This is a genomic window from Burkholderia sp. IMCC1007 (genome assembly GCF_027257875.1).
In the GTDB taxonomy this organism is placed as follows: Bacteria; Pseudomonadota; Gammaproteobacteria; order Burkholderiales; family Burkholderiaceae; genus Burkholderia.
The window spans coordinates 1-115,343 of the sequence record NZ_JAPVQY010000006.1; the positions used below are offsets into that span (position 1 = coordinate 1).

Below are 115,343 nucleotides of genomic sequence, written 5' to 3' on the forward strand. Positions count from 1 at the left end.
TCCTGAACGCGTCGCGGATCAAGGGCAGCCACGCGGCGATCAAGACCGGCATGCTGGCCGCCGACGCCGCATTCGACGCGGTGCAGGCCGGCCGTCAGTCGGACGAATTGAACGCGTACCCGGATGCGTTCAAGCAATCGTGGCTGTACACGGAGCTGTACCGCGCCCGCAACTTCAAGCAGTGGATGGCCAAGGGCCTGTACCTCGGCACGCTGATGGTGGGGCTCGAGCAGAAGCTGATGGGCGGCAACGTGCCGTGGACGCTGCACCACAAGCACGCGGATCACGAGATGCTGAAGCCCGCGTCGCAATGCACGCCGATCGAGTATCCGAAGCCGGACGGCAAGCTGACGTTCGACCGGTTGTCGTCGGTGTTCATCTCGAACACGAACCACGAGGAGAACCAGCCGGCGCACCTGACGCTCAAGGATCCGTTCGTGCCGGTCGGCATCAACCTGACCACCTACGCAGGACCCGAAGCGCGCTTCTGCCCGGCGGGCGTCTACGAGTTCGTGAAAAACGAGCAGGACGAAGACCGGCTGCAGATCAACGCGCAGAACTGCGTGCACTGCAAGACCTGCGACATCAAGGATCCGACGCAGAACATCGTGTGGGTGACGCCCGAAGGCGGTGGCGGGCCGAACTATCCGAACATGTGAGCGCTATCGACATGATGGATCGGGCGGCTGGCCAATTCCGGACGTCGACTGCTTTTGGCCCGACGCCCGCCTTCATGAGTAAAACGGGCCGCCACATTGCTCGAAGCGCCCCGTTTCAGCGTGCCTGCGGACTCATCGGAAACGCAGCACGTGCCCCGGCCGGAATTGGCGATTTCAGGCAATACCCTGTCGGCGAATCGTATTGGCTGCACATCCGATTCGGCGGCAATACGCCACCCGCCGGCGTCCTCGCTCAGATATCGCTCAGGTCACACAGCGGCACCGACGACAAGGGCACTGCGCCCCCGGTCGTAATCAGCACCTGCTCCTCAAGGCCGAACTGCTCGACAAGCATGGCCACGTAATCGGGCTTCACGACATCAACGTCGACATGCGTGCCGGTGCGATCACGGTGGTGATGGGCCTGTCGGGCTCGGGCAAATCCACGCTGATCCGCCATCTCAACGGCCTGATCGTGCCGACCGCCGGCGAGATCCTCGTGGACGGGCGCGACATCACCCGCCTGTCGGGGCGCGCGTTGCTCGAGTTCCGCCGCTCGAACGTGTCGATGGTGTTCCAGAACTTCGCGCTGATGCCGCACCTGACCGTGCTCGACAACGTCGGCCTGGCGAAAAAGGTGCGCGGTCAGGCCAGGCCGGCCGTGCAGCAGGAGGCACGGCGCTGGATCGCTCGTCTCGGCCTGTCGGGCTTCGAGGGCCGCTACCCGCACCAGCTGTCGGGCGGCATGCAGCAGCGGGTCGGGATCGCGCGGGCGCTGACCTCGGACGCCGACGTGCTGCTGATGCACGAGGCGTTCTCGGCGCTCGATCCGCTGACCCGTGCCGACATGCAGGACCTGCTGATCGAGTTGCAGCGGGAACTGACCAAGACCATCGTGTTCATCACGCACGATCTCGAGGAGGCGCTCAAGATCGCCGATCACATCGTGATCCTCAAGGACGGCAAGGTCGTGCAGCAAGGCAGCCCGGAAAACTATCCGTCAACGACGCCGACACCAGCCGGCCCCCGGAGAAACCCTTGGAACGTTCGGTAATCGCGCGCACGTGCGCGATGATCGAACGCGCATGTGCGTATCGCCATTGTGTCACGTCGTCGCATCGAACTACTCTCGATGCAACAGGCGACACCGGTCAGTCGCCCGATCACATAATCCGGAGACATCCATGAAGACAGACACGGACCACAAGCCTCAAGCCAGGCGTCAGTCGAAGAAAGCCGCGGCGAGCGGCTGGATCGGCTCGGCGCTCGAGTACTACGACTTCTTCATCTACGCGACTGCGTCTGCGTTGATCTTTCCGCAGATCTTCTTTCCAAAGGGCAATGCGACGACCGCGATCGTCGCTTCGCTCGCGACCTACGGTGTCGGTTATGTCGCGCGGCCGATCGGCGCGTTCGTACTCGGGCACCTCGGCGATACGCACGGGCGCAAGAACGTGCTGCTCTGGTGCATGTTCCTCATGGGGCTTTCGACGATCGGTGTCGGCCTGCTGCCGACTTACGAACAGGTCGGCCTGCTCGCGCCCGTGCTGCTGGTGATCCTGCGTCTGATTCAGGGCTTCGCCGTGGCGGGCGAGATCTCCGGCGCGAGCTCGATGATCCTGGAGCACGCGCCCTTCGGCCGGCGTGGCTTCTACTCCAGCTTCACGCTGCAAGGCGTGCAGGCGGGGCAGATCCTCGCGGCAGCCGTATTTCTGCCGCTTGCGCACTACATGCCCGCCGAGCAGTTCAACGTCTGGGGCTGGCGCATTCCGTTCCTGCTGAGCAGCGCGGTCATCGTTGCGGCCTGGATCATTCGGCGCGAGGTCGAGGAGACGCCCGCCTTCACCGAAGAAGGGCAACGGCAGGCACTTCCTCGCTCGCCCGTGCTGGACGCCTTCAAGTACAGCTGGGCGAACATGCTGCGCGTGGCATGCATGTCGCTGATGAACGTGATTCCGGTGGTGGCGACCATCTTCGGCGCGGCATACGCAGTGCAGCCGGCCTACGGCATCGGGTTCGCGAAGGACGTCTATCTGTGGATTCCGGTGGTGGGCAACATCGTCGCGGTGCTGGTGATTCCGTATGTCGGCAATCTGTCCGACAAGATCGGCCGCAGGCCGCCGATCATCGTCGGCGCGCTGCTGTCGGGCCTGCTTGCCTTCGGCTATCTGTACGCAATCAGCATCCATAATGTGCCGGTCGCCTTCGTGATGTCGCTGCTGATGTGGGGCGTGGTCTATCAGGGCTACAACGCGGTGTTCCCGAGCTTCTACCCCGAACTGTTCCCGACGCGCACGCGTGTCTCCGGAATGGCGATCTCGCAGAACGTCGGCACGGCCATCACGGCGATGCTGCCGGCGCTCTTCACGGCCATCGCGCCGCCGGGAGCGGCCAACATCTGGCTCACGGTCGGCGCGCTCGCATTCGGCGTCACGGTGATCGCCGCGCTGGCCGCGCTCAGCACGCGGGAGACGTATCGGGTTCCCATGAACGAGCTGGGCCAGTCCGATGCACATGCGGTGGACAAGGCCGAGTACGAGCGCCAGCGGGCACTGGCCTTTACCGCGCGCGCCTGACTGTCGTCCGAGAGGAGCACATACCCGCCATGATTTCTGGAAAGACCACCCTCATTGCGCACATCGGCTATCCGACCGAGAGCTTCAAGTCGCCGATGATCTACAACCCCTGGTTCGAGCAGAAGGGCATCGACGCGGTGGTCGTGCCGATGGGCGTCAAAGCGGAGGACTACGAGCAGAGCTTCAAGTCGATCTTCCGCTTCACGAACCTGCGCGGCGCGCTCATCACGATGCCGCACAAGGTGACGACGGTCGGGCTCGTCGATGAAGTCACACCCGCCGTGCGCATCGCCGGCGCGTGCAACGCGGTGCTCAGGCGTCCCGATGGCACGTTGCTGGGCGACCAGTTCGACGGCGCGGGGTTCGTGCGCGGTGTGTTGCGCAAGGGCCGGCGGCTGGAGGGCGCGCGGGTGCTGATGTCGGGCGCGGGCGGTGTCGGTTCGGCGATTGCCGCGTCGCTCGCGGCGGCGGGCGTCGGCGAACTGGCGCTGTACGATACGCGGCCCGAATCGGCCGACGGACTCGCGCAGCGGCTGCGCACGCACTATCCGGCTCTGAACGTCAGCACCGGCTCGAAGGATCCGGATGGCTTCGACGTCGTGGTGAACGCGACGCCGCTAGGCATGAACGCGGACGATCCGTTGCCGTTCGATGTTGAGCGCATCGCGCCTGGCTGCTTCGTGGGCGAGGTGGTGATGAAATCGGAGTACACGCCGTTCCTGCGTGCAGCACGTGAGAAGGGCTGCGAAGTGCAGGTGGGCACCGACATGCTGTTCGAAATGATCCCGGCCTATCTGGAGTTCTTCGGTTTCGGCAGTGCGACTGCCGAAGAACTCCGACGCACGTCGACCATTGCGTACTGAGTTGCTTTGACACTCGTTGTTGAGAATGCTTCGCGTGCCGACCGCAGTTTTTAGGACATCGCCACGATGGTCGGCCGCGTGAAGGATCTGCTTCAGGACATACCTGCATGAGCCGCCGCGGCCCGCTGAGTTTTGCACTACTCCTTCCGTTTCTGCTCGCCGCGCAGCCCGTCGCGACCGACAGCTATCTGCCGGCGCTGCCCGCGATCGCGACGGCACTCGGTTCAGCGAGCACCAGCCTCACGGTGTTCGCGCTCGTGTTCGGCATGGGGCAGTTGCCGATGGGTAGCCTGGCCGACCGCTATGGGCGTCGGCCGGTGCTGCTGGCGGGTCTCGGGGGCTACACCATCGCGGCGCTGGCCGGTGCACTCGCGCCGACTGCGTCGATGCTGACGGTGGCGCGCGCGTTCCAGGGGCTGGCGATGGCGGCCATTCTCGTGTGTGCGCGCGCGGCCGTGCGCGACCTCTATCCCGCCAGCGAAGGGCCCCATGTGATGGCTCGCGGCCTCACGGGGCTGGGCGCGACGGCACTGACTGCGCCGATTATCGGCGCCTATATTGCGCAGCATCTCGGCTGGCGCTGGGTGCTCGCGGTCATGAGCCTGTACGCGCTCGTGCTGTGCGTGGCGTGCTGGCGCAGCTTCGAGGAAACCGTTCAGCGCACGGAGGGGGCGCGGACGCCGGCCGGCGGCATCCGCGAAATCTTCGAGAGTGCCGAATTCCGCGCGTGGGCGCTGCTGGCTGCCGTCACCTACTGCGGCATGTTCTGCTTTCTGTTGCTTTCGCCGATGGTCTACATCGGCTACCTTGGCCTGTCGCCCGAGCGATATGGCTGGATCCCCGCTGGCGGCTCGCTCGTCTACATGCTGAGCACGATGGGTTGCAGGCGCCTGCTGTGTCGCCAGGGCGTGTTGCGAACCGTGCGCCAAGGCGCCGTGCTGAGCCTTTCGGGGGCGGTCATTCAGGGGCTCGGCTGCTGGCTGTTGCCCGGCAGCGCATGGCCGCTGCTGCTGGGCCACGGAGTGTATTGCCTGGGACACGGCATCCACCAGCCTTGCGGACAGGCCGGTGCGGTGGGTGGCCTGCCGCACCAGGCGGGACGTGCGGTGTCGTGGTCCGGCTTCATCATGATGTGCGCCGCGTTCTGCGTGGGGCAGACCGCATCGGCCTTCGTTGATCCGCATCATCGGTTTGGTGCGTGGCCTATGGTCGTCCCGATGCTCGTCGCCGGATCGGCGCTGATGGCGATCGCGTTCGCCTGGTTGCCCAGGCTCGGGGATTCTGGCCGGTTGAGTCCGCGGCCCGCTGCTGTTCCAGTCAGGTCCGAGTAGGCGCAGGCCGACATGTACCTTTGGCTTCGTGCTGCTCGCTGCGTCCGCACCAAAGATCGGTCGCGAGCAACGAAAAGTCAGGATGGCGCCTGCAAACCATCGCTCGTGCGCACATGCTGACGAGTTCGCCGGTGATGCGACGATGAAGTCGAACGTCCCCGATCATCAATTGCTGAACGCCACATTTGCTGCTGGTTTCCAGCACCACCTCCTTTTCCTGCGTCGGCCGAGTTTCTGTCGCGGACCGCGGGGCAACTGTCGGCCCATCTCTCTGCCGCCGATGTGGAACGTCCGCTTTCTGCTGATGGAATGCGTGCTTTCGCACCTCAACAGCCGTTTGAGCTAGCGCGACCGCGACGGCAGCTTGCAACGTGTAAGCGCTTCGCATGTTCACAGTTATGTGCAGGCGCTACCGTCGAGCAGCGACATCGGATTCGACGACAGCGTCACGAACACGCGCAAGGGAAAGAAAAGCATACGGAAAGGTCATTGCCGACGAGTTGTAATGATCGAGGAAACCGTAGCCGAGCACGGATGCACACATTTGGGTCGACAGCCGAAAAACGTGCCCGGCCATGGTGCATCGATTGCATCCGCTGATCAATGAGGAATGCAAAGATATTTCCGGAAAATCATTTCCGGGGTCAAACCAGACGCAAGCGTTTCATTGCTGCTTCGATGCCGCCGATGCAGCTTCCGACAACACGATGCATGACACACAGGTGGACGTATCCAGCGTTTGCTGCACGCGTAATGCTTTGGCTGGCATGACAGTTGCCTATCCAATCGGACCGGCCTATCGGCATCGACGTTTGTTGGCTTAGTGAAAGAGGAACCTAAATGAAACTGATAAGTGCAGTCATCAAGCCGTTCAAGCTCGATGAGACGCGCGAGGCGCTGTCGAGCCTCGGTGTCTCCGGCATCACCGTGACGGAGGTGAAAGGCTTCGGGCGGCAGAAGGGGCACACCGAACTGTACCGGGGCGCCGAGTACGTGGTCGATTTCCTGCCGAAGATGAAGATCGAGGCGGCCGTGTCCGACGATCTCGTCGACCAGGCGGTGGAAGCGATCGAGCGGGCCGCGCGCACCGGCAAGATCGGCGACGGGAAGATCTTCGTCACGCCGATCGAGGAGGTGATCCGGATCCGGACCGGGGAGACAGGCGCGGACGCGCTGTAACGAGAACAGACAAGACACGCGACTAGAGGAAACCCAAGATGCGCAAACTTCTGATGTCCCTGCTGATGGCCGGCTCGCTGATCGCGACCGGCGTCGGCTCCGCGCTCGCGGACGACGCGGCGTCCGCCGCGGTTGCATCCGCGCCTGCCGCTTCGGCACCGGCCGACGCTTCGGCTGCTGCCGCGCCAGCCGCCACCGACGCATCTGCCACCGCCGCCGCCTCCGCCCCGGCTGCGCCGACCGCGCCGTTCTCGGTCGATTCGTCGAAGATCAGCGCGGGCGACACCGCGTGGATGCTGACGTCCACCGCGCTCGTGCTGTTCATGACGGTCCCCGGCCTCGCGCTGTTCTACGCGGGCATGGTCCGCAAGAAGAACGTGCTGGCGACCGTGATGCAGAGCTTCGCGATCACCGCGGTGATCACGGTGCTGTGGACGGTGGTCGGCTACAGCCTCGCGTTCACGCCGGGCAACGGCTTCATCGGCGGCTTCTCGCGCGTGTTCCTGCACGGCATGAACTACATCAAGGGCGACAAGGCGACGACGCTGACCGTCAGCCACCTCGCGACGACGATTCCGGAATCGGTCTACTTCGTCTACCAGATGACGTTCGCGATCATCACGCCGGCGCTGATCTGCGGCGCGTTCGCCGACCGGATGAAGTTCTCGGCGATGCTCGTGTTCATGGCGCTCTGGTCGCTGGTCGTCTATGCGCCGATCGCGCACATGGTGTGGGAGCCGACTGGCTGGCTGTCAGCCGACGGCGTGCTGGACTTCGCGGGCGGCACGGTCGTGCACATCAACGCCGGTATCGCGGGCCTCGTGTCGTGCCTCGTGCTCGGCAAGCGCGTCGGCTACGGCCGCGACTCGATGGCGCCGCACAACCTGGTGCTGACGATGATCGGCGGCTCGATGCTGTGGGTCGGCTGGTTCGGCTTCAACGCGGGTTCCGCGGTCGCGGCCGACGGCCGTGCCGGTTTCGCGATGCTGACGACGCAAGTGGCCACGGCCTGCGCGGCGCTCGGCTGGATGTTTGCCGAATGGATCGCGAAGGGCAAGCCGTCGGTGCTCGGCATCGTGTCGGGTGCGGTCGCAGGCCTCGTGGCGATCACGCCGGCCGCCGGTTTCGTCGGTGTGACGGGCGCGCTCGTGATCGGCATCGCCGCCGGCGTCGTGTGTTTCTGGTCGGCGACGTGGCTCAAGTCGAAGCTCGGCTACGACGATTCGCTCGACGCGTTCGGCGTGCACGGCATCGGCGGGATTCTCGGCGCGTTGCTGACGGGCGTGTTCGCGGTCAAGGACATCGGCGGTGCCGACGGCAATGTCATGCTTCAGCTGAAGGGCGTCGCGATCACGCTGGTCTACAGCGGCGTGCTGAGCTTCATCCTGCTGAAAGTGATCGACATGGTGATCGGCCTGCGCGTGTCGGAGGAGGAAGAGCGCGAAGGCCTCGACGTGATCCTCCACGGCGAGGCAATCGAGTAATCACTCGGGGCCACTGAGTTATCAGCGAGCGCCGACGCCTGCCCGTGCACCTTTGGAAACGGAACGACTCGTACCGGCCCGCACTCGCGGGCCGATTTGCGGGCCGGCGTAGGCCGCGTCACGGCACGGGGCTTCGCGATTCCGAATTTCACGAGGGCGGCGCTCGTGATCAAGGCGTCCTGACCTGCTTCGGTTGCGGGCGATAGCTCGCTGATTGTCCGGAGGTTCGCGTTCCCGAGCCAGCGTGCGCACCACCACTGACGCCCGAGACGGGCGTGCCGTGATTCGCGCAATTGAAGCACCCAGTCATGATTGGCCGTGCACCATCGAGCATTCGCGGCAAGTTCGCATTGCGCGTTGCTTCCAGTCGTCTCTTTGCCGCAAGCGTGCCGGCATACGCATTCCGTTTTGAATGCAGGTCCGACATTGGCTTCAGGTGAAAAGCCGAAATCGGTTGCCGTCTGCCAGGCGAAACATGAAACGCGGGGTACCTTGCATTGCGGCTATGGAATGCCGTGCGGCACACGCTGGGCGCGACAGGGTATTTTTTCGCAGCGCTATTCGTTGTGCAGAGCATTACGAGAGCGGGTTCATGAAAGACAACAATCAGCGTCACCCCGCCGTATTGGTTGTGCTCGCATCCCAGATAGCGTGTCTAACGATGTTCGCGTTTGCGGAAGAGTTCGTCGAAAGAAGCAAGTGGATGGGCGCGTGGTTCGGATTCAGTTTCCTGTTCGGCTTGATCCTGACGCGTGGCTATATCGGTATGTGGCGAAACCAAAGTGACAAAGCGGGCGTAATTGGTTTTTTTCTCGAGAAGCCGACTTATCTTGCGGTCGCAATCGCAACCCTCGGTCAGCTGGTGGCAATACTGGCCTCCCACCATTATTGACGGCGCCTACTCGGCGACAAGTCACGTTGCAGACGGCACATGTTCGAACCCGTCGACGTTGCAATGAGCCGGCCTCGTCTTCGGCTCGAAGAATTCGGATTCGTTGTTTGACTCAATCGTGGAGCTCGCAGGCATGAAGAAATCGATGTTGGCACTCGCGGTTACTGGAGCGTTTGCAGTATCGGTACACGCGCAAAGCAGCGTCACCCTGTACGGTGTGATCGATACGGGCATCGTCTACACGAACAATCAGACGGGTCACAGCAACTGGCAAATGGGCACGAGCTCGACCCAGAACACAGTCTTTGGTCTCAAGGGCTCGGAAGACCTCGGCGGCGGATTGCACGCCATCTTCAAGCTGGAGCAGGGCTTCAACCTGAACAACGGTACCCAGGCGTTCGCCGGTGACGGCTTCGGATCTCAGGCGTGGGTCGGGCTGCAAAGCGATCCATACGGTACCGTCACGTTCGGGCGGCAGTTCGACGTGCTCAACGACCTGCAGCAACGCGTGGGGCGGCAATATGGCCGCCCATCCGTTCGAGAACGACAACCTCGCGGCAGACTCGGTGGTCGTCAACAACACGGTCAAGTACGTGAGCCCAACCTGGAACGGAATTACGTTCGAAGGCATGTACTCCTTCAGCAACAAGGCCGGGGGCTTCGCGAACAATCGCGCGTATGGCTTCAGCGTGTCGTATGCGCAGGGTCCGGTCAACCTTGCCGGCGGCTACCTCCAGTTCAGCAATCCCGGGGGCGGCGTCATCGGCACCAACCAGAATGGCGCCATTGCGCAAGGCGACGGCAGTGCCAACTTTATCGCGCAACGTCAGCGTATCTGGGGCGCAGGCGGTAACTACACGTTCGGCCCGGCGACCGTCGGACTGGTGTGGAGCCATACGCAGATCGACAACATGGCGAGCGTCATCTCCCTCGGCCTCGGCAGCTATCTGCCGATCGGCGGCAACCTGCGCGTCGACAATTACGAGTTGAATGCGCGCTACGCGATCACGCCGGCGTGGAGCGTATCCGGGGCATACACGTTCACGGATGGCGCATACAGCAGTGGCGTGACGACCGCGTCTCCCGCATGGCATACGGCCATGCTTCAGACCGACTATTCGCTGAGCAAGCGCACCGACCTTTACCTCGAGGGCGTTTATCAACATGTGCATGGCGCACCGGCGGGCTCCACGCTCGGAGAGGCGATGATCAACACCCTCTCGCCATCGTCGACGGGAACGCAAGTGGCAGTGACGGTGGGCATGCGTCATCAGTTCTGATTCGGCGACGTTCATGGCCGATCCGCATTGACCGAACCCGCGTCGTTGCGGTGTGACGTTGTCACCGTCGGGCGGCTACCGCGTCCAGCACGCCGGCCTGTCGTTACCGCACCTGCTGCGGGATGCACACGCCGTGGGAAGTCATCACGGCGACGCGCTCGGCGCGAGGAATCAGTGCGTGAGTGTATGGAACGGGCGGCTGAGCCGCCCGCGATCAATGCTGGTGACCTGCGCGCGCTCGTGGAACGAGAGCTCGGCGCATGCGACACGCAGACGGTCATCGAACTACTTTCTCGGGCCGACGGCGACTGGAACGAACTCCGTTCAATCTTCAATGCGATTTCCGAAGATCGCGTCGCCCCCGGCATTGGACGACTTCCTGTTCGCGAACCGGATCGCTATGGCTGTCGACGCCATGCGCGACTGCTATCGGTGGTAACGACGGTTCATCGCAGATTTATGGAGTACGCGGGGCATGCCGTCCGCGTTCGGCCACAATATGACACTCAAAGACATATTGAACATCGTTGACAACCGCTCCTCGTTTTGAGACCTTTTTTTTCAAAGTCTCGGGGTACCGCTACCTTTTTCCGCTTGCTCTAACGTTCGGTATAAACGTGGAGCTGGCGAGGTATGCGTATGCCCCCCATTCAGGCCTCCTGGCTCATTCTTGCTGCAAGTGTCGCCGCTGAGTCACTCGGCACGACAGCCCTCGATCTCTCCGCTGGTTTCACCCTTCCGTCAGTAGTGACCGTCATGTGCTACGTGGCTGCTGTATTTCTGATGGCGGTCGCGACTAAAACGATCGAAATGAGTATGGCTTACGCCGCGTGGGCGGGAAGCAGCGCCGCGCTGACGGCGGTGATCGGTATCGTATGGTTTGGCGAATCGTTTAACGCAGTTAAGGCGATCGGATCAGTTACCGCGATATCCGGGATTGTCTTGCTGAACTTCAGTAGCAACGGGCCGTAACCGAGTATTGGCTGCTTTTTAAAACACCGAATGACCGCTCGTATCCGTGTTGTGGGGTTGAAGGCCTGTGCGATTTCCGGCCGGCTCGCGTGTCATGTCGCGGGCGCCAATAACGGCCGCAGTCGCCGCTGCAATCGTCGCCAACAGCGCGAGCGCTTGCCAGCTAGCACTGATTTCGACCATGCCCGCCACGGCCGCACCAATCGCGCCCGCGCCGTACTAGAAAGTGAGGTAAGCCGAGTTCAATGCGTGCGCGCGTTGGTTGGATAGCAACGACGCTGGCCTGATTGGCGACTTGTGCGGCGAAACAACCGGCATCGAATACGGTCAGCGCGGCCGCAGTCGGGTCCGCTTGACACTTGCACCCCGTGCGAACACGGAAATGACCGTTGTGTCGTCGGCAAGATCGCCGCGGTGGCGCGAACCATCTCTCTCCGATAATGGATCAAATGCTCTACAATCGAGTATCATCTGATACCAGGCTGGGAGCCGACATGTCACTTGTTACCCCCGAAGCGGTAGCCGCGGTCATGGGACTGCAGCCGGTCCCGCACACGCTGGCGGAGTTGGAAGCGCTCGTGCGCGATGGTCTGCCGAAGTCTGCGCTGCGGGCTGGCGTCGAACATGCGACGCAGGGTGCCGATGCCCGGCGCGCGCTGCTCGCTCGCATCATCCCTGAGGCGACCTACAAACGACGTCGCGATCGGCTGACGCTGGACGAATCGGAGAAGACCGAGCGCCTCGCCCGCATCGTGGCCACGACCACCTACGTCTGGAACGATGAAGAGGATGCGCGGCAATTTCTGTCGACGCCTCACCCTGAACTCGAGGGGCGGGCGCCACTCGATGTCGCACTGACCGAACTCGGTGCGCGCCGCGTCGAAGAGCTGCTCTGGAAGTTGTTCTACGGGCTGCCGGCATGAAGTTGTTTCGCATCGCTGACATGCGACACACGATCTGGAGCGGCACGGGCGCGATGCTCGTTGGTGGCCGTTTCAATCACCCGGGCCGGCCGGTGATCTATGCGGCGTCCACCTTTGCAGGCGCGATGCTCGAGGTGCTCGTGCACGCGCGCATCGGCAAGGTGCCGAAAACGCACGGATGGGTCGAAGCAACCGTTCCCGACGGTGTCAGCGTCGAACGCCACACGGCAGAAACGTTGCCGAGAGAATGGGATGCGGCGGCACTGCAGGTAGCACGGCAGTTCGGCGACGCATGGCTGACCGAATTGAGGACAGCGCTCCTGATCGTCCCTTCCGTCGTCGTCCGGACAGAGTTCAACGTGCTGGTGAATCCGGCACATCCTGACGCGGCGCGAATCGTCGTGACAGATCCTCAACCCGTGGTGTGGGACGAACGCCTCTTTGTCATGCCACCGGCCGGGCAGTCATAGAGCCTCGATGGTGGCCTGCTTGCCGATCATCTCGACAGCCGACTCACGGACTTCGTGATGTTCCTGATCACCCACCGACACTCGATACCGCGTCGTCGTGACCCGATCCAGACAAAAAAGGATCGTCGCGGATTTGCCGGAAACTCCGGGGACGAACGTCCGCGTTCGGCGGCGGATTCAACCGTTCGCATCTCGCGGCAACGGCTATCGCGCGTCGCAGCCATGCAATGGGACACATGGCGGAAGGTCTCCGCAGCGAGATAACCATCACTACAGTACGAAGCAGGCGACCGGCCCGGAGTATCCGCCGGCGCGGCGTGCCGCCGCGCTGGCGGGCGTGCCGCCGTCAATGCGCGTCGGCGACCCGCGGATCGATATACGCGTCGACGTCCTGCGACTGCTTGTACACCGCGTTACGCACATTGAATGCATTCGCATTGCGCGTCGAGCCGTAGATCGAATCGAGCCCGTCGCCCTTGCGGAACGCACGCTTCGCGGCCGCCTCGTCGAGCAGGTGCGTGCCCTTCAGCAGCGGCAGGTATTGCGCCGGCGCGAGCCCGACACGCGCCGACATGATCTTGACCGCATCGGCCTGCGTGTTCGGATCGTTGATGTACGCGACGCAGCGATACCAGACCTTGACGACCTTCGCCCAGTCGGCGCGGCGTGCGGCGAGGCTCGCCGGCGCAACCGTGATCGCATCGTAGATCAGGCCCGGCGCATCCGCCGACGTGAAGATCGCCCGTGCGCCCGGCGCACGCTTCAATGCCTCGCCCGCATTCGGTTGCCATGCGGCCACCGCCGCGATGTCGGCCGACGAACCGAGCACCTGCGGCAACTCGTTGGTTTTCGCATTCACGAGCGTGACGTCGCTGTCCTTGAGCCCGTGCTTCTGCAGCGCGGTTTCGAGCAGCAGGTGGTCGACCAGCCCGAGCTCGACGCCGACCTTCTTGCCCTTCAGCGCCTCGACGGTGCGCAGCGACGGCTTCGCGACGATCATGTCGTTGCCGGCCGAGTAGTCGGTCAGCAGGATCATCACGTTCTTCGCGCCGGATGCGCCCGTCACGAGCGCATCGCCGTTGGTCGCCGCGACTGCGTCCAGCTTGCCCGCGGAAAACGCGTCGAGCGACGCCGAATAATCGAACCATTCGAAATCGACGTCGACGCCGGCTTCCTTGAACCAGCCCTTGTCGAGCGCGACGTGGAAGGCAACCCAGCCCGGCCAGTCGCTGTAGCCGATCTTGAGCGGCGCGGCCGCCTGCGCGGCAGGCGCGGCCCATAGCGCAGCAGCCGCGGCGGCGGCGCCCAATGCATGACGGATGAAACGGAAGGACGACAGGCGGCGGAACGCCGGGGCGGGACGGGTCATCGTTGTTCTCCAGGAGACCGGGATCGGGATCGTCGATACGGGCCGTGCGCGAGCACACGGTCCGGCTGCGTGACCGGTTCCTGCGGATGCGGAACGAAAGAGGCGGCCACGGAGAGGCGCGACGGTCGTTGCCATCGCCAATCTCCCGGGCTTTTGTCCCGCCGTGTAGCACGCGTGCATCCGGTCTCGCGATCGGACGCACCCGCGCCGGGCTGCTCTCGGACCAGACGTTCGATGAACCGGAACCCTAGCATCCCTAAGATGCGACACCGCCGCACCCCTCGGCGTCATGCCGAGCGAGAAGCGTGCCAACGGCGCGCGGCACTGCGATTCAACGGCGGCGCACGGTGCGCTGAAGTTCGATGAAGCGGGCGGCGAACAGCGCGCTCAGTGCGCGCCGGAGCAGGTCGAGCTTGTTCATGAAGGAGAGGGTATGAGGTGACGGTGCATGGGTTCAGCAATGCGCATGCCATCGCGGATCGCACGGTGGACGAGCGCGCGACACGCACTGCACCGGTGCGCGGTTGCGTGCGCATGGTGCGCCGCGCGCCCGCTGCGAGGGCAAGCTCACGCGTCGGCCATTCGCTTGCCTCGCGGCATCGCGCCGCCGAGCCTCGTCGTACGGTCATCGCGCGGCGGCTGGCACGCAACTCGCTTATTCGACGCCCGAGAGGTGCGAAGCAATTTGCATCATCTTCAGGATCGCTAGGGTTCCGGTCGTGCGGCGTGCGCCGCGCGATGCCTGGTCCGAGAGCAATCCGGTCTTGCCTTCGCCTCGACGAGAGGAAACGGCGAGGCTCCACGGAGGGATAAAAGCCCGGGAGGTCGCGATGTCGTTCGGTCGCCCTCTCACGCCTTTTGTCCAACCGATCCCGGAGCCGCCATGTCGCCGAGCCCCCAAGCCGTCCTTGCCCCGCCGCCACACGTCGCGTGGGAAACGCTGATTCCCGCCGGAACCCACTGGTCCGGCATCCTGCGCCGCGGTCTCGCGCTGCGCGTCGTCGATATCGACGGCGGCGCGAACCTGTCCGCCGTCTTCCATCGTCAGGAAGACCTGCTCGAACGCTACAACATGGCCGATACGCTGAAGGCGCAGCACACCGCGCATCTGACGCGCGGCCATGTGCTGTACACCGACATGGGGCGCGTGATCGCGTCGATCACGGCCGACACGCTCGGCTGGCACGACCCGCTCGGCGGCGTCGGCGATGCGCGGCTGTTCGCGCACAAGTACGGCACGTCGTCGTACCAGGCCGATCGCAACGCGATGATCCGCAACGGCCGCGACAGCCTCGTGCTCGAGCTCGCGAAATACGGGCTGTCGGCGCGCGACCTCGCCGCGAACGTCAACTTCTTCAGCAAGCTGGATACGCGCGACGACGGCGCGCTCGATTTCGTCGCCGGACATTCGCCGGCCGGCAGCGCGTTCGACCTGCGCTTCGAGATGAATACGCTCGCGGCGTTCTCGACCGCGCCGCATCCGCTCGATCCGCGCCCGGACTATGCGCCGAAAGCCGTGAAGCTGATCGCGTACCGCGCGTATCCGGCCGATGGCGCCGCACCCGACGACGACCCGTGCCGGCGCGCATGCGCGGAGAACACGCGCGGCTTCGCCAACACCGACCGTCTGTTCGCATGAGGAGCCAGACCATGCCGATCATCGAAAGCCGACTCGACCCGCGCGACGCGATCCACGACATCACGCTGAAGGCAGGCGACCCGTGGCTGCACGACCTGAAGCGCGGGCAGACCTTCCGCATTCTCGACCTCGAAGGCAACCAAGCCGTCGACACGCTGTTCTACCGCACCGACGATCCCGAAGAGCGCTACAGCGCGCAGGATACGATCCGCGCGCAGCGCAACCTGTACCTGAGCGCGGGCAGCGTGCTCGTGTCGAGCCGCGGCAACCCGATGGCGACGATCGTCGCCGACACGTGCGGCCGCCACGACACGCTCGGCGGCGCGTGCGCGGCCGAGAGCAACACGGTGCGCTATGCGCTCGACAAGCGTTACATGCACAACTGCCGCGACAGCTTCCTGAACGCGATCGCGCACTGCACGTGCGGCGCCGGCGCGCGGCTCACCAAGCGCGATCTGGTCGGCAACGTCAACTTCTTCATGAACGTGCCCGTCACGCCGCTCGGCGGGCTCACGTTCGAGGACGGCATCTCCGCGCCCGGCAAGTACGTCGAGATGCGCGCGGAGATGGACGTCACGGTGCTGATCTCGAACTGTCCGCAACTCAACAATCCGTGCAACGGCTACAACCCGACGCCCGTGCGCCTCACCGTGTGGGAGGCGGAATGAACTACCCCCACGCTCACTATCGTTCGCTGCCCCCCGAGGGGGCGGTTGCCTTCCTTGGGGCGGCCCGGCGGGAGGCGGAATGAACTACCCCCACGCTCACTATCGTTCGCTGCCCCCCGCGGGGGCGGTTGCCTTCCTTGGGGCGGCCCGGCGGGAGGCGGAATGAACTACCCCCACGCTCACTATCGTTCGCTGCCCCCCGAGGGGGCGGTTGCCTTCCTTGGGGCGGCCCGGCGGGAGGCAACATGAGATTCGCCAAAGTCCTCGTCGCGAACCGCGGCGAAATTGCGTGTCGCGTGATCCGCACGCTGAAGCGCCTCGGCATCGCATCGGTCGCGATCTATTCGGATGCCGATCGCGACGCGCGCCACGTGGCGCTCGCCGATGAAGCCGTGCGTGTCGGTCCCGCACCGGCGGCCGACAGCTATCTGAACGTCGCGGCGATCCGCGCCGCCGCGCGCGAGACCGGCGCGCAGGCCGTGCACCCCGGCTACGGCTTCCTGTCCGAGCACGCGGGCTTCGCCGACGCATGCGAAGCGGCGGGCCTGCGCTTCATCGGGCCGCGCGGCGATCACATGCGCGCGTTCGGCCTCAAGCACACCGCGCGCGAACTCGCGGCCGCGCACGGCGTCGCGCTGCTGCCCGGCACCGGGCTGCTCGACGATGTCGCGACGGCGCTCGCCGAAGCCGATGCGATCGGCTATCCGGTGATGCTGAAGAGCACCGCGGGCGGCGGCGGCATCGGCATGTCGCTGTGCCGCGATGCCGCGCAGCTCGGCGCGGCGTTCGAATCCGTCGTGCGGCTCGGCGCCGCGAACTTCGCGCATGCGGGCGTGTATGTCGAGAAGTTCGTCGAACACGCGCGGCACATCGAAGTGCAGATCTTCGGCGACGGCCGCGGCGGCGCGATCGCGCTCGGCGAACGCGATTGCTCGGTGCAGCGGCGCAACCAGAAGGTGATCGAGGAAACGCCCGCGCCCGACCTGACCGACGCCGAGCGCGACGCGCTGCACACGAGCGCGGTGCGGCTCGCGCGCGCGGTGGGCTACGCGTCGGCCGGCACGGTCGAATTCGTGTTCGACGCGAGCACGCGGCAGTTCTATTTCCTCGAGGTGAACACGCGGCTGCAGGTCGAACATTGCGTGACCGAGGCAGTGACGGGCGTCGATCTCGTGGAATGGATGATCCTGCAGGCCGAAGGCGACCTGCCGCCGCTCGACACGCTCGCCGTCGCTTCGCGCGGCGCGAGCATCCAGGTGCGGCTCTATGCGGAGGATCCGAACAAGCAGTTTCAGCCGAGTGCAGGGCTGCTCACGCACGTCGCGTTTCCCGACAACGTGCGGGTCGACGGCTGGATCGAGGCAGGCACGGAGATCAGCGCGCATTACGATCCGCTGCTCGCGAAGCTGATCGTGCGCGGCGACACGCGGCGCGACGCGCTGGCCGCGCTGCGTGCCGCGCTCGACCAGACCGAGCTGTACGGGATCGAGACCAACCTCGACTACCTGCGTGCGGTCGTCGGCTCCGACACGTTCGCGCGCGGCGCGCCGACGACCGCCTTCCTGTCGCGCTTTGCGTTCGCGCCGCACACGATCGACGTGCTCGACGGCGGCGTGCAGACCACCGTGCAGCAGGCGCCCGGGCGCATCGGCTACTGGAGCGTCGGCGTGCCGCCGTCGGGGCCGATGGACGATCGCGCGTTCGACCTCGCGAACGCGCTGCTCGGCAATGCGCGCGACGCGGCTGGGCTGGAATTCACGATGGTCGGCGCGACGCTGCGCTTCAATACCGCGACGCTGTTCGTGCTCGGCGGTGCGCCGCTCGCGGCCACGCTCGACGGCGAAGCGGTGCCGTTCTGGCAGGTCGTGCGTGCACCAGCCGGCGCGGTACTGAAACTGGGCGGCGTGACGGGCGCGGGCGTGCGCGCGTGTCTGGCCGTCAAGGGCGGGCTGCAGGTGCCCGACTATCTCGGCAGCAAGGCGACCTTTACGCTGGGCCAGTTCGGTGGCCATGCGGGCCGCGCGCTGCGCAAGGGCGACGTGCTGCATCTGCACGCGGACGCCGGGCGCGGCGACGCGGGCGCGACGCTGGCCGCGGCCGATATTCCCGCGCTGACGCATGCATGGACGCTCGGCGTGCTCGACGGTCCGCATGGCGCGCCGGATTTCTTCACGCCGGACGACATCGCGATGCTGTACGGCACGCAGTGGACCGTCCATTACAACTCCAGCCGCACCGGCGTGCGGCTGATCGGCCCGAAACCGCAATGGGCGCGTGCGGACGGCGGCGAGGCGGGGCTGCATCCGTCGAATATCCATGACAACGCGTATGCGATCGGCGCCGTCGATTTCACCGGCGACATGCCGGTGATTCTCGGCCCGGACGGGCCGAGCCTCGGCGGCTTCGTGTGTCCGGTGACGGTCGTGCGCGACGAGCTGTGGAAGCTCGGGCAGTTGCGGCCGGGCGATACCGTGCAGTTCGTGCGCGCGGGCGTGTCGGCCGGAAAACCGGCCGCTGCGGAGGTGGATGCGACGCGTGACGTTGCCACTGCTGCATCCGGCGCAGCGCGGTCATCCGGCTCATCCGACGATTGCGTGCTGCATCGCGACCCGTCGGCCGGCGGCGGCATCGGCGTCGTCTACCGGCGCTCGGGCGATCGCAACGTGCTGGTCGAATACGGGCCGCTCGTGCTCGACCTGAATCTGCGCTTTCGCGTGCACGCACTGATGTGCTGGCTCGACGCGCACCCGCTGCCCGGCATGCTCGACCTGACGCCGGGCATCCGCTCGCTGCAGGTGCAGTTCGATGCGCGGACGCTGCCGCTGGACGCGCTGCTCGCGCATCTGCAGGCCGCCGAGCGCGAACTCGCCGACGTGGCCGACCTGCGCGTGCCGAACCGCATCGTGCATCTGCCGCTGTCGTGGGATGACCCGTCGACGCGTGTCGCGATCGAGCGCTACATGCAGTCGGTGCGGCCCGACGCGCCGTGGTGCCCGAGCAATATCGAGTTCATCCGGCGCATCAACGGCCTGTCGAGCATCGACGACGTGAAGCGCATCGTGTTCGACGCGCGCTATCTGGTGATGGGCCTCGGCGACGTCTACCTCGGTGCGCCCGTCGCGACGCCGCTCGATCCTCGGCACCGGCTCGTGACGACGAAGTACAACCCCGCGCGCACCTGGACGCCGGAGAACGCGGTCGGCATCGGCGGCGCGTATCTGTGCGTGTACGGGATGGAAGGGCCGGGCGGCTATCAGTTCGTCGGCCGCACCGTACAGATGTGGAATCGCCACCGCACCACGCGCGAATTCGAAGCCGGCAAGCCGTGGCTGCTGCGCTTCTTCGACGAGATTCGCTTCTACGAAGTCAGCGAGGCCGAGCTGAGCGCGCTGCGCGCGGATTTCATCGCGGGCCGCGCGACGCTGAAGATCGAGGAATCGGTGTTCGACCTGCGCGCCTACAACCGCTTCCTGCACGACGAGGCGGAGTCGATCGCCGCGTTCAAGGCGACGCAGCAGGCCGCGTTCGACGCGGAGCGCGAACGCTGGCGCGTGGCCGGCCACGCGGAATACGTCGGCGACGGCGAGCCGGGCGACGCGCAAGCGGACCGCGTAGCGGGCGCGCTCGACGATACGCAGCGGGCGATCGCCGCGGACGTGTCGGGCAGCGTTTGGAAGGTGTTGGTGGAAGCCGGCGAGCGCGTGACCGAAGGGCAGGTCGTCGCGATCGTCGAGTCGATGAAGATGGAGGTGGCGGTGACGGCAACGGAAGACGGCACGATCGAGACGATCGATTGCGCGCCGGGTGCGGCGGTGGTGGCCGGCCAGCGGCTGATGGTGATGAAGGCGGGCGCCGCCGAGGAGGTCGCATGAGCACGACGGAACGCTCGGTTCTGCCCGGGCTGCACTCGATTGCCGCGCTGCGCGCGCGCTACGCGGCGGGAGGCCTGACGCCGCAGGCGCTCGTCGACGCGATCGCCGCGCACTTCGACGCAGGCGACCCGCACCATGCGTGGATCCGGCCGCTGACGCGCGACGAGATGATGCCGTACGCCGACGCGCTGGCCGGACGCGACATCGCGTCGTTGCCGCTGTACGGCGTGCCGTTCGCGATCAAGGACAACATCGACCTCGCCGGCATACCGACGACGGCCGGCTGCCCCGCGTATGCGTACACGCCGGCACGCAGCGCGCCCGTGGTCCAGCGATTGATCGCGGCCGGCGCGATTCCCGTCGGCAAGACCAATCTCGACCAGTTCGCGACCGGACTCTCGGGACAGCGCTCGCCTTACGGCGCGTGCCGCAACGCGCTCGACCCGCGCTATGCGTCGGGCGGCTCGAGTTCCGGGTCGGCCGTAGCGGTCGCGCTCGGCGTCGCGACGTTCTCGCTCGGCACCGACACGGCGGGCTCCGGCCGCGTGCCAGCCGCCTTCCACGGGCTCGTCGGGCTCAAGCCGACACGGGGCGTGCTGAGCACGCTCGGCGTGGTGCCGGCTTGCCGGTCGCTCGATTGCGTGTCGGTGTTCGCGCGTTCGGCGGACGACGCGCGCACCGTGTTCGCCGCCGCGCACGGCGTGACGGAAGGCGATCCGTACGGGCGCGCCTGGCAGCCGCTGTTGGGTGCGGACGGGTTGCGCGCGCAGCCGGCACGCCCGCTCGGGCAATTGCACTTCGGCACGCCGCGTGCCGATCAGCTCGAATTCTTCGGCGACGAATCGTATCGCGCGGCGTGGAGTGCGGCGCTCGAACGGCTGCGCGCGACCGGCGCGCAGGTCGTCGAAATCGACTTCGGCCCGTTCCTCGCCGCCGCGCGGCTGCTGTACGACGGCCCGTGGGTCGCCGAGCGGCTCGCCGCGATCGGCGCATTCGCCGCGCGCGAGCCCGATGCGCTGCATCCGGTGATCCGCGAAATCATCGGCGGCGCGTCGCGCTTCAGCGCCGCCGATGCGTTCGCCGCATTCGACCGGCTTGCGGCACTGCGCGTCGATGCGGCCCGCGCGTGGGACGGCCTCGACGCGATCGTGATGCCGACCTCGGCGACGACCGCGACCGTCGATGCGCTCGAGGCCGATCCGATCGCGATCAATTCGCGCTTCGGCTACTACACGAACTTCGTGAACCTGCTCGACCTGTCGGCGATCGCGGTGCCGGCGGGCACGTGTGAAAGCGGACCGCATGCGGGCTTGCCGTTCGGGATCACGTTCGTCGGCCGCGCGCACGACGATGCGCGGCTGCTCGATCTCGCGCACGCGTGGGGCGATGGCGCTGCCGCCGTCGGCGACGTTCGGCCGCCCGCGGCCGCGACGCCGGCGCGTGCCGCAGCCGCGGGTGTCGTGCGCGTGGCCGTCGTCGGTGCGCATCTGCGCGGCGAACCGTTGAACGGGCAACTCACGCAGCGTGGCGCGCGCTTCGTCACCGCGACCACGACCGCGCCGGCCTATCGCCTCTATGCGCTGTCCGCCGACGCAAGCGGCGGCGTCGCGAAACCGGGGCTCGTGCGCGTGCCGGACGGCGGCGCGCCGATCGCGGTCGAGGTCTGGGAGATGCCGGTCGACGCGTACGGCAGTTTCGTCGCCGGGATCGCGGCACCGCTCGGCATCGGCACGCTGACACTCGCCGACGGTTCGCGGGTGCAAGGCTTCCTGTGCGAGAGCGTGGCACTCGACGACGCACAGGACATCACGCGCTTCGGCGGCTGGCGCGCTTACCGTGCGCAGGCGGCCAGCGGCCTACTGCAATGAACGCACGGTCGCGTGGATGCCGCGGCATCCGCGCGACCGGCACCCGAAACGACACGGAGATTCACATGACAACGACCCACAACACGACCGGATGGCTCGCCGTGCGCCGGGAACTGACGACACGCGGCAGATGGACGCTCGGGCTGGCGTCCTTCCTGCTGCCGTTCGCCGTCTGGTGCCTGATCAGCTATGTCCCGTTCGTCTGGCATCCGCAGATGCGCATCACGAATCCGGGCAGCGTCGACTATTTCCAGACCGGCATGCAGATCGACCGCGACGTGTTCGACGACGAGCTCGCGCATGCACGGGCCGCGCACACGGCGGTGCCCGAGGGCGTGCGCGCGAATCCGGTCTATCTGCCGGCGCCGCACCAGGTATTGCGCGCGTTCTACACGGCGTTCACGACGCCGCCCGCGTCGCGCGACGGCGTATGGCTACACGAAAGCCTGTGGCACAGCATCCGCATCATCTTCTGGGGCTTCGTGATTTCGTCCGCGATCGGCGTGCCGCTCGGCATCGTCTGCGGCACCTTCAGTGCGCTCGCGCGGCTGCAGGAGCCGTTCCTGGAATTCTTCCGCTACCTGCCGGCACCCGCGTTCGGCGCGCTGATGGTCGCGATTCTCGGCATCTACGATGCGCCGAAGATCGCGATCATCGTGATCGGCACGCTGTTCCAGCAGGTGCTGATCATTGCGAACACCACGCGCAAGCTCGAATACGGGCTGTTCGAGGCCGCGATGACGCTCGGCACGAAGAAGCTGAAGCTGCTCACGCACGTCGTGATTCCGGGCGTGCTTCCCGACCTGTATCGCGATCAGCGGATCCTGCTCGGCTGGGCGTGGACGTACCTGATCGTCGCCGAGCTGGTCGGCACGAGTTCCGGCATCACGTGGTACATCAGCCAGCAGGCGCGCTACCAGCATTTCGACAACGTGTATGCGGCGATCCTGATGATCGGGATCATCGGCCTCGGCACCGACATCGTGCTCGCGCTGCTCGGCCGCCGGCTCTTTCCGTGGGACCGCACGCTGAAAGCGTGAGCGCCGCCCGCACGTTCCCATCGACCGATTTCCGCAGAGGGCATCATGCAGAACCCGCAAGCCGTTCCCGATTACCTGATTCAATCCGACGCGGTGCGCGAGCGCTTCGCGCGACTGAAGGCCCGCGACGTGATACTCGACGTGCGACACGTCGGCAAGCGTTTCACGACGCCGCAGGGCGAGTGCATCGCGCTCGACGACATCAGTTTCCGCACGCACCGGCGCGAGTTCGTGTGCGTGATCGGCCCGTCCGGCTGCGGCAAGTCGACGTTGATCCGGATCCTGGCCGGGCTCGACGCGCAGACGAGCGGCGAAGTGCTGCTGGACGGCAAGCCGGTGGACGGGCCGGGCGCTGATCGCGGGATGGTGTTCCAGGGCTATACGCTGTTTCCGTGGCTCACGGTCAAGAAGAACGTGATGTTCGGTCTGCGAATGAACGGCAGCGGCAGCAGCGAGGCCGAGCGCGAGGCGTTGCAGTGGCTCGATCTCGTCGGGCTGACGCGTTTCGCCGACGTGTATCCGCATCAGTTGTCGGGCGGCATGAAGCAGCGCGTGGCGATTGCCCGCGCGCTCGCGAACCGTCCGCGCATCCTGCTGATGGACGAACCGTTCGGCGCGCTGGACGCGCAGACGCGTGCGAGGATGCAGACGCATCTGCTCGACATCTGGCGCAACATCGACGTGACGATCCTGTTCATCACGCACGACCTCGACGAGGCGATTTTTCTGGCCGACCGGATTCTGGTGCTGAAGGCGAATCCGGGCGGCGTGCAGGAGCTGATCGAGGTGCCGGTGCCGCGGCCGCGCGATTATTCGCAGGTCAATACGCCCGAGTTCGTCGCGACGAAGGCGCGGCTCGAAGCGCTGATTCATCCGAAGGAGGCCGCGACGGCGGAAGACGACGGCATCAAGCCGCATATGATCCGGATGACGGATGTTGCGGATAACGTCGAGTAGGGGGGAAGGGGGCCGCGATCGCAGCCCCGATCCAACCTGCTCAACACTGCTTCTATGTGAAGCGCTCCCGCTTTGTGCTTCCGCGCTGGAGCAACGGTGCGTACTCGTGCAATTCTCGTGGCGCGATGTCGAACGCGCGACGAAATGCGCGCGTAAAGCTCGACGCATCATTGAAACCCAACCCCGACGCAATGTCCTGGACCTCCATATGCGGAAAGCGCACCAGCTCATCGGCCGCCATTCTCAGCCTGCGGTTGCGGATATAGGCCGCCAGGCCGCCTTCATGCTCGAATATGCGATACACGCTGGCGCGTGAGAGATGTAGCGATGCCAACACGCTGTCAGGCGACAAATTCGGATCATGCAGATTTGTTTCCACATACCGCCGCACTTGTCCGTAAACAGCTGCCCGTACCGCCGCGCGAGCGTTACCGGCAAGACCAGCTTGATGGCTGAAAGCTGCAACGATCAGCTCTACAGCGGTGAGAAAGGATTGATGCGCTTCCTTCTTGCTCAGGCCGACGATTCCTCTCCTGAGCGCCACCACGTGTTCGATCAGTACGCGCGTCAGAGGGTTGGTAGGGTGAATCCAGCGGCCATGCAGGGAGGCTGCATCCGGGAAGGACCTTTCCACCAAAGCGCGCGGCACAAAAAGGAGAAGTATACGACTCTGAAAACTCCGAACCGTGCACGGCTGATCCATGTCCAGCGCGAGGATACTTGGCGCGTGCGGCACCTCGGACCGTGGTTTGCCGCCCAGGAACCGGGCCGGCGGCCCTTCAACAAATACGCTGAACGTGATGTCGCGAACGCTCTCGGTCGACACCCGACCCAACGATCGCACGGCCAGGTTCGGCCCCGTATGAAAGTCGAAGAGGCTCAGATTGTCGATCGTGTAACGGGACAGCGATGCATCGAACGTATCCTCAGCTTGCTTTGACGGAGGCCGAATGTCGTAGACAGGACTCATTCGCTCCTGCCAGGCCAGGAAGCTTCGACGCGCGTCGCCTTGAACGCTGAAATTGCTGTGCACGATGCCCGGCGCGAGCGTGGGCGGCCCCGGCGGCAACAGCAAGCGGCCTGGCGGTATCGCAGTGTGTAGCGGGGCGTCGTTCAATGCAGCGCTCATTGCTGATTTTCATCCGGTTTGATCCGTCCCGCGCGGCTGAACCTTTTAATTGAGCCAATCGCCCGCTGGGAACGCGCTAGGGTGGCATGTCAAGCATACGGTACCAAGTTTCCGTAGCGCACAGATGACGGATTTCGGCAAACTCGATCGTTAAAGCATCGATTCGCGGCGGCGCGCGGACGGCAAGCACATCGTCTTTGTCGCCGGCGGAACAGCCGCTCATCAGGCCGGTCGGGATAAGCGGCTGATCGATTGGCTGCGCCGAAAGCATCCGTCTTGCGAAGGCGTTTATCCGATCAGTGACGGAAAGCATCTTCTGGATGCGGCAGGTCTGCCGAGCGACGAGCCAGACGCCGTTCGCATGGCATTGCAAATTGTCGGAGACGACTTGGGCGAAGTGCCGGCGGGGGAGGTTTCTGCGACGCTGGCGGCACCGGCGCCTACACCGTTCGGTCCGCCCGTTGCGGCGAGCATGGCGCCACGCGCGAGCGAGCAGATCACGGCATCCGCGCGTTGGTTGGAGGCGAACGTCGACCGGCCTGTGTCGATCGACGACGCGGCACGAGTTGCGGCCATGAGCGAGCGCAATTTCCTGAGAAGGTTCAAGAGCGAGATCGGCATGACACCATCCGACTATCTGCTGCGCGCGCGCCTGAACATGAGTTGCAAGATGCTGGTGGAATCGAATTTGCCTGTCGACGAGGTCGCGCGACGCTGTGGCATCAACAGTGGCGCGCAGCTGGCGAGGCTATTCCGGAAATACCTGGCGACCACGCCGACCGAATACCGCGCGCGTAACGAATCAAAATAATTTCGTCAACTCCGTAGTGGACCAAGCGTACCGGCGGTAACGGTCTCCATGCCCTTGTCGTTGAACCTGTTTTGCTATCGGTCTATTAGCGTCGCCCCTGCGCGGGGCGGCGGTCACTTTTCTTTGTCTTCCAAAGAAAAGTAACCAAAAGAAAGGCGCGTCCTTGGGCGGACGGCAAAGGGGGTTCTGCTCAGGTTCGTGGGTTCTTTGCCGCCCCAGTTCGTGGTATGTCGGGACTGGGTAGTCACAGATACTGCGTCGCCGTGTACCTAGTCGGTCGTATGCAACTGCTTCACCAATTCGCCAACGAAGTCGACCAATACGGTCGACAACACTCGGCCCGACAAGGTCTGGATCTGGATCGCACGCAACGACATGCCCGGATGATCAATCGGTATCGCTACCAGGCCGTCCGCCGCCAGACGCGCCTGCACCGTCAGGCGGCTGGTCAGGGACACTACCCCCGACATTTGAGTGAATGCGTACAGGGTGCTGGAGTTGTTGCAGGTCAGGACGGGCTCAAAGAGAAGATTCTCGAGGCTCGCCGTCGTATCGAAAAGCTGACGGATCGTCGTGCCGCGGTCAAGCAGCGCAATCGGGAAATTCCGCAACTCGGCCATCGACACCGTCGCATGCCCGGCCAGCGCGTGAGAGCGGGGCATGACGGCGCAAATGGGCGCGCTCTGCGTGTACTCGACGTCGATCTCCGGCTCGCGTACGACACCGAAAGTCAGGCCGATATCCGCTTCGCCGCTGCGGACCTGTGCCGTCACCTCTGCCGGCGCAGTCACCGCCACCTCGAAACGGGTACCGGGCGACTTTTCCAGAAATTGCGTGATGGCGCGAGGGAGAACATCCCGGGCAAATGCCTCCGACGTCGAGACGCGGATCGTGCTTCGATCGAACGAGTTCAGCGCCTTGATTTCCTCGATCACCTGCTGACCTTCGAGCAGGGTTCTACGGACATGCGCAGCCAACAGCTCCCCGGCCTTGTTGGGGACCATGCCACGCGCCTGGCGCTCGAACAGCGGGCAGCCAACCTCCTCCTCGAGCTTCGTAATCTGACGGCTGAGCGCCGAGATCGAAACGTGCAGCTTCTCGGACGCCTCGCTCAGCGAACCGGTGTTGGCAACGGCAAGGAAGTATCGGAGTGCAGCGTTGTGCATGACGGCCGCCAAGTTTGCGTTATTGGAAAGCAGGGCACGCAAAAAAGTCAATTGTAGTGCACGTTTTGGCTCCGTACGCTTGATCCATCAGGGTTGAACAACCCGCTCTCCACGATACACGCGAGGATCACCATGACGCGCCACCAAGCGATCGACTCTGCCACAAAATATTTCGATTCGGGCGGCTTCCTGAAAGATCTCGCGCGACGCGTCCACATGATGACGGAAAGTCAGGATTCCGGAAGGGCCGGCGAGCTTCGAGCATACCTCGTCGACGAGATCGCGCCATCGATCGACCGTATGGGCTTTGAGTCTCGTATCGTCGAGAATGCGGTTGCGGGGAGCGCGCCGTTTTTGATTGCGACGCGTATCGAGGATCTCTCGCTTCCGACGATCCTGATGTACGGGCACGGTGATGTCGTCCGTGGCTATGACGGACAGTGGAAGGACCAGATGTCGCCATGGAACATCACGGTTGAAGGAGACCGATGGTTCGGGCGGGGCACGGCGGACAACAAAGGGCAACACACGATCAACCTGGCCGCGCTGGAGCAAGTCATCGAGGCCAGGAATCGACGCCTGGGTTTCAATGCGACGCTGCTGCTCGAGATGGGGGAAGAGACAGGATCGCCCGGGCTGCGTGCGGTCTGCGAGCAGAACAAGGAGCTTCTCGCCGCCGACATTCTGATCGCTTCGGATGGCCCCCGGGCCAGATCGAATGTCCCCTGTGTTTTTCTCGGGTCGCGCGGCTTCGTCAACTTCACGCTTTCCGTCCGGCTCCGGTCGGGCGCACATCATTCCGGAAACTGGGGCGGAGCGCTCAGCAATGCCGGCACCGTACTCGCGAACGCGATTTCGTCGCTCGTTGACGGGCGTGGGCGGATCCTCGTCGACGCGCTGTTGCCGACGCATATTCCGGCCGCGGTACGAACTGCGCTGAAGAATATTACCGTCGGTGGCGGGCCCAACGATCCTCACGTCGATGGCAATTGGGGCGAACCTGGCCTGACAGCCCAGGAGCGTGTCTATGCATGGAACGCGCTGGAAGTACTGGCCTTTACGAGCGGTAACCCGACCAGCCCGATCGGCGCGATTCCTCCCGTTGCACACGCGCATTGCCAGCTCAGATACGTCGTCGGTACGGATTGCGAGCGTATCGAAGAAGTTCTACGGCATCACCTCGATCAGTGCGGGTTCGATACGGTCGAGGTTGCAATCGGCGAGCGGATGGGCGCCACGCGCCTGCCGCCGGAAGATCCGTGGGTCGCATGGGCGCTCGATTCAATCGAGCGCACGACCGGAAAGCATCCGGATTTGCTTCCCAATCTTGGCGGGTCGCTGCCCAACGACGTCTTTTCCGAGGTGCTGGGCCTTCCGACGGTCTGGATTCCGCACTCATACGGAGCCTGCTCCCAGCATGCGCCGAACGAACACCTGCTTGGAAGCGTCGCGCGCGAGGCGCTGCAGATCATGGCCGGCATATTTTGGGATCTCGGAGAGTCGGGATCCGCCGTCCGGGATCGGCGCAAGGAAGGAGCGCTTGTCGTCCAGGCATAAGACCGCCAGTTTTTAATGCACTTGTTATCGTAAGTTAACGGAGAATGAGATGCGTACTATGGAAATGGTGGATGCCGCGCCGACAAGAGAACATGCTCCAAACGTGTTGCGATTGGTGTCCGCCGCAACCGTCGGCAATGCTTTGGAGTGGTTCGACATACTGATTTACGGATTCTTCGCAATCTCGATTTCAAAGGCTTTCTTTCCGGCGTCGAGCAGCGGGGTATCCCTTCTTCTGACGTTCGGGACGTTCGCGATCTCGTATTTGGCCAGGCCGATCGGAGCGCTGGTGCTGGGTTCGTATGCGGATCGTCGCGGTCGCAAGGCATCGATGATGGTGTCGATCGTGACGATGATGGTCGGCACGACGACGATCGCACTGACGCCGAGTTACGCGTCGATCGGCGTGATCGCACCGATTCTGGTCATCTGCGCTCGACTACTTCAGGGCTTTTCCGCCGGCGGTGAGTTCGGTAGTACAACTGCATTTCTGGTGGAACAGTGTCCAGAACGCAAGGGATTGTTCGCCAGCTTCCAGTTCGCGAGTCAGGGATTGAGCTATATGCTCGCGGCCGGTTTTGGCGTTCTCCTTACCTTGACCCTCGATGGAGACGCCATCGACACATGGGGTTGGCGCATACCGTTTCTCTTTGGTGTGTTGATCGGCCCCGTTGGCCTGTACTTGCGAAAGCACGTGCATGAGGCCGACGGCGCAACGCGTGAAAGGCGCGAATCGTTCCCGGTCAGGGAAGTGTTCGTCAATCAGAAAGCCAGAATGTTGTTGGCGATCGGCACGCTCGTCCTTTCCACCGGCGCCAGTTACGTCATTCTTTACATTCCGACCTACGCGGTACGTGAGCTTCATCTGCCCGCCAGTTTCGGTTTCATTGCAACGATGTTGACCGGCGCCATCCTGACGTTCGTTACGCCGTTCGTTGGCTATCTGTCGGACAGGATCGGCCGCGTCAGGCTGATGATCTGGGCCGGAATGGCATTCATTCTGACCATTTATCCGGTTTTCAAATTGCTTGGCGCGCATCCCGATCTGGGACGGCTCATTGCGATGATGGCCTGGATCGGGACGCTGAAGGCGGTCTATTTTGGCGCGCTGCCAGCGCTGATGTCGGAAGTATTTCCGACAGAAACCCGAGCGACCGGCATGGCGATCAGCTACAACATCGGCGTCACGCTTTTTGGCGGTTTCGCGCCGCTGATCGTCGCATCGTTGATCCATCAGACAGGCAATTTGGCCTCGCCGGCGTTTTACCTGATGCTGCTCGGTGTGCTCAGTTTGATTGCATTGCGGGGATGTCGATCAATGTTGAATCTCCGATAAGGCAGTGCATCGAGAGAATCCCGCACAGCGGCGCGATTGCTTCGCCAGGTGCGGTCCGAGACTGTTTCGACGACATGCGAGGTGAGATCGGGATGAGTGCAAGGAAACTGGACACGGTATCGTCGGAGGCTTCGACGTGGAATTGGCTGTTACCGCCTTCGGAAAGGGCCCGCGTGTGTGTCGTCATTGGTCCGAGCCCCGGCGCGGCCGCGGTTTCAGTGACCGTAGCCTGCTTCACGGCGATGCCGGAAGTCGCGCTTCTCCAGATTGACGATCCCATCGATGCCCATCGTACATGGAGCGAGTCGCTCATGCCAGATTACGTTCCCAAAGCGTCGAAGACGAGCGCGGATTACCGATTGAGTCGATTGCCGCGAGGCGTGCCGTTGCTATTGTGGTCGACACGCCTGCAAGACCTCGACTGGCTCGGCAGCATTGAAGGAAACAGGGTGAGTGCCCTCGTTACGTTTGAGGGCGACGTCGAAATGCAAGTGTCTCGTCTTCTCACGCTCGTTCTGAAGGAGTTGAAGCAGGTGGTCGCCGAGAACATATTGACCTATTAAGTGGTCTTGCCTACGCGCTGAAGAAAGAAGGAAAAGCGGAACAGGCCGGCCAGTTGCTCGAACCGCAGGTCATACCGACTGCGCGGCTTTGCCGGCAGTGCGGCAGCGGAAGTGTCAACGCGCCCGGACACGCGTGTCCGGAAATTACCTGAAACGGAGCAGCGGAGATGACGAAAACCGTTCGAATCGACGCCACCGGTGCGCCGATCGACTGCCGCAGCGTCTCGATGAGTAAGGAGCTGGCGATACGGGCGAAGTACGCCACTTATGGTTTCACACGATTCGCTCCTTTTTGCGTTGCTGCGTCTGGTGCTCAGTTGCGGAGATCCAGGAGGTGACGGAGATTCCTTCAAGCATCGCGACGGATCCACGTCGCTAGAGCTACTGAATTTGACATAAGGCGGATTAGCGATTTTTTTGTTTGTAGTGGCTAGATAGAAATGTCCGCTTTTGGCTAGATAGAAATGTCCGCTTTCGGGCCGCGTAAGCTGACCGGCTGCCGGTTGTCCGGCGCCGGAGGCTGGGATGGCTGCAACGGAGCGGATCACGATGACGATGCGCGAGCTGGACAGGTTCAAGGTCATTCAGGACGTGGCGGACGGCAGGCTCAAGCCGTGGCGTGCGGCGGAACGGCTGGAGTTGACGACACGGCAGATACGGCGGCTGGTCGCCCGGCTGCGTGAGCACGGCCCGGCGGGATTGGTGTCGGGACACCGGGCGAAGCCCGGCAACCGCCGCCTAGACCCCGGAGCCGCCGACCGCGCGCTGTCGATCATTCGCGAGCGCTACGCCGATTTCGGGCCGACGCTGGCCTGCGAGAAGCTGTGGGAATGCCACGGCATTCAGTTGGCCAAGGAGACGGTCAGGACGCTGATGACGGACGCCGGGCTCTGGATCCCGCGCCGACAGCGACCACCGAAGATTCATCAGCCACGAGCACGCCGGGCCTGCCTGGGTGAACTGATCCAGATCGACGGCAGCGACCATCGATGGTTCGAGGAACGGGCGCCGGCCTGCACGCTGCTGGTGTATGTGGACGACGCGACCAGCCGGCTGATGATGCTGCACTTCACGGCCACCGAGTCGACCTTCAGCTATTTCGAGGCGCTGTCGAAGTATCTGGATTCGCACGGCAAGCCGGTGGCGTTCTACGGCGACAAGGCCAGCGTTTTTTACGTGAAGAAGCGCTCGGAGACCGCGGGCAAAGGCGTCACGCAGTTCGGGCGCGCCCTGTACGAGCTCAACATCGAGACGTTCTATGCGAACTCGAGCCAGGCGAAGGGGCGCGTCGAGCGCGCCAACGGTACGCTGCAGGACCGGCTCGTGAAGGAGCTTCGGCTGCGTGGCATCAGCACGCGGGAAGCCGCCAACGCGTATGCGCCCTCCTTCATCGCGGACTTCAACCGGCGTTTCGCGAAGCCGCCGGCGAGCGATTACAACACGCACCGGCCACTGCGCGATGACGAGGACCTGCGGCAGATCCTGGCCTATCGCGTGCCGCGCAAGGTGACGAATTCACTCACGGTGCAGTACAACCGTGTGATGTACCTGCTGGAAGACCTGCCGCGCCACTTCCAGCGCGCTCGCGAGCCGCTTGTTGTCGATTTCCGCGCCCTGGTCGCTCAATGTGAACAGCTCATGTTTTGCGGCCCGCCCATCTCTGCTCCTGCGCATCGTACCCGCGTGCTCGAACCCGTTGCCGAATCGCTCAGTAACGGCCGCCGCGCTCGCCTGCGCCCGATTGCTGTGACAAATATGCGCGGATGGCAGTGCGCCGCCTGCGAGAATTTCCCGAAACTTCCCACGCGCGGCGCACGGTCGCAATACATACGCTGACGTACTCGTGCCCCGCCGCACAGGCTCGTGACATGTCCCGCTCCCGCGCATGGCCCTCGATATTGCAAGCCAAGACCACATTGACAGTATGCATATGCATAGATATCGTATCCCCTCGGACGTCCACCATACTGACGTCGCAAGTGCTCGTGCCAACCCGCAGGACGACAGCGCGGTAAAAGACCGGAACGGCGAATCGTTCGGGATGTCCGCTCGCGTCCGACTGTTCGCGCGCCCGCAATCCTGACCCAGGAACGCATCATGAGTAAACGCGAAGTCGTTATCTGCCACCCTGTCAGAACACCGATCGGGACATTCAACGGGTCCCTGAAGGACACGCCCGCCACTGAACTGGGTGCGATCGCCGTACGCGAGACATTGCGGCGTAGCGGCCTCGAAGGCGCTGCAGTCGATACGATTGTGATGGGCAATGTGATCCAGGCCGGCAACAAGATGAATCCGGCCCGGCAGGCTGCAATCGGCGCTGGACTGCCGGTCAAGGTGCCAGCACTGACGGTCAATCGCGTCTGCGGCTCGGGTGCCCAGGCAATTGTGAATGCCGCGCAGGAGATTCTGCTGGGCTATGCGAATGCGGCGGTCGCCGGCGGTATGGAAAGCATGGAACGCGCACCGTACCTGCTTGACGGCGCACGGTGGGGCTATCGGATGGGCGAGGCACCTATTCGCGACAGCATGCTGGTCGATGGCCTTGTCGACGCGTTTTCTGATCAACATTCCGGCTGGCACACCGAAGACCTGGCCAGCCAGCTCAGTATTTCCCGCGACCGCCAGGACCGCTGGGCATTGCGTTCTCAGCAGCGCTTTTCCGCCGCCCTCGCGGACGGAAAGTTCGACCCCGAGCTCGTAGCGGTCGAAGTCCTGCAGCGCAAGACGCATGTCTCGTATGCACGTGACGAGACCCCTCGACCAGACACGACGCTCGAAGCGCTCGCGAAACTGAAACCTGCGTTTCGCGCGGATGGCACGATTACCGCTGGTAATGCCCCCGGACTGAACAGCGGCGCATCGGCGATGCTGGTCGCTGATCGAGCGTTCGCTGAAGCGCACGGTATCGCACCGAGCGCGCGGCTCATTGCTTTCGGCGTCGCGGCCGTTGAGCCGGGCATGTTCGGGCTCGGCCCTGTCCCGGCGGTGGCGATGGCGCTCGATCGCGCCGGGTGGGCGCTCGCGGATGTCGAGCGATTCGAGATTAACGAAGCCTTCGCGGTCGTACCGATCGCGGTCGCGGGGCAACTCGGCATTGCTGAGGAGATCGTGAACGTAGAAGGCGGTGCAATCGCTCACGGTCACGCGATCGGCGCGACGGGTGCGATTCTGACGACCCGACTGATCCACTCTATGCGGCGGGACGGCATCAAGCGTGGCATCGTTACGCTGTGCATTGGTGGCGGACAGGGCATCGCGCTGGCGATCGAGACACTCTAAACCGAAGCTAAGACCAGATCCTAGTACCGAAAAGGCGGCGCCCCCGCGGTACGTAGCTGGGCGCCGCCTTGAAGGTAATGCGCGGCCACCGCCGCTCACCCCTACCTGACGAGCTCAGAAATTTCCTTCGCTAGACGAAACAGTTCACTACGTAAATTGGTGGCCTGTTCCTCACCGAAGTCTCGTTCGAAGTCCATTTTCGCAGAGCTCCTCGGCAACGAGCAGGTGATATCAAGCACCCAGGAAGCGAACGCACGCCGCCTCCCAACGAGCGTTGACGCCCAGAGTGGCAGTGCGATCGCCGAGCCTGGAGACAACGCAGAACCCATCACATAGGTCGACCTTGGCCAAAGGGTCACGCATTGTTCTCATCGTGAGAACACTGTTGGGCTGACCGCGGAATTTATCGGCCCGGCCGTAAAGATCACAATCGTCGCATTGTTCCCGAGAACGCTACGCGTTGGAATGGTATGTCTACCGTTTCCCGTTCGGATCTGCCCGTTAAGGACGTTCGCATCAATGGCCATAGCCGGCCTATTGTCGTGCGTAGCTTTCGACCGTCGGCGCAAAATCGCCACCCTGTCGATCATTCTCTCGAAGGGCACCGGCCTCAGACGAACACCGTTCGCGGTCGACGGAATTCGCGCTCGCCGCCATGACACCTGGCTGTCTCGTGGTGGCGCGTCGCCCGGATGCCCTCTTCACAATTCCGGCTGCGCGGCTGCGGGATCAAGCGCGGATTCTCCAGCTACTCGGACGACTGCAAAGCCCGCCACTCACAAGCTTAAGCGAAGAAGCTCAATCACGGAGGTAAGCCATGTCCAGCCGTCCCCTTGTACGTATCGCCATCCTCGACGACTACCAGAATGTCGCACTCGACGTGGCGGACTGGTCGTCGTTGAAGAACCGTGCGGAAGTGACAATCTTCAACGACCACGTAACGCAAACGGAAGAGATTATTGAACGCTTGAAGCCGTTCGACGTGGTCTGCGTGATGCGCGAACGCACGCCGCTCACACGCACGATCATCGAGCGGTTGCCCAATCTCAAGCTAATTGCGTCGACAGGCACAGGCAACGCGTCGATCGACACCGACGCGGCAACCGCGCACAACGTGAAAGTCCTTCACACGGGATATTCATCCACTGCGACGATCGAATTCACTTGGGCGATGATACTGGCAATGGCTCGCAATATTCCATTCGAGAGTCAATCCGTACGTGAGGGCGGTTGGCAGCGCACACTCGGCACGCAACTCGCCGGCAAGACACTAGGCCTGCTCGGGCTAGGTCACATCGGTTCGGCAGTCGGAGTGATAGGCCGCGCGTTCAGGATGAACGTGATTGCGTGGAGCCAGAATCTGACGACCGCGCGCGCGGAATCAAAGGGCGTGCAGTTGGTCGACAAGGAGACGCTCTTCTCTACGTCCGACTTCCTGTCGATCCACGTCCGCCTGAGCGAGCGGACACACGGCCTGGTCGGCGCATCGGAGCTTGCCCGGATGAAGCCCACGAGCCGGATCGTCAATACGTCGCGCGGTCCGATTGTCGATGCTTCAGCGCTGCTCGCCGCGCTGAAGAGCGGGCAGATCGCGGGGGCTGCGGTCGATGTGTATGACACGGAGCCACTGGAACTGACGCATCCGTTACGCTCGCTGGACAACGTGCTCGCCACGCCACATATCGGCTATGTGACACGTGAGATGTACGAGACGTTCTACGGCGATACCGTGCGCAACATCACCGAATGGCTCGACCAGACGCAACAGGCTGCCCGCGCCTGACGGGCGGCAAGACCATCGTGAAGCGGACCGGGGGTGCGCATTGAAACTCGATCCTGTTTCGCTCAAGCTGTTCGTGCGCGTGGTTGAAGAAGGCACGATCGCGGGTGCGGCTGAGCTGGAGCATATCGCCGCGCCCGCTGTCAGCAAGCGCCTCCGCGAGCTCGAGGATCTCTTCGGCACGCCGCTGCTGACACGGACGAACAAGGGCATCGCGCCAACTGCGGCCGGCGTCAATCTGTCGATACTCGCGCGTGATGTGCTGGATGACATGCGCAATATCGTCCTGCAGATGAAGGCGTATTCGGACGGGCTGCGAGGATCCGTGCGCGTGCTCGTCAATATTTCGGCGATCTCGACCTTCATGCCGCCGATCGTCAAGTCGTTCGGCGAGCGCTATCCGGACGTCAACATCTCGCTGATTGAGCGCGACAGCCTTGCGATTACCGAGAGTGTCGCGGAGAACGTCGCCGAGATTGGGATCTTCACACGCCTCCCGCACAGCGCCGACATCGAGGTTCATCCGTTTCGCACCGACGAGCTGAAGGTGCTCGTCACGTCCACGCACCCGTTAGCGGATCGCCGGAAAGTCAGGTTCGCGGAAACGCTCGACCATGAACATGTGGTGCTCCGTGCAGGCACGCATCTGCGTTTCCAGATGCAGACGCAGGCAAGCCAGGCCGGAAAGACGCTGCGTGCGAAGGTCGAAGTATCGTCATATGACGCGTTGTGTAGCATGGTGCAGGCCGGAATGGGCGTCGGCATCTTGCCCGCAGGCAATGCGCAGTTGTACCGCTTGCCGGGTACGCGCACGCTGACGCTCGACGAAGCGTGGGCGATGCGTGAACTTGTCGTGTGCGTGCGCCGCGCAGATGCGCTCTCCCCCGTTGCACGCCTGTTTTTCGATCACCTTCGTTCAAGCAACTGACGCTTCCGGCATTTTCATCCTGCCATCACGGTTCGCGATGGCGGGATAGTCAATCACTGGTGTACAGCTCACGACCGCCTACTTAGGATGAACTCACTCGACGCCGGCAGTATGCGATACGCGTGCGCGCCCGGGTACCCGAATCTACACGGTCAACGCGGCCGTAAAGGAACGAAAAGTGAACAGTACTGGAGCAGTGGAGACAGCGCGCTCGGCCGAAGCCGCATCGTTCGATCAAATGCCGCGCCTGCAGCGCCACATGACGCTCGGCGGCTCGTGGGGCGCGTGGCTGTTCGACGCACTCGACGCAACCGTGTTCGGGTTCGTCATTCTCGCGATCTCGCATACGTTTTCGGCATCGCTTGCCGATGTCGTTTCGACTGTCGCCTGGTTCCTCCTCGCGACCGGAATCGGCGGCTTCTTCCTTGGCAACATCTCCGACAAGATCGGACGCAAGCGCACGCTGCTGATCTCGGTTCTCACTTACGGAACGGGCACGCTGCTGTGCGGATTTGCACACAGCATCGCGGAACTCAATGTCTACCGGTTCGCCGTCGGCATTGGCGTGGGTGGACTGTGGTCGGCAGCCGTTGCCCTCGTCAGCGAAATCTGGCCGCCGTCGGGCCGCGCGAAGGCCATCGCCGTGATGCAGACGGGCTGGTCCGGCGGCGGCTTGCTGGCCGCAATCTTTGCGTGGACGCTGCTCGATGCGTCGAACCCCGATTCGTGGCGCAGGCTCTTCATCATGTCTGCCGTACCGGCATACTGCATCGCCGTCTTCATTCTCGTGTTCGTGAAGGAATCGCCCGTTTGGCTCGCGAACCGCGAGTTCCTGAAGAACAACGCGAGCAAAGGCAACCTGCTGCAGATTTTCCGGCCCGAATACCGTCGCACGACGCTGCTCGCGCTGACGATCTCGGTGCTCGGCATGTATGGGTATTGGATCATCACCACGTTCACGCCGACCTATCTGCAAAGCATTCTGCATGTGCGCATCGATCAGGCGCCAGTCTTTCTGGTATGGACGGGCATCGGCGCGACATTTGGCTATCTCGCGTACGGTTCGCTGGCAGAGCGCTTCGGCCGGCGTGCGGCGTTCGCTGGGTTCTTTATCGGCATCGCGTTTGCCGTACCCGCGTTTGCATATGGCGCGACGATGATTCCGCTGACCAACGGCAAGTTCGATTTCAATGCGCAGAACGTCGTCATGATCGGTGCGCTGTCGGCACTGCTCGGGTTCTTCACCGGTTATTTCAGCGGCTTCGGCGCGTGGTATGCGGAGCTCTTCCCGACCAGCATCCGTTCGACGGCAGCGGGCTTCTGCTTCAACTTCGGACGCGTCGGCGCGATTGCCGGCATCAAGCTCGTGCCGGCGCTGATTCCTCTGATCGGATTCACGACGACGTACTGCATCGCCTCCATTGCGTATGTCACCGCCGCGATTCTCGTCTTCACGCTTCGAGAAACGCAGGGCGTTCAACTTACAAGCGGAAACTGATTTTCAACTCTTGCCTTTCAGATTATGAAAACCTACCGAATCGGCCAAATCGTTCCCAGTTCCAATACGACGATGGAAACGGAAATTCCGGCCATGCTGACGTCGCGCTACGAGCTACTCCCCGACGAGCGCTTCACGTTCCATTCTGCCCGGATGCGCATGATGCACGTCACGCCGGAAGAACTGAAGAAAATGGACGTGGATAGCGACCGCTGCGCGCTCGAGCTCAGCGATGCGCGTTGCGACGTACTCGCCTATGCATGCCTCGTCGCAATCATGTGTCAGGGCCCCGGCTATCACCGCGTGTCGGAGTCGCGCCTGAAGCAAACCGTAGAGGGCAACGGCGTATCGACGCCAATCGTCAGCTCGGCGGGCGCGCTGGTCGAAGGAGTGAAGACGATGGGGTTCAAGCGCGTCGCGATCATCACGCCGTACATGAAGCCGCTGACGCAACAGGTCATCGACTACATTCAAAGCGAAGACATCGAGGTGACCGATTCGATCAGTCTGGAAGTCTCGGACAATCTCGCTGTCGGCCGTCTCGACCCGATGAATCTCATCGGCCACGCAGATCGGCTCGATATTAGCAAGGCTGACGCCATCGTACTTTCCGCATGCGTCCAGATGCCTTCGTTGCCGGCAATCCAGGCCGTTGAAGACCGCCTTGGCAAACCCGTTCTGTCTGCCGCGACATCGACGGTCTATCGCATTCTCAAGACGCTGGGACTGAAGGCACAGGTGCCGAACGCGGGGCATTTGCTGTCCGGCCGTTACTGAGTCGAAAATCTTCGCGCCGCGGTGTGATCAAGTGGCGCGACTTCGTCACTCACTGCGCTCGATACACCCGTCGTTACGAATATGCCATCCAGTCTAAGCCGCACGCGACGGGACAGATGATCATTCTCTTGAGCACGCCCGACGTCGAGCTTTCCGACGACGCGCACACGAGACACCCGCACGCCGCGTCCAGGCGAACGATACCGCGCACTTGCAAAGTGTGCCGGTTGCGGTGCAATTTCGAAGTCGGTCTGGCCGCTGCCACTCATAGTGGCACCCGATGCGCGCTCGACCCAATTCTTCGGCAGCCTTCTGACCGCGTGGATCGGCATGAACCAGGCGGCGGGATGGCCGGGAACGAGCACGAACGGACCCGTCGGCGCACTCTATGAGAGCAACGCGCTGGTCTATCATTCGCCGAGCTTTTATGGCGCTACGGTGGAGCTGGAGTATGCACCCGGTGGCGTTCCTGGACACTTCCAGGGTGGAACACGCGAGTCCGTCGTGCTGCGTTACTCGAATTACGGGCTGAACCTGGCAGCCGTCTACTACAACGGCCACGACACGAATCCCTTTCCCGCGACCTTTCCGAATGCGCCGGCCAATCCGGCAACGGGCCTGAACAACAATCGGTTCTATTGTCCCGTTCCGCTGATTCGCGAACAAAGTCTGTGCAGCTTTTCGAGGATGGAATCGGCTGAAGCGGTCCAGGCGAACGGCTTGCAGTTTTCGTTGTAGTGGGAAACGAATTGATCGATACGCTTGATCAGTTGTTTGACCGAGCTGAACGAGCCTCTGCGAATTGCCTTGTCGGTAATCAACGCAAAGAAGCGTTCGACCTGATTCAGGCGTGGCCAGCCTCGCGCTCGCGCGTGATGCTCGAACTGGTGTTCCGCCTGCTTGACCAGCGTCTGTAATCCGCGGGGGTCATGCCGATAAGCTGTCCGAACGCACGCCGAAACGAAGTCTCGTCTCCATAGCCGCATTGCACCGCTACCTGCTTGATGCTGGCCCCCGGTGTTTCCAGCAGCACGCAAGCCATTTCAATTCTGACGCGCGTAATGAACCCCTTTGGCGATTCGCTGGTCAAGCCCTTCAGTCGACGATGCAGGGTTCGTTCACTAAGACCCAGTGCGCCGGCCAACGCTTCCGCAGTCAATCCGGGGCTTGCATGCCGGACGATCTGCTCGGCCTGAAGAAGAAGTGGATCGGTAGCATTGATGTATCCCCGAGGGGCGTATACCAGTTGGGGCAGCGGCATCGCGTCGGCCACAGAAATATCGGCGGCGAGGCGAGCGATGTCCGCCCCCGCTTCCCGTCTGATGACGTGCAACGCCAGATCGACCCAGGACAACGGCCCGCCTGTCGTGACGATGCGATCCTGTTCTTCCACGGCCGTGCCCCACGCCGGGCGCGCTTTTGGGAACCGCTGTCTGAACGCATGGTGCAACCACCAGGTTGTGGTGCACCGCCTGCCGTTCAACAGGCCAGCCTCGCCCAAGACGAAGGTTCCCGCACAGGCCGCGCCCACCAGCGCGCCATCGCGATGACGTGCTCGCAACCACGCGGCCGCCTGCGCGGTCGAGGCGGACACAGGTGGCAGCCCGTCGAGACCGAGAGCCATGCCGGTGACGAGCGCGACATCGCATTGCGTGAGTTCATCGAACGTAGTATCGACCGGAATCAGACGGCCTTGTGGGTCCCGCAACGCCCGCCCATCGGCGCTCGCGATGATGATCTCGAAGCCTGACACGGCCGGTTGCCGGTGGGCGCGATCGCCGGGCGGTGCCCGTAATGCTTGGGCGGTCATCCAGAAGAGATCAGCAAGGCCTGTGATCGGGGACAGCAGGCTCCCTTCGACTGCAACGATTCCTATACGCACGGGATACTCCATCAATTCGGCCTGGGTGGCGAATTTTGCATGAACAGCACCCTATCTGCCAATCGAGACATGCCGACCGAAGCCTCTTCGTACGCGACGGCCGGCGTCCGGTCCTCGACGAGTCCATTCATTGCGCCACTTTGCGTCATCAAACAGGCCGGAGCGAAATTGTCAGAACAGATTCGGCCCCGGAAGATATTTGCTGGCGTCTGAAGGCGGTGGGCGGCTCGATGGATTGAAGCGCAGCCGATTCGGCACGGACCGAATGGATGCTCGCTCCGGCACAGCGCGCGCGCCGCATCGCATTACCGAGTACAAGGAAAATGACTGATCGAGACACTAAGTCAGTGGACTACATCGTTGTCGGCGGGGGATCGACCGGTTGCGTGGTCGCCGCGCGCCTCAGCGAAGACGAAGGCGCAAGCGTCGCGTTGCTCGAGGAAGGGCCATGGGACCGCAGCCCATATATCCATATCCCCGGCGCCTACTACAAGACTGCACAAGGTCCGCTCCTCAAGCGCATCCCGTGGCATCCGACCGAGGGCCAAGCGCGTACCGAAATGCCGACGATGGTGCAGGCCAGCGTCCTTGGCGGCGGAAGCTCCGTGAACGCGATGATCTACATACGTGGCGTTCCATCGGACTACGACCAATGGCGAGATTCCGGTGCGACCGGGTGGGGCTTCGATGACGTCCTGCCCTACTTCAAGCGCTCGGAAGACAACGAGCGGTTCTGCAACGACGTCCACGGCATCGGCGGCCCGTTGCGCGTGTCCGACATCCCGCATATTCATCCATTGACCAAGGCATGGCTCAAGGCCTGTCAGCAATCCGGCCTGCCGTACAACGAAGATTTCAATAGCGGGCAGCCGGCCGGCTGCGGTCTTTATCAAATTACCGCCCGCGATGGCCGTCGCAGCAGCGCTGCCGTTGCATACATTCATCCGGCATTGAATCGACCCAACCTGACCGTCTGTACCGGCGTGCGTGTCACGAGAATACTCATCAAAAACGGCCGTGCCGTTGGTGTCGAATTCCTGCGGAACGGACAAATCGAGCAGATGCGAGCAAATCGCGAAGTCATCGTTTCGGCGGGCGCGCTCAGTACCCCGAAGCTGCTGATGCTGTCCGGAATCGGGCCATCCGCCGGGTTGCAAAGGCACGGAATTGCCGTCGAGCAGGACCTCCCGGGCGTGGGCAGGAATCTGCAGGACCACATCGAAATTTCGCTCGTCTACCAGTTGAACGGACCGTACAGCTATGACAAATACAAGAAGCCGCACTGGAAAGCGCTTGCCGGCCTGAACTATCTGTTGTTCAGAAGCGGGCCGGCCGTGTCCAACTTGATCGAGGGCGGCGCGTTCTGGTGGGGCGACAAGGAAGCATCAACGCCTGACATTCAATATTTTCTCGTGGTCGGCGCCGGGATCGAGGAAGGCGTCGACAGCGTGCCGGGCGGCAACGGCTGCACCATCAATCTCGGACAGATTCGTCCTCGCTCACGCGGCTTCGTCGAGCTGTCAAGCCCCGATCCGATGGATGTTCCTCGAGTCTTCCCCGAGTACTTCAGCGATCCGTACGACCTCGAAGCGGTGGTCGACGGTTGCGAAAAGGCGATCGACATCATGGGACAGTCCGCTATCAGAAAGTACATCGCACAACGAATCGTACCGGGTAGACAGGCAGCAAGTCGCGACGAATTGAGGAAATTTGTCCAGCAGGACGCGCATGCAGCGCTTCACCCGTGCGGGACTTGCCGTATGGGCACCGATAGCGATTCAGTCGTTGACCCTTCGCTACGCGTACACGGTATCGATGGACTGAGAGTGGCCGATGCTTCCATCATGCCGAACATCATTTCGGGCAATCTCAACTCCGTCTGCATCATGATCGGCGAAAAAGCAGCTGACCTCATTTTGGGCAAAGCGCCGCTGACGCGCATCAAGCATGCATCCGTACCGATCGATTCCGAGCCGTCTCAAGTAGCGTCGTGATCCTGCGCTTGAGCAGCACAATCGTTCCGTTCCTGACTGGATAATTGAAAATGGCCGCACAAAGCAAAGCGAATGCGTTGATCTTTCATACCACTGTCTCGAGGTTTTCCAACCTGATCACCGACCTCGACACAATCGCCGCAATCGGGTTCGACGGCATCGAGCTGGGTGCGGACAAGCTGGAAGCGTACCTCGCGTCGGGCTACGGCCCCGAGGACCTGAAAGCGCTGCTTGAAGGCATCTATGTGCCCGGAATGGGATTTCTGATCGATATCGAGCGGCAAGGCCAGCAGGCATCGGCGATGTACGCGCGTGCCGATGAGTTGTTCGAATTGGCAACGCTGTCCGGCGCGCAAGGTGTGCAGGTACTGACCGGGCCGGTCGACGTTCAATCGGTCGTCGAATGGACGCAAAACGGGAGGACAGACCGTTATGCCGGCGTACTCGGCCTGCCGCATGCGCGGCAAATCGCGGCCACCGCGAAAAATCTCGCTCGTCTGGCCGACATGGCCGCCGAGCGCGGCCTGGTGCTGTACCTGGAAGCGCTGTCGTGGGCGCCTATCAACGGCATCGACAAATCGATCCAGCTGATTGATGCGGCCGGTCGCGACAACGTGAAAATCGTCATCGACTACTGGCACTGCCACACGTCCGGCGTGACGCCCGACGGCATCGCGAAGCTGGATTCGCGCATCATTTATGGCGTTCATGTGTGTGATTCGCTCCCTTTCCCCGGCGGAATTCCGGACGAACGGGTGCTCCGCGATGTACCGACCGGAGAAGGTGTAATCGACCTGCGGCAATGGACCGATGCAGTCAAGGCAACCGGCTATCGGGGATGGTGGAGTTGCGAGTTGTTCTGCAGAAAGCAGCAGCAACAGAACGCGGCCACCGTTGCCGCGCAGCTCAAGCGCCTGATGGCGCGCCTCGTTGCGTAACCGACCCAGCGTGGCGCCCGTCGCGCCGCTATTCAGCGGGGCGTCGCGGTCCAATCGCGGGCCGCACATCGTCCGGTTTGGTCGGTCACGCCCGTCAGTGCACCGTTCGGCTGTGACGTTCACCGCACGCGCCAGCGCGCTCATCGAGGGTGCCCCGGGTGGCGAATTTTGCATGAACAATGTCCGGTCTGCCCTCTGCAATTGTCGACAAGAGCCGTATAAATTCGGCCCATGTCTGCAATCGTCGGAGCGACGCCGTTATGCCATTCCCGTCCCGTCTGGGCCATCCGCATTACTTTCCGACGCGAAAGGGCCGCTGCCCGGTCAGCTGGTTCGGCCGCGCGCTCGCGGCCGTCGCGTTCACGGTGACGTTCGCAAGCGGTCACACGATCGCGGCCGCAGCGCCGGCGGTACGCAACATCGTGCTCGTCCATGGCGCGTTCGCCGACGGGTCGAGCTGGCAGCCGGTTATCACCAGGCTGCAGCACATGGGTTACCACGTGACGGCCGTGCAGAATCCGCTCACTTCCCTCGACGATGACGTTGCCGCGACCGAGAACGTGCTGCGCCGACAAACCGGAGACGTGCTGCTGGTAGGCCATTCGTGGGCCGGTGCAGTAATTACGCAAGCCGGCGATGCCGCCAACGTGAAGGGCCTTGTGTACCTGTCGGCACTGGTTCCGGACGACGGTGAGTCGGTCGACGACCTGCTGCACGGCCTCGACGCGCCGATGACGGGCCTGTCACCAGACGCCCGAGGACTGGTATGGCTGGACGATGCCCGCCAGTTCCAGCGCGTCATGGCGGGAGATCTTCCTTTTGAACAGGTCGAGGCGCTGACCTCGACTCAACAGCCGATCGCGACCGCCTGTTTCACCGGCAAGGTGCGGCATGCGGCCTGGCATGACAAGCCCCGTTGGTATCTGCGAACGACCGGCGACAACGCGCTCAAGGAAACCGTGCAGCAGGCCATCGCCCAGCGAATCGGGGCAACCGTAACGACCATTCGCTCCAGTCACATGTCGATGCTGTCTCACCCCGACGACGTCGCGAGACTGATCGATCGGGCCGCACGAACGGTTCTGCAATAACGCCCTTCGAATTTCGAAGAAGTTTATCTCTTCACCACTGCGAGACTGAAATGAAAATCCTGCATCTCGATTCCAGCATTCTCGACGACAACTCCATCACGCGAGCGCTGTCCGCTGCCGTCGTAGCCGATTTGCGTGCACGACACCCATCGGCCGAAGTGACCTACCGCGATCTCGTCCGCGACGAAATTGCCCACTTGACCGGACCGATCGCTGCCGGGTTCCGTGACATCGCGACAGACGAATTCGACGACGATGCAATCCGCGAGCATCGGGTTTCAGAAACGCTGGTGACGGAGTTTCTGGCCAGCGACGTCATTGTCGTCGGTGCGCCGATGTACAACTTCTCGGTGCCGAGTCAACTGAAAGCATGGCTGGATCGCGTCGCGCAGGCCGGACGAACCTTCAGATACACCGAGCATGGCCCGGTGGGCCTGGTCACCGACAAATGCGTCGTCGTCGTCTCCGCCCGCGGCGGGTTTTATGCGGAAGGACCGCTGGTTCGCATGGATTTCCAGGAAAACTATCTCGAGCGTTTCTTCGGTTTCCTGGGTGTAGCCGATGTCAGGTTCGTCCGTGCCGAGGGGGCATCGAAAGGCCAGCCGGTGCGGGACGAAGGTATCGCGCGCGCCCGAGCCGCCATCGCCGACGTACTCGCCAGCGTACAGGCGTCCGATGCACAGCCCGTCAAGTAACAGGAGTCCTTCATGCTGTTTGCCATCAAGGTGGATTACATCCGTCCGACGGAAGAGGTTCACGCGCACCTGGAGTCCCACAAGGCGTGGCTCGTCAAGCACGTTCAGGCGGGAAGCATCCTGTTCGCGGGGCCGCTGCAGGAAGAGGCAGCCGGTTTTTTTCTCGCCTACCCGGACCACCGGAGCGATATCGAGAAGATGATCGCCGAAGACCCGTTCGATATTCTCGGCTTGGCGACCTTCGACATCCAATGCTGCGCCCCCGCGCTGTGTGCAAGCGCCTTTCCCGCGCAATGGGCAGGCGGCGCCCGGCCGGTGTGACTTCCGCCGCGCCCGTCGAGCGGCCCTCGCGCAAGCATCCGGAACCGTCGCGAGACAAGGTCGACCGTTCACGCGACTGGCCGAGCACTCGCCGCTCGCGGATGCGTGACGAAGCCGGCGCAACACGGAATCAGGCAAATCAGGCCGGCCAACAGCCAGAACGCGGTCGACAATCCCGCTTTATCAGCGATGAAGCCGATGCCGGCCGGCCCAACGAGATTGCCCGCATAGCCGGTCATCGTGATCGCCACGACGGCGAGCGACGGCGACATCGCGCGTTGGGCCCCGGCCCGGCGAAACATGATCGGCACGACGTTCGACGCACCCAGCCCGATCGACAGAAAGCCTGCCAGTGCAATCGGCGCGTTCGGCGCAACGAGCAGAACGACCATGCCCACCGTGGCGATCGATCCGCCCCAGAACGTCATTGCCCGGTCGCCGACGCGCATGGTGAGCGTGTCGCCACTCAACCGACCGACCATCATCGCGATCGAGAAAAGCATGTAGCCCAGCGCGCCTTGCGTGGCGGGAACCAGCCCTTTGCCGGAAATGAACAACGCGCCCCAACTGAGCAGCACGCCGTCGAGAAGGAATGAAATGGCCACCAGACTCGCCAGCAACAGCACGATGCCGCGCGGCACCGCAAAGAGAGGGCCGCCCCGTCCCCGCGGCGTTTCGATCAGGTTGACCCGTGCAATCAGGATCCCGGCGAACATCGGCGTCGAGCACAACAACATGCTCGCGAGCACGCCGGTATGCGCGGTCAGCAGAAAGGTCGCCAACGCCGAGCCGCCGAATCCGCCCATGCTGTACTGGGCATGAAATCCCGACATCAGCGGCCGCCCTTCCATGCGCTCGACCTCGACCGCGTTGATATTCATCGCGACATCCAGCGAACCGAGCGCCGCACCGAATCCGAACAGCGCGATACCCAACGTGACGGCGTCGTTAGCAATCGCCAGGAGCGGCAGGATCACGGCCAGCCCGACGCCACCGGCGACGACGATCGGCTTGCTGCCGAACCGGGTAGCGAGTGTGCCCGTCAACATCATCGCGATCACGGAACCTGCGCCGATACACAGCAGCAACATGCCGAGTGTCGCGTCGTCGAGGGCCGCCCGCTGTTTGACGAACGGAACGAGCGATGCCCAGCACGCTGCGCCGAATCCGGCCACGAAGAATGCGACGCGCGTCGCGACCCGCGCCGCCGGTCGATGTGAAGTCATGCCGTGACACGCGTGAACAGATGAATCGCGGGCGCCGTCCCGACGTCGACGCCCACGTTCCGGTATCGGCGTGACGACGAGGTGCGATCCAAGCGCACGACCATCCCCGCGTTCATGCAGGCCGTCTCCCGGCGGTGGCGCTTACGCTGTCGAAGGCCGCCTGCAGACGGCTCGCGTCCAGTCGCCCGTCCGCTACCGCGCGTGCGATTGCTTCGGCAACCTCACCGATGCGCGGCACCGCTTTCGGCGACAGCAGCAGCAAGTCCGCGCCGGCCGCCAGCGCGGCGACAGCCACGTCGCCGAGTGCGCGATCGCGCTGAGTCGCCCGGTGATCGAGGTCGCAGGTCATCACCAGTCCGGCAAAACCCAGCTCGGTGCGCAGCGTCGATATCAGTTCGCGCGACAGCGAAGCCGCCACCGCCGGCTGGACTGCCTCGAAGCGGGCCGGCCCCATCATCACCGCGTCGACACCCTCCTCGATCCCCGCCTCGAACGGCGCCCAGAGCGATCTCAATTCGGCGAGCGAGAGCGGCACGGTGGCATCGCTCGTGGCCGGGTGGCCCACCAGTTGCGGATGCCCTGGAAAATGCTTGAGGGTGGTCTGCAGGCCGGCGCGACGCACACCGCGTACGTACGCACGGACCATCCCCGCCGCGAGAACCGGATCGTCGGCCAGCGTCCGGCCGCTCAGCCACAGGTTGTGCCCCGTCACGACATCGGCGGTCGGTGACAGCACCAGATTGATTCCGGTTTGCGCGACACCCGTAGCCATTTCAAAGCAGATATCCTCCAGCTCGCGCGGCGGCATCCGTTGAGCGTCGTTCCGGCTCGGCAACGACGGCGTCAGCCATTGCAGCCGGTGTACGGCGGCGATGTCCGCGTCGGCCGCGAGCAGCATGTGCCCCGCACGCGCCGTCGCCTGTTCGACCGTGGTGTGCCATGCGTCGAGCGTTTCGCGACGCCGGCGCTCCGCACTCATCTGGCCGTACGCATATTCGTCGCCCGTCTCGCCGAACAGCAGACTCTTTCCGCCGTTGTCGAGGAATCGGGCGATGTGGTCGTCGAGTTCGAGTGTCACGAGCACCGGAAACAACACTGCATGCGCCTGGCGCGAAAGTTCGCTCATCGTTTCGCCTCACTCGCCGTCGTGGCGGCCGGTGGCCGGTGCGCGATCCAGTTCCCGTGCGAGCGCACGCACGCGGTTGGCCGCCTGCGCCAGCCGCGACGCGTCGAGGGTGCCACCCGTGACGGCTTCGACGATGGTGCCTGCAATGCGGTCGAGCCCGGCTTCGCTCGACACGAGCAGCAGATCGGCACCGGCATCGAGCGCGGCGACAGCCGTGGCCTCGATGCTTCTGCCGCGCAAGATGCCGGGCGCATCCAGATCGTCGGAAATAATGAGGCCGTGGAACGCGAATTCGTGACGCAACATCGAAAGCGTAGCGCGCGACGTGCTCGACGGATGCTCGACGTCGATCGCAGGCACCAGCGCGGGCCCGGCCATGACCGCCTTGACGCCGCTCGCGATCAAGGCCCGAAAAACGTCGAGTGTCGGCGCGAGATCGGCGAGCCCGCCGCCCACGATTGCCGCTGCGAGCGCCGGATCGAGTTCCGTGACCGGATGTCCGGGAAAATGCTTGGCGGTTGCCGCAACGCCCGCCGATTGCACGCCCTGCACGAACGCGCGGGCAATGCGCAGCACATCGGCGGCAGCGCCGAGATGTCGCCCGTCGAGCCAGGGATTCGCGCCCGCCACGACATCGGCGATCGGCGACAGAAACAGATTGACGCCCAGTTCGCGCGCCGCGGCCGCGGCCGCGGCGGATCGCTCCTCGATCGTGTCGGCGCCGGCGCGCAGTGCTTCTTCGAGCGACGGAAGTGCGGGCACGAGATCATGCAACCGTTGTATCCCGCCGAGTTCCTGATCGACGGCCACCAGCACCGCTGCGCCTGCCCGCCTCCGGGTCGCTTCGACGATGTCCGTGAAGTGCGCGGCGGTCTCTTCCGTTCGGCGCTGCACGCTCATCGCGCGGCCGACGTACTCGTCGCGCGTCTCGCCCAGCAGTACCGACACGCCGCCCCGGTCGAGATATCGGCACACGTCGTCGCTGAGCGTCAGGCCCGCGAATGCCGGCAACAAAACCGCGTAAGCGTCTCGATCGTAATCGTTCACAGCAGGGCTCCCTTGTATGAGGTGCAAATTTCGCGACGACGGCCGCCGAGCCCGCACGAATCCGCGCGATACGGTCGTCAGGGTCGATACGGTCGATGCAGCCGGCGGGTTTCACTTGCAAGACGCTCGGCGGACTGCATGCCGGCATGCTCTCCATAGAAAATTGTCCGGGCAAGTTCGCTGTTCGCCATTTTGCGACGCACAGCGAAGCAGATCGCGCGGCGGTCTGCGCATCGCGTGCGGCGAGATATCCCGACATACCCGTTGCGCCTCCCGGTAGCGTCATCGTGCGTCTCGAAACGGACAATCGCGAAATTGCGCACGTCAATTTGCCTTCCGATACTCGCCGGGCGCTCATGCATAGCCACGCACGAGCGGGAACCGGCGAAGGTCGATGTCATCTGAGGAGAATGGATTGTGAAGGCAAAAACAAGATTGCGGCGTATTTCGGCACGGGCGGTCGCATCGACCGTCGCGAGCTTGTCCATGGTCGGCATGGCCGGCGCACAAACGCAAACGGTCGAGGTCGTCCATCAATGGACCTCCAGCAGCGAAGCCTATGCGCTCCAGGCGCTCAAGGACGCGTTGCAGAAGAAGGGGATCGGATGGAAAGACAGCGCGATCGCCGGCAACGACGGCGCCAATCAACAACAGGCGCTGCAGGCGCGGCTGGCCGCCGGAAGCGCGCCGGCAGCGGCGCAGGCCCAGCCGCAGCTGCTTTTTTCGTATGCCGAACAAAACGAGCTCACGAATCTCGACAGTCTCGCGAAGGCCGGCAACTGGGACAAGCTGATCGCCCCCGAGCTGATTCCTTACGTGAGGTACAAGAACGACTGGTATGGCGTTCCGGTCAACGAGCACCGCGAGAACATGTTCTGGATCAACGCCAAGATCCTGCAGAAGTACGGCGGCAAGGTCCCGACCACCTGGGAAGAATTCAACGCGCTGGCCGAGCGCATGAAGAAGGACGGCATCATCCCGGTCGCGCTCGGCGGCGAGGACTGGCAGGAAGCGGAGATCTTCAGCGATCTCGCCATCGGCATCGGCGGCCCCGCCTTTTACAAGAAGGCGATCATCGATCACGATCCTGCGACGATCCAGGGCCCCACCATGCTCAAGGTATTCGATCAATTGCGCAAGATCATCGGCTTCACGGATCCGAACCGGGCCGGTCGCGACTGGAACGTGGCAACGCAAATGGTCATCGACGGCAAGGCAGCGATGCAGATCCATGCGGACTGGGCAAAGGGCGAGTTCCTTCGCGCGGGCAAGAAGCCGGGCATCGACTTCGTCTGTGCGGCGACGCCGGGAAGCGGTCACGCATTCGTGTGGGTCGTCGACACAATGACGTTCTTCAAACAGAAGAATCCCGCCGCAGCGGCCAACCAGGCGACGCTCGCCAATCTGGCCATGAGCTCCGACGTGCAGGAGAACTTCAATCTGCGCAAAGGTTCGATCCCCGCGCGGCTCGATGTGCCGCAATCGAAATTCGACGACTGCGCCAAGCTGAATTTCGCCGACCGTGCCGCAGCCGCGAAATCCGGCGCAGTCGTCCCGTCGTTCATCGAGAATGCCGCATTGGAACGTGACATTCGCGCGTCATTCGTCGACGTGATCACGCAATTCGTGAACACCCCGTCGATGACTTCCGCCACTGCTGTCAAGAAGCTGGCAACCGCAGCAAAGAACAACTGACGTCGCCGGTGTTGTCCCGCTCCTCCGGAGCGGGACTCGTCTATCCGCTGGATTTCCCTTCAATCGAATGGCCGATGCAGGTGCGCAGCAAACCGCAAGCCGCCGTCATCCGCCTGATCCCCAACCAGCGAATGCGACGGGCCGTCCGACGCCATGCTGCCCCCTGCGTGCGCAGGCGTCCGACCATATCGATGTCTCGGTCGGAATCAACACGCCGTGGAACGGCCCGGTTCATGTGTCCAGAGCAGGTGACAGGCAGCTCAGAACTTGTGGCGCAGGCCGACGATCGCGACGATCTGGGAATTCGCGCCCGAATTGACGTCGTAAGAGCCGATCACCGCTTGAGCGCTGCCCTGGCCGTTGTCGCCGCTCGCGTGCTGATAGCCGGCCGTCGCATAGATGTCGGTCCGTTTGCTCAGCAGATAATCGACGCCGAGATTGACCTGGTGATAGGTCGCCGACGAGTGGCCGCCCGAACGCGTGTAGTTGTAGCCCCCGATCACCTGGAATGTCGGTGTCGTCATCCAGCTCGCGAATACGGAACCGTTCTGGAAGTGCTGCGAACCCGCGAACGTCGACGCGCCGTCCGACGTATATCGCGTGTACGAGTACGCCGCACCGGCCGTGAGCGGCCCGACGACGTACTGTGCACCGATCCGCCCGATATCGATGCCGCGGGCAGTCGCGTACGCGGAATTGACGGCGCTGTTGAAGAAACTGTCTGCGCTCGACGTTCCGCGTGCCGACGTCCTGGCATTGCCGTTGTCCACATGGAGGAACCCGCCCGCCACGCTGAGCGCGCCGCCGCTGTAGGCCGCCGCGGCCGACCAGCTTTGCCCCGAGCCTGTCGATCCCGCCACACCGCCGAACGCATACATGGTCTCGACCGTGACACCGCCCCACGACGGGCTCGTCCACTTGACCGCACTATTGAAGCGCGCACTGTCGTCGTAATTGTCGATATCGCCCGGCGTCGCGAACAGGCCGCTGTATGAATCGGCGGTGATCGGCTGAACCAGATCCGTCACCGGATCGTATTGCCGACCCAACGTAACCGTGCCCAAACGCGTGCTGCCGAGTCCGACGAAGGCTTGCCGCCCGAACATGCGGCCGTCGTTCTGCAACTGGCCCGAGCCGAGATCGAAGCCGTTCTCGAGCTGGAAGCTCGCGGACAAGCCTCCGCCGAGATCCTCGGTGCCCTTGAGCCCCCATTCGTTTCCGGACAGATTTCCGGCCGACATCTTCCATTGCGACGATTGTCCGCCGCTGTTGTGAATGTACGCGATGCCGGTATCGACGATGCCGTAAAGCGTGACCGAGCTTTGCGCGTGCGCGCCGGCCGCATAGGCGGTAATCGACAGAGAGATTGCCGAGATGACTTTTCTTTTCATTTCACGTGTCCGTCCACGAAGTACACATCGATCAAAGCGGTGTTGATGCGTCTTCCGCATACCGCTCCGTTTCTATCCCATCGTCAGGACAACTATCCTGAACGACCGGAGTACGGTGAAGAGGCCATCGGGCGCCAGCTGATCGTCACCCCCTCCTGCCGTTTTGACGACTGCCGCGCTTTCCGGTCGGGATACCGCTCCAGACGTATTGCGTCGGACGAAAACCCGATCACTGCCTCCTCACCCGCGACGCAGTATTGAAGTCCAATAAATGCCGCTCAATTTCGCAAAGACACAATTTGTGTCGCACTACGACGCACTCGCATTCGCTCCGTAAAAATGGCGTTCGCGCGTCCCGGAACCGGGCGAGCTCGCTCGATTCGATCCAAAAAAAACGGCACTCTTTCGAGTGCCGAATCGCTGCCCGACGTTGCCGCCCGATGTCAGTCCGCTCGCTTTCCGAAGCGACGGACGCGGATATCGGCTTGTTCCTTGTGCCCCGCAAAGCCCTCCATTGCACACAGTCGCGAGCAGTATTCACCGAGCATGGCCGAAGCTTCGTCGGTCAGCACCCGCTGATATGTGCAGGTCTTGATGAATTTGCCGACCCACAGCCCGCCGGTATAGCGTGCGGCCTTCGTCGTCGGCAACGTATGGTTCGTGCCGATCACCTTGTCGCCATACGACACATTGGTACGGTCGCCGAGGAACAGCGCACCGTAGTTCGTCATGTGCTCGAGGAAATAAAGCGGATCGCGCGTCATCACCTGAACGTGCTCGGACGCGATCCGATCGGCTTCTTCGACCATTTCGTCGACGGTGTCGCACAGGATGATCTCGCCATAGTCGCGCCACGCGACCGACGCGACGGCCGCGGTCGGCAACACTGCGAGCTGGCGCTCGATTTCCGCCGGCAGGCCATCCGCGAGCTTGCCGGAATTCGTCAGGAACACGACCGGCGAATTCACGCCGTGCTCGGCCTGGCCAAGCAGGTCGGCCGCAACGATCTCGACGTCCGACGAATCGTCGGCGATGACGAGCGTCTCCGTCGGGCCTGCGATCAGGTCGATCCCGATCTTGCCGAACAGCTGGCGCTTCGCTTCGGCCACGTATGCATTGCCCGGGCCGACGATCATGTCGACCGGCTCGAACTGATCCGTACCGAGTGCCAATGCGGCAATCGCCTGAACGCCGCCGACGCAATAGATCTCGTCCGCGCCCGCGAGATGCATCGCCGTGACGATCGCCGGGTGCGGCTTTCCGTCGAACGGCGGTGCCACGGCCACCACACGCTTGACACCGGCAACCTTGGCCGTGAGCACGCTCATATGAGCGGAAGCCAGCAGCGGATACTTCCCGCCCGGGATATAGCAGCCGACGGAATTCACCGGAATGTTCCGGTGACCGAGCACGACACCCGGCAGCGTCTCGACTTCGATGTCACGCAGCGCGTCCTTCTGCGCCAGGGCAAACCGGCGAACTTGCTGCTGCGCAAACTTGATGTCGTCCAGTTCGCGTTCCGACAGGGTCGCGACACACGCGCTGATCTCCGCGTCCGACAGACGAAAGGAGGCCGGATTCCATTTGTCGAACCGCATCGAGTATTCGCGCACGGCAGCGTCTCCATTGGCGGCGACGTCCGCGATGATCTGTTCGACCGTATCGCGCACCTGCTTCGCGATCTCGAGTTGCGCCTCCATCGGCTTGCTTTTCTTAAGATGCTGGATCACAAAAATCTCCAAGAGTGTTTCCCGACCATGCAGCGCGATGCCCGCGTTGCGACGGTGCACGATCCGAACGAATTCGATCACACGGGCAAATTTTCGCGGGCCGAATTTGCCGACACAATTTCGCATCCACGTCGAAGCCGACGCGACATGACGCACCGCGCTGACGCAGATGCCGATGCGCGTCGCTCCGTTCGTTCCGCCGCGCTCCGCTCCGCTACCCGCGCGCCCGGATACCGCCTTCCGCCCCCGCTCTGGCCGAGGGTTTTCTAGTGCTTGACATCGCCATTTTGGGCGCGCAGCATTTCGCCAACTTATACGTATAAGTTCCATTGAACAAGGAGTAAAGTCATGACTCGAGTTCTCCATCTGTACGGCGGCTGGCCGGGGCACTACCCGTATGAAGTCGCCGCATGGGCGCGCGGACTGTTCGACGAACTGGGCTGGGAGGTCGAAGGTTCGACCGACATCTTCACGCTCGATCGCGATCTGTCCGCCTTCGATTTGATCGTGATCGGCTGGAACAACGCCGTCACGACCGAGACGCTGACCGCGTCCCAGGAAAAGCATCTGCTGGACGCGGTCGAGAACGGCACGGGTCTCGCCGCATGGCATGGCGCCGCCGCGGCGTTTCGCGCAAGCCTTCGCTATCACATGGTGCTCGGCGGGTCGTTCATCGAGCATCCTGCCGGCGAGGGCTATCCGCATCCGTACATGGTCAACGTGATCGATCACGACCATCCGGTCACGCACGGCGTCGAAGACTTCGAGGTCCGTTCGGAGCAGTACTACATGCAGGTCGATCCGAACAACCACGTGCTGGCCGAAACGACTTTCGATGGCAAGCCGTTCCCGTGGCTGGCCGGCAATCGCAGCCCGGTCGCATGGGTCAAGCAGTGGGGGCGCGGTCGCGTGTTCTACCACTCGATCGGCCACGACGTCGGCAACCTGTCCGACATCAACGTTCGCCGCCTCACGATGCAAGGCCTGCAATGGGCCGCGCGAGCGGCTGCGTAACGCAGTCAGTGAAGTCCCGCGCGGGCCATCGTTGTCGCGCGCGGATGTCCTCAAATCCTAGTCAGGATAGAAAAATGGCAAAGCTTACCGGAAGTCAAATCGTCGCCCAGACGTTGAAGAACTACGGTGTCGAATACGTCGCCGGCATTCCCGGTCACGGCATCTGGACGCTGACGGATGCGTTCCTCGAGAAGGACTCGGAGATTCGCTTCATCCAGGTGTTTCACGAGCAAAGCGCGGTGCATCTGGCCGACGGCTACTACCGCGTGTCGGGCAAGCCGATGGCGGCAGTCACGTCGATCGGCGCAGGCGCGAGCAACACGGTCATCGGGATGGCAACGGCCTTCACCGATTCGACGAGCGTCATGCTCATCACCGGCGGGCCGCCCACGCACATGCGCGGTCACGGGCTGCTTCAGGAACTCGAACGCTACGTCGACAACGATTTTCCGAAGATCGCCGAGGCCGTGTCCAAGCGCCATTGGGTGGCACAGCGCGTCGAGGAGCTGCCGTTCATCATGCATCGCGCATTCAGCTCGATGCTGACCGGCCGCCCCGGACCGGTTCACGTCGAGATTCCGATGGACACGCAGGCCGAGGCCGCGGAAGTCACGCTGCACCAGCTCGAGGAACGCGTGCCGCTCGGCAAGGTGTATCCGGATCCTGTCGCCGTCGCCAAGGCGGCCGACGTGCTTCGGCAGGCCAGGCGCCCGGTGATGGTCATCGGCGGCGGCGTCATCACCGGCGAAGCGGCCGCGGAAGTGCTTGCGCTCGCCGAGAAGTGGCAGATTCCGGTCGTCACCACCTGGAACGGCAAGAGCGGTTTCCCCGAAGATCACACGCTGTTCGCGGGCAGTGTCGGCCAAACCGGCACGATGTGCGGCAACAAGGTCGCGTCGAGCGCGGACGTGATCCTCGCGGTCGGCTGCCGTTTCACCGACTGGTCGTCGTCGAGCTACGCGAAAGGCGTCACGTTCTCGATTCCGCCCGGCAAGCTGATCCATATCGATATCGATCCGCACGAGATCGGCAAGAACTATCCGGTCGCCGTCGGCATCGTCGCCGACGCCAAATACGCGCTCGCGCACATCGTCGAGGCGCTCGAAGGCGATTCGGCCGACCGTGGCGAATATCTGGCCGAGGTCGCCGCGCACAAGGCGGAATGGGAAGCCAAGCTGGCCACGCGCCGCGATTCCGACCGCTTCCCGTTCACGTCGCAACGGCCGCTCGGCGCGCTGCGCAAGATCTTCCCGCGCGACACCATCGTGGTGGTTGGCTCGGGCAATACCCAGGGCGCGGTCAAACAGACCTTCCCGGTCTACACCCCGCGTACCCACCTGACCTCCGGCGGCTTTTCGTCGATGGGCTGGGCGGTGCCCGCGGCCATCGGGGCGAAGCTCGCGAAGCCGGACAGCCCGGTGGTCTGCATTCTCGGTGACGGCGACTTCCTGATGACGTCGCAGGAAATCGCGATTTGCGTCACCAACAACCTGCCGGTGATCTTCATCGTCCAGAACAACGCCGGGTATATGTCGATTCGCGGCGGCCAGCGCAAGCAGACGAGCCGCCATATCGGTACCGAGTTCAACTATCCGGACGGACGCCCGTACTCGCCCGACTTCGAGGCAGTCGGCAAGGCGTTCGGTCTCAAGTCGTGGCGCGTGAACAGCAATGACGAACTCGAGCCGATTCTCCAGCAGGCGCTTGAAAGCAACGAGCCGTGCCTGATCGAGATTCCGACGGATCGCGACGCGGCCGGCCCGTGGGTGCCGGGCTGGTGGGATTTCCCGATTCCGGCCTATATCGACGACGAGCGACAGGAAGAATACGCACAATTCCGCAACTCAGAGCAACATCTGTAAGGTAGTCAGCGCATGAGCGATGCAACGCTTGTTCATCGTCCGGCGTCCGATCTGTCCAGCTTCGCGCCGGTTCTCCGGCGCGAAGTCCCGACGGTCGTGCCCGGCAGCGATGGAATCATTACCTGCGACGTGGTCATCGTGGGATCCGGCATGGGCGGCTCGAGTTTCGCGCAGGGCATCTCGGGTCACGGCCTCGACGTGCTCATCGTCGAGCGTGGCGATTTCCTGCCTCGTGAAATCCAGAATTGGCAGGCCGAGGCCGTATTTCGCGAAGGACGCTACCGCAACGCGGAGTCGTGGATCGACGACGCCGGGAAGCCGTTTTCACCCGGGGTCTTCTACTACGTCGGCGGCAACACGAAGGTCTTCGGTGCCATGCTTCCACGGTTCAGGGAAGCCGATTTCGGCACGATTCAGCACGCCGAAGGAATCTCGCCCGCGTGGCCGATCACTTACGCCGACATGGAGCCGTACTACGCCGCCGCGGAGCGGCTTTACAACGTCCATGGCGCGAGCGGCAAGGATCCGACCGATCCGTGGCGCTCCGGCGACTATCCGTTTCCCGCGCTGGAACATGACCCTGCGTTGCGGCCGCTCGCTGCGGCGATGCGTGCGCAAGGGCTTCGTCCGTTCGTGATGCCGGCGGCCGTCAACTACGGCCGCGAACGGCCGTGCGTGCTCTGCTCGACCTGCGACGGCTATCCATGCCTGGTCGACGCGAAGGGCGATGCGGAAGTGTCCGTACTGCGGCCGCTCGTCGGCGGCGGCGGCGCGCGGCTGATGGTGCGCACCCGTATCGATCGTCTCGTGATGTCGGCCGACGGCACGCGCATCGAGGAGGCGCTCGGCGTTCGCGACGGGCAGCCGGTTCGCATCCGCGCGAAGCGGTTCGTCCTCGCGTGCGGCGCGGTGAACTCGGCAGCCCTTCTGCTGCGATCGGCCGATCGTGCGCATCCGGCCGGTGTCGGCAACCGTTCGGGGATGCTCGGCCGGAACTATATGGTTCACAACAGCACGTTCATGCTCGCCGTCGATCCGCGCCGTGCCAACGACGTGCTCTTCCAGAAAACGCTCGCGATCAACGACTGGTATCTGCGTTCCCCGCAGAACGCATTCCCGCTCGGTAACGTACAGATGCTCGGCAAGATCCGCGAGCCGATGGTGACGGGCATGTATCCGTGGCTGCCGAAGGCCGTTTCGCGCTACATGACCGACCACAGCGTCGATCTGTACCTGACCAGCGAGGACCTTCCCGATCCGGAGAACCGCGTCACCGTCGACCCGCAGTCGGGTCGCATCCGCATCAGGTGGCGCGCCAACAACCTGCGTGCGCACCGGGCGCTCGTGAAGAAGGCGGTCGCGATGATGCGGCGGGCCGGGTATCCGCTCGTGTTGACGAAGCGCATGGGAATCGCGACCAACTCGCATCAATGCGGCACGGCCGTGATGGGCAACGACCCGAGCACGAGCGTGCTCGACACGAACTGCAGGCTTCACGACGTGGAGAACGCGTGGATCGTCGACAGTTCGTGGTTCCCGTCCTCCGCGGCGGTCAACCCGGCGCTCACGATCGCCGCGAATGCGCTTCGTGTGGCCAGCCAGTTCGTCGGTCACTGAAGCGAAGCCTGTCCATACGCCGCGATACACCGCGATACGCCGGCCGCGCCTATCTTGCCGCGGCCGGCGCCTGCGTCGTCGACCGCACCACCAGCTCCGTCGGCAGGAGCACCCTGGGCACGCGCGACTTGCGGGAAGCGGGGCCACTGAGGAGTTCGCTGAGAAGTTGCGCGGCCTGACGGCCTTTCTCGATCAGCGGCTGATGGATGGTCGTGAGCCCTGCGCCGGCTGCTTCCGGTATATCGTCGAAGCCGATCACGGAGAGGCACTCGGGCACCGCCACGCCGCGTTCACGCGCGGCCTGCACGAGCGCGAGCGCCATCACGTCCGACGTCGCCGCCACTGCCGTCAAGCCCGTATGCTGCAGGATCTGTTCGGCCGCCCAGATGCCCGATGCACGATCGAAGCCGCCGGCCTCGACCATCAACAGGTCGTCAAAGCCGAGCCCCGCCGCTTCGGCCGCGCGCAGATAGCCGTCGATGCGGGCTCGCACGACGTTTTCCGTGGCTTCCTGGAAGCGCTGCCTCGTGACGACGCCCTTGAAGCCATCCGGACGCAGCCGGTCGGCCACGATGCCGATCCGCCGGTGGCCGAGCTCGATCAGGTGCCGCATCTGGACGACGGCGGACTGCAGATCGTCGATCCCGACGAACGGCACCTTGTCGATGATCGGTGCGTCGACGATCACGACCGGGATACCCTGCCGGCGCGCGACCTCGATGACCGGGTAGCGATCCGGCAGCGAGTACGCGATCAGTCCGTCGACGAACCCGCGTACCGCGAGGCTGCCGTTCTCGGCATCGCCGGCATGATTCGCCAGATCCTTCTGCAGCGGGAAAAGCGCGAGCGCGACGTTCGCGAGTTCGCTGATTTCAGCGATGCCGCGCAGCAGGCAGGTGGTTGCCGGATCGGCGAATGCGTAAGGCAACTCGTCCATGATCATCAGGCCGACGGCACCGACCCGCCCGGAGCGCAGACTGCGCCCACGTACGTTGGGCCCGGGATAGCCGAGTTTTTTCGCGACGGCGAAAATATGCTCGCGCTGCGCCTCGGAGATTTCCGACGGCTTGTTGTACGCATAGGAGACCGCGGGCTGAGAGACGCCGGCGGCCAATGCGACGTCCTTCATTGATACGGCACGCTTCATCGATGGGAAGGCATCCGCCTGTGGACTGGCAATGCCGCATTTTACAGGGATACACGCCAGATCCTTCACGCATTCGATCCGGCCAGCAATGCAATCACGCTCGCATGAAGCGCGCCGCTCGACGCCGCGACGACATCGCCCGCCGAACGCTCGCTCAAACGTTGTCCGCGCCAGTCCGTCATCCGGCCGCCGGCCGCTTCGACGATCGGGACGATCGGCAGGAAATCGTGGGGGGCGAGCCCCGATTCGACGACGAGGTCGCACCGCCCGGTGGCCAGTGCCGCGTAATTGAAGCAATCGCCGCCATATCGATGGACGGCGACACGCGCGACGAGCCGCGCGTACGCCGGCTGCTCGCCGGGCGTTAACTTGTCCGGCGTCGTCGTGCACATGCGCGCCGCCGACAGTGGCACAGCCGTGCCGGCAGCCGGCTCGACATGCGTCGCGGCATCGGTGCTGCTTGCGATCAGCCGCCGTCCGAGGGCCGGCATGTCGATCGCGCCGAGCCATGGCACACCGTCGCATAGTACGCCGACGAGCGTTCCCCATAATGGACTGCCCGTCACGAAGGCGCGCGTCCCGTCAAGCGGATCGATGACCCATCTCCGGTGCGTTGCCCCGCCCGCTCGTCCCTCGATCACGCCGAATTCCTCGCCGACGATGGAATCCAGCGGGTGCCGCGCCTGAATATGGGCGCGTAGTGCCAGCTCGATACGCCTGTCGAGTTCGGTGACGGGCGACGCATCGCGCTTTCGCGTAATGGCGAGCGTGTCGTGCGCCACGGCAGCGCACAGCGTGCGAGCCAGGTCGCAGAGATCGATCACCGTGTCCCGATAGTATTGTTCGTCGATACTCGACATCGGTCCCGCCATCGAATGTTCGTCATTCCGCTCAATGTTCATCGTCCCGAGACGGGCCGGCCGCGCACACCGCGATACCGACCGGCATGTCCCTTCATACGACGCGTTGTTCGGTCGCCGGGTCGAAAATAAGTGCCTTGTCGGCGTTGACGACGAGCTGCATCACGTCCCCGACGCGCCCGACGCCTGGCGCGAAGCGGGCCATGATCGATTCTCCCGCAACCGACAACAGCACGAAGTTGTCGGCGCCCGTCGGCTCCACGACGTCGACCGTCGCCTGGAAGCTTGCGGACCCGACGCCTGGCGCGAGCCATTCCGGGCGAACGCCCAGTACGACTTCCCGATCGAGGTAGCATCGTTGCGCGTCGCTGAGCGAGCCCAGCGCGATCTCGAGCGTGTGCCCGCTGCCGTCGCCGCCGATGAAAACGGCGTGCGTGTCGCCGCCGCGCAGCACGCCGTCCAGGCAGTTCATCGCAGGCGATCCGATGAAGCGCGCGACGAACAGGTTCGCCGGGCGATCATAAACGTCTTCCGGCGTGCCGATCTGTTGCACCTCGCCGCCCCGCATGACCACGATCTTCGTCGCCAGCGTCATCGCTTCGATCTGGTCGTGCGTCACGTAGACCGTCGTCGTGCCGACACGCTGGTGCAGCTTCTTGATTTCCGCGCGCATTTCCGTGCGCAGTTTCGCGTCGAGATTCGACAGCGGCTCGTCGAACAGGAATATCTTGGGTTCCCGCACCATCGCGCGCCCCATTGCAACGCGCTGGCGCTGGCCACCCGACAGCTGACTGGGCTTGCGATCGAGCAACTGATCGAGCTGCAGGATCGCCGCGACCCGCTTGACCGCCTCCTCCTGCTCGGATCGCGATGCCCCACGCACGCGCATCCCGAATGTCAGGTTCTTGCGCACCGTCATCGTCGGGTAAAGCGCATACGACTGAAACACCATCGCGATATCGCGCTTCGCGGATTCGACGTCGTTGACGACCGAGCCGTCGATGACGATCTCGCCGTCGTTGACCGGTTCGAGTCCCGCGATCGCGTTCAGCAATGTCGACTTCCCGCAGCCGGACGGACCGAGCAGCACGAGGAACTCGCCGTCGTCGGCATCGATATTGATTTCCTTGAGGCAAGCAACGCTGCCGTAGTTCTTGCGGACATCGCGAATATGGAGAGAAGCCATGATTACCCCTTGACCGCGCCGGCCATCAAGCCGCGCACGAAATACTTGCCCGCCAGGAAATAAATGACGAGCGTTGGAAGAGCAGCCAGCAATGCACCGGCCATATGGACGTTGTACGGACGTTCGCCCGCGCTCGCGCTCACCATGTTGTTCAGCGCAACCATGATGGGCGTGTTCTGACCGCTCGTGAACGACACGCCGAACAGGAAGTCATTCCAGATCGACGTGAACTGCCAGATCACGGTGACGACGATCATCGGTACCGACAGCGGCAGGATGATGTATGCAAAAGTCGTCCAGAAACCCGCTCCGTCGACCCGCGCCGCCTTCACGAGGTCCTGTGGCACCGTCATGAAGTAATTGCGAAAGAACATCGTCGTGAATGGCAGGCCGTAGACCGTATGAACGAGCACGAGACCTGCAAGACTGCCTGACAAGCCGAGTACGCCCAGCGTCTTCGCAAGCGGTATCAACACGGATTGATATGGCGTGAAGGTGCCGAACAGGATCACCGCGTAGACGAACTTCGACCCTCTGAAATTGAACTTCGTCAACGCGTAGCCGTTCAATGCGCCAAGAAGCGTGGACAACAAGACGGCAGGTACGACGATCAGCACGGTTCGCACGTAGAACCCGTGCAGCCCCACGCAGTCGATGCCGACGCACGCGTTTTGCCATGCATCGATCCACGGCTGGACCGTGGGCGCGAGCGGAAAGGACAGAATCGACGTCGACCGGATCTCCGCCATGTCCTTGAACGAAGCGAAGACCATCACGAGCAGCGGCATCACGAAGAAGGCCGCGCTGCCGGCGAGGACCGCATAGAGCACCGTACGCGCGGCATAGCGCATCGCCGTGCTCGATGGGCGGGACACGCGACGCGCATGCCGGACTGCGTCAGAGACTGTCGTTGTGTTCACGCTTGAACTCCGAGTAGAGATACGGGACGGTAAGGACGATCACGACGAGCAGAATCATGACGGAGCTGGCGGCGCCCTGTGCGAGCTGGCCGCGACTGAACGTCAGGTTGTACATGAACGTCGTCGGCAGGTCGCTCGAGAAACCCGGCCCGCCGTTCGTCAGCGCAACGACAAGGTCGAAAGACCGCACCGCCTGGTAGATCAGAATCACTACGACGCTGAACACGGACGCGCGCAGCATCGGGATGATGATGGTCAGATAGATGCGCAGGGTTCCGGCGCCTTCCATGCGTGCCGCCTTGATGATTTCGCCGTCGATCCCGCGCAGGCCCGCCAGGAAGATCGCCATCACGAAGCCCGCGGTTTGCCAGACGGCGGCGACGACAAGCGTATAGACCGCCATCTGCGGGTCGATTAGCCAGTTCACATGGACGCCGGTAATGCCAAGATCCTGCAGCAGCTTTTCCAGTCCGAGGCCAGGATTCAGGATCCACTTCCAAGCCGTGCCGGTGACGATCAACGACACCGCCATCGGATACAGATAGATCATCCGGAACGCCCCCTCGCCCCGTACTTTCTGGTCGAGGAAAATCGCGAGCAGCAACCCCATCACGAGCGAGATCAGCATGAATGCAATCGAGAACAAACCGAGGTTCGTTACCGCGACATTCCATCGATCCGAATCCCATAGCCGCGCATACTGCGCAAGACCGACGAAGTCGTAATTCGGCGCGAACTTCGAATTGGTAAACGAGATGACGATCGACCAGCCGATGAACACATAGACGGCCATCAAAAGTACGACGATACTCGGCGCCAGCGTAAGTGCCGCGGGGCTCGCGCGCAGCCAGCGTCGTCGCTGCCCGACCGCTCCGGCATGGATGCCGCCTCCTGGGGAAAAAGACATCTCGAATCTCCGTGTGGTTTCTGCTTTCATGCGCTCCCCCTCTCCTGATACGGTCACGCGATGCTTGCGGCATCACCGCGACGCGTCATGTCCCGATGGTGCCGCTCGTTCCGTGCATGACCGTGTGAGGATCATGCGATCGGTGGCTGGAGTATTTGCCGCTAAAAACACGTGCTCAATTTCGCGGAGCACGCAAATGAGACGCACAGTGACGCACAAAACGCAGTACACTCGATCATGCGTGAATGCAGCGCGACGGCCCACGCTTCGGATACCGCACCGATGCGCTTGAAGCCGTCATTCCTTCGGTTTCCATACGGAAAATCCCGAACGGGAATCGGCGAATCGACGCACGGCCGGCCGCGTTGCGCGCCGGTTCGCCGTTCGCCGCCGGTCCCTTCGATCACTTCTTCAGAAACAACATGGATCGTCAGCACGACCTTTCAAACCTGGCCAGCAATCTGTCGCTGCTCGTGGCGTCCTTCGACTCCATCGCGGATTTCTGCCGGAAGCTGAACATCAATCGTCAGCAGTTCAACAAATATCTGGCGGGCCATCACGTTCCGTCGCAGAAGGTTCTTCTGAAGATCGCCAAGTTTTTTCTGATGGAGCCGGCCGACCTGTTCCGGGCGCCGCCGGAATTCCGCAGCTTTTACGAAGGACTCGAATACGAACTGCCGTTCGATTTGAAGTCCGCACCGAGCTTCCTGCGATTTCTGCCGCTCATCAAGTCGTCGAGCACCGCGCTGCAGGATTTTCTCGGGGTGTACTACCGGTACCACAACTCGTCGATCTACAAGGGGCGCATCCTGCGCTCGGTGACGTGCCTCTACGAGCGCGATTCGGTGGTGCAGTACGTGACCGTGGAGCGTTTCCCGTTACTGGATCAGGACGGCAAGGTCGGCTACTCGTTCAAATACCACGGCTTCTGTTTCCTGATGGGAGATCGGATCTTCATGATCGATTTCGAAGGGCGGCAGAAGAACGAAATGACGTTCTCGGTCCTGACGCCTCAACACCGTCGCCCGATTCGCTTCCTGTACGGCGTGGTCACCGGTGTGGCGTCGTCGTCGTTTCGCCAGCCCTTTTCGACGCGAATCGCGTTGAATTTTGCCGACCGCGGACACATGCAAAGGAAGCACCTGCGCAACGCGACGGTACTGTTACCGTCGGACACGTCCCTCCCTGCGGAGATCCGCGACTACATGACCGGCGATCAATCGACCGTTCTGTGGGGCGGCGAGGGATAAGCAAGTGCGCGGCGGTCCGCCGAGTCACCACCGCTTGAACACCGGCGATCGTGCGGGCGCGGCAGGCCGCTCTCCTAGCCGGCGTCGCGCTGTTGCCGCGAGACGTGTAAAAAGAACAGCGGGACGATGTTGGCCAAGCCGAAACCGACCGCCGCAAACAGCCCGATCAGGATCATCCAGTGTCGCGCGAAAACGAGCGCGACACGGGCAGCCGCAGTTCCGACCGAACCGGCGACGAGAATCGATCGCACGTCCGCGGAAAGAACGAAGCCAAACGAATAAAAGCCGGCTCTCGTCGAGAGGCGTTCCCAGGCGCCATCGCGAGACCGGCCACCGACTGCGAAAGTGCTCATGAAATAGACATGTCCTGTCACGCACCGACAACGAAGAATGACCCGACGAGCCCCTTGTCACGAAGGGCTGGCGTCGAGTCATTGCACGTCAGGCCGGCAATCGATGACTTCACCTGATAGCCGGAATCATCGATGCCGAACTCAAATCTTCAGTGCGGCACTGCGGCCAAATACATTACGCATGACAAAGTAATAGACGAGCCCGAGCACCAGCCAAATGATGCCCATCTTCAACGTGGCGGCCCTCATCGCGACCATGAGGGCAACGATGACGAGAAATCCGATCGCCGGCAGAACCACGTGATTCCACGTATCCGTCGACCTCTTCTTGATCTTGAAGTAGCCGATGACGGAAAGGTTGACCAGGATAAATGCAGAGAATGCGCCGAAGTTCTGGAACAAGGCCAGGTCGTCGAGACGATCCTGAAAGACCAATGCAATGATCAGCGAGATGGATGCAACGAAAATGTTCGCCACATACGGTTGCTTCGATCTGCGGGACAGCCGGGAAAAGACTTTGGGAAGCTGCCGGTCGCGTCCCATTGCGAAAATGATGCGGGCGATTGCCATTTGGCAGACGATCGTGCACGGTACGCCGAATGCCAGCGCGGTGCTGATGGACGTCATCGCGAACAGCCAGTGGCCGCCAGCGTAGCCCGATATGTCGTAAAAGGCGCTGTCCGGTGACAGTACCTTCGCGCCAGGCGCGAGGTCTGCGGCAATCCATGTCTGCAGCACGAACAGGATCGCGATGATGATCAACGATGCCATGCCGGCAAAGCTGGCCAAATGACGTTTCTCGCTCTTCACTTCCTCTCCGAGCGTCGTGATCGCGTCGAAGCCCAGGAAGTTCGTCGACCCGATGAGGATGCCGGTCCCGAGCCCCGCCCATGTGAAGGTATGGACATTGAAGAGCGAACCGAACGTGAGCCGGCCATGCCCCATGCCGCTGTAAAGCGCAAAGAGACCGACGCCGACGAACGCAGCGAGAATAACCAGCATGATCACGAGGAATGCCTGATTCACCTTCGCGGTTACCGATATACCGACGAGATTCAGAATCGTTCCGAGGCCGACGAATCCGATCACCCAGATGGAACGGGGTATCTCCGGCACCAGGCTGTTCATCGCCACCGCGCTGACAACCGCGAGCAATCCCGGCGCGATGATGTAGTCGAGAAACACCAGCCACCCGGCCAGAAAGCCGGCAAGATCGCCGATGCCGTTTTGAGCATAGGTATATGCCGATCCGGCTGCCGGAAATTCCTTGCTCAGTATCTGGTAACTGCGGGCCGTAAACATCATGGCCACGACACTCACGATGTATACCAGCGGCACCATACCGCCGCTCACATCGGAAATGATTCCGTAAAGTGCGAATGGCGCAATCGGAAGCATGTACACCATGCCGTACACGATCAAATCGAGCACACTCAATTCGCGGCTCAATTTCAAAGATGACTCGTTTTTCCCGGCATTGTTTTCAGGCGGATTCGCACCGGCAAACTCTGCTGACGAAATAGCGGCCTGACTTCCAGATCGGCGCGAAATATGACTTTCCATTCCAGACATCCTTCCACTTCGTTGCTCAAAGCGTGATGGGAGCTCGGCCTCCGTCAGTCGCCCTGAGGCGGCCACGAGACTGAGCACTGGCTTATACGTATAAGTCGAATGCTCGGCGCTTCAAATTGTGCTGTCAATGGGCTGAAGGAGAGCGTTTACCCGCAGTGGGTAATCATTCTCGATTCGAGCGGCGAAGCCCGGATGGTCTGCGACACCGTATGCGCCGCGACGCGCGAAGGTGGGCGTCGAGTTACCGACGATCCCCCACCGGAAGGGGCCGCGGCCGCACACGATCGATGCATCGTGCCAATCAAGTCCGGAAACGTGGACGCATGGCTGGCGTCCGATCCGTCCCGCCGTGCGCGGCTGCGCGAAATGGGGTCCCTTGATTTTCGTGCACTTTACCGGTGTAGGGCGGCCTAGCTGCGACAAGGTTCAGGTCGGGCCGCGTTGCGTCGACCTTGCTGCCGGCTTCGTTGACCATCTTGCGCTGCCAGCGAGCGAGCATCCACAGCAGCTGATCGGTGGCGACGCAGATCGCGTAACGCATGAAGCAGGCAGCCTCCAATCGGCGGATCGGGTGCCGGATGCGCTTGCTCACGGACGGCGGCCGGTTGGCGCAGCGTCGTGCGTTGTGCCTCACTACCGCTTCGTTGCATGCGGCCGGCCAGTCGCGATGCACGCCGAGCTTGGTCAGGCGCTCGATCTTGCGAAACAGTTCGCCCATCTGGTTCGTCGAGTTCCGCAACGGCACGAACGGGAGCCACTGCTGCAGGCTGGGGCCGCCGCATTCAGGTCGCGGCAACAGCAGGCCCCATTGATCGAGCGCCGCGGCGCCGAACACCGCCTCGAGCCGATGGGTCAGCGCGGCTTCCACATCCTGCACCGCCTGCACGATCAGTTGCTGCAATGCGCGGTCGTGAACGATCAAGACCCGGTGCTCGTAAAGCCACTGCTTGAGATCGAACAGCGCCGTGCTGCGATCCTGCCGGCCCGACAGCCGTTCCTTGAGCCAGCGGACGACGTAACGGCGCTGGTGCTCGGCCATGGGTTGGAATCCGAGCGCTTCGTAGGCAAGCTTCTGGTGAGACCAATATCTGGTTGCCTGCACAATTTTCGAAGGCTTACAGCTCCGTCAGAATACCCGGATCATTGCTTGGTCATTTCGTATCGCTGAATACTTACGGCCCCATCGTCCGGCATCGAACGGTTGCATATCCATCGACAAGCGATATACCCATATTCAGCGAGAACCCGCGGCCGGGCGCGTATTGTGGGCACGTTTCAACGCTGAAACGTCAGTACAATTCTGATGCAATCGGCGGCGTCGGCAGACTATAATGCCGGCTATGAAATTGCTCCGGACCGTTTTCCTGATGCTGCTCTGCGCGATGCTGCCCCTTAGCGGGCTGGCAGCAAGCGGCCTGACCGGCGAATGTCCGATGCTGCAATCCATGTCCATGGATTCTGACGCGGTCATGTCGGCAGACATGCCCGGCTGTGAGTCGATGAAGCCATCGTCCCTCGACAAGTCCAAGGCGAAGGGCGTGTTCTGCAAGCTCACCGCCCAGTGTCAGTTCGGTAGTCTTTACCATCCAGCTGCCAAAGCAGAAGTCATCCGCCCGGCTGCGTTCGCGAGCCCGATCGAATTCCATTACACCGCGTCTCTTCCGGCCCGCGATCCGAATGGATTGTGGCGACCTCCGCGTCTCGTTTAATCCCACGCTGACAGGTTCACCGCGAATGCGGTGAGGATCGTCCTATGCCAGGACGTGGAATCCCTATGGGATTTCGCCGTTGGGGTAAAAACATGCCATTCAATTTCGGCACGCCGCAGGGTCGGCGTGTTCCTCGGCGCGCGCATACGCTTTTTGCCGCGCTACTGGTCGCGGGCGTCGTTCACGCTCAGCAAGTCCCTTTCACGCTCGACGCCGCACTGCAGTCTGCCAACGACCGTTCGGCGTCGATGCAGGCCGCGCAGGCCTCCGTACGCGCCAGCTCGGAGGCGGCCGTCAGGGCCGGACAATTGCCGGACCCAATGCTCAAAGCAGGTATCGACAACCTGCCGGTGAACGGGTCGCAGCGCTTCACCGTCGGCCAGGACTTCATGACGATGCGCCGCATCGGCTTCGAGCAGGAATGGGTGTCCGGTGACAAGCGGCGATTGCGCTCAGCACTCGCCAACGAGATGGTTGGCCGCGAACGTGCCGGCTATCTCCTGCAGCTTGCCAATGTTCGCCAGCAAACGGCAACAGCGTGGCTGAATGCCATTTACGCCAAGGAGACACTGACACTGCAGCAGGCCCTGCTCGATCACATGAACCACGAGCTCGCGGCGACGAAGGCCTCCTATCGCGGTGCGAAAGGAAGCGCTTCCGACGTCGTGCAAGCCCAAGCCATGCTGGCGCAAACGCAGGACCAGGTTCTCAAGGCGCAGCAGACCTATCAGACCGCGCTCATCGGATTGTCGCGCTGGACGGCCGTGCCCGTTTCCGACGTGGCGGGCGAGCCACCGGCGCCGGAATCATTCGTGTCCTCATTGCCGCCGGACGAACTGCGCCTTTCGCAGCCGGCCCTCGTGGCCGCCTCCGAGGATATCGCGGTCGCCGAAGCGGGTGCAGCGGTCGCCAACAGCGAGCGCAGCCCGAACTGGACGTGGGAGGTCGCGTACCAGCAACGCGGCGGAGCGTACTCCAACATGGTGTCGGTAGGCGTCTCCATCCCGTTGCCGCTCAATCGTAAAAACCTCCAGAACCGCGACGTCGCAGAAAAGACTGAACTGGCCACCAAGGCGCGTCTGATGTACGAGGACACGCTCCGACAGGTCCAGGCCGACATTCGCACACAGTCAGCCGTGCTGGCCAGCGGCCGCGAGCGCATTGCGAGCCTGAGCCAGTCGTTGCTGCCTGCTGCCGACCAGCGGGTACAACTCGCCAATGCAGCCTACCGGGCCGGCACCGGCTCGCTCGCCGATACCTTCGCCGCGCGGCGCGCACAACTGGAAGCGCAGTTGCAGGTGCTCGACCTCAAGCGCGAGACATCGCAAACCTGGGCCCAGCTCGAATATCAGGTCGTGCCGTCAACGATGGTCGCCGCCCGGTGAAGGAGAACAACATGACGAAGAAACCGCTGCGGCGCGCCATCTTGGCGGTGTTTGCCGGCGCAGCCTTGCTCGGCGCCGGCTATTTCGCTGGCACCCGCCATGCGTCGATCAATGCGGCGGCCGCTCAGGCTCCGGCCGCCGACGCCGCTTCGGGCGAAAAGATCGATCCGAAGACAGGACGCAAGGTGCTGTACTGGCACGATCCGATGGTGCCGAATCAGCACTTCGACAAGCCCGGTAAGTCGCCATTCATGAACATGCAGCTCGAACCGGTCTATGCGGACGAAGGCGGCGGTTCGTCCGGCATCAAGATCGATCCGGGCCTGCAGCAGAATCTCGGCATTCGCTACGCGACGGTACGCCGGCAAGACACCGCCGGCGGATTCGATGCCGTGGGCACCACGCAGTTTGACGAATCCCGCTCGGACGTCGTTCAGTCGCGAGTCACCGGGTACATCGACCGCCTCTACGCCAGTGCGCCGATGCAGCGCATTGCCAAGGGCGCGCCGATCGCATCGCTCTTCGTGCCGGACTGGTTGGCACCGCAGGAAGAATACCTTGCGCTGAAGCACGGCGGCATGGACGGCAGCCTGCTCGACGCGTCTCGAGCGCGGATGCGTGCGCTGTCGATCCCGGATGGCGTGATTGCAAACCTCGATCGGACCGGTAAAGCGCAAACCCACGTCGTTCTGTCGTCACCGGAGACCGGCGTCGTCAGCGAGCTCAACGTTCGGGATGGTGCGATGGTCGCGCCCGGACAGACGCTGGCGAAGATCGCCGGCTTGTCAAAGCTCTGGCTGATTGTCGAAATCCCGGAGGCGCTTGCGCTGACCGTGAAGCCGGGAATGGCGGTTGACGCGACGTTCGCGGGCGCCCCCACCCAGCACTTCACCGGACACATCCGAGAAATCCTGCCGGGGATCAGCACAAGCAGTCGGACGCTCCAGGCGCGCCTGGAAATCGACAATACGTCACTGAAGTTGACGCCCGGCATGTTGATGCGTGTGCGTGTCGCCGGCCAGAAGAACGTCGCGCGTTTGCTCGTGCCCTCCGAAGCGGTCATCACCACCGGCAAGCGTTCGGTCGTCATCGTGAAGAACAACGACGGTCGGCTGCAGCCGGCCTCGGTCACCATCGGCAATGACGTCGGCGACGCGACCGAGGTGCTCAGCGGATTGAGCGAAGGCGACACCGTCGTTGCGTCGGGGCAGTTCCTCATCGATTCCGAGGCAAGCCTCAAGTCCGTGCTGCCACGACTTGAAGGAAACGCTGCCACGAGTGCCGCGACGCCGGCGTCGGGCTCGGCCGCAGCCGTGCAAGCGTACGAGACCACCGGCAAAGTCGAAAAGGTGACGGCTGCGGACATCACATTTTCGCACCAGCCCGTACCGGCGCTTGGCTGGGGCGCGATGACAATGGCGTTCAACAAGCCGGCCCCGACCGCGTTCCCCGACGTGAAGGTCGGGCAGACGGTGCACTTCGTCTTCAAGCAGTCGGCCGATGGATACCAGTTGACGAACGTTGAACCGCTCGGGGGCGCCAAATGATTGCGCGCCTCATTCGATGGTCCATTCAAAACCGCTTCCTGGTGCTGCTCGCGACCGTGCTGGTTACCGCGTGGGGCGTGTATTCGCTCAAGGAAACGCCGCTCGATGCACTGCCCGACCTGTCGGATACGCAGGTCATCATCAAGGCTTCGTATCCCGGCAAGGCGCCCCAGGTCATCGAGGACCAGGTCACGTACCCGCTGACGACGACGCTGCTCGGCGTGCCCGGCGCGAAGACCATTCGAGCGTACTCGTCCTTCGGCGACGCGTTCGTCTACGTGCTGTTCGATGACAACACCGACCAGTATTGGGCACGCTCGCGTGTGCTGGAGTACCTGAATCAGGTACAAAGCCGGCTGCCGCAGGGCTCGACCGTTTCGCTTGGTCCCGACGCGACGGGGGTCGGCTGGGTGTACGAGTACGCACTCGTCGATAGGAGCGGGAAACACGACCTCGGGCAGTTGCGCGCGCTCAACGACTGGTTCCTTAAGTTCGAGCTGAAGGCGGTGCCGGATGTTTCCGAAGTCGCCAGCATCGGTGGGATGGTCCGCCAGTATCAGGTAGTACTCGACCCGGACAAGCTGCGAGCGTACGGCATCACGCAATCGGCGGTGGCCGATGCGCTGGGCAAGGCCAACCAGGAATCGGGCGGCTCCGTCGTCGAGCTCGCCGAGTCGGAGTACATGGTGCGATCGTCCGGCTACCTGCACTCACTCGATGACTTTCGCCATATCGTGCTTCGTACGAACGAAGCAGGCACGCCGGTGTTGCTGGGCGACGTGGCGCGTATCCAGATCGGTCCGGAGATGCGGCGCGGCATCGCCGAACTGAATGGCGAAGGAGAAGTGGCGGGTGGCGTCATCGTGATGCGTTCGGGCAAGAACGCGCTGACCACCATCGACGCGGTAAAGGCGAAGCTCGAGGACCTGAAGCACTCACTGCCAGCCGGTGTCGAGGTCGTCACGACCTACGACCGATCGCAGCTCATCGAACGCGCGGTCGACAACCTGAAAGACAAGCTCATCGAAGAGTTCATCATCGTCGGGCTCGTCTGCGCAGTATTTCTGTTTCATTTGCGCAGCGCGTTCGTTGCCATCCTGTCACTGCCGCTCGGCGTGCTGGCTGCCTTCATCGTCATGCGCTACCAGGGCGTGAATGCAAACCTGATGTCGCTGGGCGGCATCGCGATCGCGATCGGCGCGATGATCGACGCGGCCATCGTGATGATCGAGAACGCGCACAAGCATCTGGAGGCGTACGAGCACCAACATCCGGGGGAAACGATGTCGGCTGCCCATCGTTGGGAACTTATCGCCTCCTCCGCAGCGGAAGTCGGGCCTGCGCTGTTCTTTTCGCTGCTCATCATCACGCTCTCGTTCATTCCGGTCTTTTCGCTCGAAGGCCAGGAGGGCAAGCTGTTCTCACCGCTCGCGTTCACGAAGACCTACACGATCGCCGCCGCGGCCGGCCTGTCGGTAACGCTCGTGCCCGTGCTAATGGGCTATCTCATCCGTGGCCGCATTCCGCACGAGCACGCGAACCCCATCAATCGCATGCTGATTCGCCTGTACAGGCCCCTGCTCGAGGGGACGCTGCGGCGTCCATGGTTCGCCATCGGCCTGGCAGGTGTGGCATTGGCGCTGACCATCATTCCGATCTCCCGTCTCGGAGGCGAGTTCATGCCACCGCTCGATGAAGGGGACCTGCTGTACATGCCGACCGCGCTGCCGGGTATCTCGGCCGAAAAGGCGTCGGAACTGCTGCAGCAGACGGACCGACTCATCAAGACGGTGCCCGAGGTGGCGACCGTATTCGGCAAATCCGGGCGCGCCGATACGGCCACCGACCCTGCACCGCTCGAGATGTTCGAGACAACGATCCAGTTCAAGCCGCGCAGTCAGTGGCGGCCGGGCATGACGCTGGAAAACCTCGTCGACGAACTGGATCGGACCGTCAAGGTGCCGGGCCTGTCGAATGTATGGGTGCCGCCGATTCGGAATCGTCTCGACATGCTGTCCACAGGCATCAAGACGCCAGTCGGGGTCAAGATTTCCGGGCCCGACCTGACGCAAATCGACAGCATCGCTACGCAAGTCGAGGCCGCAGTGAAGACCGTGCCGGGCGTGACGTCCGCGCTGGCCGAACGGCTGAACGGCGGCCGGTACATTGACGTCGACATCGATCGGCTCGCGGCCGCGCGGTATGGCCTGTCGGTCTCGGACGTACAGGGGGTTGTGTCGTCGGCGGTTGGCGGCGAAAACATCGGTGAGGTGATTGCTGGCCGTGAGCGCTTTCCAATCAACATCCGCTACCCACGCGAAGTCCGTGATTCGCTCGAAAAGCTGCGACAACTTCCAGTGGTCACCGACCGCGGCGCTCAAATCCAGCTCGGGGATGTCGCACACATCACGATTGCCGACGGCCCGCCGATGATTCGCAGCGAGAACGCGCGGCTGTCCGGCTACGTGTACGTGGACATTCGCAATACGGATCTTCAGTCTGCGGTACAGGCAATGCAGAAGGTCGTGGAGCAACAAGTCAAGCTTCCCCCGGGCTATTCGATCGCCTGGTCCGGGCAGTTCGAGTATCTGGAGCGCGCGGCAGCGAAGCTGCGCACGGTCATCCCGGTAACGCTCGTCGTCATCTTCGTGCTGTTGTTCCTGACGTTCAATTCCGCGGCGGATGCACTGCTGCTGATGTCGACCGTACCGTTTGCGCTCGTCGGCGGGTTCTGGCTCATCTGGGTGCTCGGACACGCGGTCTCCGTTGCGACGTCCGTCGGCTTCATCGCGCTCGCCGGCGTGGCAGCCGAATTCGGTGTGGTGATGCTGCTTTACCTGAAGGGCGCGCTGAATCGGCGACTGGAGGCAGGTGAGCCGCTCACGGAAGCATTGCTGTTCGATGCAATTCGAGAAGGCGCCGTGCTGCGCGTGCGGCCGAAGGCGATGACAGTCGCCGTGGTTCTGGCCGGCCTGATTCCGATCATGGTCGGACGCGACACCGGCTCCGAAGTCATGCAGCGTATCGCTGCCCCGATGGTAGGCGGCATGGTCACCGCGCCGCTGCTTTCCATGTTCGTTATCCCCGCCGCCTGGTTCCTGCTGCAGCGCCGTCGTGCGCGAAAGCCGAATCACACGCGGACGTTCCATGCAGTTCCATCCGGCATGAAAGTGCCTTCCAACCAATCTGGAGAAACTCAATGAAGAAGCTGTTCGTTGCCACTATCGCTGTCTGCGCAATCGGCGCATTTGCGGCTCCGGCATTCGCCGGCGATGACATGGCCGGCATGAACATGTCGATGAAGGCTTCCGCGTCGACTTCGCCGAACGCCGCGCTCACCGACGCGGAAGTGAAGAAGGTCGATGCCGCCAGCGGCATGGTTACGCTGAAGCACGGCGCACTCGAGAACGTCGGCATGCCGCCGATGACGATGGCGTTCAAGGCCAAGGATGCCGCGATGGTCAAGCAGATCCATGAGGGCGACAAGGTCAAAGTCCGTGTCGAGAACGTCAACGGGACGCTCACCATCGTGAAACTGACGAAGCAATCCTGACGCTGTGCTGACACGCGTGCGGGTAGGCGCGCTGCATATTCATGGCATTACGGTGACTGACGTACGAGGATTCGGTCTTCACCCCAATTACTTTGCGAGCGACTGGACCACCGAGCACATCAAGATTGAGATCTTCACGACGGCCGAGAATGTCGCCGGCGTCAGGAAAGCAATCATCGATGTCGCAAAGGCCCGATCGGGGGAAGACGGAATCGTTGCCGTCGTATCCGTCGAGCATTTTTGGCGAGTCCGCACAGCGTCGGAGTCTGCGCCGTAACGCACGCTCCAAGGAACTGCGGTAAAGCAATCCCACGCCATCGACGAGCAATCATTGCCGGTGCCAAACGGAATCACCAACTTCTAGCTCCGCAACCGTGTTCGATACGATCGGCACCACGTTGCGGAGCCGGCTTCGGCTAGAGTCGCTTGAGCATGACGATTGCCGATGCCGGACAGACGCCGGTGAACTGGGCGGACGACAGTAGCGGACCAGGCACGTCGTCGACCGCGACTCGCGAGAAGCCGTGTCGGGCAAAGTAGCTGTCCGTTGTCATTGTTCGTAACGCGACGGCCTGAACTGCTCGACGGGTACATTCTGCAAGCAGTAGAGAAACGATTGCGTTACCGATCCCGCTCCCGCGCATATGCGAGGCGACCGCGATCGAACGAATCAGGGCAAAATCCCCGTGGTATTCAATGCCGCCGCAGCCGATAACATTTTCCACATCGTCGGCCACAATGAAATTGGCCAAATGCTCCGCTACTCCAGCGGTAGGAAGGCTTCCTTCACGAAGCAACTCTTCGATTGACACCAGGCCGGACACCGTTGCTGAACGTAGTTGCATGACGTCAATCCTCGACTAACGACGGTTGTGGCTTGCAATGGTGACCATGCCCGTAACACTCCGCAATTGAGGTGCACACGACCGGCAAGGGCGCCGCGAGTTCAAGAACGACAACGCCTTGGCACGTCAGATACTTGATTGGTTCACCCGCCTCGAGAGCTCTTCCGCGCTCTCCTTGCGCTCGCTAACATACGGTGCCTTCGCGATTTCGATCGCCGACCACATGCCCCGGGCAGTCTCGATCAGCGGATAGATCGGTACCCGTCGCTTCGCGCGTTTTACGACTTCGACGATGTCGGTCAATCCCTCCGCCTTCGGCACGACGATTCCGGCAATGCCGTCGAGTGCGCCGATCCTGGCGTCCTGCTCGAACCAGGGCGTTCCACGCCCGTTGATACGAACGAGAACCGGGTGACGCGCGACACCACGCAGCGATGTTCTCGCGCGCTGCATCCTTCGCGGGGGGGCGAGCGCGTCCTCCAGATCGATGATGACTGCGTCGGCACCGCACGACAGCGCGTTCGAAAACCGTTCGGGCCGACTCCCCGGGACAAACAAATAGGATTGCGGCGCACATGCTGCTGACGAAGGCATTTCGAGTTCCTGTATCCGGTTTTTACTTCAAAGACGAGCCGCGAAAGGCGGTTTCAGCGTTGCTGCGCGCCAGGTAAAGTGCTGCGACAGCGCTTACGAGCGACATAAAAGCCAGGTATCCGGCGACCGCATAGACGGTATGGAACGTCTCGAAGAGCCAGAGCGAGATCATGGGCGCAGGACCACCTGCAATGATCGATGCCCCCTGGTAGCCCAACGACGCCCCGCTATAGCGAATATGTGCGGGGAAAGATTCCGCAATGAACGACGCCTGCGAGCCATACATCGACGCGTGGATCACCATGATGACGATCGTCCCGATGACCACCGCCGCGGGAAGCCGCGTATTGAGCATCGCAAAGTACGGAAACGCAAAGAGCATCATGCAGATCGCACCTGCGGTGTAGGTCTTTGCCCGACCGATTCGATCGGCGACATACCCGAAGAACGGCAACGCGAAACAGGCGACGATTGCAGCAATCAGCACCGCATTCAGAATGAACGCCTTGCCGAGCGCGAGGTTCTTCGAACCGTACAAAACCGCGAACGTCGTCAGCATGTAGAAGGCAGTTTGCTCGCTCGGCCGGATCAGTGCGGACAGCAGGATGGCACGCCACTCCGTGCGGATCGCCTCCCCGATCGGTCCTTTCGATCGATCCGCTACCTTGCTCGCCGCGATGAAATCGGGGGTTTCCGGCACACCAAAACGGATCAGCAGACCGACGATCAACAGCACGCCGCTGGCAAGAAACGGCACTCGCCATCCGTAATCCAGCAGCGCGTCGCCTGACCAATGACTGCAACCGCTCCACACGATCACCGAGACGACGAGACCAAGCGGCACGCCGATATTGGGCAGCGATGCCATGAAACCGCGCCGCTTGCCGGTATGCGACTCCATCGACAAAAGGACCGCACCGCCCCACTCGCCGCCAACACCGATGCCCTGGAGGAAGCGAAGTGCAACGAGCAGCCAAGCCGCAGCCGGGCCGAGCGTCTCGGACGTCGGCAACAACCCTACCAGAAGCGTCGCAACGCCCATCAGGCTCAATGTCGCGACGAGCGTGGACTTTCGCCCGACTCGATCGCCCATGTGCCCGAATAGCGCGCCGCCGAGCGGACGCGAAACGAATCCGACAAAGATCGTCGCGAACGATGCCATCAATCCATCCGCATTACCGTGCGCGAAAAACAGCTTCGGAAACACGAGCGCCGCAGCGGTGCCATAGATGAAGAAGTCGTACCACTCGATCGTCGTTCCTATGACGCTCGCCAGCGCAGCCCTGCGCTCTATTCGTCGCGCGGCTGCGCCGTCGCCCGACTCCGTTGTGTACGAAATGGAATGATGTTGCATCGTCTGTCTCCTGAATCTTTTTTGAATCGAATCGCGTCGTTCGCCCAGTGCGACTTAAAACGTCGCCTCGGCGCGCATCGAAACACTGCCGTCTGGCAATGCAACCCACAGCACGAGCAGATCCCCGTCTTTCGCGGCGTTGAGCGTCAACTCGTTGCCCAGAATCGATGGCTTCAAGCCGCGATAGCGGAATTCCTTGACCGGTCGGCCGCCCACCTCTTGCGCGAACGCTGCAAGCAGGGTGGCGTTCAGCGGCCCGTGAATCACGAGGTTCGAATAACCCTCGACGTCGCGACAATAGTCGGCGTCGTAGTGAATGCGGTGTCCGTTGAACGTCAGCGCCGAATAGCGGAACAGCATGGTGGAGTCCGGCTTGATCTTGCGGCTGTGCTGCGCGACGGGCATCTTGACGTCGGCGGCTGCGGAGCCGGGGGCCGTCGCACCCTTGTAGACGATGTCGTGAAATTCGCTGAGCACCTTGTTGCCCTCGTGCAGCAACTCGTGCAACACCTTCACGAACACGAGTTCACCGCTGCGCCCCTGCTTGTGGTCGACCGCCACCACGGTCGAGCGCTTTTCGACGCGTGCGTCGAGCGGTGCGGAGGCGTGGAATTCCAGTTGGCCACCCGCCCACATTCTGTTGGGCAACGTGACCGGCGGCAGGAAGCCGCCACGCGCCGGGTGGCCCTCACGGCCCAGTGCTGCCGGCGGCTCGCCGCTCAGAAAGTACAGCCAGTGCCACAGCGGGGGCAACGCTGCACCTGCGACGAGGTCGGACTGCGGCAAGCCGAGCGTCGCAGCCATCAACCTCGCGTGACGGGACGACACGATGTCGTGATCGGTTCGGGATTTGCCTACCCATTCCCGAAGGTGCGCGATATCGACCGTACTCATGCCATCACCTCAACCTTCGATGCCGAAAACTCCGCCTTGAGAGACTCGGTATGCTCGCCGAGGCCTGGGGCTGGTTCGAAGCGCCCCGCGTCCCATGGCGCGCGCACCGCAGGGGCGATCATGTTCAGCGACTTGTCGCCGACGTTCATCGGCCACGTCCGCAGTGCCGGATGTCGCGCCATCTGCCAGACCGAGCGCACCTGTCCATATGCGGTGTTCGAATCGGCGAGACGAGCCAGCGCTTCGTCGACATCGATCGCGGCAAACGCTGCCGCGATGATCTGATCGAGCGCTTCACGATTGCGAACGCGTTCCGTGTTCGAAGCGAAGCGCGGATCGGTGCCGAGATCCGGTGCCAGCATGAAACGCGCGCAGAACTGCTGCCACTCGCGTTCGTTCTGGATGCTGATCACGATGTCGTTCGCATCGCGGGTGGTGAATGCGCCATACGGCGCAATCGACGGGTGCTTGAGACCCACGCGCTTCGGCGCTCCCTTCCCGTACACCTCGTGTACGTAAGGAATCGACATCCAGTCCGCTGCACCGTCGAACAGCGACACCGATACGCCGGACCCTCGGCCGGTCCGTTCGCGCAGCGCGAGCGCCGAAAGGACAGCGATCGTCGCGTTCATGCCCGCACCAATGTCGCAGATCGACACGCCGATTCGACCACAAGCGTCCGGCGCGCCGCTGATGCCCGCAAGGCCGCTTTCGCACTGCACGAGCAGGTCGTACGCTTTCAGGTGGCTCGCTTCGTTGTCGGTCCCGTACCCGTTGATATCGCAGGTGATCAGACGCGGGTAGCGTTCACGCAGCGCCTCGCTGGCGAAACCGGCCCGGGCGAGCGCACCCGGCGCGAGATTCTGGATGAAGACGTCGGCATCGGCGAGCATACGGTGAAGCAACGCTGCGTCGTCCGCGCACTTGAAGTCCAGTACGATCGACTCCTTGCCGCGGTTCGTCCACACGAAGTACGACGCCTGTCCGTTCGCCGCGTCATCGTAACCACGCGCGAAGTCGCCTTCGGCACGCTCGACCTTGATCACGCGCGCGCCCATTTCGGCCAGGCGCCCCGTACACAACGGTGCCGCCAGCGCCTGCTCGATCGCGACGACGACCAGCCCCTCAAGCGGCCTGCTCGTCGACGCACCGCCCTTGTTCCCGCTCATTCGTGACTCCTCCTTGCTGATTGACGGGATCAAGTATCGATTAACGCGCTACCCGGATACAGCGAGCTTTTACAAACGATGCGTTCGAATTTAACGAAACCTCGGGTGAACCCGGACAGCGATGCCCCAGTCCGCACGTCAGTGCTATTCTTCTGCGGCAGACATTTTCGAATACTTCGAACGGTATGACATACGACCTGACCGACCTGAAGGTGTTTTTGGCTATCGCTGAAGAAGAAAACGTATCGCGTGGAGCGGAGCGATGCCATCTGGCTGCGTCGTCCGCGAGCCTGAGGATGAAGAACCTCGAAGAAACGCTCGGCGTCACGCTACTGACGCGTCAGGCGCGAGGCGTGACATTGACGCCGGCCGGGCAGGTATTTCGCGAGCACGCCGGTCGGTGCCTCGCGCAACTCGAACAGATGCACGCCGATTTGCGTCCCTATTCGCTCGGCATGACAGGACACGTCACGGTTTTCGCCAACAACAACGCAATCAGCGCCCATCTACCCGGCGATCTGGCGCGATTCTTCGCCGCCTATCCGAACGTACGGATCACGCTGGAAGAACGCATGAGTCACGATATTGTTGCCGCAGTGGCGGCCGGTCGCGCGGAAGTCGGGGTTGTGGCACTTGAAAACGAACATCCGGCATTGCATTTTTTGCCTTATCGGAAGGACCAGCTCGTACTGCTCATCCCGATTCAGCATCCGCTTGCCGAACGATCGTCGACCAGTTTCCGGCATTGCCTCGGCCATCCATTCATCAGCCTGCAATCGGGGGCCGCACTGCACACGTTCCTCATGAATCACGCCACCGCACTCGGCGGACGGTTGGACGTGCGCGTGCAGGTTTCCGGATATCGCGCGATTTCCCGCCTGGTCGCCTCCGGCGCGGGCGTCGGCATCGTACCGAGGACGGCCATCGAGCCTGATGATCAGGGGCAGTTCGCCATCGTGGAACTCGAAGAAACATGGTCGCAACGGGATTTGAGGGTGTGCGTTCCGCGCAATCCCAGCGACAAAAACATTTACCGCGACAAACTCGTCGAGATCCTTTGCGACACCCAGGCCGATTCACCCACTACCGCTGACCAATAAGAAGTTAGGGTTGCAGAATGCGGGGGCGACCGATCCAAGTGCGCGGTGTGGCGGGGAACTCGGACTGCGACATCTGCCTCCCGAATCCCCTGATCCCACTCGATGCCCGGCAAGCCCGTTTGCCGACCATTTCCCGGAAATCATCGCCGACAGCTTCGCAGAGGTGACCGTATTATTCGCGGACATCGTGGCATTTACACAGTTTTCAACAGGGGATGGAATCTCACGGCGTGGCTGGACGTGTGCAAGTGACGGACGCTACCCGACGCAAGCTCGGCACGCCGTTCCGATTTGAAGAGCGCGGCACCATCGAGGCGAAGGGAATCGGACAGTTGCATACCTGGTTCCTGTCTGGCCGAGATCGTGCGCCCACTGGGTGACGGCCGTGACAACCGGGCCATGCCGTGCGTCGAGCGCCGGTGGCTGTGCGCACGCCAGCGCCCGGCCACCGGGGCTCATCCGCCCGTCAGTTCGACGCGCCGCCAACCGTGCGGATACTGTGCCACTGCCCCTGCTCGACCCGGAACAGCGTGTACGGCGGCTTGATCAGGTCGCCGCGTTCGTCGAACGAGATCTTGCCGGTCACGCCGGTCACCGACACGCTCGGCATGCTCTGCACGATCTTGCCGCGGTCGACCGAATCGGCCTTATGGATCGCGGCGGTCAACGCGAGCGCCGCGTCGTACGCAAACGGCGCATACAGCTCGACGTCCTGGTTGAAACGCGTCTTGTAGCGCTGCGCGAACGCCTGCGCGGACGCCAGCTTGTCGAGCGCGGGCCCCGGTTCGAGATCCTGCGTGCCTTCGCCCGCGGTACCGGCGATCTTCAGGAATGCGTTGCTCTTCAGCGCGCCCGCGCCGAACAGTTGTGCTCGAATACCGAGTGAACGCATCTGCTTGACGAGCATCGCGCCCTGCTCGTCGAGCCCGCCGAAGAACAGCAGATCGATGTTGTTGCTCTTCAACGTCGTCAGGATGCCGCGAAAATCGACCGCCTTGTCGTTCGTGTATTCGCGGCCGACAACCGTGCCATGCGCTTCCTTCACGCCTTTCTCGAACGCATCCGCGAGCCCCTGGCCGAACGCAGTGCGGTCGTCGATGATGCCGATCCGCTTCGCCTTCAGCTGCTCGACCGCGAAGCGGCCCGCGACGACGCCGCCGATCCCGTCGTGCCCCATCGTGCGAAACACGTTCTTGAAACCCTGCATCGTCAGCTGCGGGTTGGTCGAGCCGGGCGTGATCATCACGACGTTCGCCTGCCGATACACGGCCGACGCCGGAATGCTGCAGCCCGAGTTGTAATGCCCGATCACGCCGACCACGCCGTCGTCGACGAGCTTCTGCGCGACCTGGATCGCGACACGCGGATCGGCCTGATCGTCCTGCACGTCGAGCACGTACTGCACCGGCTTGCCGCCTATCGTCGGGTGCTTCGCGTTTTCCTCGTCGAGCGCGAGCTGCGCGCCGTATTGCAGATCTTTGCCGACGCGCGCGACCGGGCCTGTCAGCGGGCCGGCGAAGCCGATCTTGATGGTCTGAACATCCGCGCCCTGTGCGGATGTGACAACCGTGCCGATCGAGCAGACCGCCAGCCATACCAGCCAGTTACGACGATTCATGATGCCTCCTTGCAGTGGTTGAAGTCGCGTTCATGTTTGTTGTTCCGGCCGCTTCGATTCGCGACCCGTCGAAGCCGTATCCACGGTCGTGCGCCGTCCGATCGCGGCGCGTCAGAAACGCGTGGCGCGATAGTCGGCCAGATCGACCGGCGGCGCGCGCTGCGCGACGAGGTCCGCGACGATCCTGCCGGTAATGCCCGCCAGCGTCACGCCGAGGTGCTGATGGCCGAACGCGTAGATCACGCGCTCGCTGCGCCGCGAGCGGCCGAGCACGGGCACACCGTCCGGCAGCGTCGGCCGGAAGCCGAGCCAGCTACGCGTCGGCGCGCCGAGCGTCGGCAGCGCCTCGCGGGCCGAGCGCGTGAGCAGATCGATGAGCGCGCAGTTCTCGCCAGCGTCGAAGCCGCCCAGTTCGACCGTGCCGGCCGCGCGCAGCCCTTCGTCGAGCGGCGTCATGTAGAAGCCACGCTCCGCCCAGCCGACCGGTCGCGTGACGATGTGCTCGCGCTCGGCGAACTGGACGTGGTAGCCGCGCTCGGTATCGAGCGGCACGCGATCGCCGCACGCCGCCGCGAATGCCCGTGACTGCGCGCCCGCCGCGACCACGACGTGATCGAACGCGCGCGCCGCGCCGCCGGCCACCAGCCGCACGCCGGCGTCGGCGGGCTCGATCCGCTCGACTCGCGCACGTTCGAGCGTTGCACCGCCCCCGGCCAGATGCGCGAACAGCTCGCCGAGAAACCCGTGCGGATCGGAAAAATGCCAGCTGCCGTTGAACAGCACGCCACGCTCGAAAATCGGCGCGAGCGCCGGCTCGAGACGGCGGATCGCGGCCGCGTCGAGCGTCTCGAACGCGACGCCAAACCGGCGCCGCAGCGCGAGCGACGGCTGCGCGGCATCGAACGACGCCTGCCGTGCGTACAGGTACAGGCATTCGCGCGGCCGCACGAACGCCGCCAGCCGCGACGTGCCGACGAGCGGCGCATAGCCGTCCGCGGCGCGCGACAGCAGCGCGGCCAGCGCACTCGCGCTGCGCACATGGCGGACGGGCGTCGACGCGATCAGGAACCGGACCAGCCACGGCGCGCCGGCCAGCAGGTACGGCCAGCGGATCCGCAGCGGGCTGTCGGGCGCGAACAGGAAGTGCGGCATGTCGCGGAACACGGACGGCCCGTTCACGGGCACACACCCGTACGGCGCGAACGTCGCGGCATTGCCGAACGACGCACCTTGCCCGACGCCATCCGGATCGAACAACGTCACGCGGTGCCCGTCGCGCTGCAGCCACGTCGCCGCGCCGAGCCCGATGAAACCCGCACCCACGATGGCGACGTTCGCCATGACGCATCCCTCCGAAGCACAGCATTCACACAAAGATGGGACTAAGAATCACACAAGAATTTTTTGTGTGCAATCAAAAATCGATTGTGTGGCGTCGGTGTATACCCGCTTTCATGCCGATGATTTGGCAGACTATTCGGTGATCGCTTGTCGTCGCAGGAATGTCGGTTAAAATCGCAAGGCAGGCAAAAATGGCAGACAAACGTTTTTTGTGTGGTCACGGGCAATACATGGCATCAGACAAACTTTCCGACGTGCGCGGCAACGCCGCCCCGGCGCAGGCGAAGCGCGCGACCTACGTCGAGGTCTCGAGCTCGATCGAAGCGGAAATCCGCAACGGCACCTACCCGCCAGGCAGCCGCCTGCCGCCTCAGCGTCAGCTGGCGACCGAGCTCGGCATCAACGTGTCGACCGTATCGCGGGCGTACAAGGAGCTGCAGCTCCGCGGCCTCGTGATCGGCAGCAAGCGCCGCGGGTCGCTCGTCACCGGCGGCGCGATGCCGAGCGTCGAGCCGGCCCGTGCGTCGCTCGCGGCGGGCAACGGCGTGATCGACCTGACCGTGAACCGGCCGGCCACCGGCGAATTCCTCGCGAGTCTCGCGCAGACGCTCGGCACGCTGCCGAACGATCCGCGCTTCGCAACGCTGCAGGAATACCAGCCGCCGCAAGGTCCGGACTGGGCGCGCGCGGCCGGCGCGCAATGGCTCGCCGCGCCGGGCTTCACGCCATCCCACGACCAGGTGGTCGTCACGAGCGGCGCGCAGCATGGTCTCTACGCGGTACTGAACAGTCTGATCGGCACCGACGGCGTAATCGTCGCGGACCGGCTCACGTATTACGGGCTGAAGGCGCTCGCGCCCGTGTTCCAGTTCGAGATCGTCAGCGCTCCGGCCGACGACGACGGCCTCCTGCCCGACGAAATCGAGCGGATCTGCCAGCGAATGCCCGTCAAGGCGATCTTCGTCGTGCCGAACCTGCAGAACCCGACCGTGACGACGATGAGCCTCGCGCGGCGCATGGCGCTCGTCGACGTCGCGCGCCGTCACCACGTGACGATCATCGAGGACGACGTATACGGCCCGCTCGTACGCGACCGGTTGCCGACGCTCGCGGGGCTGTGTCCGGAGCTGACGTTCCATATCGGCGCAACATCGAAGATTCTCGCGCCGGGCCTGCGTCTCGGTTATCTGTGCTGCCCGAAGGATAGTGTCGCGCTGGCTGCGGAAGCCGTGCGGACGACCGCATGGATGCCCGCGCCGCTGTCGATGCTGATCGCAACCGTATGGATCGAGAACGGCATCGCCGATCGGATCATGAATGCGCAACTGGCGGAAATCCGCGCGCGCGTGGACCTCGCGCGCGAGCTGCTGCCGGCCGGTCAATTGAAATCGGACCCGGCATGCATGTTCGTGTGGCTGCGGCTGCCGCCGCCGTGGCGGGCCGACGATTTCGCGTCGAACGCGAAGGCGCGCGGTGTGATCGTGATGCCGTCGTCGACGTTCGCGGTCGATCGCGCGGAGCTCGAGCACGGCGTGCGCATCAATCTCGCGTGCGCGTCGACGCGCGACGAACTCGTGAACGGGATGCGGATACTCGCCGGAACCCTGAAGGACCGCCCGCGCGCGCTGTTCGGATCGATCTGACGCGTGCAAGCGGCAACGAGCGGGCCGGGCGCACATTGTCTTCTCGGCGACTAGTTATCGGTCGAGCCCCCCGAAGAATCCGGAGATTTCGTCGAAATTGACGGCGCTGCCATCTGCGGCGACGGCAGTGTCGTACGCGAACTCGGGAGCGAGCCGCGTGCGGCGCGTGATGTCATGCCGCGTTTTCTTTCAAGATTCGCGATTTTCATTCATCTGAAGAATGACAGCTTTTGAAGCCGCCCGCGCGCCAGGCGGGCGCGACATGGAATAACCGGGCGGCCCGTCCGTTTACATACCGAGTCGCGGCGCAACCGGACGGCAGGATAATGACCATGACGAAGTCGACCATCCCGTCGGGCAACCCGGTGCCGCGATGCCATGCGATGCCACGCCAAGGAGAACGGGAATGAAGACGATGCTGTTAGCCGTCGCGCTGACCGCCGCGATCGCGCGGCCGGCCGCCGCCGAGCCGCCGCAGGTCGGCGATGGGAAGCTGGTCGACGAAGATCACATGACGCTGTACGTGTTCGATCACGACGCACCGGGCAAAAGCACCTGCAGCGGCACGTGCGCGGCGAACTGGCCGCCGGCGCTCGCCGACGGATACGACAAGGCGTCGGGTGCGCTGAGCGTCGTCGCGCGCGACGACGGCAAGAAGCAATGGGCGTATCACGGCCGCCCGCTGTATCGCTGGAAAATGGACCACAAGGCCGGCGACACGGGCGGCGACGGGATCGGCGGCATGTGGCACGTCGCGCGTCCCTGATCGACGGACGGATCGACGGACTGACGGATCGACGGCGCGACGCCGCGCGAGGTATCCGGATGAGCTACGAATCGGATCTGCTGGTGTGGCTGCCGCATCTCACGCGGTATGCGCGCGCGCTGACGGGCGACCGGGCCTGGGCCGACGATCTCGTGCAGGACACGCTCGAGCGCGCGCTGAGCCGGCCGCCGCGCGACGGCGGCAATCTGCGCGCATGGCTGCTGACGCTGCTGCGGCACCGTTTCATCGACCAGTTGCGCGCGCGGCACGAGATCGCGGTCGATGACGCGACCGCGCCGTGGCAGTCGATGGCCGCGCCGAGCGACGAGATCGACGGCCTGGTGCTGCGCGACGTGCAGCGCGCGCTGTACCGGTTGCCGGTCGAGCAGCGCGAGGTGCTCCTGCTGGTCGCGCTCGAGGAGTTGAGTTACCGCGATGCCGCACAAGTGCTCGGCGTGCCGATAGGTACGGTGATGTCGCGGCTGTCGCGGGCGCGAGAACAGATGCGCGAGCTACTGTCCGGCCAGCCGCCGGCGCACGGCGCGGCTGCGTTACGGGTGATCGGGAAGACATGATGGACGATCCGCACAAACCTTCGAACGATCGGGATGACGACGCCGATGCCTCGGCCCAGCTGCTGTCGGCGCTGCTCGACGGCGAGCTGTCCGAGGACGAACGCCGCGAGGTGCTCGCACGGCTGGAGTCCGATCCGCGTGAAGCCGAGCGATACGCGCATTACCGCGCGCAGCGCGCTGCGCTGCAAGCGCTGTTTCCGCTGCCCGCCGCCGCGTCTGCGCTGTTCGTGCAGCGGCGTGCGCCGCGCCGGCGCGTGGTCGCGTATGCGTTCGCGGGGCTGGCTGCCGGCGTCGTGCTCGGCATCGCGCTGCATGCGGGCTGGACGGTGTTCAGCGTCGAACCGGCGTTCGCCGCGCGCGCGGATGTCGCGTATGCGGTGTATGCGGCCGATCGCGATCATCCGGTCGAAATCGACGCGCGCGATCCGGCGCGCCTGGCCGGATGGCTGTCCGCGCGTCTCGGCCGGCCCGTGCGCACGCCGTCGCTTGACGAATACGGCTACGCGCTCATCGGCGGCCGGCTGCTCCCCGGCGACGCGGGGCCGGCCGCGCAACTGATGTACCAGCGTGCGGACGGCGCGCGCGTGACGCTGTACATGACAGCCTACGACACGCGGCACTTGTCGCCGCACGCGATGTCGGCGGATGGCCGTCGTACCTATTTCTGGTCGGATCGAGGGATGGGCTTTGCGCTGTCAGGGCGCGGCGACGAACCGCGACTGCGCGAACTCGCAATCGACGTGTGCGGCGCGCTCGGCGGGTCGACCGACGCATGGAAGGGATGACGCACGCGGCATCGGGATCGGCATCGGCATCGGCAAGGAGCTGGGAGCACGACATGAACGCGAAGGCGGCGATGGTAATGATGGCGCTGATGGCAGGCGCCGGGTTCGCGCGGGCGGATGGCGATGCACCGGTGCGCGTGCCGGTCGACGCCGACGGCGTGCAGCGGGTGACGATCGTCGGCGGCAGCTATTTCTTTCGGCCGAATCACGTGATCGTCCGCGCGCATGCGCCGGTCGAGCTGACCGTATCGGCCGAACCGGGCGTCGTGCCGCACAGTTTCGAGATCGACGCGCCGCAGGCCGGCATCGCGGTGCACACCGAACTGGCCACGACGCCGCGCACGTTCCGTTTCACGCCGACGGCGCCCGGCCGCTTCGCCTACTATTGCACGCATCGGCTGCTGTTCCTGCGCAGCCATCGCGAGCGCGGCATGGAAGGCGTGCTCGACGTCGAGGCGGCGCCATGATCGCCGCATGGATGGCCGTGAGCCTGATAGGAGCAAGCATGACAGCCGACCCGGTGACCGTTGCGCAGGCACATTTCGATCAGGTGCACTCGTACCGAGCGACGATCCGCTCGTCGGCGCGAAGCGGCGAGCACACGGAATTCCACTATGCGTACCTGAAGCCGGGCTTCGTCCGGATGGATTTCGTGTCGCCGCATCACGGCGCGGTGCTCGCGTACGATCCCGGCGACGGCAAGGTGAGGCTGCGCCCGTTCGGCGAGCATGTGCTGCCTGCGCTGACGCTGTCGCCGTCCAATCCGCTCGTGCGCGACCGCAGCGGCCATCGCGTGGACCGCTCGGACGTCGGCGAACTGCTGCGCAACCTGCATGCGCTGCAGCAGGGCGGCGTGACGGTGACGGAAGGCCAGGAAACCGTCGGCGGGCGGACCGCGCTGCGCGTGTCGGTGACGGGCGCGCCGGCGCACAGCGTCGACGGCGTGCATCGCTACCGGTTGTGGCTGGACGCCGAGGACGGCTTTCCGCTGAAGGTCGTCAGCTTCGCGGATGACGGCAGCGAGCCGCTCGAAACCGTGACGCTCGACGACGTCGAGATCGACGTCGCGTTTCCGGCCCGCTTTTTTTCGCCGTGATCGCGCTGCCGGACCCGATTGCTGCCGGAGGCTGCATGGCGAAGTAGCGCTCGAGACTCGGGGTCTGCGGAATCTCTGACCTCACGCTGCGAACCGATCGGACATCCGCACCAACATCGCGGCGACCATAAGCACGCCTGGTACGAGATAAGCGGCATCGTGGTGGGCGCGAGTAAGGAACGACAACGCGAAAATGACGGCAAGTATCCACACGCCCGTGAAGTGCAGCTTTTTCCAGTTGGCCGGACCGATGACACGCGCCGGCATTGCGAACGATGTGATCGCAAGCAACAGAATCATCAAGTAACCAATGAAACCCGGTATGTTTGTCGCGGGTGTGCGCCCTGCCCAAAACGCTTCCGGCGCTGTCCTGACGTAGATGACGAGTGCGATCGCATGGAAAAGATGCGAAGCGGCGAAGGACAATCCTACATAGCGCCGCTCCTTCATCAGTGACCGCGTTAGCACCGCCGGCAAGTGCTTCGCAAGCGAGGGAGACAGAAACACAACCAGGAACAGAACAAAGGAAGTGCGAGCCGTTGCACGTATCGCATATTGGAGCGATTCCACGCGGTCAGGGGCCAATGCGCAACTCGTCAGGGCAAATAGCGCGACGATTACGGTTAGCAGACCAAATAGTTGGCGGTCTCCTTGGCTTTCCAAAGCTGTGGTGACACTTGACGGCTTGCTTCTCGATCCATCATCGCCGCCATCCCAAGACGGCGGCGCACATGGGTGCGGCGGGCGTTGTCAGGCCCGGGGCATCTGCGCCGCCCTGGACAGTACACGGACGGGCTCCGGGTCATCGCGACCTCGCAGGCGTGCGGCAAGCTGCGGCAAGCCTGCGGCTGAAACGCCGGCATGCCGGAAGACTTGTTCCGAGACGATCGCCTCGCAAGCGATCTCCTTGGTCAACTGCTCGAGTCTCGACGCCACATTCAACGGGTCGCCGATTGCAGTGAAGGTAACGTGCTCCCGAAAGCCGATCTCACCCATTACCGCCCGCCCACAGTGCAATCCAATGCCAAACCGAATTTTCGTTTGCAGCTGCGGCTCGAGCGTCGCGTTCAGTGCTTCGATATTGGCGGCCACCAGCGGCACCGCGGCGAGCGCCTGACGACAGGCGACGGACGGCTCGCCGTTCAAGCCAAATATCGCGAGCACGGCGTCCCCCAGAAACTGGTTTGGCAGGCCACCGGCCTGGACCACCGCGGCGCTGACAGCACTCAGGAAGCGACCGACGACGAACAGGCTGTCGAACGGCAATTGTGCCGCCGCAAGCTTCGTGGAATCCCGCATATCCACGAACATGAACGCGGCGAAGCGCTCTTGCGGCATGACGTCCCGCTGCCGCCGTTTCAAGAAGCCCGTTGATGCTGCCGGTGGCACCAGCGGCCATACGGACAGATCATGGGACGGCCGCAACTGGCAGGCGAGGCGCACGGTCTGCGAGTCGGCGCCCAGCTGCGCCAGAACGCGCCGCTCCGCCTCGGCAGGCGCGGGCAGCGGCACATCGCTGAGCACGCGCACCCGGCACAACGTGCAGCGGGCCCGGCCACCACAACTGCTGGCATGAGGAACGCCGGCCATGCGGCTAGCCTCGAGCACCGAAAATCCGAGCGGCGCAAATACCTTCCGCCCATCCGGATAGCGCACGCAGAACCGTCCGACCCGGCGCTCCCGCGCCGTGCGCACGAGCCGCGCGGCGACCACCAGCAGTAGCGCCCCGCCATCGAAGAGCAAAAAGTCGTTGCGCAGCTCGGCGAGCCAGCGATTTTGCGATCCCGTTCCGACGAGCGTCGGCCGGGTCGCCGCGGCGCGCCAGACAGGATCTCGCGAGAGCGCGAGCACTTCCCGTCCGCCCTGCAAGAAGCCTAGCAGCGCGAGCACCGGGAGCAGGACGGCAGCGCTCAGCAGGACGCTGCGCCACGCCCCGAACCATGGTTTCAATCGCAACCAGAACCAAATGCCGTAACATCCGTGCAGCCAAGCGACCACCAACAGCATCAGTTGTACGCGGCCGAAGAACGGTGAATCGATCCAGAACGAGTACAGCAACTGCGCGTAACCCTTGTTCAAGCCGAATTCGGCAAATGCGACCCTTGTATTCACAACGTGGTTGACCAGCAGCGGCGGTATGCACAAGCCGAGAACGAGTTGCGCCACCTCACCGGGCGTCCAGTGCAATGAGCGCCGTTCGTACAGCGCCCACAGGCCCAGGAAGAAATGCGTCGCCAACGCGCTGTACAGCACGGCTGTTCCAAGCCATCCCTGCCAGATGAACTTCTGCACGAGCAGATCACGCTCCAGCCATACGAGCGAGATATTCCCCAGCGCGTGATTCAGGAGATGCGTACCCACGTAGGTGAACAACACCAGTCCGGTGATCAGCCGGACGGACCGCACACCCGCCGGCCGGATCCGTTGAAGCCAGGAAAAGTTCGACATGCTCTACTCCCGTGCCTCACGACGAACCCGATCTCGACCTGCTTGCGCTCATGCTGCCGAAACGCATGCTTGCCTTCCGCAATGCAGGCAGCCGCTCGCGCGCCCGGCAGTGTACGGACGAATGGTCGATGGCGACGCTTCGCACGGGCATTGTCTGATCATTCAACGCGCTGCGACGCGACGAATTGGAGGAAGGCGCTGACAACATGATGTCGTCTCGACCGTGGTTCGGGAGGTAGACTGCCGGGATCATCCGATGGGCCTCCGTTGCGGGCTCCAAGAGCCAGACTGCCGCGTCGTCCGTTTTATTCCCCGATCGGAGATCTCGCCGCCGGCGCCCAACAGATCGCCGCCCCTTCACCGCGCTGATGCAACGTGCTTGCGCGTGTCGGAGCGCGGGGCCCCCTCACATTGCCTTGCCCTGCCCGGCGGGCTCGTCGAATCCGGGAATAACCGGCGCGTGCTCACGGTATTGCAAAAAACACGAACCGGGTGACCACTATGGACAACGTCGACATGGCCCGTGCATCGGGTATGAAACAAGGATCGCCCCCGGTGCGCCCACTGCACCGTGAATCGCGAGTTCAGATGCACTCCGTTCTGCGTGGTTTTCAACTCGGATCGGGCGTGGTGCTGCTGACCTATCTCCTGCTCCACCTGATCAATCACGCACTCGGAATCTGGTCACTCGAACTTGCCGGACGCGGTCTCGTATTGGCGTTGCGGCTGTGGCGCAGCGCACCGGGGACGATCGCGCTGTACGGTGCGGCTTCGCTTCATTTCGCGCTGGCGTTGCACACGATATACGGGCGCCGCCACTGGGCACTGCCGCCCGCCGAATGGCTCCGCCTCTGGGCAGGCCTCAGCCTGCCGCTGCTGCTGATCCGCCATGCGGTGACGACCCGACTCGCCTCTTCCCTCTATGGCTTCGAGCCGGATTACGCGCGCGTCGTCACCGTGCTGCTGACCAGCGGCACGCAGGGCCTTCAATTGGCACTGCTCGCGCCCGGCTGGATACACGGATGTCTCGGACTGTGGTTCCGGTTGCGTCATCATCCATTGGCGTGCCGCGCGAAACCCGCGCTGCTGGCGCTCGTCGTCCTGTTGCCACTGCTCTCCGCGGGAGGCTTTATCCGGATGATGCGAGCCGTCGAGGCGAAGGGTGCCATGCTTCTGCACCCCGATCCGAAACTGGTTTCACACCAGCTCGCCCTTGACGCCTGGCGTCACCATCTCGTCACTCTCTACCTGTGCCTGATCATCAGCGCGTTGATCGCAGGCCTGTTGCGCAACCGCCTTGAACGTCGAGGATGGCAGAACATGTGACAAGATCGGGAATATCCGGTGACGCCGCTTCGCGGCATCCAGCGCTTTATCGCGATTAAGTGTTCAACGCTCTCTCGACAGAACGAGCCGGCGCACAAGAACGAGCGCCTAGAAATTGCGCGCCACGCCGACCATGAACATGTCCTGGTCCTTGTCGTTGCGGGTTGCGACACGATTGAAGCGCAAGCTCGCCGCCCAATCGTTCGTAACCTGATAAGTCACTTGCGCGCTGAGCAACGCATTGAGTCGTGTGCTGCCCGACGCATCGTTCCGGTCGCGCGACAGATACGGACCGACACCGGCCGAAAGCGTCCATTTGCTCTGGATCGGCGCGACGTACCAGAATTGCGCGGCCACGCCTCGTCGGCCGGCAACACCGTTGTTGCCTTCGTAGACGAAGCTCCCTGAATAGGCCCACGCATTGCCGAGCGGCCGCTTGACTTCGACCATGTATCCCTTTTCGATCGGCACTTGAGGACGGTTCGTCTGCGACGTCCCGGCCCAAACGCTGACCTGCGTCTTGCCGTCCGAAAACGCCGGGCCGGGATCGCCGCCGAAATCCGAGCCGATGCCGAACAGTACCGCGTCGGAATTGAAGCCGCCGATCATCTGGACGTGGTTGTACTGCACCTTGAGGAAGAAGCGCTTGGGAACGACGTAATACCGCACCGCTGCCGACGCACGCACGCCCCAGCGCTTGTCATTGCGTGGCTGGTCGTCGACATGGGTCGTGTCCATGCTGAAATACGGGCCCGCCGAAAATTCGAGCGCCAGACGACTGCCGACCGGCCAACGAAACGAACCCAGGGCGGCAAAACCGTCGCGGTGGTGATCCAGCGGATGCCCCTCGTTCATGTACGCGAGGTAGACCGACAGGTAATCGTTCAAGACGTCACCGAAGCCGACTTCGTACGCCCGCCAATGCATGTCGCCACCCTCGGTCGCGCGGCCGTCGCCAAACACCGCGTAGACGTTGAGCGTTCTCTCCGATGGTTTGAGCCCGCTCGCTGAACTCGAAGGACCATCGTCGGCGTACGCGTGTACCGGGCACGCCAGCATTGTCAGACCGGCGATCGAGCTTGCGACGACGAAGCGCGAACAGATGCGACGGCACGCTGCCATTTGGACACCCCCTCACCTTGGTAACCGCGATTTTTTGGAAAATTTGATAGCGATTATAGGCGGCGTCCGGTCAGGCGACTACGTGCATCGCATGCCGACATCGTCCGGGGTCACCGCGGTCGCGACCAGGGGTCGCGCGCGAATCACGCATGATCGACTGGGTCGCGGTGAGCATACCGATTGCGCTTCGCTGCGAACAGTCCCGCTGCCGGATAGTTTCCTCGTTGAAGTGGCAACCGACAATTCAGAACTCACGCGAGTGTGCGCGTTCGTGATTACGCGGCCGCTCGGCGCATCCGAGGCTCTTCTGTCGCCTGAATGATGCTAAAACTGATGCAATACCGCATCAAAGGAGGCATCATGCGTACCACCGTCACCGTCGATGACGCTCTCTATGCTCGCGCGCTCGAACTCGCCGAGCCCGGCATGCCGCCGGCCGACCTCTTCCGGGCCGCCCTGGAAACGTTCGTGCGTGTCCAGGCCGGCCAGCGCTTGGCCGCGCCGGGTGGTCGCGCGCCCGACATGCCGGATGTGCCGCGCCGCAACCCGCAGGGTAGCTAACGATGAGTGTGCTGGTCGACACGTCCGTGTGGGTCGAACATTTCCGGCGCCCGCTACCGGCTCTAATCCAGGTGCTGCGCGTCGACACCGTTCTGACGCATCCTCTGGTGATACTCGAGCTCGCGTGCGGGGCCCCACCGGAACCGCGGGCCCGAACCCTGGGAGATCTCGCGCTATTGCGCCAAACGCGCCTTGCGACGCCAGCAGAAGTAGCGGACTGGATCGAGCGAGAGCGGCTGTATGGGCGTGGGCGCGGTGCGGTGGACTGCACGCTGCTTGCGTCGGTGTGGTTGACCCCGAGCACCTGGCTCTGGACGCGCGATCGGCGACTCGCGCGGTTAGCGGAACAATTCGGGGCGCTCTACGTACCGCCTGATCTGCATTGAGCGAAGCCCGTGACCTGTTCCAACTCACGTTCGGTAGTTTCAAGCAGATGGATGGGAACTCGTGCATGCGCTGGCGATACTATCGATCAGCCACGTCGGCCCCGCGAATGAAATCCTGCATCTTCGGATTCCGCAATCCAACGTCGGCAAGATAACGCTTGGAGCGCGGCGGCGGCCCGCCTTGTCAGAAATCGCCCGCCAGCAGACTGCCTCGCGGCGACTGCGCCCGTCGCACGACATGATCTTTTCGGCGAATCCTCGCGCGGCGTTAGAATAGCGCCCCTTCTCACAGGAGACGAAAATGTCCTGGTTCGTTTACGAAGTGCCTGAATACCACGAAGACGCTGCGCGCATCGAGCCCTTCAGCGAGCTGCGTAGCCGCGTGCTGAAACTCAGCGGCCAGGCCATGGCCGACGAACTGGAAAGCGTTCGCGAGAACGCCGCGGCGACCGCGGACACGCCCGAGCGGCCGCTGCGTACGCCGGAAAATCCGCATGTCTTTCCGATTCCTTACGCCGACTCGATGATTCTGGTCGGGTTCATCTTCGATCTGAAACGCGAATTCCGGCAACTGGTCGTATCACCCGTGGAAATGCCCTGGCTGAAAGACGCGTAAAAGGTGGGCCAGGACATACCCCGGCAATTCACTCCGTTCCCCGAACGAACCGATCATCGTGCGCCTCACACCGGAACTCGTGCGCGCTGGCACTGCCATCCGGACGCCGCCATCGTCTCGACCTCGTTCACATTCGACATGCTGATCTCGAACAGGTCACGCCCTGGCATGACCGGTATCTGGACGGCCATCCCGCAGCGGTCGTCGGCGAGCGGCTTCAGCAGCTGGTAGTTGGTATGCGCGCCGCCGCTGGTGCTGTAGGCGAACACGACATAGCCGGACGACGCACCGAGCGTACCGAGCGACACGCGCAGCAGGCCGCCGGCGAACACCGACTGAGCGGATTCGTTGATCACGTTCCACGACGTATTCACACGCGCCTGCCATGCGGGCGCGAGCGCCGGCAACGCGGGCAGCTGCTGCGCCCACGGCGTGACGCGGAACACATAGCCCGACGGGTCGATGACACGCTTGGTCAGATACCGGTTGCTGACCACATTGCCGGCGTCATCCGTGCCGGGCAGGATATCGAAGCGGTACGACGTCGTATCGCCGTCGCTCCACCACCAGCCGTCGCTGCGGTACACGTACGGCGTGCTGCCGGGGCCGGCGTCGGTCCACGCGGTGCCGTTCCATTGCGTCAGCGCGAAGCTGCCGTCGGCGTTCGCGGCGACCTGCATCGGCGTCGATTCGTTGCCGTAGATGCCGCCGGCCGCCGAGATGTCCGGCGCCTTCGCGGCGGGCGGCGCAGCGCTATTCACCGGCGTGGGCGCGCCGCCGATGCTGCCGTCTTCCCGCAGCGCGCGCAGCAGGATCGCGGGCGCGATGCTGGCCGCGTCGTAGCCCGTGCTGCCGGTGATCATCAGTGCCATTTGCGCGGCCGGCAGCACATAGAAATGACTGGAAAAGAACTGCGTGCCGCCGCTCTTGTACGCACCGGCGGAGCCGGCCGCGCGCAGGATCGGATCGTCCACGTCATCCCAGCCGAGGCCGTACGCATACGAATAGCCGAGCCGGGTCGACTGGATCAGCCATCGGTCGGTCTGGTCGGTCAGCATGTCGGCGATGCCCGCCGCCGATGCGATGCGCTGCCCGCGGAACACGCCGCCGCCGATGAACAGTTGCGCGAGGTTCATCATGTCGAGCGGTGTGGTCGACAGGCCGCCGGTGGCGTAAGGATTCGCGAATTCCTGTCCGTACTGCGTGCCGTTCGTGTACGCCAGCGCAAACTGGCCGCTGACGGGCACGCTGGTCAGAAAGCCCGAGTTCGTCATGTTCAGCGGCGCGAGGATGTTGCGCTGGACGAAGTCGGGGAAGCTCAGCCCGGTCACGGCCGCGACCACCTGCTCGAACAGCGTGAAGCCGTCGTTGCAGTACACCGCGAACTGCCCTGGCACGTGGTTCAGGTGTTCGTTGGCGAGCACCGTCTGCGCGTCGGCCGCATAGCCCGCAATCGGCGCATACGAGAACATGTTGTTGACGTTCTGGCCGGGCAGCCCCGACGCATGCGACAGCAGATGGCGCGACGTGATCTGCGTGTACTGCGGCGACAGCATCGAGAACGACGGCAGGTAGCGCACGATCGGCGTATCGAGGTCGATCAGCCCGCGATCGTGCAGGATCACGCCGGCCAGCGCGGCGAGCACCTTGGTGACCGAGCCGATGTTGTAGCGCGTCGTCGGCGTGGCGGCCGTGGCCGGGCTGATCACGGCATTGCCGAACGCCTGCGCCCACACCACCTGGCCGTCCTTGAGCAACGCGACGGAGATACTGGCGAGGTTCTGGCGGTTCGCGGCGAGCGCGGCCTGAATCGCCTGCTGGCCGGCCGCAATGGTCGCGCCGTACGTGGGCTGCTGAATGGTGTCGGCTCCGCCGCAGCCGGGCAGCATCGCGGATAGCAATCCCGCTCCGGCGTATTCGAGGAACTGCCGGCGGCCGGCACTCGCCGGTGCGGCGCCGCGGCGCGGGTCGGGTAGATCGTGTGGATGGGCCATATCGCCTTCTCAGGAAACCTGCTGTGCGGCACGGCGCGCGTCGCGCGTCGTCAGGGAACTGCCGTCCGGGCTCCAGCCCGGCGGCCGGATGAGGTAATTGATCGCGACCGGCAGGCTGCCGGCCTTCGCGAGATCGCGCGCGATGTTGCCCCACTCGTAAAACGCGATCCTGAACGGGTTGTCGGTGCCGATGCTCGACGTCAGGCCGTAGTGCGGCGTGAAGCGCTCGGGCGTGTACGACCGGAACAGCCGGTCCCAGATCATCGTGGTGCCGGCGTAGTTGGTATCGAGGTAGTCGAAATCGCTGCCGTGATGGACGCGATGCTGCGACGGCGTGTTCAGCAGCGCCTCGAACCAGCGCGGCATCTTGCCGATCGCTTCAGTGTGAATCCAGAACTGGTAGATCAGGCTCACCGACTGCATGAACAGGATCATCTTCGGATGGAACCCGACCCACGGCATCCACGCCCAGAACAGGAAGGCTCCGGTGATCGTGCCCGTCCAGGTCTGGCGCAGCGACACCGACAGGTTGTATCGCTCGGACGAATGGTGGACCGAATGCGATGCCCAGAACCAGCGCACCTCGTGGCTCAGGCGGTGGAACCAGTAATAGCTGAAGTCGTCGGCGAAGAAGCACAGCACCCACGCCCACCAGACGTTCGTCGGGATCGTGAAGATCCGGTGCGCGTACACCCAGCTCAGCACGGCCAGCACCAGCCCGCCGGTCAGCACGCTGGCGACGAACGCGCCGAACGCGAGCGCGAGGTTCGCCAGCGTGTCGCGGGTGCGGTACAGCGATCGGCCGAGCACCGCCGCGAGCACGAGCTCGACCGCGATCAGCACCGCGAAGGCCGGGAACGCGGCCACCATGATATTGGGCAGATTCTGCATAACCGTTGCGCTCCAGGCCGGCGGGCGACGACGCCGGCCATTGCCGTTCCAGGATTCGACCGCGACCTGCCGGTCGGCTCATGCGCAAGGTGGACACGCTTCAGGGGGCGGCACGGCACCCTGTCGCGTTGCTTTCAGAAGGTACTGCGCCCGGATGGCTCGGCCGCGTCCGGTCCGGCCGGCCCAGTCACGGCGCCCGGCTTGCGGCGACGCGAACGGGCCGGCCGGTTGCCGGCTGGCTCGAACGATGGTTGGTCTCCCCGTTTCTCCAGGCTTTCTTCTACACCCCGCGCGATTGTTGTCGTGACGATTCGCTTTTTTTGTGACGATTACCTGCAGGTCCCAAGGTACTGCACCCGATTCGCACGGGTAAATACCGCATATGCAGTATTCGCGATGTCGACGCCGGCGGTGTCGATGCTCGCAGGGCCGATCGCGTCATGCCATCGCGTCGATCAGCATCTGCATTTCCTGCGGATCGAGCGGCTTGTGCAGCACGCTGAAGCCGCTCGACGACGCGGCATGAATGCCGGCGGGCGACGTGTCGCCGGTCACGATGATGGCCGGTATCTCGCGCCCGGTCGTTCGCAGCACCGCGCGGACGACATCCGCGCCCGTCACGTGCCCCGCCAGCCGGAAATCTGTCACGATCATGTCCAACTCGGCGCGGTGGGACGTCGCCAGCTCGATCGCGCGCTCGATCGACTGCGCGGCGACGACGGCGTGGCCCCACGCGCGCAGCAAGGTCTGCATGCCGGCCAGCACGTCGCGATCGTCGTCGACGACCAGGATGGTCTTGCGCGGGCGCTCCAGGCCGGAGTCCGCCGCTTCGCCCTGCGGGCCCGCGGCCGCGTCGTGCGGCCGCGCAACCGGCATCGCCGGCAGTTGCACGGAGAACACCGAGCCGCGCCCGGCGGTCGAGCGCACCCGCACGCTGGCGCCGATCAGCGCAGCCGTGCGCTGCACGATGGCCAGCCCGAGGCCGAGCCCCTGCTCGCGGTCGCGCGCCGCATTGCCGATCTGGTAAAACTCCCGAAAGATGCTCGACAGCTGATCGGCCTCGATGCCGATGCCGGTGTCGAATACCTGGATGTCGACCGCGGCGCCGCGCGGCCGGCACGCGACCAGAATGCCGCCGGCCGGCGTATAGCGGACCGCGTTCGACAGCACGTTCGACAGGATCGTGTGCAGCAGCACCGCGTCGGTTTCGAGCCAGATCGGCGTCGGGCGGATCCTGAGCGTCAGCCCCTTGGCCGACGCGGCCTGGCGAAACTGGTTGTCGAGCGCATCGAGTTCCTGCTGCAGCGGGAAGCGGCGCGGCCGCGCATCGATCACGCCGGCATCGAGCCGCGAAATGTCGAGCAGGACGTTGAGCAGTTGCGACATCCCTTTCAACGCGGTGCGAAGCCGTTCGGCGATATCGCCGAGTGCCGCGCCGTCGACGCTCGGCGCGCGCGCCATCGCGCGCAGCGTCGCGATGTAGAGGCCGAGCGCATGCGTCGGCTGACGCAGGTCGTGGCTCGCGGCCGCGAGGAATTGCGACTTGCTTCGATTCGCGAGTTCGGCGCGCTCCTTCTCCTCGGTCAGCTGCCGGATCAGCTCGATGTTCTCGAAGCGCAGCGACACCGCGTCGCGCACCGTGCGCTGAAGCGTGCGGCTGAACGCGAGATTGACCGCGAGCAGGAACAGCGACAGGAATCCCAGCACGGAAAACAGCGCGCTGCCATACATGAACGAGCGGATCGCGAACGGCAGCACGGTCGGCAATGCGTACGCGACGTAGGTCGGCCACCACGACGACAGCGACGCCACCGAGCCGCCCGTCATCCCGGCCAGCACGATGCAGATCAGCGCCGTCACGATCGTGTTGTGCGGCGAGAAGAACAGCACGCCCATGGCGCCCCACAGGCAGCCGGACGCGCCGGCGAACACCATGTAGGTGCGGGCGCGGCGCATCACCGTGTCGACGGGATGCCGGCCCGCGCGACGATCCCGCCAGACCACCGCGGTGCGGATCGCGGTCAGCACGCAGATCGCCGCGGCCCATCCGAGCAGCGTGTGCCGCGGCACCTCGTCCCACAGCAGGAAGGTCGTGAGGCTGACCACGGCGATGTTGCCGAACAGGATCGGCGGCGACTGGCGGTACAGCGTATTGACCAGTTCCAGCTGCACGTGGGAACGATGTTCTTGCGCTATCTGCTTTGCCATTTCAAAATCGCGTAGCGAATCGGGTCTGGGCTGGCGTGAAGTCGATCTGGTCCACCGCGTCACGTGTCGCAACGGGGATTGCATCGTATTGTCGCAAAGGAACGCGCTTCCAGGTGACCCAGGAGAAGGCGAAAGAAAAATGAAAAAAATCGTGCTTGCCGAAGACCACGCCATCATTCGCGACGGGCTGAAGCTGCTGCTCAAGACGCGCGCCAACTGGAGCGTCGTCGGCGACACCGGCGACGGCCGGATGGTCGATCAGCTGGTACGCGACACGCAGGCCGACCTGCTGCTGCTCGACCTGGACCTGCCCGGCTTCCCCGGCATCGATCTCGCGAAGCGCATCAAGGCGCAGTCGCCGCAAACCCGGATCCTGGTGATCACCGGCAACCAGAACCCGGCCATGGTCCGCGCGGCGATGGACATCGGCGTCGACGGCTATCTGCTCAAGCACGAAGACGGCGACGAGCTGCTGCACGCGATCTCGCTGGTGCTGTCCGGCATTCGTTACGTCAGCGATGCGCTCGCGCATGTCGTCGAGCGCGCGTGCGACACCGACGCGCAGCCGATCACCGCGCGGGAGAAGGAAATCCTGGTGCTGATCGCCCATGGACACTCGAGCAAGGACATCGCGACCCGGCTGAATCTGAGCGTGCTGACGGTGCGCAAGCATCGGCAGAATCTGATGTCGAAACTGTCGCTGCACAACGTTGCCGAAGTGACCGCGTATGCGATCCGCGACGGTCTGACGGGCGTGCCCGGTTCGGCCGGGTTTCCGGTCGAGGCATCGTTGCGTTGACCGTCATGCGCTGGCCGGGCCCGCATGCGGATCGCGGGCCACGCGGTCGCTGCAAGCGGCGGCCTCGCCCCGCGCGAGACCGCCGGCCGCGACGAAGCGCGGCTACTGCGTAGCCATCGTGCCGTACGTGGAATTGAGCGAACCCGCCGACAGTAGATGCGTGCCGTCACTCGAATCCGCACGCGCCCGGATCAGCGGTGTCTTTTCCTCCTGTGCCTGCGTGCCGGGCAATCCCGACGGAGCGGGCTCACCGACACGCGCGCTGCCGACGCGATCGGAAAACTGGCTCCGTGCCTGATCCCACATCGTCGTGCCGTCCTTCAGCAGCACGTCGCCGATCCCGAACGGCAGGCCACCCACGGCGCCCGTCCACGTCGCTTCCGCAAGGCCGAGGCTCCACGGCTTGTGCTCGATCCCGTTGGTCGCCATCTGCGTCAAGTCGTTTGCCGCGATGCCCTCCGTGACGTTCACCAGCATCCGAATGCCGGTTCGCGCGGCCAGGCTCGGTATCGCCTTGACCGCATCCGCGGCCAGCGTCGCATATCCGAACGACATCGCGCCGAACAGCGCACCGCTCGCCGCGCCGATCTCGAGCGACTGCGCAAAACCTTTGCGGGTGAATTCGTTGCCGGGCCGGCAGTCGTATTCGAAGCCCGAAAAACCGACGCCGAACATCGTGTTCGTGGTGATCTGCGTCAGGAAGTTCGCACTGGTGGCGGCGAGCTTCGACGTCGTCGACAACGTGATGTTGAAGCACGACGAAGGCGCCGATGCGGATGCCGTCGAGCCGCCGGCGGACGCCGTGGACACCGCCCCGTCGGCGAGCGCATCGCCGCCCGCCTCGCCGCCGGCAACGAGGCCGTCGGCCATGCCCTCCTCGAGCACGGCCACCGGCGCTTCCGCCGCACCGAACGTGAAGAAGCTCAGCACGAGCCCGGCGACCATCAGGGCCGCCATCCCGATGCCGATGCCGACCTGCTCGCCGACGGTGATCTTGTTGCCCGACGGATCGGCAAACACGAGCGGGTTGTTGCCGACGAACAGGTACGGGCTCGCGGCCTGGCGCGCCGGATCGGCCGACAGGAACCGCCGCAGCCCCGGCGAATACAGGCGCGCGCTGAAGTTGTAAAGCCCGCTTGCGTCGTCGTATTCGCGTCCCATGAAACGGAACGGCACCGCAGCCTGGTTCGGGCCGTCGCTCGACGCGAGCGAACCGAACGCGCGATACGCGAATCGGGCGACGAGCTGGTTCTGGCTATCGACGACGGCCCAGATGCTCTGCGCCGCATCCTTCAGCGGGAAATAGCGCTGATCGCTGACCGCGGCGACGAGCCCCGTCGGGCCGTAGACGAACGCCGACCACGTGCCGCCGAGCAACGCCAGCAACGGGCGCCTGCCGAGGCCGTTGAAATACACGTCGGCCTGCGCCGCGCCGCCGCGCAATCGCATGACGCGCTGATCGACGCCGTTGTACGCGAACTGCTGCGTCATGCTGCCGTCCGCCGACGCGACGCCGAGCACCATGTTGGTCGCCGTGTCGTAATCGAGCGTCATCGTGCCGCTATCGATCAGATTGCCGCGTGCGTCGTAGGTGAACGACGTGCTCGCGCCGCCGTCGATCGTCAGCGTGTCGAGCCGATTCGTGCCCGCCGTATGGACGAACGCGTACGCCTGCGCGCCATCCTGCGTCAGCGACCAGATATTGCCGTTTGCGTCGTACTGGCCGACCTGCTCGCTTCCCGTCGACGCATCGTCGACCGACGCATCGATCAGCCGGCCCTGTGCGTCGTAGCTGAACGCGGTCGTCGACGTGCTTGGCGTGTCGAACGCCAGCGAGATCGTGCGGGACTGCGGTGCGCCGTTCGCGTAATAGCCGTAGCCGATGGCGAACGACGCGCTGCCTCGCCCGCCGACGGCGACCGTCTGCGACACCGGCCAGCCCGGCGACGCATAGCCGTATGCGGCGGCGAGCGTGCCGCCGTTGCGGATCTCCTGCTCGATATCGCCGTCGGGGGTGTACGCGTACGACGCGATGTCGGTGGGCGTCGCGGGCGAAGAGCCGATGCCCGTCACGCGTGCCGCCTGATCGTAACGGTAGTACACGTTCGCGAGCGGTGACGACGACGGATACGTGATCGCGACGATCTGATCGAGATTGTTGTACGCGTAGCCGATCGCGCCGCTTGCCGCCGGCTGCCCGCCCACCGCGAGCGTCGCCGCCGTCACGCGGCCGTTCGCGTCGTACGTGAACGATTCGTTGACCTGCACCGGCCTCGCGCCGGCGAGATTCGACGGTGCAAGGTTATAGGCGACCGATGCGGTCTTCCGGCCGATCTGCGTCGGGTCGTTGCCGTTGCCGTCGTAGTCGTTGCGACGGACCACGGTAAACGGCACGTCGCCGCCCGGCCATCCGGGGTCGCTCGCATGCGCGCTCAGCACGGCTGCGTCCCACGGCTGCGCGACCGTGCCCTGTTCGGTCACGCGTCCGAGCGCGTCGTATTTGAAGTAGATGAAGCCGACCGTATCGGGATCGAGCGCCGGCTGCACGAAGCGAACGCGCGAGCTGCGATCGCAGATGAACGCGGTCCCCGCGCTGTCGGTGTCGGTCGACTCGAGCGTTCTGCCCGCGCCGTCGCGCTGCAGCGCCGACACGTACGCGGCCGGATCCTGCTGCGGCGAATCGGTAAAGCTGTTCGGCTCGCTGATCGACGTCGTACTGCCCGCGGCCGAGAAATCGACGCTCGCGAGACTCTGCCCGGACACGGCGCCCACGCTGTCGCGAATGCTCGATCCGACTTCGCGGCCGTGCGTGTCGCGCAAACGAAGCAACTGGTTCTTGACCGGCCCCGTGACCGTTTGCGCGACATAGTTCGCGGGCAAATCGAACGCACCGGCCGTATTCGCGCCGAACGCGATTTGCGTCGTCTGCCGTTGCGCGCTCGTCGTGCTCGCCAGATCGTGCACCGCGTACGGCTTGCCCGGCGCGCCCTGCTCGATGCGGCGGCTGCGCGGCGACGCCTCGAACCGATAGCCGAAGTACGGATAGCCTTCGTCGTTCGAACGGCACGCGACGCCGTCGTTCTGCCCGGCGTAGTAGTCCGCGACGTCGCCGGTCATCGCCCACGTATCCTGCGTCGCCGCGAGGAAGGCGCCGACATCGACGAAGCTCGCGCGATAACCGAACAGCGGCTGCGTCGCACCGCCGCCGAAGCTCGCCGGCGCACTGCGCGTGATCGCGATCGTGCGGCCGAGCGCGTCGGCGATCGTGCCCGACACCACCGCGTCGCTGCCGACCCATTGCTGGCTCTGGCGCTTGCGCCCCGCGCCGTCGCGGAACGCCACGGCGAGCCGCACGCCGGCCAGCATCGCGACGTTGGTCAGCGCCAGCGTATTCGGGCCGGTCGACAGGCGGATCGCGGCCGGGTCGCCGGCGTTCACCGACGTGCTGAACAGCAGCTGCCCGTCGCCGAAGAACGCCACGCGGCCGTTGCCGAGCACCAGCAGCCATTGCACCGGCAGGTTCGGCGGCGCGCCGAGCGGGGTCTGCACGATACTGCCGTCCGGCGCGGCGAACGAGAACCCGGCGGCGGGATCGTAGGCGATCGAATAACCGGCGCCGAACGTCACGCCCACCGCACCGGCCAGCGTGCCCGGTGCCGCGATCTCGACATAGAACGCGGTGGTCGACGCACCGCCGAAGTTGCCGCCCTGCCACGTCAGCGTGTCGTTCGCCGTCGCCGTGTGCTGCAGCGCGCCGTCCGAGCGGCGCCAGTTCGTCGCGACGTTGCTGGCCGTCCAGCGCTGCTGCCATTCGTCGCCGGTCACGAACGTCTCGAGCGTGCCGCCGAGATCGGGGCTCACCGACAGATCGGCGTTCGGCGCGGCGGCATCGAACCGGCCGCCGGCATTGCCCTCGCGCGACAGGAACGCGATCGACATCGTCTTCACCTGCTGGTCCGTGCCGATCGTCGCGGTCAGCCGCTGGAACGCGTTGTAGCGGCGCCGGATCGTCGTGCCGGCCGCATCGAGCGTCGCGGTCAGCAACCGGTACGACGGATCGTAGACGCGCACCGTCAGCTTGCTGACGAGCGGCGTGACGAACACGTTGTCGAGCAGCACGATGTCGCTGCTCGCGTTGGCCGCCGCCACCGCGAGCGTGACGCCGCTTTGCCCCGCCGTCACCGGAATGCCCAGCGTGCAGTAGACCCACGTGCCGCCGGAATCCGCGAACGGCGCGAAGCGCGGCGTACCGGCCACGCCATCGACGCCGACCGTCGCCGTGAAGCCCGCGCCGGCCACCGGCGTGAAGCCGGCCGGCGTCTTGTACCAGAAGCCGAGCAGATAGGTGGCGTCGACATTGGCCGGCGCAAGCTGCACCGACACCGTGCCTTCGCCGTTCGGTGCGAGCGCGAGGCTCGTCGTGCCCGTGTGTGCGTCGCCGACCACCGGTCGGCAGCCGTTGACGTTCCACCCGCTTCCCGTCTCGTACGATTCGAAGCCGTAATACGCACACTCGCCGCGCGCAACCGACGCGTTCGTGAACAGCGCGACGGCGAACGCCGAATCGGTGCCGTACAGCGTCGACTGCGCGACGCCCATCGCATCGCGGGTTTCGGTCGGCTGGCCGTACGGCGTGTACGCGAGCGTGGCGGTCGATGGCAGCCAGCCCTGTGGCGCTGCGCCCGCGTCCCATCCGGTGAACGGGAACGGCACCCGTCCGTCGGCGCTGCGGATGAATTTCCCCGCCTGGGCCGGCACGACGACACCATCGTACACGCACGGAAAGAGCGCGTAGGTGCTCGCCGACGCCTGCGACACGACGGCTTCGCCGCCGTCGCGGCGCCAGTGCGTGACGCTCTGCGCGATATCGCCGAGCCGGTGCTGCGCGAGCAGCGCGGCGGCCGGCGCCGGGTCGTTAATCTGGTACGCGTAGAGGGTCGTGTTCCTGAACGTCTCGAGTTGCCCGGTGCCGCCGTACGTCGTGGTGTCGGTCCCGACGACGTTGCCGGAGAACGGCGCATCGAAGCCGTCGGCCACGTAGTGCGCGGTCTGGCTGCTCGTCACGCCGTCCTCGATCGTGGTCTGCGTCGTCCGGCACAGGAAGCCGCCCTTCAGGTTCAGCGTGCCCGCGCGCGGATCGGTCGGCGACGCCGCGCGCTTGACGTACACCTGCCACTGCGTCGTCGTGGACGCCAGCAGCGCGCCGGTTGTGTCGTAGGTATCGACCTGGTGCAGCTGCCCGTCGAGCATGTCGTAGAAATCGCTGCCGTCGCGCACTTTCAGCCCGTTCAGGTAGCGGTTCACGGTCCACCCGAACTGCGGCCGGGACGGATCGCTGGTGCCCGGATACACGGTCGACGCGTAGTACTTGAACACCTGGCCGGTCGGATCGCATGCAGCGGTCGCCGGCTCCGGCGCGAAACAGGTCGCGCTGATCTGGCCGAGCCCGTTGTCGATCGACAGCCCCGTCACCGCATAGTGGTGAAGACGGCCTTCGACCGCGTCGCCCGCGTAGCTGTGCAGGATGATCCGCGACGCGTTGTCGAAATCGCCGTCCGCGCCCGGATACGCGACGAACATCCCGGGGCCGCCCGGGTACGTGCCGGCGCCGACGTCGCCTTCGTCGGCCGTGTAGATGCGCTGCTGCGCGAAGGCCTGCGCGGAGATCGACACGCGCCCGTTGCGCAGCAGCGTCGCCGCGGCCTGATCGCTGTCGGGCGACGTGCTGTCGCTGACGAAATACGCGAGGAACTGCGGCGCCTCGTCGATCACGGCTTCGGCATTCAGCACGTAATTGCCATTGCCGCCGAGCGCTTCGTTGACGCGCGCCTGGATATCCGCACACGGCGTGCGGCCGACGACGCCGTCCCATTCGCACGCGTGGCCGCGGAAGTACAGATACTGACCGAGCGTCAGCCAGTCCGTGCCGCCTCCCGACGGCCAATTCGACGTTTCGTCGAAGTCGATCGGCAGCGTCTGTGCGGGCGTGGCCGGCTTGCGCGTCCATGCGCCGAAATCGGTATTCGGATCGAACGACAGCACCTGCGCGGTGGTGGTGCCGCCGCCGTTCGGATACGCGAGGATGCTCAGCGCATAGTCCGGGCCATACGCGTAGCGCTGCGCGAGGCCGGTCGGCGCGCTCTGTGCCTGCAGTGTGTCGTTCTCGAGCCAGGTCTTGCCGTTGAAGCGCAGCACATGGCCGGCCACCGCGACGAGCCCGTTGCCGATCGAGCCGGCGATGCGCTGGACGTTCGGATCCTCGCTGTCGATCCGGTCGTCGAACGTGTGGGTTTGCGCCGGCAACACCGGCCGATACAGCGCGTCCCACTGGACGATAGTCACCGTATAGGAGATCTGCGTGTCGCTCATACTGAGCAGGTTGGTGACCGCGACGAACGAATCGGACGGGTTGAGCGTCACGCTCGACGGGCCGGACGCCGAAAAATTCGCGATCTGCAACCTCGCCGCCGCGCTCCAGTTCAGGCACGCGTCGAGCGCGAACAGCGACACGTTGCCCTGCATGTCGAGCAGCAGATAGTACTCGTTGCACGCGACCGCCAGCGCCTGCGCCTGTAGCGTGAAGTGCTCGACCGTCCATGCGGAATCGGGCCATCGCCACGTGACGCGATCGTAGCGCGTGGTCTCGTGCACCACATCGGTCGTGGCCGCGATCAGGAACGTGTCGCCGCCCGTCAGCGACACACTGCCGCTCGGGCTCGCATACGCGAGGCTGGGCGTGTTGTAGCCGGTCACGACGCCGTTGATCGTGGCCGGAATCCATTGGGCCGGACGGGCGTTGTCGGCCTGGAAGATATAGACGGTCGTGCTGTTGCTCGCCGAGCCCGGCGAGAACGACAGCGCAAAGAAATCCTCGCACGCGATCACGTCGAGCGACGACAGATCGAGGCCCGTGCTGTTCCTGAACAGCACGCTGTCGGGTGTGGGCTGCCACTTCCGCCAGCTGCCGAGCCAGCTGTACACCTCGACCGACAGTGCGCCGCTGGCGGTGCCGTACCAGGTCACGACCGCGTAGCCTTTGCCGAAGAACACGCGCGGCGTCGCACCCGCGAACGACGTGCCGGACGGCGGCGACACGGAAAGCGAGCGATCGCAGATGTCGAGCGCCTGCTTCGTGTAGACGTAGGTCGCCGTTGCGCCTTCGCTGTACGTGATCGACTTGAGCGCGCCCGGGCTCGCGCCCGCCGCCGTCGCATCGAAGTAGTAATCGAATACGAGGCCGGGCAGCGTTTCGCCGGCTGCGTTGCTGAGCGCGACGCCGGTCAGGAAGCGCTTGCAGGTGTCGCCGAACAGCTCGCCCGTATGCGACGTGACGTTCGCGACCGGGCTTTCGGCACCGCCCGCCGGGCTCGACGGCCGATAGTCGAACGTGAAGCTGAACAGCGGCGCGCCGGCCGCATCCGCGACCGCAATACGTTGCAGATACAACGTTTCGTAGCGGTCCTGATACGCGTTCGGCCGCGTGTCGGGCACCGACTTGTGCGGATCCGCGTATTCGCGCGGACTCTGCGGTGTCGTGTCGACCCACATCTTGTCGCCATACTGCAGCACGACCTCGCGGCCGAACACATCGGTCATGCCGGTCAGGTAACAGGCCTTCGTGTAAGGCAGCCCGCCCGCACCGACGAGTTGCTCGACGTTCGGCAGCAGGCCCGCGCTCGTGCGTGGCCAGTCGTTGTAGCGATAGGCGATGCCGTCGCCCCACGCGTTCGACACGGCGCTCAGATGCCACGCACGCGCGTACTGATACTGGCCGTCGGTCGATCCGCTGCTGCCCTGCCACAATGCGACCGGCGTGCCCGACGTGCCCGAAGTACCGCTGCCCGACGCCCACCGCACACCCCATTCGATACTGTTACCCACCGATGCCGCATAGTTGCCCACGTTGGCGCTCGAGCCGCCGAACGACAGCCTGAGCCCGTTGTCCTTGACGATCACCCAGCGCTCGTAGCACGCGTAGTAGAGGATCTTCCAGAACGCGTAGTCGACGAGCTGATAGGATTCGCCGCCGTCGAACACGTTGAGCGTCGCGCCGTCGAGTGTCAGGTCGTACAGTTGCTGATTGGCATCGTCGGCGAGCTGCCACGCGGACGTCCCCGTCGACGACACGCGCGACGCAGGCGACAGCGAGAGCCCGTTCGCGCCGAATGCGGCGACGACCGCGGCCGGCACCGTGCCGCCGTTGCCGAGCGAATCGGCGATCGCGCCCGCCATCGAGAATACGAACGGCGTCGTCGGCTCGCGCGCGAGATCGGTCGAGATGCTCTGGCTCACGTAGCGATAGCTGCGGGTCGCCGGCATCAGCGAGCCCGCGTCGTTCAGCACGATGGTCGGCGCCGGCATGCTCCAGCCGAGGCCGAGCGCGCCCGTTGGCGCATCGCGGTTCCAGGTGATCGCGTCCTCGTGCACGTTGCTCTGATAGAGCAGCGACAGCGTGAGATCGAGATTGTCGCCGGCGGTGCGCCCAGGCATCGACAGCAGCGTCTGCGTGAAATTGATGTCGCCGCGAAACAGGTTGACGCTGCTGCTCAGATCCCCGACGCTGCTCGAATCGAACTGGAACGTACGAATGGCCGGGATCTGCGAAGGGGTGGAATCCGCAGGCATGGCGCTCTCCTTGACAGAGATGAGCGAGATGAGCGCGCCGGTGTGGCGCGTGCGGGCAACCGGGGGCGGGCGCCCCCGCCCGTCAGCCGACGAGACCGACCACGACGATGCTCGCGTAGCTGTTGCTGTCGTCCTGATGATTGTTCGATCCGTCGTACATCCAGGCCCACACGCCGCTCGTCTGCGCATTCGAATGGTTGTTCGGGTCGACACCGGTCTGGTTCGGGCCGGCGCCGATGGTGCGCACGTGGTGGTCGTCCGAGTTCGAGTATTGCGCCTGGAATCCGGTCAGAAAGCTGACCGCATTGGTGATCGTGGCACCCATCGGGATCGACGTCTCGCCCGTACCGATTTGCGCCTGATACGGTACGACCACGAAACCGGGGTCATTGATCGACGTCGCGATCAGCGAGCCGGTCGCGGTCGGGTTCGCCGCAACGTGGCCGGACGCGTCGTGCATCGCGGCGATCGCCGAGATCGACGAGGTATTGTTGATGGGCGACGATGCACCAACCGATACGGTGACGGTCTCCACATGATGATCCGTGTTGCCGTAGCTCAGGTAGAACCCGGCGAGCGTGGCCTGCAGGACCGGATTCGGCGTGCCGGGCAGCAGGATGCCCGGGCTCTGGTTGTGATCGGCCACCGCATAAGGCGGGCTCAGCAACACCTTCGACGTGGGCGCGCCCGTCCACGCGATCACGGAGACGGTGACATACGACGCCTCCTTGTCGATCGGATGCCCCGATGCATCGTCGAACACGACGGCCGCGCCGACGGTGATTTGCTGACTGCTCGGCTTGCCCGTCGTGAGCTGAATGCTCATTTGCTCGATGTGGTGGTCGTCGCTGTCGCCGAACGACAGCTGAAACGACGCGACGCCGGCGAGAAACTGCGTGACGGGATTATTGAAGTTGAAAGTCGTCGAACCACCATTCAACACCACATTTTGACTGCGAATTTCCAGCGCCATTTTGGTCCCCATTTCGTAGCGGTTGCACAAAAATGCAGACGTCTTTTCTTGTGGTACGAATGATGTGCGACCGCCGGTCAAATATCAAGGACGGTTTGAAAAAATTTTGGGCGCCCGCGAGCGCGCTTTCTCGCCGACGGCGATTCGTAAAATCCTTTCCGGATTGGCCCTGAAAGCCGGTCGCGTGACGCCTTGATCCGGTGCGTTTTTGCGATTGGCTTTCACGACTGAAAGACATCGTGCTGCGTCGGCTGAAAGCAGGACGCCGATAACAGGGGCGGACCATCGACGTGCGGCGTTCAAGCAAAAGACGAGCCATCGCGAGCGCTCGAAACGGGATGGCGGCCGGTGTCGGGGCAAATCACCGGCATTTACGTTATTTTGCCGCCTCCGCGGCCGAGATCGATCCCCGTTTAAGTACGACGAATGCCACTGGATTCGACAATATTTCCGAGTTGTTGCGGGAAAATCCACGATATTCGACGCGGTTTTGCGCTTGCCGTGCGCACAACAAAATTCAATTAAATGACAATATCGGAGTCAAGATTATATCGGCGAATACAGGAATTATTTTCTCGATCATCGAGATTAGCGTTGAATTAAACCGAAGCGGGAGTTGACTGAATACGACAGAAAATACAATGATTAATTTTAAGATTATGTCGATATCCGCATGCGGACGGTGACGCAGCACAACCCCCTCATCAAACCCGATACGCGCCCGCACGGCGAACGCCCTGAAACCATCACCCCTGCAACCGATCGCCCGCGCACCGCAGCTCCCGCCATGCGCGCGGCGACATCGCGAACCGTTCGCGAAACGCGCGACTGAAATGCGACATGTCGTTGAAGCCCCAGCGCAACGCGATGTCGGACACGCGCAGCACCGCGCATTGCGGGTTCGCGAGATCCTCCGCGCACCGTTCGAGCCGCAGGTTCCATACGTAACGCATCAGCGACGTGTTCTCCGCCTCGAGCAGCTTGTTGATGTAGCGCGACGAAATCCCCATCGCCTGCTCGATGGCCGCGGGGCTCAGCTCCGGATCGCGCAGATGCTCGAGCAGATGCCGCTTCACGCGCATCAGCGTCAGCGCCTTCATCCGCGACTGCGCGAGATCGTTGCGCTGCAGGGTGCCGAGCGTCATCGCGATCAGCGAGATCGCGGTATCGGACAACTGCAGCACCTCGTCCTCGGACACATGCCGAATCTGCGACGACATCTGTTCGAGGAACGCCCGCATCACGCTGCCGACGCCCTGCCCCGTCTGGATCGGGCACGCGGTGCGGCGCTCCATGCCGACGACGAGCTGATTGAGCGTCGCGCGCGGAATGCTGACGACGATCTCGCGCCACGCCTGGCCGAACTGCAGCCGATGCGGCCGCGTGGCGTCGTAGATCGCGAAGTCGCCCGGATACAGCGTGACGATCTTGCCGTCCTGTTCGACCGACTGCGTGCCGTCGAGCATCAGTACCGCGAAATACTTGTCCTCGTATTCGTTGCGGGCCTGGCGATAGCACCGCGTGACGGCCTGCTCGCTCGCGTGGATCTCCGAGATCCGCATCTTCTCGCACTTGCGCTGCCGCACCATCCCGAAGAAGTCGCTCTTCTGGACGGCCGCGATCTGCACGTCCGCGAAGAGACGCAGGATCGTCTCGCGCCAGAATTCGATCCGCTGGCTGACCGAACCTTCGGCCGCGACTTCGATCGATGCGTTCGTCCACTCGCACGACGCGCCGGCCGGAACGGCGGCCGGTGCGTCGCCATGCGCGGCGGGGAGGATCGGATACGTGGTCATGATCGTGCCCTACGGGTTAAGCGAACGAGCTGCCATAGCGTGCCCGTTCAAAAACGCTGTGTCCAACGGTTCGGCCGCCGGACGCCGCGTCGCGCGCGGGGCCGGCGTACGGCACGGCACGTGCACGGCGAGCATCCGCTATCGCGCACGTCCGGTCACGCGAAAGTCGTCCGCTGCCAGTCGGACGATTGTTCATACGCATACGCGCAGCGGTAGATCGTCGCCTCGTCGAAGCGCCGCCCGACCAGTTGCAGCCCGATCGGGAGGTCTTCCGCGACGCCGCACGGCAGCGACATCGCCGGATGCCCGGACACATCGAACGGCGCGGTGTTCGCGAGCATCTCGAACGCGCGCGTCAGCGACTCGGACATCGCACAATCCGGCGCCGGCAGCTGCGACGCGCGCATCGGCACCGTCGGCATCAGCAGCAGGTCGAAGGACTGCAGCGCCGCGTCGTAATCCGCCCGCAAGCGGCGCGCAAGGTTCTGGCATTTCGCGTAGTAGCGGCCGCGATAGCGGCTCGTGAAGTATTCGCCGAGGAGCATCGTCACCTTCACGGTATCCGGCAGTTCGTCGGCCCGCTCGCGCCAGCCCGCATGGTGATCGATCATGCCGGTCACGTACAGGCCGCCCCAGTTGAAGCCGTGGCTGTTGCCCTTCATCATCTGCTGCGTCGCGCCCTCCGCGGCGATCGGCAGCCAGATCGCGGTGCCGGCCGCATGCAGCGGCACCGATACCTCCTCGACGCGCGCGCCCAGCTTGCGCAGCCGGTGCGCGGCGGCAAGCACGGCCTCGTCGACCACCGCTTCGGCATTCGCGAGCCCGAATGATTCGGTAAGCAAACCGATCCGCAGGCCGGCGATGCCATCGCGAATCGTGCCGAGATAATCGGCGCGCGCCGGCAATGCCCGCTGGCGCGGATCGAGCCCGTCGTCGCCGGCGATCACGTCGAGCAGCAGCGCGTTGTCGATCACGTTGCCCGTCATCGGCCCGAGGTGATCGACCGTCGCCTCGATCGGCATCGCGCCGGTGTACGGCACGAGCCCGTGCGTGGGTTTCATCCCGTAGATGCCGCAGTAGGCGGACGGGATCCGCACCGAGCCGCCCTGATCGCTGCCGAGCGCCAGGTCGACCTCGCCGCTCGCGACGAGCGCACCGCTGCCGGACGACGAGCCGCCGGTCGAGTGCCCCGCCTTGCGCGGGTTGTGCACCGGCCCCGACGCACTGGTGTGCGAGCCGCCGGAAAAGCAGTAGTACTCGCAGGTCGACTTGCCGGCGATCGTCGCGCCGGCGTCGAGCATGCGCGTCACGACGGTCGCGTCGACGTCGGGCACGTAGCCCTCGAACGTGCTCGCGCCATTGCGCATCGGCACGCCCGCGACGCAGATGTTGTCCTTCACGGCCACCGTCTTGCCGTGCAGCTTGCCGGCGCCGGCGCCCTGGATCGTGCTCTTGCGCGCCCATGCGCCGTAGCGATTCTCGTCGCCTTCGGGGCGATAGCCGGGCGTACGCGGATACGCGACGACAGGCAGGTAGTCGGGCAGCGCGTCGATCGCGTCGTACGCGTCGAAGTTCGCCTGCAGCGCGTCGTCGTAATCGGCAAGCTGACGGGCATCGACATGGAAGCCGAAGCCGGCTGCGATGTCGGACAGTTGTTCGCGGGTCGGGCGTTTGATGGCCATCGACGTTCTCCAGTTCGGTAAGCGGCGCCGCCTGCTGCGCGCGGCGCCGGCAGGGTTCAGCGGGCGGTAATAACGGCGTCGCGCATCATCCCGGTGCGCGGGTGGCAGTTCACGTATTCGTAGATCTGGTGCTTCGCGTCGAACACGGACACCTCGTGGTACAGCCGCAGCTTCGACAGCCCGGTGACGACGCGGAAGAACGTGACGAAGATCCGCAGGTGCGTCGGATGGGATTCCGCCCAGCGTTCGAGGCGATCGAGCGAGCGCCAGTGGCCGATGTTGTAGCTCTCGTCGAGCAGGTTGCCGTCGACGTCGATCGAGCGCACGTAACGGTTGCTGTAGCAGCCCACGGCGGTGCCGTTGTCGCGCAGAAAGTCCATCCCGCTGCGCAGCGTCGGTTCGATCTCGTCGAGATACAGCCGGCGCTCGTCGCGCTCGGCCGCACGCCAGTCCTGCCCGGAGCGGATCAGCGCGATGTTGTCGTGCGCCAGCACGACCACGCGGCCGCCGCGGGACGGATCGCCTTCGACGACGCGCAACTCGCCGTCCGCGTTCATCCAGTCGGTCTGCGAGATCGGGAACCGGTCGCGCATCGATCCCCAGTAGCCGTGCTCCTCGATCTCGCCGCTGACGCCGTCCATGATCGCGCCGACGCCGGGGAAATCGCTCGTGAATGCATACAGCGTCTCGAACTGCTCGGCGCGCGGCGCGACGATTTCGCGGAAGTAGCCGATCCCGTCGGCAAGCCGCGCGTCGGACGCCCACCATTCGGCGAGCGCCGGCGCGGCGATCCAGCGCGCGTACGCGGCCGGGTCGCGCCAGTAGCCGACGGCGATCAGGTTCTCGTACCCCTGGTCGTCGGTGTGTTGCGTGAGATCGTGGCTCTGCGGGCCGTCCTGCGCGCCGAAATCGGCGACGATCCGGCGCAACGCGGCCAGCGCCGCGGCGCGCTGGTCGGCGCCGCGATACTGCACGCCGAAATAGCCCATCACGACCTGGCTCAGGTCTTCCGCGGCGCGCGCCACGTACATCGGAAACGGCGGCTGGTAGTCGTCGGACACGCGACGCGAAAGCGTGCGCGGGCAAAGCAGGTGCTTGTCGATGGCGGATTCCATGCTGACCTCTCGGTGAAGGCAATCGGGTGTCGAGGGTTCGACGTTCGGGAAATGACGTGACGGGTGGCGTCGGCGTCGTCGGCGGCGTCGTCGTCAGAAGATGTGCGCGTAACGCAAGCCGGCCAGCACGCTGT

Annotated in this window: 94 protein-coding genes, 7 pseudogenes and 2 riboswitches (1 of these 103 running past the window's edge); of the genes and pseudogenes, 61 read left to right on the plus strand and 40 right to left on the minus strand. The window is 63.9% G+C overall.

The window, feature by feature from the left end; genetic code table 11:
* From O1Q03_RS07910 to O1Q03_RS07970, 13 genes and pseudogenes are all read left to right on the plus strand, one after another.
* On the plus strand, window positions 1–659 hold a 659-nt coding region (locus O1Q03_RS07910), incomplete at its 5' end, for an electron transfer flavoprotein-ubiquinone oxidoreductase (protein WP_269502629.1).
* 331 nt (window positions 660–990) lie between these two features.
* Window positions 991–1,653: pseudogene (locus tag O1Q03_RS07915) on the plus strand (ATP-binding cassette domain-containing protein); the annotation flags it as partial.
* Window positions 1,654–1,843: 190 nt separating this feature from the next.
* Window positions 1,844–3,235, plus strand: coding sequence for an MFS transporter (locus O1Q03_RS07920; protein WP_269502630.1), 1,392 nt, complete (start codon window positions 1,844–1,846; stop codon window positions 3,233–3,235).
* 29 nt (window positions 3,236–3,264) lie between these two features.
* Window positions 3,265–4,098 carry a shikimate dehydrogenase family protein gene (locus O1Q03_RS07925; RefSeq protein ID WP_269502631.1) on the plus strand — a complete coding sequence of 278 codons (834 nt, stop codon included), beginning with the start codon at window positions 3,265–3,267 and terminating at the stop codon, window positions 4,096–4,098.
* A 107-nt stretch (window positions 4,099–4,205) separates the two neighbouring features.
* On the plus strand, window positions 4,206–5,429 hold the full coding sequence (locus O1Q03_RS07930; RefSeq protein ID WP_269502633.1) for a multidrug effflux MFS transporter: 1,224 nt from the start codon (window positions 4,206–4,208) through the stop codon (window positions 5,427–5,429).
* A 575-nt stretch (window positions 5,430–6,004) separates the two neighbouring features.
* The gene (locus O1Q03_RS07935) at window positions 6,005–6,253 is read left to right on the plus strand and encodes a hypothetical protein (protein ID WP_269502635.1); all 249 of its coding nucleotides are present in this window, start codon (window positions 6,005–6,007) and stop codon (window positions 6,251–6,253) included.
* 16 nt (window positions 6,254–6,269) lie between these two features.
* Window positions 6,270–6,608 carry a P-II family nitrogen regulator gene (locus O1Q03_RS07940; protein WP_269502637.1) on the plus strand — a complete coding sequence of 113 codons (339 nt, stop codon included), beginning with the start codon at window positions 6,270–6,272 and terminating at the stop codon, window positions 6,606–6,608.
* 38 nt (window positions 6,609–6,646) lie between these two features.
* Entirely contained in the window at window positions 6,647–8,092 is a 1,446-nt protein-coding gene (locus O1Q03_RS07945; protein WP_269502638.1) for an ammonium transporter, read from the plus strand.
* A gap of 592 nt (window positions 8,093–8,684) precedes the next feature.
* Window positions 8,685–8,984, plus strand: coding sequence for a hypothetical protein (locus tag O1Q03_RS07950; protein ID WP_269502640.1), 300 nt, complete (start codon window positions 8,685–8,687; stop codon window positions 8,982–8,984).
* A 133-nt stretch (window positions 8,985–9,117) separates the two neighbouring features.
* Window positions 9,118–10,264, plus strand: a pseudogene (locus O1Q03_RS07955) (porin).
* A gap of 633 nt (window positions 10,265–10,897) precedes the next feature.
* Window positions 10,898–11,236: a DMT family transporter gene (locus O1Q03_RS07960; RefSeq protein WP_269502642.1), complete on the plus strand. Its 339-nt coding sequence runs from the start codon at window positions 10,898–10,900 to the stop codon at window positions 11,234–11,236.
* Window positions 11,237–11,730: 494 nt separating this feature from the next.
* Complete coding sequence (locus O1Q03_RS07965) at window positions 11,731–12,159, plus strand: antitoxin Xre/MbcA/ParS toxin-binding domain-containing protein (RefSeq protein WP_269502643.1); 429 nt, start codon at window positions 11,731–11,733, stop codon at window positions 12,157–12,159.
* Window positions 12,156–12,629: an RES family NAD+ phosphorylase gene (locus tag O1Q03_RS07970; RefSeq protein WP_269502645.1), complete on the plus strand. Its 474-nt coding sequence runs from the start codon at window positions 12,156–12,158 to the stop codon at window positions 12,627–12,629. The genes O1Q03_RS07965 and O1Q03_RS07970 overlap by 4 nt, the downstream gene beginning before the upstream one ends.
* 346 nt (window positions 12,630–12,975) lie before the next feature.
* Here the strand turns inward: O1Q03_RS07970 and O1Q03_RS07975 are convergent, their stop codons facing one another.
* A complete protein-coding gene (locus O1Q03_RS07975; RefSeq protein WP_269502647.1) occupies window positions 12,976–13,998 on the minus strand; it encodes an ABC transporter substrate-binding protein in 1,023 nt (340 codons plus the stop codon).
* A gap of 140 nt (window positions 13,999–14,138) precedes the next feature.
* Window positions 14,139–14,260: riboswitch (guanidine-I (ykkC/yxkD leader) on the minus strand.
* 432 nt (window positions 14,261–14,692) lie between these two features.
* A riboswitch (guanidine-I (ykkC/yxkD leader) is annotated at window positions 14,693–14,824 on the plus strand.
* Window positions 14,825–14,881: 57 nt separating this feature from the next.
* Here O1Q03_RS07975 and O1Q03_RS07980 point away from each other — a divergent pair.
* The 6 genes from O1Q03_RS07980 (at window position 14,882) to O1Q03_RS08005 (ending at window position 24,042) form a co-directional block, all read left to right on the plus strand.
* Window positions 14,882–15,637 carry an urea amidolyase associated protein UAAP1 gene (locus tag O1Q03_RS07980; protein WP_269502648.1) on the plus strand — a complete coding sequence of 252 codons (756 nt, stop codon included), beginning with the start codon at window positions 14,882–14,884 and terminating at the stop codon, window positions 15,635–15,637.
* 11 nt (window positions 15,638–15,648) lie between these two features.
* Window positions 15,649–16,305, plus strand: coding sequence for an urea amidolyase associated protein UAAP2 (locus O1Q03_RS07985; RefSeq protein WP_269502649.1), 657 nt, complete (start codon window positions 15,649–15,651; stop codon window positions 16,303–16,305).
* 245 nt (window positions 16,306–16,550) lie between these two features.
* Complete coding sequence (gene uca / locus O1Q03_RS07990; protein WP_269502651.1) at window positions 16,551–20,177, plus strand: urea carboxylase; 3,627 nt, start codon at window positions 16,551–16,553, stop codon at window positions 20,175–20,177.
* Window positions 20,174–22,045 carry an allophanate hydrolase gene (gene atzF, locus O1Q03_RS07995; RefSeq protein WP_269502653.1) on the plus strand — a complete coding sequence of 624 codons (1,872 nt, stop codon included), beginning with the start codon at window positions 20,174–20,176 and terminating at the stop codon, window positions 22,043–22,045. The genes uca and atzF overlap by 4 nt, the downstream gene beginning before the upstream one ends.
* A gap of 65 nt (window positions 22,046–22,110) precedes the next feature.
* Window positions 22,111–23,085 (plus strand): ABC transporter permease, encoded by a 975-nt coding sequence (locus tag O1Q03_RS08000; protein ID WP_269502655.1) that lies wholly within the window; start codon window positions 22,111–22,113, stop codon window positions 23,083–23,085.
* Window positions 23,086–23,130: 45 nt separating this feature from the next.
* Entirely contained in the window at window positions 23,131–24,042 is a 912-nt protein-coding gene (locus O1Q03_RS08005) for an ABC transporter ATP-binding protein (protein WP_269502656.1), read from the plus strand.
* Window positions 24,043–24,094: 52 nt separating this feature from the next.
* Here O1Q03_RS08005 and O1Q03_RS08010 read toward each other — a convergent pair whose 3' ends face one another.
* Both O1Q03_RS08010 and O1Q03_RS39965 read right to left on the minus strand, forming a co-directional pair.
* Complete coding sequence (locus O1Q03_RS08010; RefSeq protein WP_269502658.1) at window positions 24,095–25,171, minus strand: helix-turn-helix domain-containing protein; 1,077 nt, start codon at window positions 25,169–25,171, stop codon at window positions 24,095–24,097.
* Between the two features lie 76 nt (window positions 25,172–25,247).
* On the minus strand, window positions 25,248–25,484 hold the full coding sequence (locus O1Q03_RS39965; protein WP_332112520.1) for a hypothetical protein: 237 nt from the start codon (window positions 25,482–25,484) through the stop codon (window positions 25,248–25,250).
* Between the two features lie 48 nt (window positions 25,485–25,532).
* Here O1Q03_RS39965 and O1Q03_RS08015 point away from each other — a divergent pair, with 48 nt between their 5' ends.
* A complete protein-coding gene (locus O1Q03_RS08015) occupies window positions 25,533–25,982 on the plus strand; it encodes a helix-turn-helix domain-containing protein (RefSeq protein ID WP_332112521.1) in 450 nt (149 codons plus the stop codon).
* Window positions 25,983–26,251: 269 nt separating this feature from the next.
* Here O1Q03_RS08015 and O1Q03_RS08020 read toward each other — a convergent pair whose 3' ends face one another.
* Window positions 26,252–27,148 (minus strand): LysR family transcriptional regulator, encoded by an 897-nt coding sequence (locus O1Q03_RS08020; protein ID WP_269502660.1) that lies wholly within the window; start codon window positions 27,146–27,148, stop codon window positions 26,252–26,254.
* A gap of 132 nt (window positions 27,149–27,280) precedes the next feature.
* Between O1Q03_RS08020 and O1Q03_RS08025 the strand changes: the two genes are divergently transcribed.
* The 10 genes and pseudogenes from O1Q03_RS08025 to O1Q03_RS08070 all read left to right on the plus strand — a co-directional run.
* Entirely contained in the window at window positions 27,281–28,705 is a 1,425-nt protein-coding gene (locus O1Q03_RS08025) for a M20 family metallopeptidase (RefSeq protein ID WP_269502663.1), read from the plus strand.
* A gap of 49 nt (window positions 28,706–28,754) precedes the next feature.
* Window positions 28,755–30,041 carry an MFS transporter gene (locus tag O1Q03_RS08030; RefSeq protein ID WP_269502664.1) on the plus strand — a complete coding sequence of 429 codons (1,287 nt, stop codon included), beginning with the start codon at window positions 28,755–28,757 and terminating at the stop codon, window positions 30,039–30,041.
* Between the two features lie 173 nt (window positions 30,042–30,214).
* Window positions 30,215–30,604: a hypothetical protein gene (locus O1Q03_RS08035; protein ID WP_269502665.1), complete on the plus strand. Its 390-nt coding sequence runs from the start codon at window positions 30,215–30,217 to the stop codon at window positions 30,602–30,604.
* Between the two features lie 525 nt (window positions 30,605–31,129).
* The gene (locus O1Q03_RS08040; RefSeq protein WP_442865765.1) at window positions 31,130–32,440 is read left to right on the plus strand and encodes an ISNCY family transposase; all 1,311 of its coding nucleotides are present in this window, start codon (window positions 31,130–31,132) and stop codon (window positions 32,438–32,440) included.
* A gap of 261 nt (window positions 32,441–32,701) precedes the next feature.
* Window positions 32,702–33,886 carry a thiolase family protein gene (locus O1Q03_RS08045; protein ID WP_269502666.1) on the plus strand — a complete coding sequence of 395 codons (1,185 nt, stop codon included), beginning with the start codon at window positions 32,702–32,704 and terminating at the stop codon, window positions 33,884–33,886.
* An 817-nt stretch (window positions 33,887–34,703) separates the two neighbouring features.
* Window positions 34,704–35,669, plus strand: coding sequence for a D-2-hydroxyacid dehydrogenase family protein (locus O1Q03_RS08050; RefSeq protein WP_269502668.1), 966 nt, complete (start codon window positions 34,704–34,706; stop codon window positions 35,667–35,669).
* 40 nt (window positions 35,670–35,709) lie between these two features.
* A complete protein-coding gene (locus O1Q03_RS08055) occupies window positions 35,710–36,594 on the plus strand; it encodes a LysR family transcriptional regulator (protein WP_269502669.1) in 885 nt (294 codons plus the stop codon).
* 178 nt (window positions 36,595–36,772) lie between these two features.
* A complete protein-coding gene (locus O1Q03_RS08060) occupies window positions 36,773–38,092 on the plus strand; it encodes an MFS transporter (RefSeq protein WP_269502670.1) in 1,320 nt (439 codons plus the stop codon).
* Between the two features lie 24 nt (window positions 38,093–38,116).
* Window positions 38,117–38,869 (plus strand): maleate cis-trans isomerase family protein, encoded by a 753-nt coding sequence (locus O1Q03_RS08065; protein ID WP_269502671.1) that lies wholly within the window; start codon window positions 38,117–38,119, stop codon window positions 38,867–38,869.
* 285 nt (window positions 38,870–39,154) lie between these two features.
* Window positions 39,155–39,505 (plus strand): annotated as a pseudogene (locus O1Q03_RS08070) (porin); the annotation flags it as partial.
* On the opposite strand, the pseudogene O1Q03_RS08075 reads toward O1Q03_RS08070, so the two are convergent.
* Window positions 39,505–39,717, minus strand: a pseudogene (locus tag O1Q03_RS08075) (IS630 family transposase); the annotation flags it as partial. The pseudogenes O1Q03_RS08070 and O1Q03_RS08075 overlap by 1 nt on opposite strands.
* Entirely contained in the window at window positions 39,714–40,763 is a 1,050-nt protein-coding gene (locus tag O1Q03_RS08080; RefSeq protein ID WP_269502673.1) for a GlxA family transcriptional regulator, read from the minus strand. The gene O1Q03_RS08080 and the pseudogene O1Q03_RS08075, both read right to left, overlap by 4 nt.
* 335 nt (window positions 40,764–41,098) lie before the next feature.
* On the opposite strand from O1Q03_RS08080, the gene O1Q03_RS08085 reads away from it, so the two are divergent.
* The 5 genes from O1Q03_RS08085 to O1Q03_RS08105 all read left to right on the plus strand — a co-directional run bounded on the left by O1Q03_RS08085 (window position 41,099) and on the right by O1Q03_RS08105 (window position 45,790).
* Window positions 41,099–42,745, plus strand: coding sequence for a GMC family oxidoreductase (locus O1Q03_RS08085; protein ID WP_269502674.1), 1,647 nt, complete (start codon window positions 41,099–41,101; stop codon window positions 42,743–42,745).
* A 50-nt stretch (window positions 42,746–42,795) separates the two neighbouring features.
* A complete protein-coding gene (locus tag O1Q03_RS08090; protein ID WP_269502675.1) occupies window positions 42,796–43,683 on the plus strand; it encodes a sugar phosphate isomerase/epimerase family protein in 888 nt (295 codons plus the stop codon).
* Between the two features lie 260 nt (window positions 43,684–43,943).
* Window positions 43,944–44,774, plus strand: a complete 831-nt coding sequence (locus tag O1Q03_RS08095) for an alpha/beta fold hydrolase (protein ID WP_269502676.1) — start codon at window positions 43,944–43,946, stop codon at window positions 44,772–44,774.
* Between the two features lie 50 nt (window positions 44,775–44,824).
* A complete protein-coding gene (locus O1Q03_RS08100; RefSeq protein WP_269502677.1) occupies window positions 44,825–45,469 on the plus strand; it encodes an FMN-dependent NADH-azoreductase in 645 nt (214 codons plus the stop codon).
* 12 nt (window positions 45,470–45,481) lie between these two features.
* On the plus strand, window positions 45,482–45,790 hold the full coding sequence (locus O1Q03_RS08105; protein WP_269502679.1) for a YciI family protein: 309 nt from the start codon (window positions 45,482–45,484) through the stop codon (window positions 45,788–45,790).
* Window positions 45,791–45,858: 68 nt separating this feature from the next.
* Here the strand turns inward: O1Q03_RS08105 and O1Q03_RS08110 are convergent, their stop codons facing one another.
* The 4 genes from O1Q03_RS08110 to O1Q03_RS08125 form a co-directional block, all read right to left on the minus strand.
* A complete protein-coding gene (locus tag O1Q03_RS08110) occupies window positions 45,859–47,016 on the minus strand; it encodes an MFS transporter (RefSeq protein WP_269502681.1) in 1,158 nt (385 codons plus the stop codon).
* 112 nt (window positions 47,017–47,128) lie between these two features.
* A complete protein-coding gene (locus O1Q03_RS08115; RefSeq protein WP_269502874.1) occupies window positions 47,129–48,112 on the minus strand; it encodes a glycoside hydrolase family 3 N-terminal domain-containing protein in 984 nt (327 codons plus the stop codon).
* A gap of 39 nt (window positions 48,113–48,151) precedes the next feature.
* Window positions 48,152–49,189 (minus strand): glycoside hydrolase family 3 N-terminal domain-containing protein, encoded by a 1,038-nt coding sequence (locus tag O1Q03_RS08120; RefSeq protein ID WP_269502682.1) that lies wholly within the window; start codon window positions 49,187–49,189, stop codon window positions 48,152–48,154.
* 77 nt (window positions 49,190–49,266) lie between these two features.
* Window positions 49,267–49,677, minus strand: coding sequence for a hypothetical protein (locus tag O1Q03_RS08125; protein WP_269502684.1), 411 nt, complete (start codon window positions 49,675–49,677; stop codon window positions 49,267–49,269).
* On the opposite strand from O1Q03_RS08125, the gene O1Q03_RS08130 reads away from it, so the two are divergent.
* Window positions 49,676–50,884 (plus strand): ABC transporter substrate-binding protein, encoded by a 1,209-nt coding sequence (locus O1Q03_RS08130; RefSeq protein ID WP_269502685.1) that lies wholly within the window; start codon window positions 49,676–49,678, stop codon window positions 50,882–50,884. The two genes, O1Q03_RS08125 and O1Q03_RS08130, sit on opposite strands and share 2 nt — an antisense overlap.
* Before the next feature lie 260 nt (window positions 50,885–51,144).
* On the opposite strand, the gene O1Q03_RS08135 is transcribed toward O1Q03_RS08130, so the two are convergent.
* On the minus strand, window positions 51,145–52,275 hold the full coding sequence (locus tag O1Q03_RS08135) for a porin (protein ID WP_269502686.1): 1,131 nt from the start codon (window positions 52,273–52,275) through the stop codon (window positions 51,145–51,147).
* Between the two features lie 443 nt (window positions 52,276–52,718).
* Window positions 52,719–54,005 (minus strand): histidinol dehydrogenase, encoded by a 1,287-nt coding sequence (gene hisD / locus O1Q03_RS08140; RefSeq protein WP_269502687.1) that lies wholly within the window; start codon window positions 54,003–54,005, stop codon window positions 52,719–52,721.
* 348 nt (window positions 54,006–54,353) lie between these two features.
* Between hisD and O1Q03_RS08145 the strand changes: the two genes are divergently transcribed.
* Genes O1Q03_RS08145 through O1Q03_RS08155 form a run of 3 tightly spaced genes read left to right on the plus strand, consistent with a single transcriptional unit; the run spans window position 54,354 to window position 58,498 of the window.
* Entirely contained in the window at window positions 54,354–55,019 is a 666-nt protein-coding gene (locus O1Q03_RS08145) for a ThuA domain-containing protein (RefSeq protein ID WP_269502688.1), read from the plus strand.
* Window positions 54,995–56,881 (plus strand): thiamine pyrophosphate-binding protein, encoded by a 1,887-nt coding sequence (locus O1Q03_RS08150; protein ID WP_269502689.1) that lies wholly within the window; start codon window positions 54,995–54,997, stop codon window positions 56,879–56,881. Before O1Q03_RS08145 ends, O1Q03_RS08150 begins: the two co-directional genes overlap by 25 nt.
* A gap of 12 nt (window positions 56,882–56,893) precedes the next feature.
* A complete protein-coding gene (locus tag O1Q03_RS08155) occupies window positions 56,894–58,498 on the plus strand; it encodes a GMC oxidoreductase (RefSeq protein WP_269502690.1) in 1,605 nt (534 codons plus the stop codon).
* A 49-nt stretch (window positions 58,499–58,547) separates the two neighbouring features.
* Here the strand turns inward: O1Q03_RS08155 and O1Q03_RS08160 are convergent, their stop codons facing one another.
* The 5 genes from O1Q03_RS08160 to O1Q03_RS08180 form a co-directional block, all read right to left on the minus strand.
* Window positions 58,548–59,645 (minus strand): LacI family DNA-binding transcriptional regulator, encoded by a 1,098-nt coding sequence (locus O1Q03_RS08160; RefSeq protein ID WP_269502875.1) that lies wholly within the window; start codon window positions 59,643–59,645, stop codon window positions 58,548–58,550.
* 65 nt (window positions 59,646–59,710) lie between these two features.
* Window positions 59,711–60,505 carry an inositol monophosphatase family protein gene (locus tag O1Q03_RS08165; protein ID WP_269502691.1) on the minus strand — a complete coding sequence of 265 codons (795 nt, stop codon included), beginning with the start codon at window positions 60,503–60,505 and terminating at the stop codon, window positions 59,711–59,713.
* Between the two features lie 94 nt (window positions 60,506–60,599).
* Window positions 60,600–61,691, minus strand: coding sequence for an ABC transporter ATP-binding protein (locus O1Q03_RS08170; RefSeq protein WP_269502693.1), 1,092 nt, complete (start codon window positions 61,689–61,691; stop codon window positions 60,600–60,602).
* Window positions 61,692–61,693: 2 nt separating this feature from the next.
* On the minus strand, window positions 61,694–62,542 hold the full coding sequence (locus O1Q03_RS08175) for a carbohydrate ABC transporter permease (RefSeq protein ID WP_059480407.1): 849 nt from the start codon (window positions 62,540–62,542) through the stop codon (window positions 61,694–61,696).
* 46 nt (window positions 62,543–62,588) lie between these two features.
* The gene (locus O1Q03_RS08180; protein ID WP_269502876.1) at window positions 62,589–63,548 is read right to left on the minus strand and encodes a carbohydrate ABC transporter permease; all 960 of its coding nucleotides are present in this window, start codon (window positions 63,546–63,548) and stop codon (window positions 62,589–62,591) included.
* A 215-nt stretch (window positions 63,549–63,763) separates the two neighbouring features.
* Between O1Q03_RS08180 and O1Q03_RS08185 the strand changes: the two genes are divergently transcribed.
* Complete coding sequence (locus O1Q03_RS08185) at window positions 63,764–64,768, plus strand: helix-turn-helix domain-containing protein (RefSeq protein ID WP_269502694.1); 1,005 nt, start codon at window positions 63,764–63,766, stop codon at window positions 64,766–64,768.
* A 74-nt stretch (window positions 64,769–64,842) separates the two neighbouring features.
* Here the strand turns inward: O1Q03_RS08185 and O1Q03_RS08190 are convergent, their stop codons facing one another.
* Both O1Q03_RS08190 and O1Q03_RS08195 read right to left on the minus strand, forming a co-directional pair.
* Window positions 64,843–65,121, minus strand: a complete 279-nt coding sequence (locus O1Q03_RS08190) for a hypothetical protein (protein ID WP_269502695.1) — start codon at window positions 65,119–65,121, stop codon at window positions 64,843–64,845.
* 141 nt (window positions 65,122–65,262) lie between these two features.
* Window positions 65,263–66,684, minus strand: a complete 1,422-nt coding sequence (locus O1Q03_RS08195) for an APC family permease (RefSeq protein ID WP_269502696.1) — start codon at window positions 66,682–66,684, stop codon at window positions 65,263–65,265.
* 249 nt (window positions 66,685–66,933) lie between these two features.
* On the opposite strand from O1Q03_RS08195, the pseudogene O1Q03_RS40135 reads away from it, so the two are divergent.
* Window positions 66,934–67,107: pseudogene (locus tag O1Q03_RS40135) on the plus strand (SOS response-associated peptidase family protein); the annotation flags it as partial.
* A 13-nt stretch (window positions 67,108–67,120) separates the two neighbouring features.
* On the opposite strand, the pseudogene O1Q03_RS08200 reads toward O1Q03_RS40135, so the two are convergent.
* Window positions 67,121–67,771: pseudogene (locus tag O1Q03_RS08200) on the minus strand (Tn3 family transposase); the annotation flags it as partial.
* 262 nt (window positions 67,772–68,033) lie between these two features.
* Between O1Q03_RS08200 and O1Q03_RS08205 the strand changes: the two are divergent.
* From O1Q03_RS08205 to O1Q03_RS08230, 6 genes are all read left to right on the plus strand, one after another.
* Window positions 68,034–68,402, plus strand: coding sequence for a hypothetical protein (locus O1Q03_RS08205; RefSeq protein ID WP_269502698.1), 369 nt, complete (start codon window positions 68,034–68,036; stop codon window positions 68,400–68,402).
* 92 nt (window positions 68,403–68,494) lie between these two features.
* The gene (locus tag O1Q03_RS08210; RefSeq protein ID WP_269502699.1) at window positions 68,495–69,787 is read left to right on the plus strand and encodes a TolC family protein; all 1,293 of its coding nucleotides are present in this window, start codon (window positions 68,495–68,497) and stop codon (window positions 69,785–69,787) included.
* An 11-nt stretch (window positions 69,788–69,798) separates the two neighbouring features.
* Complete coding sequence (locus tag O1Q03_RS08215) at window positions 69,799–71,334, plus strand: efflux RND transporter periplasmic adaptor subunit (protein WP_269502700.1); 1,536 nt, start codon at window positions 69,799–69,801, stop codon at window positions 71,332–71,334.
* Window positions 71,331–74,537, plus strand: a complete 3,207-nt coding sequence (locus O1Q03_RS08220) for an efflux RND transporter permease subunit (protein ID WP_269502701.1) — start codon at window positions 71,331–71,333, stop codon at window positions 74,535–74,537. Before O1Q03_RS08215 ends, O1Q03_RS08220 begins: the two co-directional genes overlap by 4 nt.
* Window positions 74,534–74,887 carry a copper-binding protein gene (locus O1Q03_RS08225; protein WP_269502702.1) on the plus strand — a complete coding sequence of 118 codons (354 nt, stop codon included), beginning with the start codon at window positions 74,534–74,536 and terminating at the stop codon, window positions 74,885–74,887. The genes O1Q03_RS08220 and O1Q03_RS08225 overlap by 4 nt, the downstream gene beginning before the upstream one ends.
* 16 nt (window positions 74,888–74,903) lie before the next feature.
* A complete protein-coding gene (locus tag O1Q03_RS08230; RefSeq protein ID WP_269502877.1) occupies window positions 74,904–75,164 on the plus strand; it encodes a P-II family nitrogen regulator in 261 nt (86 codons plus the stop codon).
* A gap of 139 nt (window positions 75,165–75,303) precedes the next feature.
* Here O1Q03_RS08230 and arsN2 read toward each other — a convergent pair whose 3' ends face one another.
* The 5 genes from arsN2 to O1Q03_RS08255 all read right to left on the minus strand — a co-directional run bounded on the left by arsN2 (window position 75,304) and on the right by O1Q03_RS08255 (window position 79,743).
* Entirely contained in the window at window positions 75,304–75,732 is a 429-nt protein-coding gene (gene arsN2 / locus O1Q03_RS08235) for an arsenic resistance N-acetyltransferase ArsN2 (RefSeq protein WP_269502703.1), read from the minus strand.
* Window positions 75,733–75,858: 126 nt separating this feature from the next.
* Window positions 75,859–76,326 (minus strand): aldolase/citrate lyase family protein, encoded by a 468-nt coding sequence (locus O1Q03_RS08240; RefSeq protein ID WP_269502704.1) that lies wholly within the window; start codon window positions 76,324–76,326, stop codon window positions 75,859–75,861.
* 22 nt (window positions 76,327–76,348) lie between these two features.
* Window positions 76,349–77,680, minus strand: coding sequence for an MFS transporter (locus tag O1Q03_RS08245; RefSeq protein WP_269502705.1), 1,332 nt, complete (start codon window positions 77,678–77,680; stop codon window positions 76,349–76,351).
* A gap of 54 nt (window positions 77,681–77,734) precedes the next feature.
* A complete protein-coding gene (locus tag O1Q03_RS08250) occupies window positions 77,735–78,574 on the minus strand; it encodes a MaoC family dehydratase N-terminal domain-containing protein (protein ID WP_269502706.1) in 840 nt (279 codons plus the stop codon).
* Window positions 78,571–79,743: a CaiB/BaiF CoA transferase family protein gene (locus tag O1Q03_RS08255; RefSeq protein ID WP_269502707.1), complete on the minus strand. Its 1,173-nt coding sequence runs from the start codon at window positions 79,741–79,743 to the stop codon at window positions 78,571–78,573. The genes O1Q03_RS08250 and O1Q03_RS08255 overlap by 4 nt, the downstream gene beginning before the upstream one ends.
* A gap of 185 nt (window positions 79,744–79,928) precedes the next feature.
* Between O1Q03_RS08255 and O1Q03_RS08260 the strand changes: the two genes are divergently transcribed.
* Both O1Q03_RS08260 and O1Q03_RS08265 read left to right on the plus strand, forming a co-directional pair.
* Window positions 79,929–80,843 carry a LysR family transcriptional regulator gene (locus tag O1Q03_RS08260; RefSeq protein WP_269502709.1) on the plus strand — a complete coding sequence of 305 codons (915 nt, stop codon included), beginning with the start codon at window positions 79,929–79,931 and terminating at the stop codon, window positions 80,841–80,843.
* Window positions 80,844–81,058: 215 nt separating this feature from the next.
* A pseudogene (locus O1Q03_RS08265) lies at window positions 81,059–81,223 on the plus strand (adenylate/guanylate cyclase domain-containing protein); the annotation flags it as partial.
* Window positions 81,224–81,309: 86 nt separating this feature from the next.
* Here the strand turns inward: O1Q03_RS08265 and O1Q03_RS08270 are convergent.
* Both O1Q03_RS08270 and O1Q03_RS08275 read right to left on the minus strand, forming a co-directional pair.
* The gene (locus tag O1Q03_RS08270) at window positions 81,310–82,461 is read right to left on the minus strand and encodes a branched-chain amino acid ABC transporter substrate-binding protein (RefSeq protein WP_269502711.1); all 1,152 of its coding nucleotides are present in this window, start codon (window positions 82,459–82,461) and stop codon (window positions 81,310–81,312) included.
* Window positions 82,462–82,572: 111 nt separating this feature from the next.
* Window positions 82,573–83,802 (minus strand): NAD(P)/FAD-dependent oxidoreductase, encoded by a 1,230-nt coding sequence (locus O1Q03_RS08275; protein ID WP_269502712.1) that lies wholly within the window; start codon window positions 83,800–83,802, stop codon window positions 82,573–82,575.
* Between the two features lie 230 nt (window positions 83,803–84,032).
* On the opposite strand from O1Q03_RS08275, the gene O1Q03_RS08280 reads away from it, so the two are divergent.
* On the plus strand, window positions 84,033–85,445 hold the full coding sequence (locus O1Q03_RS08280; RefSeq protein WP_269502713.1) for an aminotransferase-like domain-containing protein: 1,413 nt from the start codon (window positions 84,033–84,035) through the stop codon (window positions 85,443–85,445).
* A gap of 54 nt (window positions 85,446–85,499) precedes the next feature.
* Here the strand turns inward: O1Q03_RS08280 and O1Q03_RS40140 are convergent, their stop codons facing one another.
* Window positions 85,500–85,616, minus strand: a complete 117-nt coding sequence (locus tag O1Q03_RS40140) for a DUF1329 domain-containing protein (protein ID WP_442865769.1) — start codon at window positions 85,614–85,616, stop codon at window positions 85,500–85,502.
* Window positions 85,617–85,851: 235 nt separating this feature from the next.
* Here O1Q03_RS40140 and O1Q03_RS08285 point away from each other — a divergent pair, with 235 nt between their 5' ends.
* The 5 genes from O1Q03_RS08285 to O1Q03_RS08305 are packed head-to-tail and all read left to right on the plus strand — an operon-like array spanning window position 85,852 to window position 88,667.
* A complete protein-coding gene (locus O1Q03_RS08285; protein WP_269502714.1) occupies window positions 85,852–86,211 on the plus strand; it encodes a COG4315 family predicted lipoprotein in 360 nt (119 codons plus the stop codon).
* A 59-nt stretch (window positions 86,212–86,270) separates the two neighbouring features.
* Window positions 86,271–86,786 carry a sigma-70 family RNA polymerase sigma factor gene (locus O1Q03_RS08290; protein ID WP_269502715.1) on the plus strand — a complete coding sequence of 172 codons (516 nt, stop codon included), beginning with the start codon at window positions 86,271–86,273 and terminating at the stop codon, window positions 86,784–86,786.
* Window positions 86,783–87,571, plus strand: a complete 789-nt coding sequence (locus O1Q03_RS08295) for an anti-sigma factor family protein (RefSeq protein WP_269502716.1) — start codon at window positions 86,783–86,785, stop codon at window positions 87,569–87,571. Before O1Q03_RS08290 ends, O1Q03_RS08295 begins: the two co-directional genes overlap by 4 nt.
* Before the next feature lie 53 nt (window positions 87,572–87,624).
* On the plus strand, window positions 87,625–88,038 hold the full coding sequence (locus tag O1Q03_RS08300; protein WP_269502878.1) for a quinol oxidase: 414 nt from the start codon (window positions 87,625–87,627) through the stop codon (window positions 88,036–88,038).
* Complete coding sequence (locus O1Q03_RS08305) at window positions 88,035–88,667, plus strand: LolA family protein (RefSeq protein ID WP_269502718.1); 633 nt, start codon at window positions 88,035–88,037, stop codon at window positions 88,665–88,667. The genes O1Q03_RS08300 and O1Q03_RS08305 overlap by 4 nt, the downstream gene beginning before the upstream one ends.
* Before the next feature lie 81 nt (window positions 88,668–88,748).
* Here O1Q03_RS08305 and O1Q03_RS08310 read toward each other — a convergent pair whose 3' ends face one another.
* Window positions 88,749–89,252 carry a ferric reductase-like transmembrane domain-containing protein gene (locus tag O1Q03_RS08310; protein ID WP_269502719.1) on the minus strand — a complete coding sequence of 168 codons (504 nt, stop codon included), beginning with the start codon at window positions 89,250–89,252 and terminating at the stop codon, window positions 88,749–88,751.
* Between the two features lie 165 nt (window positions 89,253–89,417).
* Entirely contained in the window at window positions 89,418–91,115 is a 1,698-nt protein-coding gene (locus O1Q03_RS08315; RefSeq protein WP_269502721.1) for an adenylate/guanylate cyclase domain-containing protein, read from the minus strand.
* 588 nt (window positions 91,116–91,703) lie between these two features.
* Between O1Q03_RS08315 and O1Q03_RS08320 the strand changes: the two genes are divergently transcribed.
* Entirely contained in the window at window positions 91,704–92,441 is a 738-nt protein-coding gene (locus O1Q03_RS08320; protein WP_269502880.1) for a hypothetical protein, read from the plus strand.
* Between the two features lie 108 nt (window positions 92,442–92,549).
* Here O1Q03_RS08320 and O1Q03_RS08325 read toward each other — a convergent pair whose 3' ends face one another.
* A complete protein-coding gene (locus O1Q03_RS08325; RefSeq protein WP_269502723.1) occupies window positions 92,550–93,563 on the minus strand; it encodes a hypothetical protein in 1,014 nt (337 codons plus the stop codon).
* A 360-nt stretch (window positions 93,564–93,923) separates the two neighbouring features.
* Here O1Q03_RS08325 and O1Q03_RS08330 point away from each other — a divergent pair, with 360 nt between their 5' ends.
* The 3 genes from O1Q03_RS08330 (at window position 93,924) to O1Q03_RS08340 (ending at window position 95,126) form a co-directional block, all read left to right on the plus strand.
* Window positions 93,924–94,124, plus strand: coding sequence for a type II toxin-antitoxin system VapB family antitoxin (locus tag O1Q03_RS08330; RefSeq protein ID WP_269502724.1), 201 nt, complete (start codon window positions 93,924–93,926; stop codon window positions 94,122–94,124).
* Between the two features lie 2 nt (window positions 94,125–94,126).
* Complete coding sequence (locus O1Q03_RS08335; protein ID WP_269502726.1) at window positions 94,127–94,510, plus strand: type II toxin-antitoxin system VapC family toxin; 384 nt, start codon at window positions 94,127–94,129, stop codon at window positions 94,508–94,510.
* Between the two features lie 301 nt (window positions 94,511–94,811).
* Entirely contained in the window at window positions 94,812–95,126 is a 315-nt protein-coding gene (locus O1Q03_RS08340) for a helicase (RefSeq protein WP_269502728.1), read from the plus strand.
* A gap of 65 nt (window positions 95,127–95,191) precedes the next feature.
* On the opposite strand, the gene O1Q03_RS08345 is transcribed toward O1Q03_RS08340, so the two are convergent.
* From O1Q03_RS08345 to O1Q03_RS08355, 3 genes are all read right to left on the minus strand, one after another.
* Window positions 95,192–97,120: a serine hydrolase domain-containing protein gene (locus tag O1Q03_RS08345; protein ID WP_269502730.1), complete on the minus strand. Its 1,929-nt coding sequence runs from the start codon at window positions 97,118–97,120 to the stop codon at window positions 95,192–95,194.
* A 9-nt stretch (window positions 97,121–97,129) separates the two neighbouring features.
* A complete protein-coding gene (locus O1Q03_RS08350; RefSeq protein WP_269502731.1) occupies window positions 97,130–98,011 on the minus strand; it encodes a sterol desaturase family protein in 882 nt (293 codons plus the stop codon).
* Window positions 98,012–98,449: 438 nt separating this feature from the next.
* The gene (locus O1Q03_RS08355) at window positions 98,450–100,219 is read right to left on the minus strand and encodes a hybrid sensor histidine kinase/response regulator (protein WP_269502732.1); all 1,770 of its coding nucleotides are present in this window, start codon (window positions 100,217–100,219) and stop codon (window positions 98,450–98,452) included.
* Window positions 100,220–100,358: 139 nt separating this feature from the next.
* Between O1Q03_RS08355 and O1Q03_RS08360 the strand changes: the two genes are divergently transcribed.
* Complete coding sequence (locus O1Q03_RS08360) at window positions 100,359–101,018, plus strand: response regulator (RefSeq protein WP_269502733.1); 660 nt, start codon at window positions 100,359–100,361, stop codon at window positions 101,016–101,018.
* 102 nt (window positions 101,019–101,120) lie between these two features.
* Here the strand turns inward: O1Q03_RS08360 and O1Q03_RS08365 are convergent, their stop codons facing one another.
* Window positions 101,121–109,643, minus strand: coding sequence for an RHS repeat domain-containing protein (locus tag O1Q03_RS08365; protein ID WP_269502734.1), 8,523 nt, complete (start codon window positions 109,641–109,643; stop codon window positions 101,121–101,123).
* Window positions 109,644–109,725: 82 nt separating this feature from the next.
* Window positions 109,726–110,616, minus strand: coding sequence for a hypothetical protein (locus O1Q03_RS08370; RefSeq protein WP_269502735.1), 891 nt, complete (start codon window positions 110,614–110,616; stop codon window positions 109,726–109,728).
* Window positions 110,617–110,954: 338 nt separating this feature from the next.
* On the opposite strand from O1Q03_RS08370, the gene O1Q03_RS08375 reads away from it, so the two are divergent.
* Window positions 110,955–111,236 (plus strand): hypothetical protein, encoded by a 282-nt coding sequence (locus O1Q03_RS08375; protein WP_269502736.1) that lies wholly within the window; start codon window positions 110,955–110,957, stop codon window positions 111,234–111,236.
* A gap of 126 nt (window positions 111,237–111,362) precedes the next feature.
* On the opposite strand, the gene O1Q03_RS08380 is transcribed toward O1Q03_RS08375, so the two are convergent.
* From O1Q03_RS08380 to O1Q03_RS08395, 4 genes are all read right to left on the minus strand, one after another.
* A complete protein-coding gene (locus tag O1Q03_RS08380; protein WP_269502737.1) occupies window positions 111,363–112,412 on the minus strand; it encodes a helix-turn-helix domain-containing protein in 1,050 nt (349 codons plus the stop codon).
* Between the two features lie 155 nt (window positions 112,413–112,567).
* Window positions 112,568–114,094, minus strand: coding sequence for an amidase (locus O1Q03_RS08385; protein ID WP_269502738.1), 1,527 nt, complete (start codon window positions 114,092–114,094; stop codon window positions 112,568–112,570).
* Between the two features lie 56 nt (window positions 114,095–114,150).
* Complete coding sequence (oxdA, locus tag O1Q03_RS08390) at window positions 114,151–115,209, minus strand: aliphatic aldoxime dehydratase (protein WP_269502739.1); 1,059 nt, start codon at window positions 115,207–115,209, stop codon at window positions 114,151–114,153.
* Between the two features lie 93 nt (window positions 115,210–115,302).
* Window positions 115,303–115,343: the end of a transporter gene (locus O1Q03_RS08395; RefSeq protein WP_332112522.1), read on the minus strand. Its footprint extends 856 nt past the window's final position; only the last 41 of its 897 coding nucleotides appear in the window; its start codon lies beyond the right edge, outside the window — the gene reads right to left on this strand; the stop codon is at window positions 115,303–115,305.

Coding starts and splice junctions, on each gene's coding strand:
- O1Q03_RS07920 (WP_269502630.1), top strand. CDS start 1,844: ATGAAGACAGACACGGACCACAAGCCTCAAGCCAGGCGTCAGTCGAAG.
- O1Q03_RS07925 (WP_269502631.1), top strand. CDS start 3,265: ATGATTTCTGGAAAGACCACCCTCATTGCGCACATCGGCTATCCGACC.
- O1Q03_RS07930 (WP_269502633.1), top strand. CDS start 4,206: ATGAGCCGCCGCGGCCCGCTGAGTTTTGCACTACTCCTTCCGTTTCTG.
- O1Q03_RS07935 (WP_269502635.1), top strand. CDS start 6,005: ATGGTGCATCGATTGCATCCGCTGATCAATGAGGAATGCAAAGATATT.
- O1Q03_RS07940 (WP_269502637.1), top strand. CDS start 6,270: ATGAAACTGATAAGTGCAGTCATCAAGCCGTTCAAGCTCGATGAGACG.
- O1Q03_RS07945 (WP_269502638.1), top strand. CDS start 6,647: ATGCGCAAACTTCTGATGTCCCTGCTGATGGCCGGCTCGCTGATCGCG.
- O1Q03_RS07950 (WP_269502640.1), top strand. CDS start 8,685: ATGAAAGACAACAATCAGCGTCACCCCGCCGTATTGGTTGTGCTCGCA.
- O1Q03_RS07960 (WP_269502642.1), top strand. CDS start 10,898: ATGCGTATGCCCCCCATTCAGGCCTCCTGGCTCATTCTTGCTGCAAGT.
- O1Q03_RS07965 (WP_269502643.1), top strand. CDS start 11,731: ATGTCACTTGTTACCCCCGAAGCGGTAGCCGCGGTCATGGGACTGCAG.
- O1Q03_RS07970 (WP_269502645.1), top strand. CDS start 12,156: ATGAAGTTGTTTCGCATCGCTGACATGCGACACACGATCTGGAGCGGC.
- O1Q03_RS07975 (WP_269502647.1), bottom strand. CDS start 13,998: ATGACCCGTCCCGCCCCGGCGTTCCGCCGCCTGTCGTCCTTCCGTTTC.
- O1Q03_RS07980 (WP_269502648.1), top strand. CDS start 14,882: ATGTCGCCGAGCCCCCAAGCCGTCCTTGCCCCGCCGCCACACGTCGCG.
- O1Q03_RS07985 (WP_269502649.1), top strand. CDS start 15,649: ATGCCGATCATCGAAAGCCGACTCGACCCGCGCGACGCGATCCACGAC.
- uca (WP_269502651.1), top strand. CDS start 16,551: ATGAGATTCGCCAAAGTCCTCGTCGCGAACCGCGGCGAAATTGCGTGT.
- atzF (WP_269502653.1), top strand. CDS start 20,174: ATGAGCACGACGGAACGCTCGGTTCTGCCCGGGCTGCACTCGATTGCC.
- O1Q03_RS08000 (WP_269502655.1), top strand. CDS start 22,111: ATGACAACGACCCACAACACGACCGGATGGCTCGCCGTGCGCCGGGAA.
- O1Q03_RS08005 (WP_269502656.1), top strand. CDS start 23,131: ATGCAGAACCCGCAAGCCGTTCCCGATTACCTGATTCAATCCGACGCG.
- O1Q03_RS08010 (WP_269502658.1), bottom strand. CDS start 25,171: ATGAGCGCTGCATTGAACGACGCCCCGCTACACACTGCGATACCGCCA.
- O1Q03_RS39965 (WP_332112520.1), bottom strand. CDS start 25,484: ATGCTTTCCGTCACTGATCGGATAAACGCCTTCGCAAGACGGATGCTT.
- O1Q03_RS08015 (WP_332112521.1), top strand. CDS start 25,533: ATGGCATTGCAAATTGTCGGAGACGACTTGGGCGAAGTGCCGGCGGGG.
- O1Q03_RS08020 (WP_269502660.1), bottom strand. CDS start 27,148: ATGCACAACGCTGCACTCCGATACTTCCTTGCCGTTGCCAACACCGGT.
- O1Q03_RS08025 (WP_269502663.1), top strand. CDS start 27,281: ATGACGCGCCACCAAGCGATCGACTCTGCCACAAAATATTTCGATTCG.
- O1Q03_RS08030 (WP_269502664.1), top strand. CDS start 28,755: ATGCGTACTATGGAAATGGTGGATGCCGCGCCGACAAGAGAACATGCT.
- O1Q03_RS08040 (WP_442865765.1), top strand. CDS start 31,130: ATGGCTGCAACGGAGCGGATCACGATGACGATGCGCGAGCTGGACAGG.
- O1Q03_RS08045 (WP_269502666.1), top strand. CDS start 32,702: ATGAGTAAACGCGAAGTCGTTATCTGCCACCCTGTCAGAACACCGATC.
- O1Q03_RS08050 (WP_269502668.1), top strand. CDS start 34,704: ATGTCCAGCCGTCCCCTTGTACGTATCGCCATCCTCGACGACTACCAG.
- O1Q03_RS08065 (WP_269502671.1), top strand. CDS start 38,117: ATGAAAACCTACCGAATCGGCCAAATCGTTCCCAGTTCCAATACGACG.
- O1Q03_RS08080 (WP_269502673.1), bottom strand. CDS start 40,763: ATGGAGTATCCCGTGCGTATAGGAATCGTTGCAGTCGAAGGGAGCCTG.
- O1Q03_RS08090 (WP_269502675.1), top strand. CDS start 42,796: ATGGCCGCACAAAGCAAAGCGAATGCGTTGATCTTTCATACCACTGTC.
- O1Q03_RS08095 (WP_269502676.1), top strand. CDS start 43,944: ATGCCATTCCCGTCCCGTCTGGGCCATCCGCATTACTTTCCGACGCGA.
- O1Q03_RS08100 (WP_269502677.1), top strand. CDS start 44,825: ATGAAAATCCTGCATCTCGATTCCAGCATTCTCGACGACAACTCCATC.
- O1Q03_RS08105 (WP_269502679.1), top strand. CDS start 45,482: ATGCTGTTTGCCATCAAGGTGGATTACATCCGTCCGACGGAAGAGGTT.
- O1Q03_RS08110 (WP_269502681.1), bottom strand. CDS start 47,016: ATGACTTCACATCGACCGGCGGCGCGGGTCGCGACGCGCGTCGCATTC.
- O1Q03_RS08130 (WP_269502685.1), top strand. CDS start 49,676: ATGGTCGGCATGGCCGGCGCACAAACGCAAACGGTCGAGGTCGTCCAT.
- O1Q03_RS08125 (WP_269502684.1), bottom strand. CDS start 49,677: ATGGACAAGCTCGCGACGGTCGATGCGACCGCCCGTGCCGAAATACGC.
- O1Q03_RS08135 (WP_269502686.1), bottom strand. CDS start 52,275: ATGAAAAGAAAAGTCATCTCGGCAATCTCTCTGTCGATTACCGCCTAT.
- O1Q03_RS08145 (WP_269502688.1), top strand. CDS start 54,354: ATGACTCGAGTTCTCCATCTGTACGGCGGCTGGCCGGGGCACTACCCG.
- O1Q03_RS08150 (WP_269502689.1), top strand. CDS start 54,995: ATGGGCCGCGCGAGCGGCTGCGTAACGCAGTCAGTGAAGTCCCGCGCG.
- O1Q03_RS08155 (WP_269502690.1), top strand. CDS start 56,894: ATGAGCGATGCAACGCTTGTTCATCGTCCGGCGTCCGATCTGTCCAGC.
- O1Q03_RS08160 (WP_269502875.1), bottom strand. CDS start 59,645: ATGAAGCGTGCCGTATCAATGAAGGACGTCGCATTGGCCGCCGGCGTC.
- O1Q03_RS08165 (WP_269502691.1), bottom strand. CDS start 60,505: ATGTCGAGTATCGACGAACAATACTATCGGGACACGGTGATCGATCTC.
- O1Q03_RS08170 (WP_269502693.1), bottom strand. CDS start 61,691: ATGGCTTCTCTCCATATTCGCGATGTCCGCAAGAACTACGGCAGCGTT.
- O1Q03_RS08175 (WP_059480407.1), bottom strand. CDS start 62,542: ATGCGCTATGCCGCGCGTACGGTGCTCTATGCGGTCCTCGCCGGCAGC.
- O1Q03_RS08180 (WP_269502876.1), bottom strand. CDS start 63,548: ATGAAAGCAGAAACCACACGGAGATTCGAGATGTCTTTTTCCCCAGGA.
- O1Q03_RS08185 (WP_269502694.1), top strand. CDS start 63,764: ATGCAGCGCGACGGCCCACGCTTCGGATACCGCACCGATGCGCTTGAA.
- O1Q03_RS08190 (WP_269502695.1), bottom strand. CDS start 65,121: ATGAGCACTTTCGCAGTCGGTGGCCGGTCTCGCGATGGCGCCTGGGAA.
- O1Q03_RS08195 (WP_269502696.1), bottom strand. CDS start 66,684: ATGGAAAGTCATATTTCGCGCCGATCTGGAAGTCAGGCCGCTATTTCG.
- O1Q03_RS08205 (WP_269502698.1), top strand. CDS start 68,034: ATGAAATTGCTCCGGACCGTTTTCCTGATGCTGCTCTGCGCGATGCTG.
- O1Q03_RS08210 (WP_269502699.1), top strand. CDS start 68,495: ATGCCATTCAATTTCGGCACGCCGCAGGGTCGGCGTGTTCCTCGGCGC.
- O1Q03_RS08215 (WP_269502700.1), top strand. CDS start 69,799: ATGACGAAGAAACCGCTGCGGCGCGCCATCTTGGCGGTGTTTGCCGGC.
- O1Q03_RS08220 (WP_269502701.1), top strand. CDS start 71,331: ATGATTGCGCGCCTCATTCGATGGTCCATTCAAAACCGCTTCCTGGTG.
- O1Q03_RS08225 (WP_269502702.1), top strand. CDS start 74,534: ATGAAGAAGCTGTTCGTTGCCACTATCGCTGTCTGCGCAATCGGCGCA.
- arsN2 (WP_269502703.1), bottom strand. CDS start 75,732: ATGCAACTACGTTCAGCAACGGTGTCCGGCCTGGTGTCAATCGAAGAG.
- O1Q03_RS08240 (WP_269502704.1), bottom strand. CDS start 76,326: ATGCCTTCGTCAGCAGCATGTGCGCCGCAATCCTATTTGTTTGTCCCG.
- O1Q03_RS08245 (WP_269502705.1), bottom strand. CDS start 77,680: ATGCAACATCATTCCATTTCGTACACAACGGAGTCGGGCGACGGCGCA.
- O1Q03_RS08250 (WP_269502706.1), bottom strand. CDS start 78,574: ATGAGTACGGTCGATATCGCGCACCTTCGGGAATGGGTAGGCAAATCC.
- O1Q03_RS08255 (WP_269502707.1), bottom strand. CDS start 79,743: ATGAGCGGGAACAAGGGCGGTGCGTCGACGAGCAGGCCGCTTGAGGGG.
- O1Q03_RS08260 (WP_269502709.1), top strand. CDS start 79,929: ATGACATACGACCTGACCGACCTGAAGGTGTTTTTGGCTATCGCTGAA.
- O1Q03_RS08270 (WP_269502711.1), bottom strand. CDS start 82,461: ATGAATCGTCGTAACTGGCTGGTATGGCTGGCGGTCTGCTCGATCGGC.
- O1Q03_RS08275 (WP_269502712.1), bottom strand. CDS start 83,802: ATGGCGAACGTCGCCATCGTGGGTGCGGGTTTCATCGGGCTCGGCGCG.
- O1Q03_RS08280 (WP_269502713.1), top strand. CDS start 84,033: ATGGCATCAGACAAACTTTCCGACGTGCGCGGCAACGCCGCCCCGGCG.
- O1Q03_RS08285 (WP_269502714.1), top strand. CDS start 85,852: ATGAAGACGATGCTGTTAGCCGTCGCGCTGACCGCCGCGATCGCGCGG.
- O1Q03_RS08290 (WP_269502715.1), top strand. CDS start 86,271: ATGAGCTACGAATCGGATCTGCTGGTGTGGCTGCCGCATCTCACGCGG.
- O1Q03_RS08295 (WP_269502716.1), top strand. CDS start 86,783: ATGATGGACGATCCGCACAAACCTTCGAACGATCGGGATGACGACGCC.
- O1Q03_RS08300 (WP_269502878.1), top strand. CDS start 87,625: ATGAACGCGAAGGCGGCGATGGTAATGATGGCGCTGATGGCAGGCGCC.
- O1Q03_RS08305 (WP_269502718.1), top strand. CDS start 88,035: ATGATCGCCGCATGGATGGCCGTGAGCCTGATAGGAGCAAGCATGACA.
- O1Q03_RS08315 (WP_269502721.1), bottom strand. CDS start 91,115: ATGTCGAACTTTTCCTGGCTTCAACGGATCCGGCCGGCGGGTGTGCGG.
- O1Q03_RS08320 (WP_269502880.1), top strand. CDS start 91,704: ATGCACTCCGTTCTGCGTGGTTTTCAACTCGGATCGGGCGTGGTGCTG.
- O1Q03_RS08325 (WP_269502723.1), bottom strand. CDS start 93,563: ATGGCAGCGTGCCGTCGCATCTGTTCGCGCTTCGTCGTCGCAAGCTCG.
- O1Q03_RS08330 (WP_269502724.1), top strand. CDS start 93,924: ATGCGTACCACCGTCACCGTCGATGACGCTCTCTATGCTCGCGCGCTC.
- O1Q03_RS08335 (WP_269502726.1), top strand. CDS start 94,127: ATGAGTGTGCTGGTCGACACGTCCGTGTGGGTCGAACATTTCCGGCGC.
- O1Q03_RS08340 (WP_269502728.1), top strand. CDS start 94,812: ATGTCCTGGTTCGTTTACGAAGTGCCTGAATACCACGAAGACGCTGCG.
- O1Q03_RS08345 (WP_269502730.1), bottom strand. CDS start 97,120: ATGGCCCATCCACACGATCTACCCGACCCGCGCCGCGGCGCCGCACCG.
- O1Q03_RS08350 (WP_269502731.1), bottom strand. CDS start 98,011: ATGCAGAATCTGCCCAATATCATGGTGGCCGCGTTCCCGGCCTTCGCG.
- O1Q03_RS08355 (WP_269502732.1), bottom strand. CDS start 100,219: ATGGCAAAGCAGATAGCGCAAGAACATCGTTCCCACGTGCAGCTGGAA.
- O1Q03_RS08360 (WP_269502733.1), top strand. CDS start 100,359: ATGAAAAAAATCGTGCTTGCCGAAGACCACGCCATCATTCGCGACGGG.
- O1Q03_RS08365 (WP_269502734.1), bottom strand. CDS start 109,643: ATGCCTGCGGATTCCACCCCTTCGCAGATCCCGGCCATTCGTACGTTC.
- O1Q03_RS08370 (WP_269502735.1), bottom strand. CDS start 110,616: ATGGCGCTGGAAATTCGCAGTCAAAATGTGGTGTTGAATGGTGGTTCG.
- O1Q03_RS08375 (WP_269502736.1), top strand. CDS start 110,955: ATGGCGGCCGGTGTCGGGGCAAATCACCGGCATTTACGTTATTTTGCC.
- O1Q03_RS08380 (WP_269502737.1), bottom strand. CDS start 112,412: ATGACCACGTATCCGATCCTCCCCGCCGCGCATGGCGACGCACCGGCC.
- O1Q03_RS08385 (WP_269502738.1), bottom strand. CDS start 114,094: ATGGCCATCAAACGCCCGACCCGCGAACAACTGTCCGACATCGCAGCC.
- oxdA (WP_269502739.1), bottom strand. CDS start 115,209: ATGGAATCCGCCATCGACAAGCACCTGCTTTGCCCGCGCACGCTTTCG.